The organism is Nonomuraea sp. B12E4 (assembly GCF_039871825.1).
Taxonomy (GTDB): Bacteria; Actinomycetota; Actinomycetes; order Streptosporangiales; family Streptosporangiaceae; genus Nonomuraea.
Map to the genome: position 1 here is coordinate 103,816 of NZ_JBDPME010000004.1, position 112,593 is coordinate 216,408.

A 112,593-nucleotide genomic window follows, 5' to 3' on the forward strand; every position below is an offset into this window, starting at 1 on the left:
AAGCGGTCGCCGTGAAGCGGATGTGAGCGGACCCGGCCGTCCCGCCCGTCAGGCCGCTGCTGTCCATGAAACTCACGTCGGTCATGTCGGAGACCAGGTGGTCGGCCGGTGCCTGGCGGGCCTCGCCGATGAAGTGGTGCAGTCGCGGGGCACCGGCGAGGTCGACCTCTCCAGACAACGTGATCACGGTCACGCCGGTGAGGTGCCGGTGGTGCATACGCGGCGGAGACATCAAATCCCTTTGATCGATAACCCGAAGGCGGAAGACGGTTGGCGGGGACTACCCCACGGCGACCGGTCAAGACGCGCGTCGGCTAGGCGGGGGCAGCGGATGAGGTGTCATCGCTGGACCGTACGGCGGAGATCGCCTGCTCCACGTCATGGTGAATGGTCATCCCGCGCCACGCGCCGGTGATCTCCAGGATCCGGGCGGGCCGTGGCTGGAGTGCGGCCAGGTGCACGCCGGCGTCGTGCTCCCCGGCCAGGGGGGCGGCGGCCAGCAGCGCGCCCACGCCGGAGAGGTCCAGGAAGGCCAGCCGGCTCATGTCGAAGATCAGATGCTCGTCCGGACGCCGGCGCGCCTTCTCGATGAAGGCCCGCAACTGCTCGCAGGTGGTGGCGTCCACCTCGCCTGCGATGGTGATCACCGTGGCCCGCTCCAGATGGCGGCAGGCCAGGCTCACGGTCTTCATGGAGTTCCCGCGAACTTCGGCATGGTCACTCGCTTCAGCATGGTCACTCGCTTCAGCGTGGCCACTCGCTTCGGCGTGGTCGCCCAGCGCCGCGAGGGCCCGCGCCAGGCCGGCATGGATGTTCAGGACCGGCCACATACCGGTGATCCGCAGCAACCGGGCGGGCAGGCCGTGCACCGCCATCAGGTGCAGAGGCCCGGCCGCATGGAGGCGGAGCAGCGCGTTCATGCCGTGACTGTCCATGAAGGTCAGCCCGTGCAGATCGAGCAGCACCGGCACGCCGGGGCGCCGGCCGTGCTCCACAAAGGACTCGAGCCAGTCCGCGTTGGTGGCGTCCAACTCGCCGACCACCGTGACCACTGTCCCGCCGGGCAACCGACGGCAATCCAGGCTCAGCGGAGTCATTGAGGCTCCACCTCGGTCAGCCGCTCGGCAATGGCTGTAGAACGGTGATAGACATAGCCCTTCCTTCGATCTTGCCCACCTGAGGAGGCGATGGCGTAGCCGCCCGTCACCAGAAACAGTAAACCTGAAAGACATTACCCGAAAGACATTTCGTCATATAATCATGCAAGAGGTCTCGTCCGCCCGGCTTGCGCCCAGCCGGCGCGGAGAAGGCGAAGAGAGCCGTAACCATGTCCGATGACTCCCCATCCGCTGCGTCCACCTGGACCTTTCTCACCCACCATGCGCGGGTTCTGATAGAGATCGCGCGCGACCCCGAAGTCCGGCTGCGTGACATCGCCGCGAGCATCGGCATCACCGAACGCACCGCACAGAACATCGTGCGCGACCTGTACGAGGCCGGCTACCTGACCCGCGACCGAGTCGGACGCCGCAACCGCTACAGCCTCAACCTCGACCAGCAGTTCCGCTACCGCACAGAGGCCGGCGTGCCCATCAGCCTGCTGACCGACATCTTCACCCGGCGCGAGCTGCCGCTCCAGGACGACCATGCCGGCGAAGCCCTCGCTCAATACGCCGGCCAGGCGGGGCGAAGCGATGGCGGTCAGATGAGCGGCTCCGGCTGATCGGCGGCGCCCCGGGCCGCCCCGGCCATCCGGCTCTCGGCGATCACCGCGTGCACGGCGACGGCCAGCGGCACGCCGAACACGCCCGAGGCGGGCCCCGGAACGACCGCAAGGGAGAACAACTCCGGGCAACGCCGCCAGCCCCGCGAGCAGCGCCGCCCGGCGAGTGCCCGCGCCGCTTTCCGTGGAATTCTGCATGTTGTTCTGCATGGTCCGGCGCTCTGCCCGGGACTTGAATGGGGGCGCGTCGGACAGGCAATCGGGCCTGTCCATCCAGGTCAGGAGTGCCCATGACGACCATCGACAACATCGTGCTCGTGCACGGTGGCTTCGTGGACGGATCCGGCTGGCAGGGTGTCTACGACGAGCTCTCCAGGGACGGCTTCCGGATTCGGATCGTGCAGAACCCGACGCTGTCGCTCCAGGGCGACGTCACAGCGACCCGCCAGGTCCTCGACTCGCTCGACGGACCGGCCGTCCTCGTCGGCCACTCCTACGGTGGGGCCGTCATCAGCGAGGCCGGCACCCATTCCAACGTCGCGGCGCTGGCGTACATCGCGGCGTTCGCCCCCGACAAGGGCGAGTCGGTCAACACGCTCATCGCCGACCCGCCGCCCGGGGCGCCGGTGCCGCCCATCCTGCCCCCGCGCGACGGCTTCCTGCTCCTCGACCGCGACAAGTTCCACGGGGCGTTCGCCGCCGACCTGCCCGCGGAGTCGGCCGCGTTCATGGCCGACGCGCAGGTCCCCTGGGGCGTCGACGCGCTCGGCGGCGCGGTCACCGAACCGGCCTGGCGGCACAAGCCGAGCTGGTATCTCGTCGCGACCGAGGACCGCATGATCCCGCCGCGGGCGCAGCGCGTCATGGCCGAGCGCGCGGGATCGACCGTCGTCGAGGCCGTCGGCAGCCACGCCGTCCACGTCTCCCAGCCGGCCGTGGTCGCCGACCTCATCCGCCAGGCCGCCGCCTGACAGCGGCCCCGCACCCGGCCGAACCGGCCGCTGAGCGCCCCGGCCGCTTCAGCCGGTCGAGGGCGTCGGCGCGGCGGTGCTCGCCTCCTCCGGTGCGGCGGTGTTCCGGATGCCGAACAGGGACAACAGGCTGATCAGGCACAGTCCGGCCACGTACAGGGCGATCGCGGTCGAGGACTTGTAGGACTCGAAGAGGGCGGTCGCCACGATGGGCGTGAGCGCGCCACCGATCATGCCTCCGAGCTGGTACGCGATGGAGATGCCGCTGTAGCGGTAGCGCACGTCGAAGATCTCGGTGAACAGGCCCCCCTGCGCACCGGCCATCAGGCCCTGCACGATCGCGGCCACGATGAACGCCACCAGTGCCGCACCCGAGTTGCCCGTGTTGACCAGGGCGAACATCGGCAACGGCCAGATCACGGCGGTCACCGCACCCAGGATGTACATCCGCTTGGCACCGAAGCGGTCCGACAGCGCGGCCGAGACGAGGATCGTGCCGATCCACACCACGGTTGAGGCCAGGATCAGCGTGAGCAAGGTGCTGCGCTCGAAGCCCACCACGGTGGTGCCGTACGTGAGCATGTAGACGATCACGGTGTAGCCCACCGCGGGTGCCGCGATCGAGGCCAGGCTCGCCATCGCCAGGTTGCGCGGCTGCCGCCGGGCCAGCTCGGTGAAGGGCACCCTGCTGGTGGCCCGCTGCTCCTTGACACGCTCGAACTCCGGCGCGTCCTGCAGCCGGCTGCGGACCACGATGCCGAGGATCACCAGCAGCACGCTGAGCAGGAAGGGGATGCGCCAGCCGTAGGACAGGAAGGCGTCGTCGGACAGGCCGGAGACGGCGAGGAAGGCCAGGTTGGAGGTGAGCACCCCGATCGGCACGCCGAACTGGGCGAAACTGCCGTAGACGGCGCGGCGGCGCGGCGAGGCGTGCTCGGTGGCGATCAGGATGGCGCCGCCCCACTCGCCGCCCACGCCGAAGCCCTGCACGATGCGCAGGACGACCAGCAGCAGCGGTGCCCCGATGCCGATGGCCGCGTAGGTGGGCAGCACGCCGATCAGGAACGTCGCCCCGCCGGTCAGCACCAGGGTGAGGATCAGCATCGACTTGCGGCCGATCCGGTCGCCGAAGTGACCGATGATCGCCGCGCCGAGCGGGCGGGCGACGAACCCGACCGCGAAGGTGGCGAAGGCCGCGAGCGTGCCCGCCGCGCTGGAGGCCTGCGGGAAGAAGAGAGCGCCGAACGCCAGCGCCGCGGCGGTGCCGAAGATGTAGTAGTCGTACCACTCGATCGACGTGCCGACGAAGCTCGCCGTGAAGAGGCTCTTGGTCGATGGTTGCCTGGTGGACGCGGGGGAAGCCACGGGGTGCTCCTCGAACAGGCGGAGAGGGGTGAGTGCCTGTGTGATGAAGATCTCACAGGTGGACTAAAAAGTAGACTCGCTGCCCCGGTCGGTCGTCAGTCTTCTGCGGTGGCCCGCCTACGTCATATGTCGTACTTCGCGAGGCACGGAACGGGCGGCGGGTTGGCGCGGCGGAGGGCCGGGGCGATGATGAGGGTGTGCCCCAAGGCTTGGACCCGTCCATCCACACCGGCCCGACCGACTCGACCCACATCATGCGGGCGCTCGTCGAGGTGTCGAGCGACGGCCTGGCCCTGCTGGACGTGGCAGGCCGCTTCGTCATGGTCAACGACGCGGCCACGCAGGTGCTCGGCCTGCCCGCCGCCGACCTGATCGGGCGGCCCGCCCCGTTCGTCACCACCCCGGAGTGGAACGGCCCGTCCGCACGCCACACCGGCGCGTGGCCGGCCCCGGACGGACACCGTTGCGACCTCGAATACCGCATCTCGCCGGTGGGCGACGACGGGTACGCGGTGTGGTTCAGCGACGTGACGGAGGCACGTCGCCAGCAGGAGCGGCTGGCGGCCATCACCCGGGCGGCCTCGCGTGTCGCCGGCTCCTGCTCCCTGCGCGCGACCCTCGACGCGGTCGCTCACGAGATCGTGCTGACCACCAACATCGCGGCCGTCCAGATCCTGGCCGTGGACGATCCCGCGGACGAGCTGCGGATGCTGGGGATGGCGGGTTTCGGCGAGGCCCCCGACTTCATCCAGCGCCTGAGTGCCTGCCGGCGGCGAGGCGCCGTCGTGCTCTTCCTGAAGGCCATCCAGACCAGGAAGCCGGTCGTGGTCCGGCACCGCAAGCCCGTCATCATGGCGGATCCGCGCTGGGCGCCGCTTCACGAGATCATGGATCGCCCGGACTGGGACGACTTCGTGTCGTTACCCATGATCGTGCGGGACCGCATCGTCGGTGTGATCAACACCTACTACGTCCCGGGCGAAGACCCCTGCTCGGATTCGCTGGCCTTTCTGGAGGCCATGGCCGATCACGCCGCGGTCGCCACCGACACCGCCTCCCTTCTCTCCCAGACCCGCTCCCAGGCGCGGGAGCAGGAGCGCCGCCGGCTCGCCCGCGAGCTGCACGACTCCGCGGTCCAGCAACTGTTCTCCATGCGCATGCAGGCCAAGGCGCTGCGCGCCGAGCTCGACCGCGCCGGCGCCGATCCGGCCGCGGTCTGCAACGCCGCGGAGGAGATCGCCCAGCTCTCCGAGAGCGCGCTGACCGACCTCCGCAGGCTCGTGTTCGAGCTGCGCCCCCTGGACCTCGGCGCGCAGTCGCTGGTCGACGCCGTCCGCGCGCACGCGGAGAGCGTCGAGACGCGCACCGGCATCGCCGTACGCGTGCGGGTCCCGTCCGACCTCGATCCGGACGCCGGCATCGACCTTCAGGAGGACGTCTACCGCATCGTCCAGGAGGCGCTGCACAACGTGGTGAAGCATGCCCGGGCGGCCTCGGTGGACATCCGCTTCGCCAGGGCCGACGAGGGCGGCCTGGTCGTCGAGATCTCGGACGACGGGTGCGGACTCTACGTGGCACCCGGCGCGGCGGCAGCGGCCCCGCAGGACAAGCTCGGGCTCGTGTCGATGCGCGAACGTGCCGAGCGCTGGGGCGGGCGGCTGGCCGCCGGCCCCCGGAAGACCGGCGGCTGGACCGTCACGGTCGCGCTACCGTCGGCGAGATAGGGCGGCGGGAAAGGAACGGCGATGAGCAACGGCACGACCCTGCCAGAGGTCATCCGCGTCATGGTGGTCGACGACCACGCGATCGTACGGCGCGGCCTGCTCGCCTATATCTCGACAATTCCGACATTCAATATGATCGGGGAGGCCGCCAGCGGCGAACAGGCCATCGCCCTGCTGAACGAGTGGCACACTCTCGGCCGGCCGCTGCCCCACGTCGTTCTGATGGACCTGCAGATGCCCGGCATGGGAGGGATCGCGGCCACCGAGGCGATCACCAGAACACATCCTGACGTCAAGGTCGTGGCGCTGACCAGCTTCGGCGAGGCCGAGCGGGTGCACGCCGCGCTCGCCGCCGACGCGGCCGGCTATCTCCTCAAGGACGCCGACCCCGAAGAGGTGGCCATGGCCATCCGCGCGGCGGTGACCGGCGGGGTGCATCTGAACCCGACCATCGCCCGCCGGCTCACCCGGCGGATGACGGCCCCGACCGGCGGCCTCACCTCGCTGACGGTCCGGGAACGGGAGATCCTCATCCTGATCGCCGAGGGCCGATCCAACCGGGACATCGCCGGCCGGCTGACCATCAGCGAGCGCACGGCCCGTACGCACGTCAGCAACGTGCTCGCCAAGCTCCAGTTGACCTCCCGGACCCAGGCCGCACTCCTGGCCATCCGCGAAGGGCTCGTCCCTCCGGGCTGACCCACCTCCGCGGGCGGTGCCGTACGTCATTTGTCGCGGCCCACCGTGCGGAATCGACAGGGCCCGGGTCGTCATTGTCGCGACGACGCGCCCCGCCGGGAGCTGTAGCGTCCTGGCAGAACGTCCGGACCTTCGATGCCGCGGCCTTTATGGCACCGGCTTCCACGACGCGACGCGACGGAAGGGAGGGAGCGACCTGGGCACCCTCCGAGCCGGAGACGCGGTGTCCGCGCCGCGAACTCGATGACTGCTGACACGATGTCCCCCGGCGACCCGGCAACCGGTCTCGTCATCAACGGCGAGACCCTCACCACCGCGGAAAGCATCCCGGTCCACGACCCCAGCCGTCCGGACACCGTCGTGGGCTGGACGGCGGCGGCCACCCCCGAGGACTGTGAACGCGCCGTCGCCGCCGCCCAGCGGGCCTTCACCGGCTGGTCCGCCAGGTCCGCGACCGAGCGGGCCGAACTGGTGCTCGCGGCCTTCGAACCGCTCGCCGAATCGGCCGCCGCCCGCGCCGAGCTCCTCACCAGGGAGAACGGCAAATGCCTACAGGAGTCTCAGATCGACCTGGCCGTCTTCGAGGTGCGCTCCCGCTCGGCCGCCGCGCTGGCGAAGGACTTCGCACCGGTGACCACGCTCGCCGCCCCGCCCTTCGCCACCCGGATCCACCGGGTTCCGGCCGGCGTGGTCACCCTCATCGTGCCGTTCAACTGGCCGCTGGCCATCCTCGGGGCGAGCCTGCCGTACGCGCTCATCGCCGGGAACACGGCCGTGGTGAAGCCGCCGCCCACCGCGCCGCTCGCGATGGCGGAGACCCTGCGGGTGATGGCGCGGGAGCTGCCGCCGGGCGTGCTGAACGTCATCACCGGCACCAATGACGCCGTCCAGCCGCTCCTGACCGATCCGCGCGTGCAACACGTCGTGTTCACCGGCAGCACCGCCGGGGGCCGCGCCGTCATGTCTCTGGCGTCCCGGTCGCTGGCCAGGGTCACGCTGGAGCTCGGCGGCAACGACCCGGCGCTCCTGCTCGACGACATCCGGCTGGACGAGGGCATGGTCGGGGCCCTCGCCGGGGCGGCCTTCATGACCACCGGTCAGGTGTGCATGGCGGTCAAACGCGTCTACGTCCCCCGCTCACGATACTCGGAGCTGGTCGAGGCCCTGGGCGTCACGCTGGACGGCCACCGCGTGGGCGGCGGCCTCGATCCCTCGACCACGATGGGCCCCCTGAACACGGCACGGCAACGCGACCTCGTCCGGCACCTGCTGGAGCAGGCGCGGGCGAAGGGAGCGGAGGTGCGGGAGTACGGCAGCGTGGACGAGGACGCGGTCGCCGGCGGCGGCCACTATCTCCGCCCGGCGCTGGTCCTCGATCCGGCCGAGGACCTGCGGGTGGTCACGGAGGAGCAGTTCGGCCCGGCCCTGCCGATCCTCCCCTACGACGACCTGGACGCGCTCGTGGAGCGGCTGAACACCGAGTGGTCGGGGCTGTGCTCCTCGGTCTGGTCGCCCGACCTCGACCGTGCCGCGGCCGTCGCCGCGCGGTTGCGTACCGGGACGACCTGGATCAACCAGGCCAACGCGTCCGCCTGCGACGACCGGGCACCGTTCGGCGGCTTCCGGCAGAGCGGGGTGGGCCGGGAGATGGGGCAGGACGGGCTGCTGGAGTTCACCGAACCGCACGTGGTCACCGCTCCGGCCTGATCCGGCCCCTTCAGGTGGTGCGCCAGCCCGGCTTGTAGTGCTCCCTGGCCATCACCGAATAGGGGGCGGGGCTCACGACGGCGCGCACGGCGAACTGCTCGTGCGGCTGCACGGTCGGCTTCCGGCTGCCGCCGTCCGGCTCACCCCAGATGACGCGGACCTCGGCGCCGAGCGGGACGCCCGGATCGACGGTGGCCAGGGACAGGGCCCTGCGCTCGTTGGCGCTGTAGCCGGTGAACATCGACAGGCCGACGAGGTTGCCGTCGGCGTCGGTCACGGAGTCGTAGTTGGACGATCCGTAGTTGGCGTTGGGCAGGTCGAAGAACTGGTAGTCCGGGCCGTCCGGATCGACCGGGCCGGCCAGGAGCCTGGCCACGTCCTCGGCGTTCCAGGCCAGGGTGACCTTGCGCCGCTGGGTCTCCGGGGTGACGGCCGCCAGCGCGTCGCGCCCGACGAAGTCGTGGTCGAACTTGACGAACGAGCCGTAGCCCAGGTTCCACGGGTTGACGTAGTAGTCCTCGATCCTGTCGGAGACGAAGCTGCCGGCCAGCGCGTTGGTCGCCTCGTAGCTGTCGGCGCCGAGCCATTCACGGTACGGCCGGAGCTCCTCGCCGGTGTAGACCGCGGGGAGCGGTGACGGGATCCAGCCGGATTCGAGGGTGTTGCAGGAGTAGGCCCGCGAGCCACAGGGCTCCAGCCCGAACTCGCGGCCCGCCTCCAGGATGGCGTCCCGCACCTTGTCATAGGTCTCGTACGGCCCCCACAGCTCCAGCCCCGGCGCGCCCGCCATGCCGTGCCGCAGGGTGCGGACCCGCTCGCCGGCGACGTTCAGGTGGGACAGGCGGAAGAAGCGCAACTGCTCCACCGGGCCGCCGTTGACCTTCTCGATGATCTCCCACGCGCGGGGCCCCTGGATCTGGAAACGCCACAGATCGCGGGTCACCTGCTTGCCGTAGGGCCGCGACGGTGAGCGGGCGTCCAGCCGGAGCTCGACCTCGTACCCCTGGCCGGCCCGGAACGTCAGCCAGTTGGCGACCGGGGCGCGCCCGACGAAGATGAACTCCTCCTCCGCCTCCCGGAAGAGGATCCCGTCACCGATGACGCCTCCCTCGGGGGAGACGGGGACGAACTGTTTGGCCGAGTCCACCGGGAAATTCGCGACGCTGTTGATGCCGGTGTCCGAAATGAGCCGCAGGGCGCCCGGGCCATTGATGAACAGATTCACCATGTGGTGTGACTGGTCGTACAGCACCGCCGTCTCGTTCCACGCGATGACTTCCCGGCGGAAGTTGGTGAACTCGTACGGGACGACCGGGTAGATGTAGGCCCCGAGCTGGGAGTTCCGCAGCAGCTCCACCGTGTCGCCGGCCTGGTCGAGGAGTTCCTGGAGGTTTTTCGCGCTCATGTTCTGCCCGTTTCTCGTGTGACGCTGTCAGCGTGGCCGGCGGTCGTTCTCCTCGGCGCTCACGTATTCCACGCCGAGTTCGGCGAGTTTGGCGCGCAGGCCGTAGTGGTCGAGTCCGAGCCGGCCGTTTCTGAACGCCTCCCGCGAGGCCGACTCCTTGTCCACGCGGGCCTGCGCGGCCTCGATCGCGGGCGCGACGTCCTGACGGGGCACGACCATGACGCCGTCGTCGTCGGCCAGGATCGCGTCACCGGCCCGGATCAGTTGCCCGCCGACCGTGATCGGCACGTTGACCGCGCCCGCCGTCGCCTTGACCGTGCCCTGCGCGCTGACGGCCGCCGACCACACGGGGAAGCCCATGGTGTGCAGTTCGGCGACGTCGCGTACGCCGGTGGAGGTGACCAGCCCGCGCACCCCGCGCACCCGCAGGGCGGTGGCCAGCAGCTCTCCGAACAGCCCGTCACGGCATGGGGAGGTGGTGGTGACGACGACGACGTCGCCGGGCCGGCACTGCTCGACCGCGGCGTGGATCATCAGGTTGTCGCCGGGCCAGCACAGGACCGTGACGGCGGTTCCGCCGACGCGCGATCCCGGGTGGACGGGGCGCAGCTCCGGACCGAGGTAACCGACGCGCCCGAGGGCCTCGTGCACGGTGGCAACTCCGTATTCGGCCAGCTTGGTGACGTGGTCGAGGTCGGCGCGCGGCGGGTCGGTGACGATGACGTTCTTCATGACAGGGTGCTCGTGACCTGCGGGTAAAGTCGCATGTAGGCCTCTCCCATGGTGGTGTGCGGCAGTCCGAGGTTCGGGCCGGCGTTGCGCTTGAGCTGCACCCCGCGGCGCCGGGCCAGGTCGGTGTAGTAGTCCCACATGTGCTGCTGGGCCGGCAGGCACTCCATCGCCTTGCGCTTGGTGTCGAACACGGGGGTGATGTCCAGCAGCACGTCGGGCTTGAAGTCGCACTGCTCGGGCTGGTGCGGCTCGAAGAAGAACACCGGCGGCGCCCCGAGCGGCTCGCCTGGCGCGTCGTACCCCACGGCCTGCGCCAGCACCCGCGCCTGCAGCGCCATCCGGGCGGCCGCCGGGTGGTCCTGGTTGTAGGGGTCCGCCAGCGGGTGGGTCAGCACCACGGACGGGTTGACCTCGCGATAGACGTGCACGATCCGGTCCACCAGCGCCGGGCTCTCCAGCAGCGGATAGTCCCCCGCGTCGAAGAACTCGATCTCCGCTCCCAGCGCCTCGGCCGCGGCGGCCGCCTCCACCCGCCGGAGCTCCTTGATCTCCTCCAGCGTCCCGCCCTCGCGCCAGGCCCGCGCCGACTCGCCCCGCTCGCCGAACGTCAGGCACAGCACCTTGGCCCGGTCGCCGCGTGCGGTGGCCAGCGCGATCGCCCCTGCTGCCCGCCACACGAAGTCCCCCGCGTGGGCACTGATCACCAGCAACGAACCCATCCGGCATCTCCTTCGAAGTCGTCGGCCGCCACCTAGGACGGTAGGAGCCACAGCGTCTCCGAAGTCAGGTCCCGAAGACCGGTCTGATCTACGTCATTACCGCCGCCGGTATCTCGGTCATTTGTCGCATTCAGCCCTGCCTCTATGCCCGACGAAATTCACCGGGCCCTTCGCTCTACTGGTTCAGGTGAGCTTCGAAATCCGCGGTCTCGGTAAGGAGGGCGACGCGAATCTCGCCGATCTGCTGCGCGGGACCAGCTACGAGGTGATGCCGTTCAGGAACGCCGAGCAGGACGTGCTGGAGCACGTGCCGGACACCGTTCCGCTGACCGTCACGGTCACCGCGGCGAAGGGCCTCGGCCCGACGCTGGAGCTCACCGAGCGCCTGGTACGGCACGGCTACGCCGTCGCTCCGCACCTGCCCGCGCGCCAGTTCCTGGACAAGGAGCACGTCGCCGACGTCGTGGCCCGGCTGCGCGAGGCGCGGGTGCGGTCGGTGTTCGTGGTCGGCGGTGACGTGCCGAGGCCCGCCGGAGCGTTCGAGGACGCGTACTCGCTGCTGCGGGCCATGGAGGAGGCTCACCACCCTTTCGCGGAGGTCGGCATCGCCGGGTACCCCGAGGGGCACCCGGCGATCGCGCGGGAGGCCCTGGAGGTGGCGCTGAAGCGGAAGGCGCCGATGGCGACCCGCATCATCACCCAGTTGTGCTTCGACGCCGGCACGACGGCGGGCTGGGCCGCCGCCATCGCCGGCGCGGGTGTCGGCCTCCCGGTCCACGTCGGGATACCGGGGCCGGTGAACCGGCAGAAGCTGATGCGGATCTCGGCGACCATCGGCCTGGGCCAGTCCGCGCGGTTCCTGCGTAAGCAGCGGGGCCTGCTGTGGCGCCTGCTGCTTCCGAGCGGTTACGACCCGACGAGCCTGGCCCGGCGGCTGAGCGTCGCCGCGCCGAAGACCAGCGGCAACATCCGCGGGCTGCACATCTTCACGTTCAGCGAACTGCGTAAGGCCGAGCTCTGGCGGCGGCGGCTGCTGGACTCGGTCGCCGAGGGCGAGCAGCGCCACCGAAGGGGATGACATGGGCAAGGCGCAGGACAATTACCTGCACGACCTGGCGGCGAGCAGGCGGGGTTACGCGATCAACCGCCTGTGCGGGTCGTTGAAGAACGCCGAGAACCGGCGCAGGTTCAGCCAGGACGAGGCCGCCTACTGCGACGCCCACGGCCTTTCGCCGGAGCAGAGGAAGGCGATCCTGGACCGCGACTGGGTCGCGATGCTGGACCTGGGTGGGTCCATTTTCTACACGTTCAAGCTCGCGGTGCTGGACGACAGGTCGATGCAGTATCTCGGCGGGGTGTTCACCGAGATGTCGGCCGAGGAGTTCGCGGCCGTCATGCGGTCGGGAGGGCGGAGATTTGGCTGAGATCATCTGGGGCCTGGCGACCTCGCACGTGCCGTCCATCGGCGCCGCGATGGACCACCGGAAGACCGCCGATCCCTACTGGAAGCCGCTGTTCGACGGCTACGAGCCGGCGCGTGCCTGGATGGCCGCGCACCGGCCGGACGTGGCGGTGATCGTCTACAACGACCACGCGAACGCGGTCGGCATGGACCTGGTGCCCACGTTCGGGATCGGGACCGCCGAGTTCTATGAGGTGGCCGACGAGGGGTGGGGCCGCAGGCCGGTGCCGCGGGTGACGGGGGCACCGGAGCTGAGCGCGTACCTTGTGGGTGAGCTCGTGGACGACGAGTTCGACATCGCGACCTTTCACCGGCTCGACGTCGACCACGGCCTGACCGTGCCGCTGTCGGTCTACTGCCCGGATCCCGGCGCGGCGTGGCCGTGCGCGGTGGTGCCGATCCTGGTCAACGTGATCCAGTATCCGCAGCCGACGGCGGCCCGCTGCCATGCGCTGGGGAAGGCGCTCGGCCGGGCGATCCGGTCGTTCCCGCAGGATCTGAAGGTCGCGGTCTTCGGCACCGGCGGCATGTCGCACCAGCTCGCCGGCGCGCGGGCCGGGCTCATCAACCCCGAGTTCGACCGCATGTTCCTCCAGGCGATCGAGTCCGAGCCGGAGAAACTGGCCGCGCTCACCCGTGAGGACTACATCCGGGAAGCCGGGACCGAGGGTATCGAGCTGATCATGTGGCTCGTCATGCGCGGCGCGCTGAGCGACAGGGTCGCGCGCGTCCACGACACCTATCACGTGCCCGCCTCCAACACGGCCGCGGCGCTCGCTCTGTTCGAAGACCTGGGAGAGTCATGAGCACGTTCGTCCTGGTGCACGGCGCGTGGCACGGCGGCTGGGCCTGGCGGCGGGTGATCCCGTCGCTGCTCCAGGCCGGCCACGAGGTCCACGCCCCGACCCTGACCGGCCTGAGCGACCGCGCCCATCTCCTCAGCCCGTCGGTCGGGCTGTCCACTCATGTCCAGGACGTGGTGGCGCTGATCGAGGCGTACGACCTCCACGATGTCACGCTGGTGGGTCACAGCTACGCCGGTCAGGTGGTCACCGGAGTCGCCGACCGCGTCCCGGACCGGCTGGCCAGGCGCGTCTACCTGGACGCTTTCGTGGGCGCCGACGGGGACGCCGCGATCGACCTGCTTCCGGAGAAGGTGGCCGGGCACTACCGGGAATCGGTCGCCGGTCCTGGTTTCGGCTGGCTCATCCCCGTACGTTCGCTGCACGTGCTGGGCGTGACGGAGCGGGCGGACCTGGATTGGCTGGAGCCGCGCCTCACCCCGCACCCGTGGCTCACGTACACGGAGCCCCTGCGGGTCCGGGGCTCCGGCCGGGTGCCGGCGGCGTTCGTCGAGTGCACCGACTGGATGCGGGTGTTCCAGCCACACGCCGAGCGGGCAGCGGCGCTCGGCTGGCCGGTACACCATCTCGCCACCGGTCACGAAGCGATGGTCACCGCCCCCAAGGAACTCGCCGAGCTGCTGCTCGCCGTCAACGCGTCCTGAGAGGAAGACCGATGGAGTTCCTGGTACGCACGGAGAACCTGCTGCCGCCCGACACCCCGGACCACACCCGCGAGCACCTGCGCAAGGCCGAGCGGGAGCGCGCCATGGAGCTGCGGGAAGCGGGGATCCTCAAACGGCTGTGGCGGGTCCCCGGGCGCAACGCCACCATCGGCCTCTACGAGGCTGAGGACCCCACGGCGCTGCACGAGGCGCTGATCTCGCTGCCGATGTGGAAATGGATGGACGTGTCCGTCGAGCCCCTGGCCACGCACCCGCAGGAGCCGCACCGGTAGTCGTGGTGGCCGCCGCCGAACCGGCGGCCACGACGGGAGGCCGAATTCCGTCGTAGGCTGCTCGCACGTCATGAACTGGAGGCTGAGGTGGCCGAGACGACCCTGACCGACACGGTGGCCGAGGTGATGGCCGAGCTGGCCGCGCTCGAGGACCCGAGGACCCGCCAGGTCAACGAGAAACACGGTGACGATCACGGTGTGAACCTCAGCAAGCTGCGCGCGCTCGCGAAGCGGCTGAAGACGCGGCAGGAGCTCGCGGGCCGGCTCTGGGAGACGGATGACACCGCGGCGAGACTGCTGGCGCTCCTGATCTGCCGCCCGAAGGCGTTCGGGCGAGACGAGTTGGACGTGATGGTGCGGGAGACGCGCGCCCCCAAGGTGCACGACTGGCTCGTGAACTACGTGGTGAAGAAGAACCCGCACTCCGAAGAGCTACGCAGAGCCTGGCTGGCCGATCCGGACCCGGTGGTCGCGAGCGCCGGCTGGGCGCTGACCACCGAACGCGTGGCGAAGCAGCCCGAGGACCTCGACCTTCCAGGGCTGCTCGACGTCATCGAGGCGGAGATGAAGGACGCCCCGTACCGGCTGCAGTGGGCGATGAACAACTGCCTGGCCCAGATCGGGATCGAGCACGCCGAGCACCGCGCCCGGGCGATCGGCATCGGTGAGCGCCTGGAGGTGCTCAAGGACTACCCGACTTCCCCGGGCTGCACGTCTCCGTTCGCGCCCACCTGGATCAACGAGATGGTGCGCCGGCAAGCGTAGGAAGGCTCACGCTCGCGCCGCTCATCCCTCCCGCCGGGCGCTCAGGAGGTGAGTACGGGCGCGAGGGTGAACGTCGGCACCAGGCTTGGGTCGTTGAATGCCGTGATGCGCGCGATCCGGGCCCCGATCAGCGTCAGGACCTGGACGCCGTGCCCCTCGTACCGGCCGTCGCCAAGGCGCAGATAGGTGACGACGGCGGGCTGGCCGTTGGCGCCGGTGGGCACCAGCCGGAATCGGTCCCTGCGCAGCACCCGGTCGGCCAGGAACCCGGCGACGGCCCGCCGACCGGTGAACCAGACCTCGTTCGGCGGCATCTCCAGCTCGACATCGGCCCGCAGCAGGTTGACCAGCGCGCCGGAGTCGGCCCGGGTGAACGCGTCGACATAATCGTCGAGGAGGGTCCGGCGGGTTTCCTCGTCCGGCTCGGCCAGGTCGTCCTCCACCGGTCCTGCCTCGGCCAGGCGGACCCGGGCGCGGCGGAGCGCGCTGTCGACGGCCGCGGTCGTCGTGTCCAGCATCTCGGCGACCTCGGCCGTACGGAACTCCAGCACATCACGCAACGTCAGCACGGCCCGCTGCCGGGCGGGCAGGAGCTGGAGCGCGGCGATGAAGGCGAGCCGCACCCCCGTTCTCCCGGCCACGATCGCCGCCGGGTCACCGGCCCTGAACAGCGCGTCGGGCGCAGGTTGGAGCCATGCCACCGACGGCTCACGGGAGACGAAGGCCACCCGGTGATCGTCCGAAGGGGCGCCCAGTCCCGACGGAAGCGGCCGCCGCGAGCGGGTCTCCAGCGCCGTCAGGCAGGCCATGGTGGCGATCTTGTACAGCCATCGGCGCACCGAGGACCGGCCCTCGAACCGGCCGTACGCCCGCCACGCCCGCAGGTACGTCTCCTGCACCAGGTCCTCGGCGTCATGGATCGAGCCGAGGATCCGGTAGCAGTGCGCGAGCAGTTCCGGCCGGAACTGCTCGGCCAGGGCGGCGAACTCGGTGTCCGACGGCATCGCGGCTCCTCCCGGAGATGCTGTGTGATCCACTGTTGGCGGCGGCTCAGCCGACCGGGCGCGATCCGGCGCCTCCGACCATGTACTCCGGAGCGCTTTCTGGGTTCCCGGCGATTTCCACGACGGCCTCGGCGACCTGCTCGGGGGTGAGGAGCGGCCTCATGCCTTCGACGAAGGCGTCCCGATCGACGCCCTGGCGTGCGGCGTAGCCCGTCACCCCCACCGTACCGACACCTCCCAACGGGGTCAGCTGGGGAAGCAGCGTACGGAACCGGATGTCCAGCCCGGCCCGCTCCGACTCCTCGGCCGCGTAACCGCGCAGGTATCTGATGGCCGCCTTCGCGCTGGCGTATCCGCCGCTGAGCGGGGACCCGCCCAGGACGGCGCCGCTGGACATCGTGACGACCACGCTGCCGGGCGCCAGCGGCTCCCGCAGCGCCGCCCGGGTCCAGGTGAAGACGTGCCGGGTGTCGGTGTGCCAGTTGCGGCTGAAGGTCTCCCAGGTCTGCTCGTGCAGCGGTGCCATGTGGGGCGCCGCCCCGGCGTTGAGGACGAGCAGGTCAGGTCGGTGCTCGCGGATCACCTGCTGCGCGAGCGCCTCGTCGGTGGCATCGGCGGCGACGGCGGTGAAGCCCTCGCCCAGTTCGTCGCGTACGGCGCGCAACTCCTGCTCGTCCCGGGCGATACCCACGACGCCGGCACCCGTGGCGACAAGTGCGGCGGCGATCGCGCGCCCGAAGCCACGACTGGCCCCGGTGACGACAGCGGTTTTGAAGGACATCAGAGCCTCCGGAGTGGTGGTCGGGTTCTGTTCCGCATCCAGACCAGCCGCCGTGTTGAAATCCGTCGCCGCATCGGAAATCCATGATGTGATGTGCGTCACCGAGGAGCCGGTCACACCTTCCGGACCGGGGCGGGACCCCCCTGGTGTGCATGATGTCGCCGTTGAGCCGCAGCCATATGATCAGGACCATCGGCGCCGCGCACACCGCTCAACCTGCGGAAACAGGGTAGAGCGAAGCTCGCCCCTGCCCACGTGTGCCGGGCCGGGGCGAGTGGAGGGGTCACCGGGTCAGTGGTCGGTGTCCTTGGTCTTCACCTTGCAGGTGGAGGTGGCCGTCTTCCCCTGGTCGCTCACCGAGGTCGCGGTCAGCTTGATCGTGGCGGAGTGGGCGCTACCCGGCGTACGGGTCACGTAGACCGGGACGTCGACCGACCCGCCGAACGCGGCCGTGGTCAGGTTGTTGGGCAGTTGGGCCGACCAGCCCGAGCCCGACGCCGAAGCCGACAGCCGGTAGACGTCGTTGCGCAGTTGGGCCCGCTCGTCCTGCGGATGCAGCGCCGGGTCGGTGGCCGCGTCCTTGCCGGTGTTGGTCAACTGGAAGGAGCAGTTGGTGGCGTTTTCGGGGGCCTTGCCGCCTACCCTCCCCTTGTCCAGCGCCACGCCGCGCCGCTGCGGCCCGGCGCCCGCCGGGTTCTGCACACCGAGGACGTAGTGCAGGAACCCCTTGGCGTCCTCGTACTTGTCGACGATGTAGAAGTGCAGGCCGTTCGCGGCGTCGACGTACTCGTTCTTCGATCCCGAGTTCGTGCCGGCGTGGAACAGGGCGTCGTTGAGCTGCCGGTAGTCGCCGATGGTGCGCATCACCTTGGTGCCGTCAGGCCGCTCGTAGTCGAGCTGGTCGATGTCTTCCGGATGCGCGTCCACGACCCACGTGAAGCAGTTGTAGCCGCAGGTCGAGCCCTCCTTGCCGTCCTGTCCGGGCTCGTAGGGCTTGTTCTTGGCGATCAGTACGCCGTTGTCCGGCTGGAACGAGCCGTACCCGATCCGCTGCACCGTCTCAAGCGTGTAGTTGCTCCACCCGCCGGACGGGCCGCCGCCGTCGCACAGCGGGTTGGTGTTGACGTCACAGGCCGGCGAACGGTCGGCCGGTGCGTTGCCGTCCAGCAGCACCTGCAGCCCCGCCCGGGAGCCCTTCGGCGGCGGGCTGGTGTTCACGGCCCTGGCGATCACGTCCACGACGGCGAGGCCGGACTTGGCCAGCCCGTCACGGTTGAGCCGCGCCACCGAGGCATAGGGGACGAAGCCCATTCCGATCTTGTTCCGCAGGGTCTGCTCGGCTCCCATCGAGGCGCCCTGCTGCGCGGGGACCTGCCAGCGGTTGTGCGGACCGCCCGGCCCGTTGAACGAGCCACGGTCCAGCATGTCCCACGGGCCCGAACCCGCCCGGTGGTACGGCTGCGCGTACGGATTGTTGTTGTTGTCACCGATGCTGAAGAAGAAGTGGCTCAGCTCGTGCGTGATCGTGCCGGAGCTCTCACCCTGCCGGACCGTCGCCTGGCCCCACAACTGCGAGCCGGCGAGCCAGGAGGTCCAGGGGACGTACCGGCTGCGTACGGTGGTGGGCTGGTCCGGGTTCGGGTTGCCCCAGGTCTCGCGCGGCACGTCCGCCGGCGAGTTGAACGTCATCTCGCCGAACTCCTGCCACACCGAGGTCTCGTCGTAACCGGCGTAGATCCGCAGGACGACGTCGTAGCCGCAGTTGCCGGTGCAGTCCGCGTCCTCGTGCCAGAGCTTGTCGGCGTCGGTCTCCAGCCTGGTCCCGGCACAGTTGTTGATGCCGGCCCCGTCGGTGACCGTGACCGTCCCGTCAAGGGTGAGATGGGTGCTGTCCGGAATGCCGGTGACGACCCTGCGTCCGGACGGGGACACCCCCGCGATCGTGATGACGTCGCCGACCTTGAGGAACTCGGTCGACGCCACCGCGATGGTGGTCACGTCGGCCTGGCTCCCGGTCACCGTGGTCTGGCTGGGGCAGCCCTGCTGCTGCTCCTGGCCGATGTCGTTGAGGCCGTACTGGAAGGAGTCCTTCGGCAGTTCGTACGGCCCGTAGGCGGTGATCGAGGGGACGCCGATCTTTCCGCCGCTCTGCTCCATCCAGTACCCGTTGATGGTCTGGAAGTTGTTCACCGGGCTCGGCTTGTTGAAGAAGTCGGCGTAGAACCGCGGGACCTCATCCCGGGTGATGGGGTCGATCTGCGGGTTACCGAAGGGGTCGGACTTCTTCGGCTTGGTGATCACGAACGGCTGGTTGGGGAAGTCCACGGCCACGAGTGCCACCCGCAGCGCGCGATCGGTGGGGATCGCGCCGTTGGTTGCCCAGCTCACTCCGGGGATCGGCTTGTAGTCCTGCCAGGTCATGTCCTGCTGGTCCTGTACGCGCTGCGGGTCGATGGGCCGCATCGCGGGAGGCTCGAACGCCATGGTGTCGGCCTGGCCGGCCTGCGTCATGTTCAGCGATACGCCGAGCAGCAGGGCACCGAACACCGCCAGGGTCCTGATCGACAATCGTTGGGGTAAACGGCGGCCACGGTTCAAGATCACAACAAACACCTTCCTCGACGAACGTGCCGCACCATATGGCTCGGAAGTGTTCCCCGTCACGGTGCAGATGCCGAAAGCGCGCGGCCGCCCGCTCCGACGTCTGTCGGGATAGTGCGCGAGCTCACGTCCTAACAACCATCGCGGGCGACGCGAGCCGACTCCCTAACCATCGCGGGCGAAACGCAGCGAAACGAGGCTGACCGCCAGGGCGATGAGGGCGAGCAGGCCGACGGCCGTCCGGAGCCCGGCGAGTTCGGCGAGCATGCCGACCACCGCGGGACCGGCGAGCAGGCCGACGTAGGCGATCGACGTCGTCGTCCCGATGACGGCCCCACGGCACCCGGACGTGGCCGACCGGCCGGCGAAGCCGTAGATCGTCGGGGTGATCGCGGAGGAGGCCGCACCGGTGAAGGCGATGGCGAGCAGGGTGACCGCGGGGTGCGTCGAGGTCGCGATCAGCAGGACGCCCGCCGTCACGTTCAGGCCGGAGATTCCCAGGATCCACCGGTCGCAGATCCTGGCGGCGGCCCAATGTCCGCACAACCGTCCGGTGATCATCCCGCAGGCGAACACTCCGGGAGCCAGGCTCGCCAATGCCTGCGACGCTCCGGTCACGTCTCGCAGGAAAATTCCACTCCATTGCTGGGCGCCGCTTTCGACGAGCATGGCGAGCGCGGCGAGGGCACCGAGCAGCACGATTTTCCGGTCGATTCGCGGGCGCGGTTTTTCCGCCGTATCGACGGCCCGTCGCGGCATCAAGTGGGGCGGCAACATACGCCGGGCGGCGGGAAGGGCGAGCAGGATGACACCGGTGAAAACGAAGAGTGAAATTCCCGGGTTCTGTCCCGAAAAGGCGAACAGCCCGGCGCAGGCCGTTCCCGCCACCAGGCCGCCGCTGAACAAGGCGTGCGCGCGGTTGAGCACCCTGACACCCGAGGTGCTCTCCACCGTCGCGGCCAGACTGACGACGACGACCTCGACGGCTCCCGTACCCATCCCGAACAGGAGCAGCGCGACGACCAACTGGTCCAGCGACGAGGCCATGATCGGTAAGGGCAGGGTGAGGGCGAACAGCGCGGCCGCGATCACGGCGGGCGCGCGGCCGAATCGGTCGAGCAGCCGCCCGAAAGTGAGCATTACCGGCATTGCGGTCAGTGCCATTCCGAGCAACGCCGTGCCGAATTCTCCATTGGTCACCTCGGAGTTCGCCCGGATCGCGGGCAGCACGGCGGTGTAAAGTCCCCAGCCGAATCCGTAGAACATGAAGGAGAAGAAGACCACTTTCAGGTTCGGCCCGACGGCTTCCGGCCCGGAACGTCGTAAGACGAGCACTGGTTGTTTTTCCGAAAGGGCCATAAAACCATCTTCTTTTCGTTTCGTTCCACGCGCATATTCGGAAATGCTCACTTGGCGTGAGTTTCGCCTTGTCAGGCCCAGAATCAGGTGGGTGGATTCGCCGGCGAGGCGGCGCGTCATGACGGGACCGTGACCCTGTTAGGAGGGAGAAGGGCAGGCGTCGGCTAGCGTTACCACCGTTGACGTCGAGTCATGGTGGTGACGGTGATGGCGGCGGAGGAAAGCGCCCCCCGGGGCCCGGCGGGGCCACGGCGACGCCGGGACGCCGCGGCGACGCGGCAGGCGCTGCTGGAGGCGGCCCGCCGGCGGTTCGCCCGTGACCGCTACGAGGCGGTCAACGTCAGGGACATCGCCGCGGACGCCGGCGTCAACGTCGCCTTGGTATACCGCTACTTCGGGTCGAAGGCGGGGCTGTTCACCGTGGCGGCGGCGACGTCCTCGCCTACATCGACAGCGTCGGGGAACCGACCGGGCTGGAGGGCTGGTCCGCCGGCGCCAACCTGGCACTCGGCGTGGCAGCGCGGTCCGACGCGGTGGACGCGGTGGCCCTCTTGGAGCCTCTGATGCGGGGCGTGCTGGACGCGCAGGAGCAGGCGGCCATCGGCGACGCCGTCACCCGGATGGGCGAACTGGCCGCCGAGGGCGACTTGACGGCCGCGATCCGCGTGTTCGCGGGCGCGCCCTTCAACGACGAGGAGATCGCCGTGGCCGAGACCGCCGGCTACTTCGAGGCCGCGGGCCGCTACGTCCCGCACCTGCTCAAGCTCCTCCAGCAGGTGGTGGCATCCGGAGGGCCCATCACTGAGGATCCGGCCGTGCTCGGCGCGATCTCCGCTCCCGTGCTGGTGCTGCACGGATCCGACACCAGGCCCTGCTACCCCGCCAGCGCGCGGCACGTGGCCGCCCACGTCCCCGACGCGCGGGTGCGGGAGATCCCCGGCGCCGGCCACGCCGCCCCGCTGACCCATCCCGAGTCCCTGGCCCAAGGCACTCACCGAGTTCTTCCGCCCCGCGAGCTCCGACCGGTCACACGACGACGTCCGCCGAGGTGCCCCTGGGAAGCCAGCGGAGGCTTTCACGCAGAGTGGATGAGCCGCCGGCGAGCTCCCGCTCGATGCCTTCGCGGTTTTCCCGGAAGTGCTGCCAGCCCTCGTAGTGGACGGGCAGGACGGTGCGCGGAACGATCGTCTCGTGAAGGCGGGTGGCCTGCCTGGCGGTCATCGTGTAGCGCAGCGGCCCGGTGATCGGGAAGCCGACGCCGCCCAGGTGGAGCAGGATCGTTCCGGGCCGCAGGCGGGTGGCCGCGTCGCGGAGCGCGCGGTGGTAGACGGTGTCCCCGGTGATCCAGAGTGGTCCATGGTCCTGCCCGGGCCAGGTGAGGGCGAAGCCGATGACCTCGCCCACGATCGGCCTGCTGAATGGGGGGCCGTGCCGGCATGGCGTGGCCGCGATGTCGATGGGCGGGCGCCCGGGGGCTTCCAGGCGGGTCGCCTGCCCGGCCCGCAGGCCGCGGACCGGGTACGGCAGGGACCGGGCGCCAGAGGAGGTCGTCACGATCGTTCCGGCGGCCGGCAGCAGGGCTCGGCCGGCATCGTCGAGGTTGTCGCCGTGGTGGACATGGGTGAGCAGGATCGCGTCGATGGGTGGCAGGTCGGTGGGGGCGATGGCCGGACCGGTGAGCTTGCGGGAGGAGGTTCCCCAGCCGAAGGCGTAGGTTCTCCCGGGGGGATCGAAGGTCGGGTCTGTCAGCAGGTGCCAGCCGTCGAAGTCGATGAGCACGGTCGGGCCGCCGATGTGGGTGAAGCCGACCTTCGTCATGTGAACGCTTCCTTCCGTGGTGTCTCAGCAGCGCCATCACCTGGGCGGCGGCGATCGCCTGACGGGGTGGGCGGCTTCCGGGTGGGGGTGCCGAGGTCCGGCGCGGCCGTGTGGCCACGCCGGACGCTCGGCTCAGCCCGCGTGCCTGAGCGCCCAGTCGAGCGCGTGGTCGGCGATCTCCTCCCAGCCCTTCTCGGCGGGCATCAGGTGGCAACGGCCGGGGTACTCGACGACCTCGGTGATCGTCTTTGACTTGTAGTGCTTGGCGTTGGAGCGCTGGACCTTCGGCGGCATGAGGTTGTCGTTCTCGCCGGAGATGAACAGCAGCGGCCTGCGGTCGTCGTTGTGGTAGTTGACCCAGTTGTCGTCCTTGCCCGGGTGGATGTTGGCCAGCGCGCTGCCCCAGAAGATGTGGCCGGAGGCGGGGACGTGGTACCGCTCGTACGTGGCCCGGGCCTCGTCCTCGGGGAAGGTGTTGGTGAAGGCGTAGCGCCACTGGTCGAAGGTGAAGCCGACCGCCTTGTGCCGGTTGGCCGGGTTCTTCAGCACCGGGAACGTGGCGCGGATCTGCGACAGCGGCACCACCTGGACACCCTCGGTGGGCGCGGAGTTGATCGCCACCCCCGCGGCGCCGAAGCCGTGGTCGAGCAGGATCTGGGTGAACACCCCGCCCGCCGAGTGCCCCATGATGATCGGCGGCGTGTCCAGGCCGCGGACCAGCGTCTCCAGCGACTCGATGATCTGCGGCACGGTCACCTGCTCGATCGGCGTGGAGTCGGCGTTGAGCTCCTCCACCTCCACCTCGAAGCCGGGGTAGGCGGGGGCGAGGACCGTGAACCCCCTGGCCTGGTAGTGCGTGATCCAGTGCTCCCAGCTCCGGGGCGTCACCCAGAAGCCGTGGATGAGGACGATGGTGTCGGGTGTCATGGTCGGCTCCTTCAGCGCGTGGCGTTGTAGGCGGACAGGACCACCGCGGTCGCGGCGTCCGGATTGGAGGTCATGACAACGTGGGAGGAGCGGATCTCCCTGACCTTGCTGCCGGCACGCTTGGCCATGAAGCGCTGCGCGGCAGGGGGGATGACGTTGTCCTGGGTGGGGATCAGGTACCAGGACGGGATGGTCTTCCAGGCCGGCTCGCCGCTGCCGCCGCTCAGCCCGGTGACGCTGCCGGGCCGCTGCGAGACCGCCATCAGCCGGGTCTTGCTCGCGGGCAGGTCGGCGGCGAACACCTCGCGGAACTTGTCGAGCATGACGTAGCCGTCGGTCCCGCCGGGCGTACCGTCGGGCAGCTTGTAGTCCCGGGCCAGCAGCGCGTCGCCGAGCTTGCTGCCGGGGAACTGCTGGGCGAGCTGCAGCGCGCTCTCACCCTTGTCGGGTGCGAAGGCGCCCAGGTAGACCAGGGCCTTGACGTTGTCGTGGCCGCGGGCGGCGTTGGTGATCACAATGCCGCCGTAGGAGTGCCCGACGAGGATGATCGGGCCGGTGATGGTGTCCAGGACGCTGGAGACGTACGCGGCGTCGCCGGCCACGTCGCGCAACGGGTTGGCCGGCGCGAGGACCGGGAATCCGGCCTTCTGCAGGCGGGCGATCAGGTCGTCGAAACCGGAGGCGTCCGCGAAGGCGCCGTGCACGAGCACCACGGTCGGCTTGGCGCCACCGGTGGTGGTCGTGGACTGCGCGGCCGAGGCCGGGGCGACGGTGGCGGTCAGGCCGAGCGTCAGGGTCAGGGTGGCGAGGGCGAGGCTCAATCCGGGGCGGGGCTGGGTGCGGGTCATGGCGGGTTTCTCCTTGGAGGCTCGTGCTGTCGTCGCAGCACGAGCATCCGGGGTTCGCCGGGTGGCATGAATCGGTCAGTTGACTGCATCAGGGGGTCACGCTTTCGAGTGCGTCACGTAGTGCGGCCCGCGAGGTGATGCCGAGCTTGGGGAATATCCGGTAGAGATGGGCGCTCACGGTGCGGGACGACAGGAACAGCCGCTCACCGATCTCCTTGTTGCTCAGTCCGGAGGCGGCCAGCCTCGCCACCTCCAGTTGCTGGGCGGTCAGACCGTGCGCGGCGTTGGGCCGCTGCGTCACCGCCACGCCGGTCGCCCGCAGCTCCTGCTCGGCCCGTTGCCGCCAGGCGGTCGCACCGACGCCGGCGAACAGGTCCGCGGCCCGGCGCAGTTCGGGCCTCGCCTCGCCGGGCTGCAGGCGGCGGCGTTGCAACTCGCCCAGGGCCAGCCGTACCCGGGCGTGGTCGAACGGCCAGCGTTCGGTCCTCGGCAACGCGAGCGCGGCCCGGAACAGCGCGACGGCTTCGTCGGCCGGCGCCACGAGCGCCTGTGCGGCCCTGATGTGCAGGCGCAGCCGGGGCGTCCGCTCGGCCAGGCTCCCGGCCGCGGCGACATGCGCCCTGGCCTCCTCGATCCGGCCGGTGCGCACCGCCGATTCCACCAGCTCGAAGACCGCCCACGGCGCGTAGGCAACATAGGGGGGGATGACGCCTGGTGGGCTGATGCCGGTCCAGTACGCGTAGGCGCTGTCGTAGTCACCGTGCGCCATCGCGGCGAGCGCGAGATTGCGCGCCGACAGTGACAGGTGCAGGCCGCTGCCGCGCGGCGCGGCCCACTGCTCGACGGTCTTGCTGTACTCCTTGGCGCTGTCGGAGTCGCCCCGGGCGGCGGCGAGCCAGCCGAGGCTGCAGCGCAGGTCGTGGGCCAGGAGGTCCAGGTCGTGGCGTACGCACAGGTCGAGTCCGGCGTTGGCCGCGCTCTCGGCCTCCTCCCACCGACCGGCCAGGAAATGGTCGTGCGCGGCGAGCCAGTAGCCGCTGGCGGCGTGTGTCACCGCACCCCGCCCGACCTCGCCGTCGATCAGGCCGCGGATGCGGTCCCGGCAGTCGGGCAGCAGGTCCATCCAGGTGGCTGCCCGGCACAGCGCGGCCACGCGCCCCGGCGGGGCGTCGGCGGGCAGGGCGTCGAGGGCGGTACGCACGAGCGTCGCCGAACCCCGGCCCAGGAACACGTCGTGCAGCAGGCGTACGAGATCGTCGTCGCAGCCGGTGACCACGTCGGTGACTTCCGCCCATTCCTTCGGATCCTGGGTGTACGAGGCGGCCATCACCCTGACCAGGGAGCCCGCCGCCGGTGTGCCACGCAGCAGACGGCGCGCGGCGTCGAGGTCGCCGTCGCGCAGCATGAGGATCTGCGCCCTGGTGGCCAGGGCCCTTGCCGGGTCGTCGAGGTGGCGGCGCGCCTGGTCCAGCAGGCTCTGGGCCAGGTCGAGCTGCCCGGACTCGCTCGCCAGCTCAGCGGCGTGCTCCAGCCTCGCGGCGCGGGCCGGAGGGTCGGGAGTGAGGTCGGCCGCCCGCTGCAACGCCTTGACCGCCAGCCCGGTGCCGCCCTTGAGGCTCACCGCGCGGGCGGCCTTCTCGATCTCGGCGGCCACCCGCTCGTCCGGCTCCACGGTGGCCGCCGCCAGGTGCCACATGCGCAGCTCGGGATCGGCCTTGTGCTGCTCGGCCAGCACGGCGTGCGCGTCGCGCGTCTCCTCCGGCGAGGCCGTCTTGATGATCGCGGATCTGACCAGCGGGTGGCGGAACCGCAGGCCCGACGGGGTCGAGTCACGGGTGACCAGGCCCGCCCGCTCGGCCTCCAGCAGCTCGTACGGCGACAGCTCGGCCCGATGCTCCAACCGATCACCGTCGAGGGCCGCCACCAGCAGCGTCGTCCGGATCCGCGGCGGCAGCTCCAGCAGCCGGCCCGCGAAGCCGGTCTCCAGCCGAGTACGCAGGGACGCGCCGCTGGGCAGCAGCTCCACACCCGCGGAGGTCTGCGGCAGCTCGTTGATCGCCAGCGGATTGCCCGCGGCCTCGGCGAGCACCCGCTCGCGCACCGACGGCGGCAGGCCCGGATGGAGCAGGTCCAGCAGTTGCCCGGCCGCCTCGTCGTCGAGCGGCCCGACCTCCAGCAGGTGGATGCCGGGCGTGACGCGCTCGGTGGCCGTCAGCGGCCGGCGGGCGAAGACGGCCCGCACGTCGTAGGGCTGGAGCCGTAACAGGATGAACATCATCACCTCGCGCGTGGGATGGTCCACCCAGTGCGCGTCCTCCACGGCGATCAGCACCGGCCCGTCCTCGGCCACGGCCGCCAGCACCGCCAGGGACGCCACCGAGATCGCCAGCCGGTCGGGGGCCGGTCCGTCCCGCAGCCCCAGCACCCGGCGCAAGGTGTCCCGGTGGAAGGGCTCCACCCGGTCCAGATACTCCATCACCGGTGCGAACAACTGGTGCAGTCCGGCGAAGGCCAACTGGGCCTCGGATTCGAAGCCACTGCCGCCCAGCACCCTGATGCCCTGTTGCCGGGCGTAGGCGACGCCGGCCCGCAACAGCACGGACTTGCCCACGCCCGGGTCCCCGTGCAGCACGATGTTGGGCAGGACGCCGGGCGCACGGTCGATCGTCTGCCGCAGCGTGGCCAGCTCTCCGGCCCGTCCGATGATGTCCACGTGGTTCGTCTCCTCGGTGCAGTCAGTTGACCGATTGCCGTGCTTCCGGGGTGCGGCATGCTGGGCGGGTGCCGCGACTACAGGTGGGGACAGACGTGAGCCTCTTCTTCGAGGACGTCGGTGACGGGCCGCCCGTGGTCCTGGTGCACGGCTGGCCCCTTTCGCACCGGTTCTGGGAGCTCCAGATCGGCCCGCTCGTCGAGGCCGGCCGCCGGGTGGTCTGCTACGACCGGCGCGGCTTCGGGCGCTCCAGCCATCCCTGGCACGGCTACGACCTCGACACCTTCACAGCCGACCTGGCGGCCCTGATCGAGAGCCTCGACCTGACCGGGCTGACGTTGGTGGGCTTCTCCACCGGCTGCGCGGAGGCCGTCGGCTACGCCGCCGCGTCCGAACGGGTGGCCCGGCTGGTGCTGGGCAGTCCGGTGCTCTATCCGGACCCGCTCGCGCACGAGCTGCTGACCGCCTCGAAGCGGCACCGCATCCCCATGCTCGACGATCTGCTGCTCAGGTTCTTCGCCGTCGACGGGCACAGCACGCTGGACGAGCCGACGCGCCAGTACCTGCTGCGGCACGCCGCGGAGTCCTCCCCCAAGGCGACCGCCGGCTCGCTGGCGGTGTGGGGCGCCGCCGACCCCCGCCCCGAACTGGCCCGCGTCACGGTGCCCACACTGATCATCCAGGGCGAGGGAGACTCGTTCGTGCCCCCTGATGACAGCGGGACGCGCGTCGCGCGGGCGGTCGCCGGCAGCTCGCTCGCGACGATTCCCGCCGCGCCGCACGGCGCTCCGCTCACCCACTTCGAGCAGTGGAATGAGCTCGTGATGGAGTTCCTGGCGAGATGACGGCACGCAGCGACGGTACGTTCCGCGTGACGGATCCCGGTATCAGTCGCGTGACGTATCTCCGAGCGCGTCACGCAGTTGCGCCCGCGAGGTGATGCCGAGCTTGGGGAAGGCCCGGTACAGGTGAGTGCTGACGGTGCGGTGCGACAGGTAGAGCTGCTGACCGATCTCCCTGTTGGACAGCCCGGCGGCGGCCAACCGGGCGATGTGCAGCTCCTGCGAGGTGAGCAGCTCGGCGGCCGGCGCCACGCGCAGGTCGCTGGCCTCGCCCGCGGCCCGCAGCTCCTGGCGGGCCTTCTCACCCCAGGCGAGCAGCCCGAGCACGTCGAAGGCGTCGCGGGAGGCCCGTAGTGGCACCCGTGCTTCCTGGATCCGCCGCCGGCGGCGCAGCCACATGCCGTACGCGAGCAGCAGACGCGCCCGGGCGGTGGGCCAGCGCGACAGGTCGGCGCCCAACGCGTCCTGGTAGAGCGCCTCGGCATCGGCGTCGTCGGCCAGCAGCGCGCGGGTGTGCCGCAGCCCCACGTGTAGCAGCGGAGACGGGGTCCGGGCGGCCACCTGCTCCAGGTCGGCCACCGCCCGCCGGGCCGGCTCCGGGCGGCCGGCCGCGACGGCGGCCTCGGCCAGCTCGCTGATCACCCACTGCCGCCAGATCAGGTGGTGGGCGACGTCGCCCGGCTCGAACAGCCGCCACAGGTGCCCGAACGCGTCGTCATACCGCCCGGCGCACAACGCGATCATGCCCCTGGCATGCTGGAGCAGCGCCGCGACCGAGCTGATGGCGACGGTGCCGAGCACCCGCTCCCCCTCTGCGGCCAGCACCAGGCCGCGCTCCTCCTCACCGCGGAGTCCGGCCAGCAGCCCCAGCATCCCCAGGGCGGTGGCCAGCCGTCGCGGCTGAGCGGTCTCCCGGGCCAGGCGTTCGGCCTCTTCCGCGACCAGCAGCGCCCCGGCCCAGTCGCCGCAGAAGATCTGCCGCCACACCTGCGTGCTGAGCGCCCGCGTGAGCAGGCCCAGCCGGCCCTGGGTGCGCAGATCGGCGATCGAGATCTCCATGAAGTCGCCGACCAGGTCGAAGGCGCCGACCGTGCTCGCCGCGATGCCGAGCAGCCTGGTCACGCCCCCGTCCAGCCGGGTGTCGCGCATCTTGGTCAGGCGCTCGATGACCTCCGCCCCGTGTTCCACCGCGCCCGCCGTGGCAAGGGTGACCAGCAGCTCCGGGTCGTCGTCGCCGGCCGCGAGCCGTTGGGCCAGGGCGATGACGCGACTGCGCTGCTCCCAGCCGGGATCGCTCCACCAGCAGCGGATGGCCGCCGCACGGACGAAGTTGAGCGCGAGCTCGCGGTCGCCCGCCGCCTCCGCCGCTTCGGCCGTCATGACCAGCCGGCGGATCCGCGCGGGACCCTCGTTACGTCCCTCGTTACGTCCCTCGCCGAGCACCTCGCTCAGCCAGACGCCCCTGGCGCGCGGCAGCTCGCCGAGGTAGGACGGCTTGGCCATCGCGATCAGTTCGGCGGCCTCGTCGCCACGGCCGAGCTCGAAGGCCAGCTCGGCCGCGGCCAGCAGGCGGCGGGCGCCTGCCGCGGGCTCCTCGCTGACCTCCGCCGCCCGGCGCAGGGCGGTCACCGCCACCGGGATCGCGCCGCGTTGCCGGGCCCGCGCGGCCACGCCCTCCAGTTCGGCGGCGACGGACTCGTCCCGATGGGCGAGCGCCGCGGCGCGGTGCCAGGCCCTGCGATCCGGGTCGCGGGCGTGTACCAGGGCCAGCGCGGCGTGGGCGGCCAGGCGATCGGTGGGGCCGGCCTTGTGGTAGATCGCCGAACGCACCAGCGGGTGGCGGAAGCGAAGGGCCTGCTCGTGCAACTCGACCAGGCCCGCTGCCACGGCCGGAGCCAGCGCCTCGGCGGTCAGCTCGGTGCCCGTCACCACCCCACCGCCGGCGCAGGCGGAGGCCAGATCGTGGCCGTCGTCGGCCGCGGCCACCAGCAGCAGTGCTCTGGTGTGCGGCGGAAGCTCGGCCAGCCGCACGGCGAAGGCCTGCTCCAGGCGCGCGGTGAGCGGCAGGACCGCCGTCTCGTCCGTGATCGTCCCGGCATCCAGCGCGAGCGGCAGCTCGACCAGGGCGAGCGGGTTGCCGGCCGCCTCGCTCAGCACGCGCCAGCGCATGCCGACGCTGAGCCCGGTGGCCTGGGCGTCCAGGAGCGCCTCGGCCGCGGCGGGCTCCAGGCCGGTCAGCCGCAGCTCGGGGACGTCGCTGGCGTCCAAACTGGTGGGATGGCCGTCGCGCAAAGCCATCAGCAGCACGATCGGATCCGATCGCACGCGCCTGGCCACGAACCCCAGCACCTCGGTGGTGGGGCCGTCCAGCCACTGGACGTCGTCCACCACGATCAGCAGGGGCCGGCGGGTCGCCGCGTCACCCAGCAGGTTGAGGACGGCCAGTGCGACCAGGAAAGGCTCGGGGTCGCCGACGTCGGTCATCCCGAAGGCGCCGAGCAGCGCCTCGCGCTGGCGGGTGGGCAGCTGACCGGCGGCGCCGAGCATCGGCCGCAGCAACTGGTGCAGCCCGGCGAAGGGCAGATGGGTCTCGCTCTGCACCCCGGACGCGGTGGACACCAGCAGGCCCCGGGCCTCGGCCCGCTCGGTGGCGACGGCCAGCAGGGCCGACTTGCCGATCCCCGGCGCACCGCGTACGACCAGGGCGTCTCCGCGTTGGTGAACGCGGTCCACGAGCTCCGCGAGTTGCGCGACCTCGCGCTCGCGCCCGAAGAGCGTGATCACGGCATCCCTCCCGCCAGAGCCCCGTGATCGAATGGTCGCATAAGTACGTCATGTTACGAATGACCAGTGTCTTGACTTCTCCTAGCATCAGCAGGGCCTCGCATCAGCCCGTGGAGCAGTCAATGATCAGACCCGTCCTGGAACCGGCTGCCCAGGCCTTCGCCGATGCTACCGCCGGCCCTCCCTACCTGCACGCTATGCCGCTCGAAGCGGGCCGCCGGGCGCTCGCGGAGGTCCAGTGCCCGGACCTCCGCGTTCCAGGCGTCACCCGGCAGCCGATCGAGGGGACGAGGCTCACCGTCTTCCGCCCCGAGCACGCCGCAGGCCCGCTGCCCGCGGTGCTCTACCTGCACGACGACTGGGTGTTCGGCGGCGAGCACGCCCACGGGCGGCTGGCCCGCGAACTGGCCTGCGGGTCTGGGGCGGCGACGGTGTTCGTCGACTACAGCCTCTCGCCCGAGGCCCGGTACCCCGCCGCGCTCGGCGAAGGGGAGGCGGCGCTGACCTGGATACGCGCGTACGGCGGCGCCCACGGCCTGGACACCTCGAAGATCGCGGTGGCCGGCGGCAACCTGGCCGCCGCGCTCGCCCTGGCCGCCCGTGGGCGCCTGGCCGCACAGTTGCTGCTGTGCCCGGCCACCGACGCCTCCTGCGACAGCCCCTCCTACCGTGAATTCGCCGAGGGCTACTTCCTGCGCGCCGACGGCATGCGCTGGTGCTGGGACCAGTACACCGCCGACGAGGTGCGGCGCGACGAGCTGACCGCCTCGCCGTCGCGGGCCACGGCGCACCAGCTCGCCGGGCTGCCGCCGGCCCTGGTCCTCACCGCCGAGGCCGACGTGCTGCGGGACGAGGGCGAGGCCTACGCCGCCAACCTGCGGCGGGCGGGCGTACCCGTGACCGCTGTGCGCTACCAGGGAGTCATCCACGGGTTCATGACGCTCAACGCCCTCCGCGGCACCCATGCCGCCCAGGCGGCGATCGACCAGGCCGGACGCTTCCTGGCCCGGGCACTCGGTCTCTGACAACGGGCACCCGGACCCCCGGTGGGACCCAGGGGCCTGATCGCCCTCCCAAGCTCCTGATGAACGTCGCCGACGGCTGTTGAACCGCTGAGATCGTTGCAGGAGTATTGAAGTCTCCACGTCGTCGCGTGCCGTCCGAGCGGCATCCTTCACCTGAAGGAGCACTCGATCACCACCCCGTTCAGCTTCGCGGAGGTGCTGCGTCGCCATCGGCACGCGGCACTCCTGACGTTGGAGCAGCTCGCCGAGGCCTCGGGCGTCAGCGCCCGGACGCTGTCGGACATGGAACGCGGACGCAGCAAGGGCCCCCAGCACCGGACCGTCACCGCGCTGGCCGACGCCCTCGGCCTGGCCGACGCCGACCGCGAACAGCTTGTCGAGCTGGCGCGCGGGGGCCGCCTGCGCGACCGCTGGACCCGCGCCACCGGCCTGTGCGAGCTGCCCCGCTCCGTCGACGACTTCACCGGCCGAGCCGCGGAACTGGCCTGGACCAGCGAATTGATGCACACCGGAGATGTGCCGGGGGTCGCGGCCGTGGGCCTCATCACCGGCCCGGCCGGGCTGGGCAAGACCACCCTGGCCGTCCGCGCCGCCCACGCCCTGCGGCCGGACTTCCCCGACGGGGTGTTCTTCCTCGACCTGTTCGGCATGTCCCCACAACCCCTGCCCGTCGAAGAGGCTCTGGGCCTGCTGCTTCGCGCACTCGGCAGCGCAGAGCAGCAGATCCCGGGCGACGTCGCCGGGCGGGCGTCCCTGTATCGGTCGCTGCTGCGCGATCGGCGCGCGCTGGTCGTGCTCGACAACGCCGCCTCCGAGGGGCAGGTCCGGCCACTGCTGCCTGGCGGCGGGTCGGGCAAGGCCCTGGTGACCGCTCGCCGCCTGCTGGCCGGGCTGGAAGGAGTGCGCAGGCTCAGCCTCGGGCCCCTGCCCCTGATGGAGGCCACCGAGCTGCTGAACGCAATCCTGAAGGACCGCGGCGCCTCGGACGAGGGATCGGCCGTCTGGCAGCTCGCGCAGATGTGCGGCGGCCTGCCCCTCGCACTGCGGATTGCCGGAAACCGGCTGGTCAGCCGGCCCGGCTGGAACGCCGCCGACCTCGCCGCCCGGCTGACGAACGAGGAGCGCCGCCTGGACCAGCTCAGCGCCGGCGACCTGAAGATCGCCAGCGCGTTCGGGTTGTCCTACGAGCACCTGGCCGACTCGACACGGCGGGTCTTCCGCCGGCTCGCCCTGGTGCCGGGCCGCAGCTTCGACGCCGCGCTGGCCGCCGTGGTGGGCGGCACAACGATCGAAGGGGCATGGGACGCCCTCGACGAACTCGTCGACCTCGGCCTGCTGCAGGACAACATGTCGGGGCACTACCGCTTCCACGACCTGGTCCGGCTGTTCGCCCGCGACCGGCTCTGGGAGGAGGAGCCCGCGGCCGAGCGCGATGCGATCACCGTGACGATGACGTCGTGGCTGCTGCAGATGGCCACCAGCGCCGGGCGGTGGTTCGAGCCGGGGCACGAGCGTCCCGACCGGCCCGACGCCGACCTGTCCTCCCCGGAGGAGGCCGACCACTGGCTGCGCGTGAACGTGGACAGCTGGCTGGGCGCGTTACGCCACATGGCGGGCATCGGCCGGTCCGCCGCCGTCCTCGACTGCGCCGAGTCGATGCACTGGTTCTCCGACCGATGGATGCACGCACCGCATTGGCACGAGGTCTTCACCCTCGGTGCCGAGGCCGCCGCCGCCCTGGGCGATCCGGTCCGGCAGGCCACGCAGCTCAACCTGCTGGCCTGGGTCCATCTGGTGCCACGGGAGGACCTGGAGACCACACTGCGCTACACGGCCCAGGCGATGGACCTGGCAACTCGCGGTGGTGCCACAGGGGAGATCGCCTTGGCCCACCACATCGCGGCAGGCGCGCTCCGACGGCTCGGGCGGCTCGACGAGGCCATCGCGTCGGAGATCCAGGCGGCGAAAATGTTCAAGGCCGACGGCGACATCGACCGGTACTGCCATTGTCTCGGCGCCCTCGGCACCTGCCTTCGCGATGCCGGACACTACAACGAGGCGCTTGAGCAGTACCTCGACCTGTTGGCGCTGCTGAACGACGAACGGTCGGGGATGACGCCGAGCGTCGCGGCGTTCGCCCGGCCGATCGCGCTTGCCCGCGTCGGCGAATGTCTGGGACTGCTCGGCCACCGGTCTGAGGCGATCAGCAGGCTCACCGAGGCGATCAGCCTCATGGAGCAGGCTCAGTTGCCCGTCCCGCAGGCCCGCGCCCTGGAGACACTCGCGGCCGTGCTGGCCGACGAGGACCGTACTGGCGAGAGTTGCCATACCTACGCGCGCGCGGCCGAAGTGTACGAGGCCATCGGCGACACCGAGGCGAGCAGCCGCTGCCGCGACCTGGCGAACGCCGCGACCTGACGGTTCCGCACCACTTCTGCGTCCGGTTCTGCGTGGCCGCGGAGCGGGTGCGCGGCTTGTATGGAGTGCAGCGGGACAGGCGTCGGGCCTGTGTCCACCCAGCTCAGGAGCGGCCATGACGTCGCGTCGCTGGTGTACGTCGCCGTCGTCGCCGACCTCATCCGCCAGGCCGCCGCCTGACGACGTCCGCCCTCGCGCGGTCACATAACGGTCAGACCCGGCCTCCCATTGAGCAGCCGGCGGGCCTGCCCGTGACCGCGGCGCTCCACCAGGAAGTCATCCACGGATCTCTCACGCTCAACGCCTGCGCGGCACCCATGCCGCCCAGGAGGCGATCGACCGGGCCGGACGCCTTCCGGCGCGGGTGCCCGGCCCTGACCACAGGAGGCAGACATGGCAAGTAGACCGGTGACCAAGGCCGCCGTCATCGGCACTGCGCTCGAGTTCTACGACCACGCCCTCTTCGGGCTGGGAGCGGCGATCGTCTTCGACAAACAGTTCTTCCCCGCCGACCAGCCTCTCGCGGGCACTCTGGGCTCCTTCGCCGCGTTCGCGGTCGGGTTCCTTGCCCGTCCCATCGGCGGTGTCGTGTTCGGCCACTTCGGCGACCGCGTCGGGCGCAAGCCCATGCTGGTCATGACGCTGCTGCTGATGGGACTGTCCACGGTCGGCATCGGGCTGCTGCCCACCTACGAACAGGTGGGCCCGGCGGCGCCTGTCCTGCTGACACTGCTCCGGCTGGCGCAGGGCTTCGGCGCGGGAGCCGAGTACGCGGGCGCCCTGGTCATGGTGGCCGAGACCAGTGACCCCCGCCGGCGGGGCCTGTGGGCCTCGCTTCCCGGCGCGGGCGTCCAGATCGGCATCCTGACCGCCACACTCGTCTTCACCGCGGTCACGGCGCTGCCGTCGTTCGAGACCTGGGGCTGGCGGTTGCCGTTCCTGCTCAGCCTGGTGGGTGTGGGCGTGGGACTGCTCCTCAGGTTCCAGGTGCGGGAGTCGGAGCTCTTCGAACGCGAGCGCGCGCGAGGCTTGAGCCGCTTCCCGGCGCTGGAGGTCATCAGGAGGCAGCCGCGGATCCTGCTGATCGCCTTCGCGGCCAACGCCCCCTTCGGTGCGATCGCGTACATCCTCAATGTTTTCGTGCTGTCGTACGTGACCAGGACTCTCGGTCTGCCGGCCACGGTGGGGCTGGGCGCCAAACTGCTCGCCTCCGCTGTGGCGATCGCGGCCACGCCGCTGTTCGGGCTGCTGGCCGACCGTGTCGGCCGCCGTCCCGTCTTCCTCAGCATCGCGCTCTTCCTCTGCGTGTTCGCCTTCCCGATGTTCTGGCTGGTCGACACCGGCCGGCCCGAGCTGGTGATCCTCGCGATCACGGTGGGGTACGGCGTCTGCGTCGCCGGGATGTTCGCCGTACTGGCCTCGCTGTTGACCGAGCTGTTCGACACCCGCTACCGCTACAGCGGCGTGGCGATCGCCCGCGAGTGGACGGCAGCGCTGACCAGCGGCCCAGCCCCGCTCGTGGCGGCCACCCTGGTGGCGGGCGCCGGCGGCGCGTCCTGGCCCATCGCCCTGCTGCTGGTGGTGTGCGCGGCGATCGCCTTCACTGCCGTCCTGTTCGCTCCGGAAACCCGCCATCGGAACCTGACCGAAGTCGTGAGCGAACCGGCGATCCGTACGGGTGCAGTCATCTGACCGATTGCCGCCGGGCGTCGCGGATCTAGCGTCGAGCCCATCGACACCAATCTGGAAGGGACCTGAAATGCCCTACGTGAGCGCCGCCGACGGCACGCAGATCTTCTACAAGGACTGGAGCAGTGGCCGGCCCGTCGTGTTCAGCCACGGCTGGCCACTGAACGCCGACGCGTGGGACAACCAGCTCCACCTGGTCGCCTCCCATGGCTTCCGCGCCATCGCTCACGACCGTCGCGGCCACGGCCGCTCCGGCCAGTCGTGGCACGGCAACGAGATGGACACCTACGCCGACGACCTGGCCGCCCTGCTGGACACGCTCGACCTGCGCGATGTCGTACTGGTCGGGCACTCCACGGGCGGCGGCGAGGTGGCCCGCTACATCGGCAGGCACGGCACCGCCCGGGTCGCCAAGGCCGTACTGCTGGGTGCGGTCCCGCCGCTGATGCTCAGGACAGACGCCAACCCCCACGGTCTGCCGATCGAGGTGTTCGACGGTATCCGGGCCGGGGTCACGGCCGACCGGTCCCAGTTCTACAAGGACCTGGCCCTCCCCTTCTACGGCTTCAACCGGCCGGGCGTGCAACCCTCGCAGGGGGTCATCGACGCCTTCTGGCTCTGGAGCATGCAGGTGGGTGTCAAAGGCGCGCTCGACTGCATCAGGGCCTTCTCCGAGACCGACTTCACCGAGGACCTCAAGCGCTTCGATGTCCCCACCCTGATCGCGCACGGGGACGACGACCAGATCGTGCCCATCGTCGCCTCCGCGCTGGAATCCGCTCAGCTCGTCAAGGACGCCACCTTGAAGATCTACGAGGGTGCACCGCACGGTTTGGCCGGTGCCCTCGAACGTGACTTCAACAACGACCTACTGTCGTTCCTCACCCAATAGAGGCGCTCACGACCCGATAGGGGCCCGCCGCGCATCCTGTGGACAGCATGCCGGCCGGTCGGCACCCGCACCGAGGGCCGGCCGGCCGCTCAAAACCGCAAAGAGCGCAACGCGCGAAATCCGCACCATCCTCCCCTGCCACCACCACGCCACCCACGCTCCAAGACGCCATCGAGGAAGACACCGGAGGATGACCGCCGCGCATGCGACCGCACAAGCTGACAGCCTGGTGATCTCCGCCCAGCGATACGTTCTGCCCGAAGCTGGTTGACCGCGGCACGACCATGCTGGACAGGCACGACCATGCCGGGCAGACATGACCATGCCGGGCAGGCATCACGCCGAATCGGCGGCGTCCAGTGCGAGCACAGCGAACGTGGCGAGCCAGTGATCGCTGACGAAGTCACCGGCGATCACCTGGGGCAGGGCGGCCTTCAGTTGCGTCTCAGCGGCAGCGGTGAGCCGCGGGCGCCGCCCATCGTCCGCTGGGAGCGCGGCAGCGATGGCCCACAGCGCCGCCGCGCGGCTGAGCGCGAGCCCGATCAGGTGCCCGATGTGCGGATCGCGTCGATCGGACACGATCGGCGGCTCCAGCAGAGCCTGCGGCTCACCGTGTGCCAGCCCCGGCAGGAACGCCGACAGCCACGCCGCGAACTCCTCGCGAGTCAGTACCCGCCGCATCAGATCCGCCTCAGTGAGGGCCGGCGACACGAAGTCCTGCCCGGACGGTTCCCAGGCCGCCGGATAGTCGCGATCGCTGCCGAACCAGCGCCGGGCGGTCTCGGTGACGACACCCGCGAGTGCCGCGCACCCCGCCGCCTCGGCCGAGTCCAGCACCAGTCCCAGCGCGAACGCGCTGTTGGCATGAACGCCATGGCGGACCGGATAGGTGGCCTTGGCCAGCCACCCCTCGACGAGCTCGGCGACGGCCGTCACCGCCGGCCGCAGTGCGCCCGCCCACCGCGCACCGTCACCGCCGGCCGCTGCGCACCCAGCCGCCAGCGCGAGCAGCCAGGCCCAGCCGTACGGCCGCTCGAACGTCGGGTTGGCCCGCAGGTAGACGGCCTCGGTCATCAGGTGCTCGGGCGTCAGGTGCCGGTCCAGCACCTCACGAACGGCGGCCTCGTCGATCTCCGTCCGGTTCCGCCGGAGCAGCCGTACCAGCAGCCAGTGCATGTGCACCGCGGAGTGCCAGTCGTAGGAGCCGTAGAAGGCCGGATGGTGGACGCGCGGCGGCGCGATGTCGCCCGGACCCGTGACGAGGTGCTGCGGAGCGTTCGGGAACTCCCGCGTCACGTTCTCCAGCGCGAGGCCGGCGAAGCGGGGGGCGAGATCGGCGACGGTCGGCAGTGGATCAGTGGAGAGAACCACCGGTCTCCTTCAGATCGGTGGTCGTGGTGACCGCCGCGGACACGATCGCCGTCAGCGCTTCGGCGATCGAGTGGACGGACATCGACGGCTTGTCGCCACCCGGGACCTGTTCGGGCAGGTAGGGAACGTGCACGAAGCCGCCGCGTACCCCAGGCCGGCCGGAGTCGATGAGATGCATCAGCCCGTAGAACACGTGGTTGCAGAGAAATGTGCCCGCCGTGTGCGAGACGGACGCCGGCAGGCCGGCGTCGCGGACGGCGGCCACGCACGCCTTAACCGGGAGGGTCGAGAAGTACGCTGCCGGGCCGTCCACGACGACGGGCTCGTCGACGGGCTGGGCGCCCTTGTTGTCAGGGATGCGAGCGTCATCGAGGTTGATGGCGACGCGCTCAACCGTGATGCCCGGCCTCCCGCCCGCCTGCCCGACGCAGACGACGACCTCGGCACCGGACTCCTCGACGGCCGCGCGCAGCCGTGCGATGGCGTCGTGGAAGACCACCGGCAGCATCAGTGTCGTCAGCGACACCCCTTCCGGCGGCGTGGTCGCGGCCAGTTGCACCGCCTGCCACGACGGATTGACGCTGGAGCCGTCGAACGGCTCGAATCCGGTGAGCAGCACGTGGGTCATGGGTCTCCTCTCATGCGCCGGCGCCGGTCAGCGGTGCGGGGGCCCGCGGAGACTCTCGACACCCTCGGCTCCGCCGTTTCCCGGCCCCGGCCCCCGGCGGGGCCCGGGGAGGGTCGTGTCGACCAGGTCTGGTCCCGGTCAGGGATGGTGCTCAGAAGGCGATCACGATCTGCCGGCCTTGATCGTGTGGGATACGTACAGGGGACGATCAACCGTAGTCCGCCGGTGCCAGCGGTAGACAGCCGGGCACAACGTGAGAGGCCCGCCACCGTCGCGGACCAGGATCCGCAGTTTGGCGGAGAGCATCTTCTCGCTGATGCCGTCGATGCGCCGGCGCAGCTCGAAGAAGCGCATGGGCCCAGGCGTCAGGGCGGCCAAAATTCGGTCCATTCGCTGTCGAGGATGCTGAAGAGGGCGGAGTCTCGCCAGCCGTCGCGCAATTTGGCGGTGTGGCGGAGGAGGCCTTCATGCGTCATCCCGAGTTTCTTCAGGATGGCTGCGGAGGCGGCGTTTCGCGGATCGCAGGTGGCGTAGATGCGGTGCATGCGGAGTTGGTGGAAGCCGATGTGCAGCAGTTGCCGGCCGATGGCGGTGCCCAGGCCGCGGCCCCAGAGGCTGGGGTGGGTGATGTACTGGATCTCTCCTTGGGCGTGCTGGAGGCTGCGGATGCGGAGCTCTCCCATTCCTATGACGTCATCGTCATGGAGGGCTGCGTAGGCGAAGCGTATCTGTGGCTGCTCGTGCCATGCGGCTACGGCCTCTGTCACGAACTCACGTGTTTCGGTGAGGGAGTTGGGCCCCCATGCCTGATACCGGCAGACTTCGGGAAGGCAGGCCCAGGAGTGGACGGCGTCGACATCGGTGGGTTCGAGCTGCCGGAGTCGGACTTCGGGATGGCTCATGATCTGAATGATGCCTGGCGATTGAGAAGGACGAGGTTCGCGGCGTCTCGTCCTGGCGCGGCCCGAGCACGGCCACGCGTGAGAACGGCCCCCAGGCCGCACGCGCGGCGTGCGGCCATGGGGTGGATGTCCTGCTGCGCGTCTATGCCAAGTGCATCGACGGCCAGGAAAAGATCGTCAACCAGCGGATAGCGGACGTACTGACCGTATGAGATCACGAACAACATCCCTCGAAGGGCTCCGGCTTCCCCCGGGGCCTTTCGGCGTTGCGGGGCCGCGTCATCCCGCGCATACTCCGGATCATGGCCGTCTACCTGGGGAAACGCCACAGGATCCATCCCGCGCATATCCCGCGCCAGCTTCGCGGACGTGCAGCACGCACACGTCTCCGCCCAGCATCCCATCCCCAGTCGAACCGCCGAAGGTTACTTGATCTACTCCAAGGTGAACCAAAGAGAACGGGTGTCACGTCCCAGTGGGGTGCGATCTCTTCGGATTGTCCTCGCCATACTCGCCGCCCTTGTTCTGATCGAACGCGATAGCGCGGAAGACAAGACCCCACCACTGGATCACGTCGTCACAGCTTCGTGCCCGAAGAGGTCCAGTCCTGACTTGTTTGCCATGCCCCGCCAGCGGCTCCCCTCCGACTTCATCCCGACCCAGGTCATCCGCTGCCGCTGGGAGTCCCGTTACCTACCGGGCCGGGGGCGCTGGGAGGTGGTGATCCAAGAACACGCCGACGGGCCCGCCGACGAACTGATGACGGAGCTCCGCCGCTCCTCCGAGAGCTCGCTGTTCCCCACGATCTGCACACTGGAAGCTATCTTCGTCGACTACTTCGTCCTGGTGGATCCCTCCGGCAGGGCGGTGCTACCCAAGCCACCGACTGGGATATGTGGAGGACCGTACCCCTCCGCCTTGAACGCTCTTCGTCGCCTGCCGTACCAGGTGGATGAACAGATCCCCATCCAGAGCCTGGAAAGTGAGAAGTCCTTCCGGGCCGGCTGCCACGACCAATATCCGGACGTACTCCAACGCTTTGGACGGCTGAACGTCACTCCGCCGACATCGAACCGCCCGCAGACATGGAATCCTCCGCCGGAAGGCCTGCGGGTGTGCGTCTTCCGGATCGAGAACAAGACCGCGGACAGGCTTGACCCGATGGACCTGCCAATAGGAAGACTCGAGTCCTCGCGCGTCCTCAAAGGCACCAGCTTGCGCGCCCTACTCACCGCCCTGGACACCGCACCATCCAGCGACTGCCACGGCGATCACACCCGTTTCGCGATACTGGACCCCGGCTTCCGCGAGGCGTACGTCGAGCTCGACGGCTGCCACAACTTTTTGCGCCCCGGTGAAAACCTCAGCCGTCTCACCTCGGATGCCGTAGGACTTCTCACCCAGTAACCGCCCTGCCAGACGCTCACACCATTCCGTCTGCCGCCACGAGGGTATCGCTGCTTCAGGTGACAAGACCCAGCCGCTGGTGCAGCACGGTGAGCAGGACCTGGTCGGAGAACGCCACGGTGGGTGGCCGGCCCGATTTGATCCGCGGACGCTGCCCGTCGAGGATGCGCAGGCCGGCGGTTAGGCGGTCGGGTGTCGAAAGCGGCCTGCACCCACGGCCCAGTGGTCGTGGTGGTGGCGGCGATGCTGCCGCGGTGCCGCCGGATCTCCCTGCCACGATGCACGCCATGCGATCGTACGTGCGAATTCGTTCCGTATTCATCCTGTCGTCTGATGTGTCATCTAGTCTCCCGCCCGACTATGGCCGTGCGAGATCCATAGAGGTGGATACGTGTCATTCACGAAAAGCGCGTTGTGGGCACTTGTGGGGGTGGCTGCGGCGATCAGTGTGGTCGTCCCCCAGGTAGCCCAGGCAGCGCCTCAGACGGCCGAGATGGCCCAGGTGGCCCAGGCAGGGGACGAACTGGAGCGGATCACCCCGGCGGTGGACCCCAGCAAGCCGCCACAGGATCAGTTGGTCCTTGCCGTGATCGGCGATTACGGCGGCTGTGGTGTGGACCGGGCCTGCGCCTCGGAGAACCAGGTGGCCGACATGGTCCACTCGTGGAACCCGGCCTACATCCTGACCGTCGGGGACAACACCTATCAGCAGGGTCGCCCCGAGGAGGTCGTCAAAGCCCAGGCGCCGTACAAGGCCGACATCGACACGGGCAAGTTCTTCCCCATCATGGGGAACCACGACTACGGCAACGGCTGCAACCCGGAGAGCATCAAGCCCAGCGTGGACTTCTTCAAGGTCCCGGTGGCCTTCGTGGCCGGGTTCGGCAACGGGCTGGTGGACTTCCTCAACCCGGACGTCAACTGCCAGTCGGCGTCGGGCACCGCGAAGCCGCCCATCTACAACCAGTACAAGAACACGGTTGACAACAGCACCGCAGCGTGGGTCCTCTCGGGCGGCCACCAGCCCATTTACAGCTCCGGCAAAGCTGGCAACAATCCGGAAAAAGCGTGGCTGATGACGCCGGGCGTCGATCTGATCCTGGCCGGCCACGACCACCACGCAGAGCACGTCATCACGTCCGACGGCTACAACATCGCGATCACCGGTAACAGCGGCGAGGGCCTCACGCCCCTGTTCAGCACCGCTCCGGGCAGCGTCTACCGCGAGGCCACGGACTTCGGCGCGATGCGGCTGACCGTCACGAAGGACTCCCTGAAGGCCGAGTTCGTCACGCTGCCCGACAACAAGGTCGACTACTACTTCATCCTGAAGAAGGACGCCCAGGGCAAGGCGTACGTGGCCGAGCGCTCCGACTGGGTCGACCCGAACCCCGACCCCGGGCAGAACCCGACCCCCAACAAGTACAGCGTCTCGTTCGACCTCGCAGCCGACAAGAGTGACGGGCTGACGTACAAGAACTACGATGACGGACCCATCGAGGAGACCACGGTCGACGGCCGCAAGGCGATCCAACTGCAGAAGAACTCCTTTGGCGGAGCTAATCAGCTGTACATGTTCGTCGACGACGCGGCGATCTCCGGCGGACCGTACGCGGTCAAGGCCACCTTCACCTATCGCTCTCCCGTCCCGGGCTCGTTCGTTCTCCAGTACGACTCCGCGACGAGCGGCTCGGCCTACCAGAAGTCGGCGCCGGTGACGATCAGCGCGGACCAGGTGAACACCTGGCAGACGGCGTCGATCGACATCCCCGACATCCGGTTCACCAACCGTGAGAACGGCAGCGCCGACATGCGTCTGTCGGCTGCGGCCAACCTCCCGCTCGCCGTCTCCGGGGTGAAGATCGACGTCGCTCCGCCCAAGCCGACCGTGACCCACGTATCGATGGACTTTTCCGGCGAACCCAACGGGCTGAACTGGATGCCCTACGAGAGCGGCCCGGCCCACGAGATCACGATCGACGGCCGCCAGGCGCTGCAGGTGGACAAGAACACCTTCAACACCGGCAACAACCTCTACCTGGTGGTCGACGACAAGTTCATCCAGGGCGGGCCGTACGACGGCACCGCGACCATCGAGTACCGGTCACCGGTGGCCGGGTCGTTCGTCCTTCAGTACGACTCCGCGGCCACCGGGTCGGCCTACCAGAGCACTCCTCGGGTGAACATCAGCGCCGACCAGGTGAACACCTGGCAGACCGCGACGCTCGACATGCCGCAGGTGATGTTCCGCAATCGCCAGAACGGCGACGCCGACATGCGGATCGTCGGCGCGAACAACCTGCCCTTCATCATCGGTTCGATGGATGTCGACATCGCCGGGGGCGAGGACGAGGGACTCGAGGACGCGCAGAACGCCGTCGCCGCCGCGGAGGCCCACCCGTCGGCCGAGACGATCGCGGCCGCCGAGGCCGCGATCGCCAAGCTCCCCGCCGGTCCGGACGCCGACGCGCTGACCCAGCGACTCGACGCGGTGAAGGCCGCCCTCGACCACGACAAGGACAAGGACGGCATCAACGACGACGTGGACGTGACGTTCCCGCCGGGCACCTCGCAGGCGAACAACCCATCCAACGAGACGTTCTCCGACGCGCTCGCCGGGGGTACCACGTCGGGCAAGATCCTAAGCCGCAACGGCCACACCCTCACGATCTCCGACGCCCACAACCCCTCAGGCGTACAGGTAAACGTCGGTGCAGGCTCCGCCCCCGCGAAGTTCGAGCTGGCCGGTAGCGCCGTCACGATCGCGCTGGCACAGGGCTCCTACGAGCTCACCGGCTCCGGGAAGACCAGCACGATCAAGACGGTCGATGGCGAGCAGGCGGTCGTCACCGTCAACGTGAACGGTACCCCGATCACACTGACCGTCGACAAGGGCGGATCGGTCACCTACACAGAGACATCGGCCAACGGCAAGGTCACCGGGCTGACCGGAATACAGCAGACCGGGACCGTCGGCATCCGCGCGGACGGCATGCCCGCGACCGCGTGCGCCGGCATCGCGATCCAGAACGTCATCGTCACCACGACAGGCAACGACCAGATCTCCGGCACGCACGGCAACGACCTGATTGTCGGGCGGGGCGGCAACGACACGGTCAACGGCAACGACGGCAACGACTGCGTCACGACTGGCAGCGGCAACGACAAGATCACCACGACCGGCGGCGACGACTGGATCGACGCGGGCGGCGGCAACAACGTGGTCAAGGCCGGAGACGGCACGAACGCCGTAACGACCGGCTCCGGCAACGACCAGATCACCACCGGCGACGGCGACGACACGGTCAATGCGGGCTACGGCAACAACACGGTGACCACCGGCGGTGGCCACGACACCATCACAGCCGGAAGCGGCAACGACGGCATCGACTGCGGTGCCGACTCGGACACGGCGCACGCCGGTGGTGGTAACAACACCGACGTCGGCAAGCGATGCGAGACCTTCGGGATCTGACCCTGATCGGCTGATCGGGTAGGGCCGGCCGACGTGGCCGGCCCTACCCTTTCCCGTCGCAGGACAACGGCTCAATGTAGATAGCGGCGAAGTGCCGCCTCGGCCTTCGGGCAGGCTGAGATTCTCCTGTTGGCCGCGCCGTCCAGCAGCGCGAACGATGGCTTCCGCGAGGCTGCAAAGCGCCTGGGAACGGCACCACCTCGCTATCTGCGGAGGCCGTCCTTCTTTCCGAGAGCGGCCGCGCTCCCGCAGTTGCTTACCTGCGCATCAAGTGAGTAGGCCTTGGGCAAGAAATCTGGACGCGTCCGGCACGCCGGGAACCACCAAGAAATAGCCGCCGCCGAAGGGCGTGATGTAGTCGACCAGCGGCTCGTTCACCAGGCGCATCTGCACTTCCTCGAATTGCCGGTGCAGGTCCTGCTGGAAGCAGCTGAAGAGCAGCCCGGCGTCGAGGTCGCCCACCTCGTCCACGCCCTTGTCGTAGTTGAAGCTGCGGCGCAGGACGCGGCTGTCGTCCGTCTCGGGCTTGCGCGGGAAGGCCATGTTCGGCCGCGGTGACCCCGCGCGCCGGGCTGATGATGGTTCCTCCGCGGACGCCCGCGCGTGCTTCTCTCGCCATCAGGCGTAGTTGTGGCTGCGAGGGATGACGGCCCTGCCGGCTCTCCGGTCTCAGGCGATTGCCGCCTTCGTTCCCTTCGCCCAGGGGCGTGTTCGGAGCCCCTGGCATTCGGCCTTGTGACCTGGTCAGCTCGTGCTGGAGGGGACAGCTCGCTTCTTCTGCGGGGGCGGCGGGAGGGTGAGGACGCCGCGGACTGCGGCGTTCAGCCGTTCCCGGCTGTCCGTTTCGATGGCGGGACGGCCGTCCAGGGTAGGTGCGGTCAACGCCCGGCTGAACACGGCCGTCGGCAGGTCGACGACACACAGCGTCACCACCTCGACGCCCGCCCCGTCGGCTCGGCCCCACAGCGCCCGCGCCAGGCGCTTCAGCAACTCCAGCAGTCGCTTGTCCAGGGCGAACATCGCCTCCGCCAGCTCCTCCGGCACTTGCGGACCGAGCAACTGGTCACGGCGTACCGCGATGAGCATGCGGGCCGCAGCGGGCCGCCGGTCGGCGAAGACGGCGGGTGCACCGGCCACGGCCAGGACCGCCTCGATCGCAGCCTCGTGGCCGTCGCCGTGCACCCCGTCGGCGAGTTCGACCTGCAGATCCAGGAAATCTCCTGCGGCGCGCAGCCATAGCCGTCCGAGCAGCACCGGCAGCGACCCGAACGCATGATAGATCGCCCCGTTCGACACGCCGGAGGCCGCCGCGAGCGCACGCACCGTGAACCGCTCCGGGCCGTTGTCGGCTACCAGCCGCTCGGCGACGTCCAGCAACTGATCGAGATCATGAGTGCGAGGGCGTGCCATGCCGCCACCTTAAGGGGGTTCGGGAGCCGGGGCATGCCGTAGGCCGCGGTCGAGGCCGGCCAGGGGCCGGCTGGGGTTCACGGGGTGGCTCGGGTGACCGCGGCGATGTGCTCCAGCGCCGCCGTGTGGGACTCGAAGCTCCGCCGGCCCTGCAGCATCACCTGTACGTAAGTACGTCTGCCCCCTAGCGCCAGCCCTTCGCGCATCACCACATGAGCGGCCTGGGCCAGGACCGAGAGCTCCTGGCGCAGCCAGACGTCATCGGTCTTGGTCGCGTCTTTCAGGAAGCCGACTTCAACCCAGGTGACGGCAGGGGTGGTCAGGATCGCCATGATCGACTGCCGGATCGGAACGTTCAGGAACTCGTTGAAGGACGGGTTCGTCGGCGGCGCCTGCGGTTGCCGTCGAAGGAGCCGCCCGTATGTACGGCTGGACCACGAAATGATCACGATGCCGACGACCACCGTTGCCGCCGCGGCGATGGTGGCGGGAACGGGCAAGTCGAGCATCCAGGTGATGATCCGGAAGGCCACGAAGGCCACCAGGAGACTGGCCGCCCACCCCAGGACGATGCCGAAATCGGTGGAGGTGAAGCTCCTCTGAACGGGGGTCCTGCTCCAGATCACCCACCACGCGAGCAAGGCGACGCCCATGGCCACCATCCGGACGGAGATCGCGTAAGGCCATGGGACGTCGAACGATGCGAGCTGAGCAAAGATCATCAGCAGAGCGGGGAGGGCGGAGGAGAACGCGAAGCTCTGGCGGAGGTATTCGTCGATGGTCTTGCTTCGCAGGCGACGGATGTTGTCGAGCGCGGATTGGGCGTCATGAGGGTGCATGGTCGATCCTCGAAGGTTGAGACGACACCGGCGCTGATGCAGGCAGTTCACGGGAAGGCGGCCACGCGCACACGCAGGCATCGGCGACGGAAGGACGGTGGGCGCCCCAGGCCACCTTCATTATAGATCATGCGCTCTAGAATAGGAGTCATGCTCGCACCGGTGGCCACGGTGAAATGGTGACCCGGTCCTGGCTCTCGAAAGGTTGCTGCGAAAAGGGATGTTTCGAAAGTCGATTGGCCGGCGTGAAGATTAAGGACCCGAAGGCGATGCGTGCACTCGCCCATCCCTTGCGCATCCAACTCGGCGCAAGGCCGCTGAAGCGGCCGCCGCCCAGGTCAGGGCCGAGGCCGCCGAGCAGACCGCCAAGGCTGCCGCCGCCGACGCACGGGCCAAACGGCGGATCGCCGAGGCTGAGCGAGACAACGCCAGATCGCAAAAGGCATGGGTGTAGCTCGCGCTCAGGGACTGTCTGACCTGGATTGTTGAGTTCTATCAGAAGGGCGGCGGTTACCTCCGTCGCGGGTCTCGATGATCACAGGTTTTGATCATCCTGCGGTGCAGGTTGACCGGGTGGGTGCAGGCGTCCAAGCGCGCCATCAATGAGTTCCCACCCGTCGATTTCGATCGTTTCGGCAGTTGCGAAGTCGTGGCCGCGCTCCAGGGCTTCGTCCAGCAAGGCACGGGCGACCCCTGGGCGGTGCAGGTTGAGGTAGGCGCTGTCGCTGGTTCGTACCACTCCGCCGTTGTGGAGGAACATGCCGTCGTTGACCAGGCGGCCGGGCCCTTCATGGAAGACGATGACGAACTGGCCCGGGGCCCCCACCTGCCGGAGAGTCAGGACCTCCTGGCAGTCGTCGTATCGGGGGAGATCTGCCTCGTCCTGGTAATGCTCGTGGCGGTGACCTGCTCTCCAGTGGTACGTGAGCGATCCGACGACAAGACGGCGGGGAGGACGGCTTCGACCCATGTCGGATCAACGTAGTCGGCGCTCGACTACACCTCAACGGATTTGCGTGTGGCTCGCTCTCAGTGCCGGGAGCGTCGGGCGACTGGCGACGGACAGGTTGGCTGTTGCGCGACGGACCACGGGGTGTCGCCGGGGGTGACGCCGACTGCGGAAAGGATCGCGAGACCGCTTGGCTGAACCCTCAAAGGAGGAAGGCCACGGCTCGCTCAGCCACAACCGGGGCTGTTTTCCCTTCCGGCCCGAAATGGTTGAGGCCGTTCAAGGTTTCGAGCGTGGCGTTGGGAAGGGCGTCGAACTCGGCTCTGCTGGCGCGCGCGGTGCGGCTCCCGCGAAGGAGCAGCACCGAAGCGGTGACGGCCGCGAACTCGGCAAGCCTGCCCTGCTGGGCTGCAATCTGTTCGTGCTCGGCGACATTAGCCTCCGAAAGGGGCCGCATCCGCTGCCAGCTCGGCCCGCGGAAGCCGATGCGCAAGGCAAAGCGCAGATACCCGTACGGCAGCTTGGTCATGAAGGCCGGCGCGCCGCCCGACCCTCGTATGAAGTGAACGAACGCGCCATAGGGATCGCCCGCGGCCAGCCGTTCCCAGCAAGGGGGCATCCAGCCGGTGGGGACGGGAGCGACGGGCACTCCGGGCTCATAGACCGCCATACGGTCGAACACCCGGAACGACCGTGCGGTCTCTAAGCTTGACGTTTAACCTGCCTGCCGCTGGCGTTCAGTGAGTGTGGCGGCGCGTGTGACGGTCTTGCCTGGCTCGTAGCGGGGTGCGCGGCTCCGGTTGGCTGATCCCCGCGGGCGTCCGGGACCGGGTGCGGCTGGTTTCGGTGCCCTGGCAGGCAGTGGCAGCCGTCCGCGGAGGTTGCGAAACCCTCTGCGGACACGGGCTGGGGTAAGCCGCTCAACCGGGCAGGGGCGCTCCCAGGGGCGGCGAAGATCGACCGCGAGCGGGCGGGCCAGGCGCAGTTGGGTGTGTGCGACGATGACCAGCCAGGTCCACAGGTCGGCCGCGTGCGGATTGCGGATCTTGGGTGTGGTCCAGCCGAGGGTCTGCTTGAACATTCTGAAGGTGTGCTCAAGATCGAATCTGCGAAGGAATGCTTGCCAGAGCCGGTCCAGGTGCGCGGCGGTGATGCTGATCGCCGAGCTCCACAGCCACAGCGGCTTGGCGTCACGCTCGCCGGGTAGGTACTCGACCTGCAGGCGGATCAGCGTGCCCTCGATGACGGGCAGGTCGCCCACATGATCGATCCAGGCCGAGCGGCGGCCGAGCCGGTGGTGCAGCCGATCCCAGCACATGGTGGTGGCGTTGCCGTAGCGGCTGGTCTGGGTCGCGGTGCGGTGCCGCGGCTCGCCCCAGGTGGATTCCTCCTTGAGCCGGAACGCGCCACCGTGCTTGGGCGGGCGGCCACCGGCGGGACTGGCCAGCAGAAACTCCCGGCGCGAGGGGGCGGCTCGGAGCAGTACGCGATCGCTGCGCAGTCGTCCGAGCACGTCGACGGGCAGATCGGCCAGCAGGAAGGCCAGGCGGGCGATGTCGTAGCCGGCGTCGAAGACGATGAGGATGGCGGGGTCGCCCTCGCTCCAGTGCCTGGCGCCGATCAACCGGATGACCAGGTCACGCACCTGGGCGGCGGTGACAGCGGCCTCATCGTCGTCCGGGCGCAGCCGGACGGCGTCCAGCACCGCGGTCCAGGAGGTGCGGCCGGTCTCCAGCGCGGCGATCACCGAGTACGGCCAGCCCGGGATCATCTCGTGCTGGTTCCTGCCGCGCCCGTAGGTGTGGCAGAACAACCGTTCCGCACTGGTGGGGGCACCGGGACGCAACCACGGGCTGACATCGACGGCCAGCACGATCCGCCCGTCCGCCGCGCGCGGCAACGGCAGGGTGGCCAGTCTCTGCCGCAGCCGGTTGATCTCGATGCTTCCGTGATTGATCGCGTCGTACAACGCGCCGTGCCCACGCCGATGCTCGGGCGCCAACGCCAGCCCGACCAGCGTCTTGACCGGCCCATCGGCGCATAACATCGCCTCGGCCAGCTCAAAAAGCTCATCCGCGCGGGCCGTCAGACACTCATGGAACTCCTGCCGGAACTCCGACAGCTCCACCAGCGCCTCGCCGTACGGCTCTTTCTCCTCAGGTTCTGGGACGCCGCCTGCAGCGCGTGCCAGCATGGACCTCACGGCCACCGCCTCCTCTTCGGGTTATGGATTCCGAAGCGAAGATGAGACGGTGGCCGCCCTATGTCATGGCGACACACCGTACCGCAATGGTGACAATCCGCTATGCCGGAAAAGCGTATTCCGTTCCCGATCATCACAAATGTGAAGGTCGGAGGTTAAATGGCAAGCTAAGTGCCCGTGTACAAACCGATCGTCAGGTCGATTGGGGAGGGGCTGATCGTGCGAGTCGTCGTCCCATGAGGATGATCATCGCCCACAGGACCATGGCCTCGTGATGGTCGGATAACCGTTCATAGTCACGTACGCATCGCCTGCGCTGGGAGATCCACGACAGCGTGCGCTCCACCACCCACCTGCGCGGAAGGACCACGAAGCCGCTGACATCGTCGCTGCGCTTGACGATCTCCAGGGTGAGCCGGACGTGCTTTTGGGGCCAGGTCACGAGTTTGCCGGCGTAGGCGCTGTCGGCCCAGATCAGCGCGATTCGCTCGTACCAGTCGCGCAGCCGCGTCAGCGCGGGCTTGGCGCCGTCGCGGTCCTGGACGCTGGCGGCGGTGACGATGACGACCAGCAGCAGGCCCAGGGTGTCCACGATGATGTGCCGCTTGGTGCCCTGTACCTTCTTGGCCGCGTCGTATCCGCGTGAGCCGGCGGCGACGGTCTCGGCGGCTCGCAGCGACTGCGAGTCGATGATCCCGGCGCTGGGCTCCGGTTCGCGCCCGCCGGCTATCCGGACCTGTTCGCGCAGGTCGTTGTGGAGAGCGTAGAGATCACCGTCCTGCCACCAGCGGGTGAAGATCGCATGGACGGTGCGCCAGGGCACCAGGAAGTCGGCGGGCAGATTGCGCCACTTGATGCCGTTGTCGGCCACGTACCGGATGGCATCCATGATCAGGCGGCGACAGTACTTCTCGGGGCGTCCGCCGTTGCCGTGCAACCAGGCCGGCCAGGGCATCGACGGATTGATGGCCTGCCATTCTTTGTCGCTCATGTCGGTGGTGTAGCGGGGCGCCCGGATGGGGTGATCGGCTCCGCGGCCGTATCGGCAGGCCACGCATGAGCAGGCAGTTTCTTCGTTACGGGTGACAGCGATGGGAGCGGTGGCGTACAACGGCGGCAGACCTTCCGGTTGGTGATGGGGCTGGGATAACCACCGTTGCTACCGGAAGGTCACTTTATGTCGCAGGCGATTTTCTCTACGTCACCATTTCGCCCGATATCGGCCCCACGCAGCAAGCGCAGGGATCAGTTTGTACACGCGCACAAAGGCGGGGCGACGCGCCAAACGCCGGACGGCCGGCGCGGACGAGCGGAAGGGCCGCCGAAGGACAGTACAGAGCTGATCACAGGGGGAGGGCACGTCTCGGGTCACAGGGGCGAGGCGATCAGCGCATGCGTGCGCGGTTTACGCGGCCGGCCTTACTGCATGCCTCCGGCGCGGGCGCGGCGGCCTGCGGTATCAAGGGGCGAGTGAGGCGTACATGGTGCGGGCGAAGGCGGCGGCCGCATCGCTGGTGTCCGGGTGCGCGGGTGTGGACATGTGCCCCAGGAAGGCGTGCTGGAAGCACGCACCCATGAGGAGCGCGGCAGCGGCTTGGACGTCCGCCTCCGGATGGAGTCGGCCCTGCTGCTGTTCGGCACTCAGGTAGGCGGCCACGGCTTCGTTGACCTTGTGCGGGCCCACGTCCTTGCGCCGGATCTCGGCCTTGTGCGCGGTCAGCGTGGCCGGGTCGGCGAACATCGAGGCGAACATTGGAAAGCCTCCGGCGTAAAAGGTGATGGCCGCCTCGGCGATGGCGGCGAGGTGATCCACGACCTGGCCGGTACCGGCGTCGGGATGCAGCGCCTGGGCCAGACGGTCGAAGCCGGGTGAGCGTTCGCGCATCACCGCGACCAGCAGGTCGGCCTTGTTGGCGAAGTGCTTGTAGAGGGCCGCCTCGGTGAACCCGGCGGCCCGGGCGATCTGACGGGTGGTCACGTTAGCCAGCCCCTGCTTGGCCATGACCCCGGCCGCCGCGTCGAGAATCACATCTCTGGTGCCCATCTCGCTCCCTTGACGTAGTTAGTAAACGCTCGCTAACGTCACCCTAGCAGTTAGCGAGCGTTTACTAACTAGGAGCCCGCGCCCAGGTCGCCTCACCACTCGCCAGGCGACCGTACGACCTCCGGCACGCGGCTGTATCCCTCTGGCTCAACGGCGGCGTACCGGCTCCCGAGGTGGCGGCCCGCGCCGGCCACGGGGTGGATGTCCTGCTGCGTGTCTATGCCAAGTGCATCGACGGTCAGGAGGAGATCGTCAACCAGCGGATAGCGGACGTACTCACCGCATGAGATCACGAACAGCGTTCCTCGAAGGGCTCCGGCTTCCCCCGGGGCCTTTCGGCGTTACAGGGCTGCATCATCCCGCGCACATCCCGGATCATGGGCACCCACCTGGGGAAACGCCCCGTGATCCATCCCGCGTATATCCCGCGACCACCGACAAACGGCCGCTCAGGGCTGCATCTGGCTGCGTACCCCTGAAACGCAGAAGAGGCCCCGAAGGGCCTCTGAGCTGCACTTACTGCTGGTGGCAGGTGCAAGGTTCGAACTTGCGTAGGCTGAGCCGACGGTTTTACAGGGCACCCCCAAGACCTGCTTTGACCTGGCCGTTTGCCCCAGGCAGTTGCCAACTTCGCGCGCATTCGACGCAGCGAAGAAACGATCAAGGCTGAGAAGCCTTCAGACAAGAGCATCTTGCGGTGGGCAGAAAGGTCACCGCCTTGCGACAAACACCCGTCCACGGGCCACTAAGAGGTCCCGTTCGACTTACCTCGCGCTAGATCCAGAAGCCCAGCGCGTCAGCGTAAACACACCGACGGTTCACCATCCGCGCAGTGTGGGCGGTCGCCGGCCGCGCTGCGACTCTCCGGCCGGTTGTGACCAGCGGCCCGCCATGCGCATCAGGCCAAGACCAAACGGTTTGTCGCGAGAGACGCACGGTAAGTGACAAATCTACTGATAGTGATCTTTCCAGACGGCGTGGAACCGTCTACGATGTGCCCAGATGTGTCCAAGATGCAGATGCTCGCTTCAACCCGTAACCACGCGAGCAGAGGGAAGAGCTCGGCCGGAGTCGTGACGAGGGGTTTCAATGCCGTATGCAAATCTTCGTCCATCACAGGTCATTCTCGATCCCGAGAACCCGCGGCTTCCGGACGGAACAAGTAGCGATAGGCAGGCAATCAACCGATTGCTGGACGACGGTGCAGAGCAGCTGATAAACCTCGCTAAAGACATGATACGACAAGGCGAGTCGAATCCGGCAGAGCTGCCCATCGCAATAAAAAGTGGATCGAAGTACTTGATTCTAGAGGGTAACCGGAGATTTGCCGCCCTTAAGCTACTAAAGGACCCTCTGCTCGCCAATGAAGAGGCATACCAGAAGGCGTTCAAGCGAATCGCTGGTACCGGAGAAGCACCAAAGTCGATCTACACGCATGTAGCATCCAGTCGGGAGCAAGCGGATCATTGGATCGTTCTTCGCCACACAGGCCTCAACAATGGCGTTGGCGTAAAAGCGTGGGGAGCTAGCCAGATAGCCACCCATCGTCGCCGAAACAATAAGACCATTGAGGCTGGCACGGCTCGATCAATAATGATCGCGAACGAAATGGAGGAGATCTACTCCACAGACGATGAGATCCTTCGCCTAGTGCAGAACGTAAAAAGGGAGAAGCTTACCAACATCGGGCGATTCTTCTCATCGGATGTTTTAACTGCCCTGCATCTCACGATCGAGACGGACGATTCGGGCGAGAAGGTTCTGTATGCACGCCATACGGCGTCGCAGTTGCGGGACTTCTTCGCGTGGGCATTTGCATACATTTTGAACAAGTCCGTCGATGCCTATAAGAATGCTGCTATACGGAGCGACGCCCTTAGGGAAGCGGGGCCTCGACGGCCCGCGCTCGCCGACGCATTTGAAACGCCTCAACCACTGAGGGACGTTAGCTCGGGTTCGGGTCAGTTCTTGGACGAGAGCTTGGATGCGGAAGTCGACTCCACAGGCGATGATGAGTCGAGCGAGGCAGGCAAGACTTCCGCGGCGGCCGACTCCACCGGCACGGCTTCCACTAGTGGATCCTCTGCACAAGGAACGTCGCAGTCGCAGTCTGCCGCCGGTCAACAGCAACAAAGTGAAAGGCCTCGCAAGGCCGAGGCTAAGCCGGAGAAATATCTGCTCCAGGACCTGCGCCTACCGCACCATCCACATCGCGTCCAGAACCTCCTAAAAGAGTGCCGGTCGATCGAGTTAGGAGTGTTTCCTGGTATCGCGTGCGTTATGGCACGGGTGATCGTGGAACTTTCCGTGTCCTCCCAGGAGGCACTCGCTCTCTCAGGCGCGAGCGAGAAGGACTCGCTGAAGCGTAAGATCCTTAGTATGCTCAAGTATCTAGACCCAGAAATCGAGCATCCCATTAAAAGGGATAAGCAGCTAGCTCAGGCTTATCTAGAGGCGTCTGAGCTCGGAATAGAGTACCTGAATGGCTTTGTGCACAACCCTAGCTTGATTCCCGACCACCATCTGGCTCGCAGATTCAGTCAAGCTTTCCGTCCATTCCTTGAGCGGATTGACACGGTACTCTGAACGATGCGCTATATCTCGCCTCTTAGATACCCCGGCGGCAAAGCCAAGTTGGGCCCTTATTTTGCACGGATTCTGGCAGATCAGCCGATCCAGATCGACGTCTATGCGGAGCCGTACGCCGGAGGTGCGGGCGCGGGGCTTTACCTTCTATCGGAGGGGTATATTAGCAAGCTCCTAATCAACGACCTAAATCCAGGCATTGCTGCATTCTGGAGAAGTATCCTGGGGGATGCAGAAAAGTTCATTGAGCGGATAGAGTCCGTGGAGGTCAGCCTAGATTCATGGCATGAAAATCGCGAGATTTATCTGTCTCCAGACGGAAGGAGCGATCTGGATCTCGGATTCGCCGCGTTCTTCCTAAATAGATGCAACAGGTCAGGGATACTCACGGCACGACCTATCGGCGGCCTGGAGCAAACAGGGAAGTGGAAGATTGACGCTCGATTTAATCGTAAAGATCTAACTGCTCGAATCCGACACATTGCAAGTATGACATCTCAAATAGTTGTCACGCAAAAATCTGCCCTAGGTTTCCTAGCTACACTATCGCGGCGCAAGCGGCCGGTTTTCCTCTATGTCGATCCGCCATATCTGACGCAGGGCGACGATCTATATATGAGCTCGCACTCCTGGCCAGAGCATGAGCAGCTGGCCATAACTCTAGCAAAAATGCCCCATCCATGGATCCTGACCTATGATGTAGACGACCGAATCCGAGCCCTATACCCTGATAATCCATGCCTGCGATATAGCATTTCTCACACTGCACAGACACAAAAGGTCGGCACCGAGTTTATGCTATTTAGCGGCGACCTGAAGATAGGCGATGTAGCTGTCGCATCTAGCCGAGAAGGTGCTTGGGTAGGTTAGGGTGATCGGTTTTCGGTGCCTGCCTGCAAAGATCGCAGGGTGTCTTGGTAGACCGACTCTGCCGCGCGGGCGTGAAGAGTCAAGTCACCGATCTCGGATTGATTGAGGCTTTCACCGGTACCGCGGTCCAGAACGTATGCGGCATCAGCCGCCCGTACGGCCGCGGCATATTCCTCCAATGCCTCCACCCGTTGATTGCTTACCCCTCGGTCGATGTCGATGCTCGTTTGCCGCGCACGAAGACGACTCTCGGCCCTCAATGCCCGCGCGATCTCCCATTCCTGTTGCGGAAGAACCGATTCATTTCGCGCCTTGTCCAGCACGTCATCACGGTGGACCTCGGAGTGCAAGATATCGTCGATTGCCTGCTGAGCTCGCCCCAGTAATGCGCGGCCTCGCTCATCGAGTTCGCCCACGGTGACATAATGATCGTGGTATTGGCTCCAGAAGCGGTGACCAGAAGTTTGGCCGAACTTGATGCTCGTGGCCACGATCGCCAGTACGTACAGGGCCGGTACGGCTACTGCCAGCAGGCATGCCACCAGTACCACATCGTGAACCGCGCCCAAAACTTTGAGGACGCCGCTCAGGTCGGGGGAAAGCCACAGGCTGAAGGGATTCAGACTGCGGTGCCCGACCATGAAGCCCGCCACCCCGATCACACCTACCGCGGCGCTCTTCTTAGCGTGGCGAGTCCGGAAGTAGTACTCAACGGTGCTCGGCTCCCAGCGAATCGAAGGTCCCGGCTGGGGTGGCGCCTCGTCTCGATCCTCCGGGTTCAGGTGCAGAATCCTGGCACGATCTTCCGCCGGTACTGCCGGATCGACTACGACTCGCGGGTGTTTCGCTCTGACCATGGCTCGCTCCCAAAGGAAGTTGGGGGGCGCGTTGTCCATCACGGTAACTCGCGGTGGCGGCAATGTCTTTGGGTAGATTAGTGGGCCCCCAAGAAGATGGCTGAAGGTCTCCGCGGTCTTACGGTACGTGTCCTCGCCGCCCCCAGTCACTTCGCCCTGCGACACGTCATTCTCCGAAGGTCAATAGCGGTACGTCGTACAGTTCCGGATTCCGAGGCCGCGTCATGGACGGTGAGAGGACTTCGACCACGAGCATCTCTGTTAGGAATTGCACCCGAGCTGACAGTAGGTGACTCGTGTGGCCAACCGCAGACCGCTCCTTGAGTCCGAGCGCGACATGGATGTGAGGAAGGATGCCGCCTTTCTCAGGAGCCGCCGCGATGGTGCCGCATCCCATGGCTTCCGCGTTGGTCAGGTGAACCTTGGTCCACACTGGAGCTTCGGGGTTTTCAAGCTTCTCGCAAGTACCCACGATCTCAGCTTCGGCAAAGCCCGCGATGAACATGGGGACATAGCCCTGGCGAATGCCGTGTTCACGGCAGAATTTCGTCAGTGCCGTCATGAAGTCATCACCGTGGTCGAAGGTGACTCCGAAAGTACGTCCGGTCGTCAGCTCACGGGCTCGCATGCGCTCTCGATTCTTTCCAAAGGTCGAATGTGTTCATCCATCGAATCGCCAAGAACTCATCCACGGCCCCCGACCGCCGCGAACATCTCCCTGATCGACCCGGCGCCGGCCCCCGACGCGAGAAGCAGGTGGAGAAGAATGCGCGCCTTCAGAGGGTCAAGGTAACCCGCTGGAATCAAACCGCGCGCCAGCAGATCGGACTCTGACCCCTCGAAGCCATACGTCCGCTCGTGGACAGGACCGGCGCCGGTCCGCGAGGCCAACACGACGGGCTTGACCGACGCGAGCTTGGCCAGTGCCGGCACCATGTCCGCAGGAACATGCCCGACACCGAAAGCGCCGACAACCAGACCGTCGACCTCTTTGCCCATGGCTGAAACAAGCTCTCCATCGTCGCCCAGCGCGACGGTGAACAGACCGACTCTGACCGTACGCCACGTCTCAGGCGTCAGGATCGGCCCTCTCGCCATACGCAACGGGATGTCCACGTGCCCCTCGACCACGTGGCCGATCGGCCCATGATTCGGCGAAACGAACGCCGCCGGACTGCTGGTGTGGGTCTTTCGGAGCCAGCGCGCTGCGTGAATCTGGTCATTGAAAGCGACCAAGCAACCCAAGTCGCGCGCCGTACGGCTTGCTGCTGTACGAATCGCGGCCAGCAGGTTGGCGGGGCCATCTGCGCCAGCCATGGACGGGTTCCGCATCGCTCCCGTAACCACCACCGGAGCCTCGTTGCTCCACAAGAGATCCAGCACGTAGGCGGTCTCCTCGATGGTGTCGGTTCCCTGAGTGACCACAACGCCGTTCGCGCCGTTACGCACCGCGCCCTCCATCGCTTCGGCGAGCTCGGCGAGGTCGGCAAAGGAGAGCGATGCGCCGGGGAGTTGTCGGAAGGTCTGCACGTCCAGCTCGACAGCCATGTTGTCGAGCCCAGGAACAGCCGCAAGCAACTCCTTGGCGGTCAATGTGGGCACAACCCCGTTGGCTCCGGGAACCATGGCGATGGTGCCGCCCAGGGAGAACACCGCCACGCGGGCAGGGGCAGTCATAAGAGCACCTTTCTACAGGTTGGAGTACGTGGCCAGGCCAGTCACGCGACGCTCGGGCCCATGTCGTTGACAAAAGCGCATGCTGCGTCGATGCCGGCAACCGAGATCAATCGGCTGCGAGGACGCAGCAGTCCGGCCGTACCAACGTGAGCGAGCGCCCGGCATCGGCTAACGAGCCACGCCCAGTCCAGTTCGAGATACGCGGCCAGCGCGCGAAGCCGCTCTGCAGGGCTGCTCGCTTCGATGACGGAATGCGCCCCAACTTGGCCGGTAGCCTCACGGAACTCACGGAGGACAGAGACACGCTGGGTAGTGTCCACGTGCCACATACCCGCGCCGCGAACCCAGTTGGCAATGATCGCTTGCTCGCCACCGAGGACGAATCCCTCAACACTGGCGTACGCGGGATCATCGCAGACCTTGGTATGAATCCCCGTGGCTTCCATCAACGCGATGGACACGAAGAGCAAAACACGCTCATGGCGCGGCGAATCCTGGACGGCCCTGTGTGGGATGCAGAACATCCGCACCGATGCCTGATCTCCGGTAGCAGAACGAACCCCACGCAGATAAGCGTACTTGTGGTCGAACAGCAACCATGTGCATGCCTCCTCGCCACGCTGCTCACGAGTCCAGAAGATCGGGAGTTCGGGCAGGTTGGTCAGGTTGCGCAGGATATGCCGAGCACAGAAGTCGGACCCGAGCCACGCGTGGGACACCCGTCCGAGATCCGGAGCCGCCTCACGGCTTACTGCTGAGGAGGTGAGCGCCTCGTACTGCGCAAGCTCCTCCCGGGAGATTGCAAGCTCCTGATCGTCTGCCTGTAGACCATCGTCAAGGCTGGCCGCCGCCCACAGCAGGCCGTACGTGAAGTCGTCGAGCTCGTAAGCGCCGGGGATCGCAATAGTGTCGCAGTCAGGAGATTGTGCGAGCCGCCGTCGCGCCTCCCGAGCATCCATCGCGAAGAACCGCGACTCGTCGGCCGATCGGTCGGCCGCAACCAGGAGTCCGCGACTTGTCGCACGCGAGAACTCCGCCCAACGGGGGGCGTTCGTCAGTCTCGTCATGACACGCCCCTCAGAGGGGCTGCCCGCATGGAACTGCATGCGCAAAACTGCGCCCTCCATAGCGCGACCGTCAGGAAGTAGTGCCGTGAGATCGACACCGAAGTCCGGCGTCGGTCGCGAGAGTTTCAGATCAGGCCATCTCACCTTGGCGTGGCCGGCGAAGCCGTACAGATCATTCAACCCGCCGATGAGGGGCAGATCCGTTCCTAGCTGTGCGAGCAATGCGCTTGCACTGCCCCCCACGAGAAACGTCCTCCGGTCAACGCTTGCCCACACTTGCCCCTCCTCGTCCGCATAGAGCGACAGTCTCTCGGGGGCAAGCGCATCTTGCGATGGCACTTCCATGGCATTTCGGGGCCGGAACCCCAACTGATCGAAGCTCCTGCCGGTCAACGCCTCCAAGGCTCGCTGATATGCGGGACGTGGTCGCCCGACTTCTCCATCCTCCCAGCGCGCGACCAGACGCGCGTCACAGGCAAGGCCATGCTCACCGATCGTGTCAGCAATGGCGACCAGTGTTCGTGCGAACTCCTCACGCGATTCGCGCCGCTCCTCTTCGCGGATGCGGCGAAGCACGTGGTTGGGCGTCTTGACCCTTGTCTTGGTGGTCACCGCCACGCCTTCCGCCAGCGCCTTTATGGATTTGCACGGAGTACGGAAACCGTAACTGTTCGCTGCCGCCGTCGCTAGACGGTTTGCCATTTCAGTGCCGTGCGAGACGCCATGGATATGCCTTGGCCTTCGGCGGTCTCCTTGATGTGACGCAGGACACGCCGCACCACTTTAGGAGGAAGGGAGGCGGAAATGACACGGAACAGGACACGCTGCTCAGTCGGTCGAACTTGACAGCTCCTGTGAGGGATTGATCTAGCCGCAGGAGCATCCTCACTGGTCCTGAGGGTGTTGCTCAAGCTTCGCGAGCCTGTTGGCGAGATCTTTCACAGTCGCCTCCAGGATCGACACGCGGGCCGAGAGGGCGGGCTCGGGACCGCCTTCCTTGCTCGGATCCCGAACGAAGAAAGCCCGACCTTGCTGAGAGACCACCAGTCCCTCAGTCCGCAACTCGCGGAGGGCGTTCTGGACGGTCTGAGCTGAAATGCCGTAGTCCCGCGCAAGGTCACGGATCGACGGCAAGCGACTGCCTGGCGCACGTTCGCCCGACTCGATGCTTTTCCGCAGAGCGTCCGCTAGCTGGAGGTACGGGGGGCGGGGGTCGTTGTCGCTAATCGTCACCTGACCAGCGTACTCGCCGAAACCGTAAGTGTCCTGTAGCGCCCTATTGCGTGCTAGCACAGTACTAGCTAAGTTGGCACGCATCAGCACAGCTCAAAAGATCCCTAGGAAGGCGGCCATGAGGCCGCGCGCCGCCGGGCTGTTGCTGTCGCCACTTGATCAACTGAATCCGGGTCACCGCCTCCCACCGAAAAGGCGGCCTATGCAGGGCAAACGATCCCCTGCGTCACTTCTGCTTACGTCCGTTCTGCCACGGCGTGTGTGTGCTTGTGCCAGATGGCGCAGCCTTCCCGCCCGTGCTGCCTGAAGGGATAGATGCCCTCGTGTACTCCGAGCGCAGACCGCTGCGTCGCTTCTTGCTGTTCCTACTTGCCGGCGCAGTCCTGGTCTTTATCGTCCGACAGCCGGACAAGGCCGCCGTCGCCACGACCGATGCCTTCAACTGGCTGATGTCCGTGGTCGACGCGCTGGCATCCTTCGCCAGCAACCTCGGTTGATCTCCACCTGAGGTGCGATGCACATCGTTCGTCCGCCCCGATGGTCGCAGGCAGGGTTCGACTCCCTGCCGGGGCACGCCGGCCGTTTTCATGCCGGGGCTACGAGCTTCCTCTGCTTACCCATCAAAGGAGTGCTGATGCTGTCCATCCGCCTGGTTGGCGCGCCTGCTGACGTCGCCGACGCCGTGCTGACCCTGCGTGAGACGTTCTCCGTGACCGCGATCAAGGGCCTGTGCCCTTCGGCCCCCAAGCAGTCAAGTGTCCGCGTCTACGTCGAGGTAGACGCCAGCGCCTAAATCCACGTGAGCCCGACCAGCAGACACCCGGCGTGCAAGTCCCGGGCGGGCACGACCGACGCGCCTCAAGCGCACCCCCCGATCACGAAAGGAACACTTCGTCCGCCAGTTTGCCGGTGATGGCGCGCCCGACCCCGCCAAGAGAAGAGCGCGCCGTCCGGCTCCAATCAAAGGAGACATCCAGCATGTCACAGACCCCGCGCGACAAGGCTTACGACCGAGCGCAGTCCCGGCTGACCCGGGATGCTGCGCACCGCCACCAGCAGCCGGACTGGGGCAGGGAGAACCCGCGCGTCCGGGCAGCGTACGACCGCGAGCTTTCACGGACCACGCCGGTCATCGGGCGGAAAGGCCGCCGATGATGGACCGGCCCGACCGCCTCCCCTCGGTGGAGATCGTCTCGTTCGGCTACCTGCACGCCGGACCGCCCGTCGCGCATCTGACGATCGACCTGCGGCACCACTTCAAGGACCCGCACATCTCACCTGAGCTGCGCTACATGACCGCGCACGATGAGCCAGTGCGTACCACGGTGCTAGGCACGCCGGGCATCGCCGCGTTGCTGGAGGCCACCGCCAGTGCGGTGGTCGCGTTCCTGTCTGGCCCGAGCGCCGGCCCGGTCACCGTGGCCGATGGCTGCGCTGGGGGCCGGCACCGCGCGCCAGTCTTTGCCCAGCACCTGGCCAACCGGCTACGCCGAGACGGCCTGTCGGTCACGCTGCACCACCGCGACCTAGACAAGCCCGTCGTTCAGCGCTGACAGCGCGCCACGCAACGTGTCGCGTGGCGCCGGGGGCGGCCTCTGATCCGCCAAGACCTGAGCCGCCCCCTCTCGACTCCCTGCAAAGGAGCACCACCCATCATGACCTACGACCTCAGTGCGCCTCCCCGAGGAACGCGGGCGCTGGCGCGAGATCGCGCTGCGCTGGCGTTGCTGGCCGACCTCACCGAGGGCATGCCGCGGCATCTGGTGGAGGAGGCCGCGTGCATGTTCGACCCCGAACTGCACACCGGCCCAGGCACCTTCGCCGAGGAGCCCGCCGACGAGCGTGCGGCGCGTGAACAGGTGGCCCGTGAAGTGTGCCGGGAGTGCCCGGTGTGGGCCTCGTGCCTGTTCTACGCCCTGGACGCACGTCCGCAGACGGGCGTGTGGGCAGGGCTCACCGCCGAGGAAATCGCCGAGCTCCCCGGCGGACACGACGCCTCCACCCGATCGCCGGAGGTGGCGTGATGAGCCGTCTCACGATCCGCTACCCGCACCTGGAACAGGCCGCCGCCGGCAAGTCGCTCGATCAGGTGGCGGTGGAGTTCGCGCCATCCCGCCCCACCAACCGACGCGGCCTCACCCGCGTGGTGCTACACCCCGGCGTGATCAACGACAACGCCGACGAGTTCTTCGCCTGGGGCTACTGCTGGCTGCTAGCCGCGGCCCTGCACGAGGCCACCGACTGGCTGTACGCCCTGGTGGAGCGCTGGCGTGGGGACGCCTGGGAGTGGACGCACGTGGGCGTCATCACCCCAGCCGGCTGCTTCCTGGACATCCGGGGCTGCCACGACCGCCGCGGGTTGACCGCCGACCTGGAAGGCGCCTACGGCGTGCCCACCCGCATCCGCCGGGGCACATTCGCCGAACTGTGCCAGGCCATGGGAATGCCCGCAGACACCCCGCCTGATTGGTGGCTGGGCCTGCTGGACGCGCCCATCCTCGCTGACACCGTCCGCTACTTCGCCGCGCACCTGATCGGCCGATGCCGCTGCCAGCAGAGGGAGGCGGCCTGACATGGGCACCATCAGCGCCTCCCGCGTGCGCGCGGTGTGGATCGACGCCGGCTACGACCGCGAGATGGCCAGCGACAGAGTCTCCCGATACGGGCACTACGTGCGCGATCACGTCGAGCACTTCCGCGAGGCGTGGGATTGGGAGCAGCCGAGCCCGGCCCGCTTCGCGGCCACGGCATGGCAGGTGGCCACCGGCCCCATCATGGCGCCCGGCTACGTGCGCCGCCACCCGAGGCTGCTGTCGGCCCAGGTGGAGGTCAACGACTGGGACGGCTCACTGATCGGCCTCGCCGCGGTGGTCACCCCGTGGCCGCAACCGCTGGCGAGCTCGCGCGAGTGGCGGGCCGGCGAGTGGTGGCGAGACTGGCCCACCGAACCCGACTTCGGCACCGACACCGTGCGCTACCTGGACCCCGGCGGCCAGGAGATCAGCCGCGGCCAGCACTTCCTGATGGCCAGTGCCGCGCTGGCCTTCCCGTTGCCCACGCAGCCGTTGCCGGTGCTGCCGCCCCAGCCTGGTGGGCCGCTGGCGGATCTGGTGACGCTGGCCCGCGCCTACGTCGAGGTTCTGGTGGCCGAGATGAACAGGGTCCTGTCTCCCGTGATCGCCAGCGTGGAGCGGTGAGGAGCCGTGAGCCGAATCCGCGCCCGCTTTTGGGATCCCACCGGCCAGCGCTACGGCATTCCGACCTGGCCGTGGCGGATGGCGCCGCCGCACCTGCTCACGTTGCGCCAGCTCGCTGCCGCTGGGTTGCGGCCCGGCGGGCAGGGCGTGCAGGGGCAAGTGCTGTGGAGGTCGCGCCGCTACCACGCCCGCGGCGGTGTCCGCGCCGCCTACCTCTACGACGTGCGCTTCGCCCTGCCCAAGCGCACCCCGACCACCCGGCAGCGCGTCGCGCTGGCCAAGGCTAACGCCGCCCGCCGGACCTGCCCCGACTGCTCGCGTGACGTGGGCTACGTGCTGCCCCGTCACCTGGGCACCTGCCTGGACTGCGCCGACCGGCGCGAAATGGAGCATGCCGCATGACCACATTCGCCATCCCACCCCCCGACCCCGACGACGCGGCCATCGCCCGCGAACTGGCCGCCCTCGAACGCCATCTCCTGGACCAGCCGTCCGCCCCGCCGGCCGCCTCGGACGATGCCCCCACGGATACCCCCACCATCGAGGATGCGTCGCATTCCGCCGGCCGCACGCGAGCCATTACCGGCGAGACCCGACGCGTACGGCGCCTGCGTCAGCAGGTCGCCGAGGCGCACCGGCTGGCCGACCTGCAAGACGACGACGCGCCCCTGTTGATCGACACGCCGAAGGTGCGGCGCCGCCGCCGCAAGGCGCACGAGGCGGCCCGGCTGCATGAGCTGGCCCAGGACCCGACCGCGCTGGCCTACCGTGACCAGAAGGTGCGCCGCACGATCACCGCCATGGTGATGGCCGCGGCGGGCATCGCGCTGGCCGTCTCCAGCATCGGCGTGCAGGCATCCGTGGCCAAGGCGCTGGAGCTGAAAGCGCACACGATCGGCTGGTGGGCCGCGTTCGGCGTCGAGCCCGCGCTCAGCCTGCCGCTGCTGGCCACTGTCGCCGTGCAGGCGTACTGCGCGATGCGCGGCCAGGTCATCGACCGCAAGAGCGACGAGGGCCGCAAGATGTTCCGCACCGAGGCGCTGCTGCTGGGCCTGACGCTGGTGCTCAACTGCTGGCCCGCGCTGGCGCTGGACAGCTTCGACCTGCTGTCGCTGATCGTGCACAGCCTCGGCCCGGTTGCGGCGGTGACCGCGATCTGGGTGCTGCCGGCGCTGTGGTCGGTGCTGGCGCTGCTGCCCGCCGGTGATCCAGTAGCCCCCCTTACCGTCGCATGGTACAGCGCAAACACCGAGCCGCCGAAAGATCATGGCAAGCCCTTCGGCGGGGTGCGTAAGGGCCTGCCCGAGAACGTGCACCGGCAGCGCCTGCACGCTCTGATCGCTGCCGGGCAGGTGCCGCCGCAGCCGTCCGCCCGGGTCATCCAGCAGGCGCTCGGCTGCCGTACCGAGGTCGCCTCAACGCTGCGCAACGAGCTCCGCGGCACGCCCGACAATCCCGGCCACGGTGGGCACGGTGGGGAGGTGGCCGAATGAGCCGCCGCCGCTCCATCACCGAAGTTCTGCTGGGCGCCCTGGTGAGCCTGGCCGCCTTGTCGGCCGCCACCGGGCTGGCCGTGGCGAACCTGACGCCGTGGCCGCACGAGGTGGCGCTGTGGCTGTCCGGCGCGGTGGCGGGCCTGGTCGCCGGACCGCCCTTGCGTGGCTGGCTCGCCCTGGTGGCCGCCCACCTGGCCGGCAAGCCCGCCATGCGTGCCATCGTGCGCGGCCCCGACCGACGCGCCACCTCCACCTCCCAGGCCCGGACTCGCGGCCGGCGGGGGCGGTGATGACGATGACCGACGCCCGACGCACGACCCCATGCACGGTGTACGCCATCACCGACGCCGCCCCGCCCCGCACACCCCCAACCGTCCCGGTGGCCCGGTATACGCGGCTGTTGCGTCGCGCCGTCGTGGCCGTGGCCGTCCTGCTGCTGGCCGGCCTCCTACTTGGGGGCGCGTTCAGCACCTGGCGGTGGCTGGTCGTCCCGATGCTGCTGGTCTGGGTCGCCTGGCCCTGGCTGCGCCCGGTGCTGTCCCAGGTGTGGACGGTCGTCCTGCTGGTCCTGGGCGCGCTGGACGCGCTCGTCACCGCCTACGTCGGCGTGCCCCGGCTCGCCTACATCACCCGCCGCATCGCCGGCATCATCCGGCAGACCGCACGAGAGGAGGAGCCGTGACCTTCACCGGAGAAGAGGCGTTCCACAACGACACCACCTATGTCCTGCCCGGCCAGAGAGGGGAGCGCAAGCCCATGGGAGGCACCAGTAGCCCGCGACCCGCAGGAGGCAGCGGCAAGAGCCGCATCCCGGAGCTGTCGGCGATCCCGTGGGAAGGCCCCTCGGCGATCACCCGGTATGCGCAGGTCGGCCGCAACCTCACCCGCGACCTGGGCGAGGAGTTCGCCCTCGGCTCCGATGAGCTGTATGAGGTGCTGATCCGCAGCTTCAAGGGCCACCCGGTGCTGAGCGTGTTCGGCGCCCCCGACGTGCGCCGCCGCGCCAAGCGCGTGGTCAAGCGGCTTAAGCGCGCCGCCGAACTGCAGAAGGGCGCCGGCGTGGAGCTGGTGAAGTTCCACGCCCAGTTCCGCAAGGAATTCGTCGATGTGCTGCCCCAGGCCAACCCCGAGAAGCGGCGCAGCACCTTCAACTGGAATGAGGGCATGTGATGCCGCGCACTACCACCCCGCCGACGCCGCACGCGGTGCTGCCCGCGGTCCCGGAGTCCAACTCCTGGGAGCAGGTGGCCACCCGCGAGGTGTCCAAGGCGCTGCTGTACTTCCCGCCCTGGCTGATCGGCGCCTTGCTGTTCGGCCTCGGCACCGCCTTCCACTACACGCTGCGCAGCGACGACCCGCAGATCACCGCCTGGACCACCGCGCTGATCATCGTCTGTGTGCTGGTGCTGACCGCGCTGACCTGGCACCTGTCGCACGCGCGCAGCCTGACCGGACGCGCGCACACCACGCTGACCGCCCTGGCGGGCGGGTTGTGGGTGTGCGCGGCCACCATCCACGGCCCGGCCACGATGGTGACCGGCCGGCTGATCCTGATCGGCGGGGTGGGGTTCGCGCTGTCGTTCAACATCCGCACCGTCATCCGCGCTAAGCAGATCGACGTCGGCGGCGCGCTGGCCGACCCGCTGAGCTTCCTGTTCGGCCGCGGTGCCGACAAGGCCGGCATGCCGCAGGTGCAAGCCCGCACGATCAAGGCCACCGCCCACAAGGTGACCGGCGAAGTCCAGTTGGCCGAGGGCAAGCAGATCGCCGACGACCTGCAGAAGAAGGTCCCCTACGTCGAATCCGGGATCGGCCTGCCGCCCGGTTCGATCACCACCGCGATCGACCCGGACGACGCCTCCAAGGCCAGCGTGACGATCTCGGACCCGCGGGTGATGAAGCGCCCGATCGCCTGGCCCGGCCCCTCCCACGTCGGCGCGTCCATCGCGGCGCCGATCCGGCCCGGCCTGTGGCAGGACCTGGACGACGTCGAATACATCATCGTCGGCCACCATGTGCAGATCATGGGCAAGACCGGCTCCGGCAAGTCCATCGGCGGCGCCTGGAACCTCCTGGCCGAGGTCGTCACCCGGCGCGACGTGGCGGTGTTCGCCATCGACATCACCAAGGGTGAGCAGACCTTGGGACCGCTCAAGGCCGCCCTGCACCGGCTGGAGACCACCAAAGAGGGCGCCCGCGCCCTGCTCACCGAGATGTTCGAGAAGATCAAGCCGCGTACCGACCTGCTGGCCAGCAAGAACCTGCAAAAGTGGGTCGAAGGGTGCGGGCTGACCTACTGGCTGCTGTGGCTGGAGGAGTTCCCCGACATCTACGACGCCCTGACCGACAAGCAGCAGGAACAGTTCCTGTCCCTGATCAAGGCCATCCGCAGCGCTGGCGGCACCGTGGTGCTGTCCCTGCAGCGCAGCGACTGGACCCAGATGCCCACCATCGCCCGCGGCCAGCTCGCCAAGATGTGCTTCGGCGTCGATTCGGCCGCCGATGCCACCTTCGGCCTGTCCGAGGCCCAGGAAGACGCCGGATGCCGGCCGGAGCTGTGGAGCAACAAGCAGCCCGGCATGGCCTACCTGGACGCCCCGTCCATCCCCGAGGACCGGATCACCATGCCCATGCGCACCTACGCCTGGGGAATCACCGCGACCGGCGAGTTCGACGACGAACAAGCCAACGCCCAGATGCGCGCCCACGCCGCAGCCTTCCCCGCCATCCACAAGCAGATCGACGCCATGACCGCCGCCCTGTCGCGGCTGTCTGCCAGCGCCCTGTCCACCCCCACCCCGCTGCCTATCACTGGGACCGAGGACAACCCGGCCGAAGACGACGACACCGACGATGAGGAGGTGCGCAACGTCGCCACCGAGTACCTGGCCACCGACGACCCCGACCCCGAGGTAAACGCCGGCATCGACGACGAGATCACCGACTTCCCCGAAGGGGAACCGCCGCTGACCTTCGCCCCGCCGGAGCCCAAGATGACCCCGGAAGAGCGCGGCGCGGCGCTCATGGCCCGCCTGCACGAACTGTGGGACGACGGCGCCCGCGATGTCGGCACCGGGGACTTCAAGGTGCTGTGGGAGACCACCGACATCTCCCGCGCCTGGTTCCAAAAGCAGATGAAGCGCCTGTCAGAGGCCGGCGTCATCGGCGCCTACGACGACGAGCGCCAGCGCTACCTGATGGAGCACCGGCCCGAACTCCCCTAACCCCTCATGATCCCGTGGCCCCCCAATCGGGGCCACGGGCGGGGGCTGGGGGAGGGAGTTACAGGTCACAGCACGGGCCACGATGCGTGGCCCCTCTCCGTGGCCCCCTCGTGGCCCCCTCGTGGCCCCTGGTGTGGCCCCCCTTCTGCTGAGGCGTGGCCCCCTTCGTGGCCCCCTCCCAATCAAGATCAAAAACTTTCGCGGATGCATCCCACGCGCAGCCGTGCGCGCGAGCCTGCCCGCACACCCCACCGGAAGGACAACCCTGACCGTGAACCCGCTGAAACTCAGCCCGCCCCAATGGCGCGTCCTGCGCTACCTGGCCATCCACAGCGCCAGCGCCACCCGCGTCGGCTTCCTCGCGACCAAGCTTCGTGACCTCACCGGCGCCAGTCCGGAGGACCTGGGCGGCCTGGCAGACCTCGGCCATGTCACCGGCCGCCTGCACGGCAGCGTCGAGGCCCCGGCTCGCAGCATCGTCATCACCGCCCGCGCCCACCCGAAGCTGCGCATTCACCTCACCCAAGCCGGCAAGAACGCCGCCGCGCCGATCGAGGCGGCCTTCCGTGCCCTGCGTCACCTGCGCACGCACGGCCCCTTACCGGTCGCCACGCTCCAGGACGACGCCGGCGTGGGAGATGACACCCTGACCGAGTTGGAAGCTCTCGGCTTCATCGAGATCACCCCGATCTGCCCTGAGTGCCACGAGCCGGCCCAGCACGACGAGCCCAGCTCATGGACGCCCGCCTGGGGTCGTCCGCCGTCCTGGTCGCACCTGGACGGCGAGCCGCTGTGCCCGGTGGTCGGGGTCAACGGCTACGAACCGGCCACCCCCACCCCCAAGGATCGCCAGATCGCCCTGACCAGCTTCGGCCGCCGCTACGCCGAGCCCTACACCCGCCAGGACCAGTCATGACCGGCGCGTCGGTCCTGTCCACGCTGGTCACCATCGCGGTCTGCGTGACCCTGCTGGCGCTGTTGATGGTCCTCCTCGTGGCGGTCTACCGGTTCAACCTCAAGCGCCACCCCTACACCGACTGCCGCCGCTGCCGGGGCTCGGGAGAGCGCCGTAGCCGCCTGTTCGCGCACTCTTTCGGCTACTGCCCCGACTGCGCCGGCACGGGCCACAAGCTCCGCGCCGGGGTGCGCCTGTTCAACGTCCGCTGACCTGACGGGAGCCCCTGTCATGCATGCGCTCATTCCCGTGCTCTACCTGGCCGTGGTGATGGGCGGTCTGACCTACCTCGGCTACTGCGCCCGGCACCCCTACGTCCTGTGCCGCTCCCGCACTTGTACACCCGCGGCCTGTCCCGTCTGCCACGGAACCGGCATCCGCCTACGGCTGATCTGGCGGCTACGCCGCCGCACCCACTGTGACCAGTGACCACCTGGCGCTGCGGTTTCCCGCCGTACTCCCGTCTGTTCAACAACCCGAAATCCTGGAAGGAAGGCCCGCCATGTCCGGCGAGACCACGATCACCATCATCGGCAACCTGACCGCCGACCCCGAACTGCGCTACACCCAGAGCGGCACCGCGGTGGCCGGCTTCACCATCGCCTCCAGCGCCCGCACCTTCAACAAGAGCGTTGAGCAGTGGGAGGACGGCGAGGTGCTGTTCATGCGCTGCTCGGCTTGGCGTGACCTCGGCGAGCACGTCGGCGAGTCGCTGACCCGGGGCACGCGCGTCATCGCCTCGGGGCGGCTGCGTCAGCGCACGTTCGAGACCAGCGACGGCGACAAGCGCACGGTCATGGAGATGACCGTGGACGAGATCGGCCCCAGCCTGCGGTTCGCCACCGCCCGGCCGGTCAAGGCCGCCCGCGGCAACGGCCAGCGCAACGGCAACGGTTCGGCGTCGGGTGGCGGGTTTGACGACCCGTGGGCCTCCTCCCAGCCCGCCCCCGCTGCTGCTGCCGCCGGTGACGCGCCGCCGTTCTGACCCGTCATCGTCCCATGCCCCCGCTTCGGAGCGGTGCGGCCTGCCCTGGGCTCCCACCGCTCCGAAGCAACCCCCTTTTGACCTGGAAGGACCGTGTTCCATGCCGTCAACGACCATGGACGCCATCGACGACCAGGCGTCGCTGTTCACCATCACCCCCACCGTGGCCGACGCGGTGGCATCAGGGGTGCGCTTCGTCGCCGCTGACCCAGTCGCCAGTGATGCCGTGCTGGCCGGTGACGGCTACGGCTGGCTGGCCGACGCGCTGCCCGCGCCGAGGCCGCCCGCCTGCCCGCACTGCCACCACCCCGCGGTGCTGCCGACGAGTGCACCGGTGCTGTGGACCTGCCCGCACTGCCACCCCACGGAGACCCGATGACCACCACACCCATCGCAGGGTCGGCCCCCGCCCCGGTCGGCTCGACGACCTGCTACGTGCGTGAGCACGCCGGCCACACCATGACCATCCACGCCCCCGCCGCATTCGAGCCGGCCGCGTTCGCCTGCTTCGCCGCCGCCGAGGCGATGCTGGGGCTGGACGTGGAGACCAGCGCCGTCGACGACAAAGGCCCTCGCCAGTTCGACCCCGCCTTCACCGTGCGGCTGGTCCAGTTCGGGTCCACCCGCGAGGCGTGGGTGTTGGACCCCGCCGACCCGGCCCAGCACGCCGCGATCCGCGCCACGCTGGCCGACCCGGCGCGCCGCTTCGTCACCCACACCCCCTACGACCCGCTGGCCATCTGGGCAGCGTTCGGCATCGCGTTGGGGCAACGCGTCATCGACACGCACCTGATCTCCAAGCTGATCGACCCCGACGAGCGCGCCGGCCACGGGCTCAAAGAGCTGACCGGCCGCCACCTCGACGACGGGCTGCAGCAGGCTGAGGCCGCCCTGCACGCCCGGATGCGCGCCCTGGCCCCGGTCGGGCACCGCGCCGGCCACACCTGGCTGACCTGGGGCTGGAACCACCTGCCCACCTCAGATGAGGCGTACGTCGTCTACGCCGGGCTGGACGCCATCTACGTGCGCCGACTGCTGCCCGCGTTGCTGCGCCACTGCCTGGACTTCACCCACCTGGTACGCCTGGAACAGTGGCTGGCCGTCCAAGCCACCGGCATCACCATCCGCGGCCTGCTGCTGGACCGCCCCTACACCACCGCCCTGCTGGAGGAGGTCCAGCGCGAGCACCACGCCGCCGAAACCCGTATCCAGCAGGCGCTCGGCTTCCCCGCCGGCTCGCCCCGGTTCGCTGCCTGGCTGGACGAGCAACTCACCCAAGCAAGCGTCACCGGCCTGCCGCGCACCCCGACCGGCCGCCTGCAGGTCACCGCCGACACCCTCACCACCCTGACCGACCAGCACGCCAGCGCCCTGCCCGAGCCGGTGCGCGAACTGCTGGCCGCCCGCCTGGCGGTGGCCCGCACCTCCAACCTGATCGCCAACCTGACCGGGTTCCTGCGCGCCGCTGACCCGGCCGGCCGCGTTCACCCGCAGATCAACACCCTGCGCGCCAAGACCGCCCGCATGAGCATCACCGGCCCGGCGTTGCAGACGCTCAAGAAGCACGACCCGCGGCTACGGCATTGTTTCCGCGCCGATGCCGGCCACGTGCTCGTCTCCTGCGACTTCTCCCAGGTAGAGGTGCGGGTGGCCGCCGCCCTGTCCGACGACCCGACGTTGAAGCGGGTGATCGCCTCGGGTACCGACATCCACGACGCCACCGCCGCCCTGATGTACGGCGACGGCTACACCAAGGAGCAACGCACCATCTCCAAACGGTGCACCTTCGGCACTTTGTACGGCGGGGGCGCCGCCGCGCTCGCCCGCCAGACCGGCGTTACCGACGAGGTGGCCCGCCAGGTCATCGACCGCTGGCAGTCCACCTACCCGCGCGTGATCGCCTACACCAAACGCCTAGCAGACCAGAGCGTGGTGACCACGCCAAGCGGCCGGCGCATCCCCGCCGACCCCGCCCGCGGCTACGCCAACGGCAACTACATGGTCCAATCCACCGCCCGTGACCTGCTGCTGGCCGCCGTCTACCGCTTCGCCACCGCCCACCCCGAGGCCCGACTGTGGCTGTTCGTCCACGACGAGGTCATCATCCACGCCCCCGAACGCGACGCCGAACGCCTGCGCAACGCCCTCCAGCAGGCGATGACCACCAGCTTCCGCGGGGTGCCCATCGTGGCCGACGCCGAGATCCTCGGCACCCACTGGGGCCACCTGCCCGACAACCCTAACCCTGCCGTGCATCAGGACGCAGCATGACCACGACCGCCGTCCCCTGTACCCAGGACCGGGAGCCGTTGCTTGCCGCCGGCGCAACGCGACGCGTCCCCGACGTCGAGCCCGACGCGTCGCGTTCCACCACGGCGCAACTCGACGCCTCCCCTTCCGCCAACGGCACGCAACGGCTCTGCGCCTGGTGCTCAGGCCCCATCCCCGCCACCGCCAGGCGAGACGCGGTGTGTTGTTCGGTGCGCTGCCGACAGGCGCGCCACCGCTTCACCCGCACCGTAGGCATCGGCGCTGCTCAAGGCGTCGCGGCTGGCCAACCGCTACGGCTGGCCTATGCCGACCCGCCCTATCCGGGCAACGCGCGCCTGTATCGCGGGCACCCCGACTACGCCGGCGAAGTCGACCACAAGACCCTGATCCGTCACCTGATGGCCTACGACGGGTGGGCGCTGTCCACCTCAGCCACCGCCCTGCCCGCGGTGCTGGCGCTGTGTCCGCCAGGGGTGCGGGTAGCGGCCTGGCACCGTGGCGAGCGTCCCACCGCGAGCCGCTGGCCGCTCAGCGCCTGGGAACCGGTCATCTACATTCAGGGCCGCCCTAGCGATCCGTCGCGGGGATCCACGCGACGGGTGGACTCCCTCGTGCACGGCGTGTCCGCCATGACCACCCTGCCCGGCAGGGTCATCGGCGCCAAGCCGGCCGCATTCTGCCGGTGGGTGTTCAACCTGCTCGGCGCCGCGCCCGGGGACAGCTTCGACGACCTGTTCCCCGGCTCCGGTGCCGTCAGCCGCGCCTGGGCCGTCTTCGCCGGCACTGCTGTCCCGTCGCCTGCGGCCGGAACCGACGCGTCGCCTCCAGCTGAGAACGACGCATCATCACCAGGTCCACACGACGCGTCGTCTCCGCCGGCGTACACGACGGCTGACCGCCACCCGACAGGGGCCTCACGTGGAAAGCATTGAGCCTCGCACTCCGAGCGCGCCCGCGGTGTTCTATCTCGGCACGCATCACCCGCATTGGCTGGCTGACGAGCGCTTCCGCGACGTGCGATTGTTCGTGTCCTCCCGCCGCCTACGCCACCGCAAGACACTGCCGCGGGCCGTGGGCCGATGGGCGCTCGACTCCGGCGGCTTCACCGAGATCAAAATGTACGGCCAGTGGACCATCACAGCCGCCGAGTACGCCGAACTCGTCTGCTGGTACGCCCGCGACATCGGGATGCCCGACTTCGTGGCCCCGATGGACTGGATGTGCGAGCCCCCGATCATCTACGGCAAGAACCAGCACCTCCAACACACCGATCCCAGGTACTTCCATGGCACCCGCGCCGCCCGCGGCATCCCCCCAGACGGCCCTGACGAACCGTTAGACGACGCGGTCCGCAAGCACCAGACGTGGACCGTGGCCAACTACCTCGAACTGCGCGACCTGCTGCCCGCAGAACTCAAAAAGCGGCTGATCCCCGTAGCGCAGGGGTGGCTGCTGTCGCACTATCTCGAAATCCTGCGCATGTATGCCGACGCCGGCGTTGACCTGCGCACGCTGCCGCTCGTGGGCCTCGGTAGCGTCTGCCGGCGCCAGCACACCGGCGAGATCGCCGAGATCGTCGCCACCCTGGCCGACCGCGGGTTGCGCAACACGCACGGATTCGGCGTCAAAGCTGACGGGCTCGACCTGTACGGCGCCGACCTGAGCTCAGCCGACTCCCAAGCCTGGTCAGACGGCGAGCGCCACCGCGGTTACCCCCGCTTTCCCGAGTGCGTGGGCGTGCACAAGAACTGCGCCAACTGCCCCAAGGCCGCCCTGCGGTGGCACGGAAAGGTCCTTGACCGACTCACGCGCGCTCGCCGACGCCCCCGCCAACTACGCCTTTTCGATCATGCCGCCTGACCAGCCACCCCCCGGCTGGTGGCTCTACCAGCCATCCGACAAGGCCACCAGCCGGGGGGAGTCCATCCCTGGCTTGCAGGGGCTACGAACCGAAGGACATCACGCACCATGACCACAACAACCGACCTGGCCGGCGCCGTCGCTGACGCCGCACGGCGCGGCTGGCACGTCTTCCCGATCACCCCGCACGGCAAATACCCCGCCCGCGGCTTCACCGCCTGGGAGCACAACGCCACCACCGACCCCGACCAACTCGCCGCCTGCTGGCGACGCGCCCCCTACAACCTCGGCATCGCCTGCGGCCCCTCCCACCTACTCGTCATCGACCTCGACCTGCCCAAACCCGGCGAGCAACCGCCCGCCGCATGGGCGCGACGTGGCGTCGCATCCGGCGAGGAGGTTTTCCGCCTTCTGTGCGCCGAGCACGGCCAGCCCTACCCCGGCGACACCCTCACCGTGACCACCCGATCCGGCGGCGCCCACCTGTATTTCACCGCCCCGCCGACCGTACGCCTGGGCAACACCTCAGGCGAACGAGGCCGCGGCCTGGGCTGGCTCATCGATACCCGAGGCCACGGCGGGTACGTCGTCGGCCCCGGCAGTCACGTGCGTGGCCCGCACCGCACCGGCCGCTACACCATCGTCCGCGACCAGCCCCCGGCGCCGCTGCCCGACTGGCTGGCCGACAGGCTCGCTCCACCGCCTCCGCCGCCCTCCTCAACCCCCGACCCCCTCGCCGGGCTGACCGCCGCCCGCCTGACCGCCTACCTGCGCGCCGTCATGGCCGGCGAACTGGAGCGAGTGACCACCGCGCCAGACGGACACCGCAACCGCACGCTGAACCTGGCCGCCTGGAAACTCGGCAAGTTCGTCGGCCGCGGCGCGCTGCCCCGCGACCTGGTCGAACACGCCCTGCAGGCCGCCGCCGAAACGGCCAACGCCGCCAGCCCAACCCCGCGCACCACCCGAGCGCTAACCGTGATCATCAGGCACGGCATCGACGCCGGCATCCGCGCCACATAACCCGGCACCCGCCGCCCTTGAACCTCTTGAGTCTGGGGAGACAGCATGACCCAACGTCACCCGCCCACCGGCGCCGACTTGCTCGACCAACTCCGCGCCGCCCTGACCCGCTACGTCATCCTGCCCAGCGAGCAGGCCGCCGACGCCGTCACGCTGTGGATCGCCACCACCCACGCTCAACCCGCCATGGCCCACGCCCCGCGTCTGGTCGTCCGCGGCCCCGAAAAGCGGTGCGGCAAGTCCCGGCTGCTGGACATCGTCGAGGCGACCTGCCACGACCCGTTCATCACCGTCAACTCCTCATCGCCGGCCATCTACCGCTCCATCACCAACGACCCGCCCACCATCCTGGTCGATGAGGCCGACACCATCTTCGGCCCCAAAGCAGACGGCAACGAAGACCTACGCGGCCTGCTGAACGCCGGCCACCAGCGCAACCGGCCAGCCAAACGCTACGACGCCGCCCGCAACCAGGTCGAAAGCATCCCGACCTTCGCCATGGCCGCACTCGCCGGCATCGGCGCCATGCCCGACACCATCGAAGACCGCGCCATCGTCGTCCGCATGCGCCGCCGCGCCCCCGGCGAGAAAGCCGCCCCTTACCGCCACCGCCGCGACCGCCCCGCGCTGCGCGAGCTCGCCGCCGCACTCAACCAGTGGCTGCGCGCCGACCTGACCCGTTTGGAGGAGGCCGAACCCGCCATGCCCGTCGAAGACCGCGCCGCCGACACCTGGGAACCCCTGGTCATCATCGCCGACCACGCCGGCGGCACCTGGCCCGACCGCGCCCGCGCCTCCGCCATCGCAATGACCGCCGAAGCCGACGACAACGGCCGCCCCTCCCCGGGGTTGCGCCTGCTCACCGACTGCCGCACCGCCTTTGGCGCCGACACCGCCCTGCCCACCACCGTCCTGCTGGAACGGCTCAAGGCCAACCCCGAAGGAGGCTGGAACGAACACGGCCCGACTGGGCTGACTGCCATGAGACTCGGCGCGATGCTGCGCGAGTACGACATCCGCTCAGCCACCATCCGATTCCCCCGACCCATCGGGCAAGCCAAGGGCTACCACCGCACGGACTTCACCGACGCCTGGGCGCGCTATTGCCCCGCCGTCGAGCCTCCGCCAGGCGGTGACGATCAGCCGTGCGAGCCCGCCGAAGATGGCGCTGTCGTGCCCATCGAGAGGGGAAGCCGTACCAGCCGTACCAGCCTCAATTCCCCAGGTCAAAGCGGTACGGCTTGCACCCCTGGTACGGCTTGAGCCGTACCACCGAAAAAGCCGTACCGGCCCTGACCAGCAAAAACGAGGCTGGTACGGCTGGTACGGCTACCCCCCTCACAACCGCGCCCGGAAGCCCCGAACAGGGCCTCGGAACCCTGCCTTCACGCCTCATGCCGATCACGAATCCGGAAGGACCGCGCTGATGGCCACCGCCGCAGGCAAGCCCCTGACCGTCGCCGAGTTCTGCACCGAACTCGGCATAGCCCGATCCACCTTCTACGACTGGCGCCAGAAAGGCCGCGCCCCGCGCTGCCTCAAGCTCCCCAACGGCGACCTACGCATCCGCCGCATCGACTACGAACGTTGGCTGACCAGCTTGGAGGATGCTGCGTAATGGAAACCAGCTACAACGTTCGCATCTGGAAAACAGACATATATAAGGGCGCCAAGGTCACCACCTATACCGTCCGGTGGAGAGTAGGTGAAAAACCCTTCAAGGAACCATTCCGGGGCAAAACACAAGCAGACAACTTCAAGGCCGAACTGACAGTCGCGGCCAACAGGGGCGAAGCATTCAGCGTCGAAGATGGGCGACCGATCTCATGGAGGCGGGACGAACAAGCCCTAAGCTGGTTCACGTTCACATGCGCCTATACGGACACTAAATGGCCGTACGCCTCGGGGAACCACCGCAAAAGCATCGCCGAAGCACTCACCGATGCCACCGAAGCGCTACTGATGAGCGACGCAGGACGGCCCGACCAGAAAGAGCTACGTGCGGCACTACGCGGTTGGGTTTTCAGTACACGAGTCCGCGACGGCGCAGAACCCGCCAAAGGCCAGCACACCGCCGTGCGTTGGCTGGACCCTCCCGAGGACATCCAGCACGTAGTTCGGTGGCTGCAGGAGAACACCATCGACGTCCGAGAACTGACGCGTCCCAAGCGCGGCCCACTCCTCACACGGGCCGTGCTCGACAGGATCAGTCGCAAGCAGGATGGGACAGCCGCAGCGGGCAACACAGTTAAGCGTAAACGACAAGTCCTCAACAACGCTTTCAAGTTCGCCCGGGAGATCAGCGCCTTGCAGGCTAATCCTCTCGACAGCGTTACGTGGACCAAACCAAGAACTGATGAGGCCGTAGATCCTGGTGTCGTAGCGAACCGCGAACAAGCCCGCGCCATCCTTGCCGAGGTAGCAAAGGAAGGCGCCATGGGCAAACGGCTCGCGGCCTTCTTCGGTTGCATGTACTACGCTGCCCTACGCCCGGAAGAGGTCATCGACTTGCGCACGGAGAACATCAAGAATCTTCCCGAAAGTGGCGAATGGGGCGAGTTCGTTCTTACGAACTCTGACCCCGAGGTCGGCACTAAGTGGACGGACGACGGCAAAGCGCGACAACGACGCGGGCTCAAGCACCGCCCGGTGAAAGCAAAGCGCCAGGTACCCATTCACCCGGATCTCGTGGCGCTACTGCATGCCCATCGCGCCGAGTTTAACCATGGTCGTGAGGGCCGCATTTTCACCGGGCCGCGCGGCGGCATCATCCGGGACAGCACCTATCTGCCGGTCTGGCACAAGGCGCGCGAGCGCGCCCTCAGCCCCGCCGAGCAAGCGTCGGGCATCGCGGCACGGCCGTATGACTTTCGGCACGCCTGTGTGTCCACCTGGCTGAACGCCGGCGTGAACCCTCCCCAGGTAGCGGAGTGGGCGGGCCACAGCGTGGACGTGCTCTTGCGGGTCTACGCGAAGTGCATCGCCGGCGGACAGGTCGAAGCCATGCGCCGCATCGAAACGGCGCTGCCCCCGGCCGCCCCCGCTGAGCGGCCGGACGCCCCCAAGGCAGACTGACGATCTTCGGCGCGTATTCGGCGCAGCCACCCGTACTGAGCCGCTGTCAGCCGTAGACGGCCGGACACAAAGCAAGAGGCCCGTCACCGCGTTTCCGCTGGTGACGGGCCTCTTCCCGCTGGTGTGGCAGGTGCAAGGTTCGAACTTGCGTAGGCTGAGCCGACGGTTTTACAGACCGCTCCCTTTGGCCACTCGGGCAACCTGCCGTGCCATCCGCTCTCGCGGCGACAGACAGAAGGATAGCGGACTTCCGAGGTGTACGTGACACCAGTTTGTCCGTACCGGATCGTGGTTAGCGGCTGCGCCGGAACAGGAGGCCGGCGGCGGAGCGGGAGTGCTGGTTGAAGGTGGCCGCGTCGTTGGCGCGGGGGAAGGGGTCGGGTGGGGGTGGGGTGGAGAGGAACGTGCACAGGGGGTCCCAGCCCTGCTTGACGTCGAAGACCAGGAGGCGGTCTGGGGGGATTGTGGCTTTTACCTCTTCTATGTGGGCAGCGAAGGTTTTGAGGGCGTGGGAGGGGTCGAACTGGCCGGCGAATACGCGCTCTTGGACAGCCAGGCGGGTGAGCTTTGTGAAGGCTGCGAGGTCCGTGCCCATGAGGCTGGAGATGCGGGTGATGGTGCGGCCTGGCCAGGTGGATCCGCGCTTGGCCGCTTGGAAGATGGTGGCGTTCATGCTGGCCAGCCAGCGGTCCGGGTCGCGGACCGTGAGGATGACCTTGGCGTCCGGGTAGCGGGCTGCCAACTCCCGCCAGTACGCGGCCGCGGGCCAGTCGGTGCAGGAGTTGTAGCCGGACAGGGCGGCGTCCAAGTTCGTCTCGCGGCCTTCGGCCACGGCGAGCCAGCGGTGCACCTGGGCAGGGTTATCGATCACCTCGGTCATGTGGTGGCATGGGCCGAAGCCCAGGCGCTCCAGGGCGATCTTCAAGGACAAGGTTCCGGTACGGCCGAAGCCGGCTCCGATTACCAGCACAAATCCCACCAATCCCATCGGAAACTGCAAGAAGGGCTTGAACCAGGATCCTTCTCTGCACACGGGCGAGCAAGAGGTCGGGGTCCTGCACAGCGCGCCGATGCTGGCTAGGCTCGTTCGCTGGGTCCCTTCGCGTACGCCGGGAAGCAGGATCCGCAGAAACTTTCGCAGCTGAAGGGATGGGTGTTTTGGCCGATTCATCTTTCGACATCGTCAGCAAGATCGACCACCAGGAGGTCGACAACGCTCTGAACCAGACGGTCAAGGAGATCGGACACCGCTTCGACTTCAAGGGCACCGGGGCGGCCATCAGCTGGTCCGGTCAGACCAACATCGAGATCAAGGCGAACAGCGAGGAGCGGGCGAACGCCGCACTCGACGTGTTCAAGGAGAAGGTGGTCAAGCGGGGGCTGTCGCTGAAGATCCTCGACGCGGGTGAGCCCAAGTTGTCGGGCAAGGAATACCGCATGCTGGTCAGCCTGAAGGAGGGCATCGACCAGGAGCACGCCAAGAAGATCTCCAAGCTGATCCGCGACGAGGGCCCCAAGGGGGTCAAGGCGCAGATTCAGGGCGAAGAGCTTCGCGTCAGCTCGAAGAAGAAGGATGACCTGCAGGATGTCATTTCGCTCCTTAAGGGGAAGGATCTGGACATAGCCCTGCAGTTTGTGAACTACAGGTAGTGGAGCGGCGCGCGAGGCTGCCGCGGTCGGCCTGCGTGGGCTTCGGGTTCGTTCTGATCGTGGAGCCGGGTCACGCTCAGGTGCATGTACGCCCTGCGAATCGCATGCGCCCCATGGACGCCGTCGTCATGTGCGGATCCGGGGTCGTTCGTGTGCGCTCCTGGGATCTGGGCCACTCTGGACACGCAAGTACGTATGTAACCAGGTATGTCGTCGGTAACAAGCGTGGTCGGCAGTGTGGTGGAGTGGCCCAGAGCCCAGCCCACCATCGTCAAGATCGGTCCAGGCCGTGATCGGTGGTGGGTTAAGGCTCGCGCGCGCTGGTTGGTGTCCTCATGGCCTTGTGGCGATGGGTTCGGAGTCGGGTGGGCTGGCGCGGTTTGCGGGGTTGGATCGTAAGCTCATTACTCGTGACAAAGATCCCCCTGCGCCGGGTCACGGCACGTGCCCTGCCTATTGACGACCAAGACCGGGTGCTCCTGCTTTACGGCTTCGATCCCGCGAACGCCGACAAGCCCTTCTGGTTCACCATCGGCGGGGCCCTGGAGGGTGGCGAGACGCTGCAGGAGGCTGCGGCGCGCGAGCTGTTCGAGGAGGCCGGGATCCGAGCCGAGGCCGCGGACTTCACCGGACCGTACGGGACCGGCACGATCGAGTTCTCCTGGGCCCAGTACGCCATCACCCAGGATCAGACCTTCTTCGCAATCCGGGTCGGCGATGCCGCCGTGTCGTTCGACCACATGGAGCAGATCGAGAAGGACACGACGACCGCCTACCGGTGGTGGAGTGCCGAGGAGCTCGAGAGCACCCAGGAGACGTTCTTTCCCGAGGACCTCGTGGTGATCCTGCGGAAGATCACGAGGGGCGGAGAACTCGCGTAGCGCCCGCTATGAGCGCCGTTGCCAGGATCCAGCCCGAGACGATCAGCCCGTACGCGAGCCACTGCGTCCACCCGCCCGGGTCGAACATCTCTCGCTGTCCGAACGCCGGCAGCGGGAGCAGGAGGTCGAAGGCGTAGGCGAAGGCGTTGAAATCGGGGCTTTCGGTGGGTTTGAGTGCTCTGGGCGGGTTGAGGGCGAAGACGACCGTTCCGAGCGCGAGCAGGAGGGTGAACCACATGCCGGCCAGCCAGGGCCGGTAGCCGTACCCGACCGCGACGTCGAGCAATCGGCCCCACAACCGGCCGCCGAGTCCCTGCGTCTGCCGCCGGGCGCGGAGCTTGGCGAGCTGGGTGCGGCGGGCCAGCGCGTCGTTGCCGTCACTGAGGTACCAGGCGGCCAACTGCTCGTACGGCTGCGGCCGGAACCCCTCCGGATCCCGCGTGACCCACTCGATGCGGCGCGCCACGCCTGAGCCGCGCAGGCGGCTGTAGGTAAGACCGTTCAGGCGTAGTTTGTCCGGCCAAGTGTCCGGGTCGTCCAGCAACGTGCCGAGTGTGGTGTGCGCCAGGGTGACGACGCCTTCGATGGGTTTCGCCGGTCTCAGATGGAGCTCGCGGATCTCCATGTGGCTCATGTACAGGGCGTAGGGGGTGTCCGGGCTCTGTACGGTTCCGTCTAGGGAGAACGTGCCGTTGATCCGGGCGCCGCGCAGCCGGATGCAGCCCTGTGCCAGGAACCCGTCGGTGCAGCGCATGGTGTCCTCTACCACCATGTTGTCGGCGGAAAGCGCGTCCTTGCCGGGATTGGTGAGCTTCGCGCCGTCCAGGAAGAATCCGCCGTTCAAGCGGGAACCGACCAGGACGACTCCTCCGGTGAAGTCGGCATTGCGCATGTACGTGCCCGAATCCACGACTGCGGCATTCGCGTCCAGTGCCCATTCTTCTTCGTCGTCGGCCACCACCTTGGTGCCGCCCAGCCACAGGCCGCTCTCGAACTGGGCCCGGCTCAGGCGGATGGTGCCGGTGACGTTGGAGCCGGAGAGGCTGAGATGGCCGGCGACCCGCATGCCGCCGCCGCTGAGGCCGGGGAAGCTGCAGTCGGTCAGGCGGATGGTGCGGGTGCTGGAGCCGGTGAGCCGGATGGGTTCGTCCAGATGGCAACCGCTCAGGACGAGTTCGTGCGGAATGGTGCCCCCGATGATCGTCAGCGGGCCGGTGATCCGGGCGCCGCGCAGGCGTACGGCGGGGACCGAGCCCGTGCCCCCGTCGCGGGCGCCGAGCAGGAGCGAGGCGACCACCTTGGCCCTGATCGAGCGCTCGGGGCCCCAGGTGGCGCCGTCGGAGGGCGCGTTCTCCCCCGCCGTACGGCCGCGGCCGATCTCCACCGCGCCCAGTTCGACGATTTCGCCGGTGGGGAAGGCGTTCCAGAGCCGCTGTTCGGCTTGGGTTAATCGCGGAGATCGGCCCATGGGTCAGCGGCGGTAGCCGGCCATGCGCTCAAGGCGGGCGACCCGCTCGGACGTGGGCGGGTGGGTGGAGAACAGGCGGCCGAAGCCCGAGCCGCTGAACGGGTTGGCGATCATCATGTGGGAGGCCGAGGTGAGCCGGCTGTTCTCGGGAAGGGGCAGCCTGCGGGCGCCCATTTCGATCTTGCGCAGCGCCGAGGCCAGCGCGAGCGGGTCACCCGTGAGCCTGGCGCCCGATTCGTCGGCCTGGAACTCCCGGGTGCGGGAAATTGCCATTTGCACCATCCCGGCCGCCACCGGCCCGAGCACCATCATCAGCAGCGCGCCCACGAAGCCCGGCCCCTCGTCGTCGTCCGAACCGCCGAAGAAGACGGCCACGTAGCTGAGCCAGGTGATCATCGTGGCCAGCGCACCCGCCACGGAGGAGACGAGGATGTCCCTGTTGTACACGTGTGAGAGCTCGTGCCCGATCACCCCGCGCAGCTCGGCCTCGTCGAGCAGCTTGGTCAGGCCGTACGTCACGCAGACCGCGGCCTGGCGCGGGCTCCTGCCCGTCGCGAACGCGTTCGGCTGCACCGTCGGCGAGATGTAGATGCGTGGCATCGGCTGGCGCGCCTCGGTGGAGAGCTCTCGCACGATCCGGTAGAGCGTGGGCTGCTCGACCTCGCTGACCGGCCTGGCCCGCATGGCCGACAGCGCGATGCGGTCGGAGAAGAAGTAGGCGACCCCGTTGCTCACCAGAGCCAGTATGAGCGCGAACTGCACTCCGGCGCCGCCGCCCAACCACGCGCCCACCGTGATGATCAGCGCGGACAGCCCTCCGAGCAGAACGGCGGTGCGCAGACCGTTGTGGTGCAAGGTTCCCCCCTTCGTGGCCTGGGTTCACCACGTCCAACGTTGATGACCCGGCTCTTCGTTCCCCGGTGTACTCAGCTGAGGGCGGAGTGCGACTTTCATGCCTCATGGGGCGTGTCAGTGGCGCGGGTGCGGCGCGTCAGCCGAAGGGGGACAAAGAGGTCATGTCCAGGACCAACTGAGGGGCGAGGGAGAACAGTACGGCCACCAGTAGGGCGAGACCGATGGCCAGCCATGTGGTGGGGGGTGGGCGGTGCGGGGCGGGGGATGTCGCCATGGCTGGGGTCGGGGACTCGGCTGGGGTTCGGGGCTCGGCGGTGAGAGGTGCTTCTGCGGCTGAGTTGGGGGTCGGGCCGGGGGCGCCGATGGTGGAGGGCCTTGTTGCGGCCGGAGCGGGGGACGCTGCCGGGGCTGGGAGCGGGGATGCTGCCGCGACCAGGGATGGGGACGTGGCCGGAGTTGGGGTGAACAGGCGGGCCGTCCAGGTGGCGTAATAGTAGAGGCCGATCACGGTGTTGATGGCCATGATCAGCGCCAGCCAGCCGGAGCCGCCGCCGACGAGCTCGCGGAAGACGAAGACCTTGGCGAAGAGCCCGGCCAGGCCCGGAGGCAGACCTGCCAGGCAGACCAGGCAGAACGCCAGCGCCAGGCCTGCCGCCGGGCTCCGGAACACCAGGCCACGGTAGTCGTCGAGCTCGTTACGGGCGGAGGATCTGGACATGAGCATGACCACCGCGAACGCGCCGAGGTTCATCGCGGCGTAGATCACCAGGTATGCCATGGACGTGCTGATCGCGCCCGAGACGGCTTCGGGGAGGAGGGGGGCCGTCGTCGCGGGGGCGGCGATGCCTTGGGCGGTAGCGGAGGCCGTTTGGGCTGCTGTGGTGGCCGTTTGCGCGGTGGTGGTCTGGGCTGTCGCGGTGGCGATGTGGGCGGTGGCGGTGGCGGTGGCCGTGGTGCTTTGGGCGGTTGTGGCGGCGATCGCCAGTGGGGCCAGGATGTAGCCGGACTGGGCGACGGAAGACCAGGCCAGCAGGCGTACGGCGGAGCGCTGGCGCATCGCGAGCAGGTTGCCGGTGGTCATGGTCAGCGCGGCGACGATCCCGACGACGGGGACCCAGGTGGTGGCCTGCCCGGCCAGCCCGACGACCAGTACGAGGATCAGCCCCGCGAACCCCGCCGCCTTGGAGATGACCGAGAGCAGGGCCGCCACGGGGACGGGGGCGCCCTGGTAGACGTCGGCCGCCCATGAGTGGAACGGCACCGCCGCGATCTTGAATGCGAATCCCGCCACCACGAGCACCACGCCGACCGTGACGACGGCGGGCGGCCCCTGGGTGAGCGCCGGGTCCACGCCTGGTGCCGGCATCTGCCCGCTGAGCACGGCCGCCAGGCGGGACAGGTAGACCGTGCCCGCGATGCCGTACAGGAGTGAGACGCCGAACAGCATGATCGCCGTCGACACCACTGACACCACGAACAGTTTGACCGCCGCCTCCGAGGCGCGGCCGTCGTAGCGTTTCATCGCGGTGAGGGCGAAGACCGGGAGCGAGAGGAGCTCGAGGGCCACCACGAGCATGACGAGGTCTCGGGAGGCGGGCAGCGTGATGGCGCCTACGAGGGTGCAGAGCAGCAGGAAGTACCACTCGCCCACGGGGATGCCGCCGCCCGCCAGCTGGGTCATCGACATCAGGACGACCACCACTGCGGCCACCAGCACCATGCCCGCGAACACCAGCGTGAACTGATCCACCACGAACGAGCACATCGCCGGCCCCTGACCCGCCGGGCCGGCCAGGTTGGGCGGGACGCAGAAGGTCGACTGCGGTGGACCGCCCCTGATCGCCTGGGCGACGACGAAGGCCAGGGAGATCGCCACACCGGCCAGCGTGAGGAGTCCGAGTGCGGTCCTGGCGGCCGGGCGGGCGGGCAGGAACGCGTCGAGCAGCAGCACCAACGCGGCCACCAGGGCGAGCACCAGCGGGGGCGCGATCAGGAAGTAGTCGATCTGCTGGATCATGAGAGGGCTCCCAGCAGGGTTTGCACGGCCGGGGTGGTGAGTGACAGGAGGAGGCCGGGCCAGAGGCCGAAGAGCACGGTCAGGGCCACGAGGGGGGTCCAGGCCAGCAGCTCGTGCCTCCTGATGTCCTCCTGCCGGACCTCAGGCGCGCCGCCGGGCACCTGAAGCACGCCACTGGGCACCTCAAGCATGCCGCCGGAGGCCGCGAATGTGCCAGCAGGCGCCCTAGTTGCACCAGCAGACGCTCCATACGTGCCAGCAGGCGGCGGGGGCGGGTCGGCAAGCACCTCAGAGGCCCCAGGCGTGTCAGCGGACGCCCCAAGCGCCCCAGGTGTGTCGACAGGCGTCCCGTGCGCCCCAGGAGCGCCGACAGGCGCCTCGGGGCTGGGGGCGAGGGTTCCCGTGGCCGAGGGGCGCCCGGATGAGCTCACAGGCACGGTGAGGCGTTCGTCAGGGGTGCCGGCTGCTCTCATGCCGTCGGCTTCGTCTTCGCTGTCTGGTATGCCGTGGAGCGGCGTGGCCGGAGCTGGGTCACGGGGGCGTCCGTGGGTGACGCGGGACAGCATGATCAGGAAGTAGGCCGCTGTCAGGAGCGCGCCCACGCCGCCGATCACCATGTACGTGAGGAACAGCCCGCGGGGCAGCCCGTTCGCCGGTTGGAACGCCCCGAACAGCGCCAGCATCTCCCCCCAGAACCCGGCCAGGCCGGGCAGCCCGAGTGAGGCGATCGCCGCGAACGTGAGCACCGAACCCAGCCGTGGCGACGTGGCCAGCATGCCGCCGCCCAGCGATGGCATGTCGGCGGTGTGGTGACGCTCCTTGATCGCCCCGGCCAGGAAGAACAGCAGGCCGGTGATCAGGCCGTGGGCGACGTTCGCGAAGAGGGCGCCGTTGGTGCCGACCGGGGTCAGCGTCGCGAAGCCCAGCAGTACGAAGCCCATGTGGCCGACGGACGAGTAGGCGATCATGCGTTTGAGGTCGCGCTGGGCGAGGCAGGCCAGGGCTCCGTAGATGATCCCGACCACGGCGAACGCACCCAGCCACGGCGCCACCGCCGCCGCACCCTCTGGGAGGAGGGGGATGGCGATCCTGGCGAAGCCGTAGGTGCCCATCTTCAGCAGCACCCCGGCGAGCAGCACCGACCCCACGGTGGGCGCCTCGGTGTGGGCGTCGGGCAGCCAGGTGTGCAGCGGCCACATCGGCGTCTTGACGGCCAGGCCGATGCCGATGGCAACGAATGCCAGGATCTGCACCGATCTGGACATTCCGGTGCCGTGGGCCGCGCTGAGCGCCTCGATGTCGAGGGTGCCGGCCTGGACCCAGACGAGCAGCAGGCCGAGCAGCATCACCACCGAGCCGAGCAGGGTGTAGAGAACGAACTTGACCGCGGCCGCCCGGCGTCTCTCGCCGCCCCAGATGCCGATCAGGAAGTACATCGGGATGAGCACGATCTCGAAGAAGACGAAGAAGAGGAGCAGGTCGAGGGCGAGGAACGTACCGATCATGCCGACTTCGAGGACCAGCAGCGTGAACACCAGCGCCCGCGGCCTGGCGCTCATGAACGGCCCGGAGTCCCTGGTCCTGCCCCAGCACAGGTAGACGAAGCACAGGAACGTCAGCAGGGCCGTCAGCGCGACCAGCGGCAGCGAGATCCCGTCGACGCCGAGATGGAAGCGCAACCCCAGGCCGGGGATCCACGGCCAGTCCACCTCGAACTGCAGCCCTGCGGCGCGGCCATAGTCGAACGTCGCGACGAGCAGCCCGGCCAGGACGAACGTGACACCCGAAATGAGCAGTCCGTACGTGCGCAGGAACGGGCGGAGGACCTGGGGGGCGAGCAGGAGCATGAGCGCGCCGAGCAGCGGCACGGCCAGCAGTGTGCCCGGGAGCCAGCCACCCATCATGCGAACATCACCGTCCTCGACGAACGACCCGAGCCTGGACAACACGGGCACGCCCCCATCCCGACGTCCAAGAGCGCCGCCAGGGCTCCGGCATGAGGCCGTGCCAGGGCTCGGGAGCGAGGTCGTGTCGGTGGTTGGGGGCGAGGCTGGGCCGTCATGTGAACATCACCGCACCCACCGCGATCAACAGGACGCCGGCGAGCACGCCGCTTACGTAGAGTTGGACGTTGCCGTTCTGGGCCAGTCGGAGCACTCCGGACAAACCGCGCGCCGATCTGCCCGAGCCGCGTACCGCCCCGTCCACGACCACGTCGTCCGTCCTGACGACCAGCCTGGCCAGCGCCAGCACCGGGCGTACGAACAGGGCGGCGTAGAGGCCGTCCACGTAGAACGCCCGCTCGCACGGCACTCTCAGCGGGCCCAGCAGGCGGGCTGGGTCGGCGACGGGGTCGCTGCGCCACACCGCGTACACGACACCGGCGCCGAGCACGGCGAGCACGACGCTGATGGACGCCACACCGAGGTCCAGGTGCGGCTCGCCGGCGAAGCCCAGCAGCAGGGCCGGGACCGCGAGGAGGACGACGGGCACGAGCATCGTCCTGGGGGCCTCCCTGACGTCCACGATGTGGGCCGTGCCGGGTGCGGGCTCCGGGAGCGCCACGGCTCTCGCCTCGCCGAAGAAGGTGCGCAGCCATGCTCTGGTGGCGTACGCGCCGGTGACGGCCACGGTGGCGAGCGCGCAGCCGTACAGCAGGAGGGCGGCCGCGTCCGTCAGGACGCCGGACGACAGCGCGTCGTCCATGGCCGCCAGGACGCCGTCCTTGCTGAAGAAGCCGCTGGCCGGAGGGATGCCCATGAGGGCGGCGAGACCGATCGTCATCGTGACGAACGTGACCGGCAACTCCCGGCGCAGGCCGCCCATCTGGGTCATCAGGTTGGAGCCGACGTGGTGGATCACCGCGCCCGCGCAGAGGAACAGCAGGGCCTTGAACGCGCCGTGGGTCAGCAGGTGGAAGATGGCCGCCGTGTCGGAGTTCGCGGCCAGGCCGCCTGCCATGTACGCGAGCTGGCTGACCGTGGAGTAGGCCAGCACGCGTTTCAGGTCGTCCTGGGCCAGCGCCGCCAGTGCGGCGCCCAGCATGCCCAGTGCGGCGATGACCGCCAGCACGTCCATGGTGGGCGGGGCGTGCTGGAACGCCGGGAAGAGCCTGGCCACGATGAAGATGCCGGCGGCGACCATGGTGGCGGCGTGGATCAGGGCGCTGATCGGCGTCGGGCCCGCCATGGCGTCGGGGAGCCAGGTGTGCAGCGGCACCTGGGCGCTCTTGCCCGCCACCCCGGCCAGCAGGAGCATCGTGGCGGTCACCAGGGTGGCCGTGGACATTTCCGGCACCTTGGCCAGCACTTCGGTGACGCGGAAGCTGCCCGCCGCCGTGCCGAGCACGAAGATGCCGAAGAGGAAGCCGACGTCGCCCAGGCGGGTGACGAGGAACGCCTTGACCGCCGCGCGGGAGTTGGCCCGATCTTCCCACCAGTGGCCGATGAGGAGGTATGAGCAGAGGCCCATGATCTCCCAGCCGACGTAGAGGACCAGGAGGTCGCCCGCGTAGACGACCAGGAGCATGGCGCTGGTGAACAGGCTGATGAAGGCGCTGTAGGAGGGGTAGCGGGTGTCGTCTTTGAGGTAGCCGACCGAATAGACCTGTACGGCGAGGGCTACGAGGGTCACCAGGACACCGAGGATGCTCGACAGGTTGTCGGCCTGGAGGGTGAGCGAGATCGGGATGCCGCCGGTGACTATCGAGCCGTAGGTCTGGCCCGTGGGGGGTGGTGATGTGGGGGTGCCGTCGCTGCTGAAGAAGGCGAAGCCTGGGCCCCAGGCCAGCCAGATGGTCAGGAGCGCTGCGGTGGCTGTGGGGAGGATCGCCAGCCAGGCTGCTCGGGTGTTGGCTCGCCCATTCGCCGCTTTGCCTGTGGCGTGGGCTTCCGTCTCCCCTCTGGCCTTGAGGTCGCGCGAGGCGGGCTCGGGAGCCAGGGGCGCGCCGGGCGGGGGCTGCTGCGGGGCAGGGTCTCCCGGCACAGGGCTTCCTGGCACGGGGCCTCCTGGCCCGGGGGTCCCCGGTGTCAGGGCTCCTGACGTGGGGGCTCCTGGTGTTGAGGCTCCCACTCGTCCTGGCGCGGGGGCGGTCGTGGGTCGGTGCGGCCAGCGGGAGAGCAGAAGACCCGCGAAGGCGGCGATGAACGGCAGGAGCACCGCTAGCAGCGGAAATGTCGTCATAGCGTGCCACCTCGCTTGACGGGCTTCTCGCCCTCACGTCCGCTGTCGGCTTCTGCGGCCTTCGCCTGATCTTCGGACTCCGTGGCATTCGTCCGGGCTTCGGTCTCCATGGCGTTTGCCGGGACTTCCGGCTCTGTTGGGTCGGTGGAATTCGTCTGCTCTGCGCGATTCCGTCCCGCGAGGTCTGCCCGTTCCGCTCGCTCGGTCCTCGTGCGTTCTGCCGGTCGGCGCTCAGTGAGCTCGTCGCCGTCGCGCGATCCGTCGTCCATGGAGTCGGCCTCGGCGTCGTGTGTCTCGGCAAGGTCTCGCAGGTGGTCGATGTCCACGGTGCGGCGGTTGCGGTAGAGCGCCAAGATGATCGCGAGGCCCAGGCCCACTTCGGCCGCTGCGATGACGATGACGAACAGCGTGAGCACCTGACCGCTGTGCAGGCGGTCGCCCAGCCAGACGTCGAACGCGACCAGGTTGAGGTTGACGGCATTGAGCATCAGCTCTACGGACATCAGCACGAGGATCGTGTTGCGTCGGGCGAGCACGCCATAGACGCCGATGGAGAAGAGCAGCGCGGAGATGACCGCAGGGTAGACGATGTGCACTACCTACCCCCGGTTTGGTCGGGCGGTTGGCTGCCGGCTTCCTGTTCGGGTGGAGGGCTACCGGCTATCTGGTCTGATGAGCTCGTGTCCGTGCCGAGTGTCTGCGCGGGTGACTGGGTGCTCGTGCCGGTCGGCTGAGCGGTTGGCTGCGTGAGTGTGCCGGCTGCGGGGGTGTGCTGGGGGCCCGTGCTGGGTGTCTGGGTGGGGGGCGGGCTGGGCGCCTTTCGGTCAGGGGGCGGGGCGCCGCGGATGTCTGTGCGGGATAGGACGATGGCGCCGATCAATGCGGCAAGCAGCAGGACGGACAGGGCCTCGAAGGGGAGGACCCAGGTTGCGAACACGCTGGCGCCCAGCTCCTTCGCGGCTCCGGGACCCGGTCGTAGCGGTGTGTAGGCCGTGCGGAAGCCGTCGATCACCACCGTTACCAGGATGGCCGCCGTCGCCAGTGCCACCAGGGCCGAGACCAGGCGGTTGCCGCTGTCGAGGTCGGCGGAGCGGCCGATGGGAGCGCGGGTGAGCATGATGCCGAACAACATCAACACCACCACCGCGCCCACATAGATCAGCACCTGGACCCAGGCCACGAACTCGGCGGTCAGCACGAGATAGCCGCCCGCCAGCGCGCCGAAGCAGACCACCAGCCACAGGGCGGCATGGACCAGTTGTTTGGTCGTGACGACAAGCAGCGCCGATCCAACCGCTACCGCGCCCAGCAGCAAGAAGACGATCTCTTGCCCGGTGGGTGACAGGTAGGAGGGCACCGCCTCGGTCACGACTCCTCCTCGGACTCCCTTGTCTCGTCAGGGCCGAGCCGTCCGGGTGGCCGGATGGACCGTGGATCGGCCATCCTGCGCCTGCGGGGGCTCGCGGCAGAAGTCTGCTCCTCCGGCCCGGGCTCCGGTTGCGGATCACCCTGGGCTGTGGACAACTTTTCTGGCGGCGACTCGCCTGTGGACGAAGCCTCCCCTGAGGGCAGTCCTGTGGCTCCTGGGGGCGGTCCTGACGGCTGCTGCCGCTCTGTTGTCCGGCTGCTGGAGTTGGGGGTGAGGTTCGTCGCGCCCTCGGCGTGAGAGCGGTCCTCAGGTGCGGCGTGCGTCCCACCATCAGAGATGGGGTCAGGCCGGCTCTGGGAGGTGGCCTGCCCGGGGGCGGACTGTGTCGCGTCGCTTCCGCCCTCGGCGGCGGTGTCGCCTGTTGTGTGAGCGGGGCTCGTCCTGGTGCCCGTGGGAGCGTCGGTGCCGACTGCTGGGGATCGGCCGGTGCTCGTCTCCGCGTCCGTGGACGAGGTGGTGCCCGCTGCCGGTTGCGGCGTGTCAGTGCCTTGCGGCCGCTCAGAAGGGGTGGTGGAGGGCTGGGGCGGGAGGGCGCCCGGGGGGCGGATTCCCCGTACGTTCGAGATAGAGCGGCGGGGGCGTTCGGGGCGCTCGCCCGGTGTGCGCGATGGTGCCGTGGGGGCGGGTGTGTCCGCGGGGCCGTTCGCCGGGCCGTTCGCCGGGTCGGACGCCGGGGTCGTGGCGGCTGGGGTCGTCGGTGGTGCTGGGGTGGGTGACTCGCCGGCGAGGGCTTCCTGGGTGCGACGCGTAGGTGGGGTGCGTCGGGGTTGTGCGGGCTTCGAGGAGTCCGAACGGGTGCCTGCGGGGCGGCGGGGAGCGGCGGTGAGTTCCTTCGGGGGCTCGGCGCCGGGGTCGTGAGCCGAGGGTGGCGGGACCGTGGGGGTCCAGGCTGCCAGCGTGTCCTTTTCGTGGAGGAGGTTGCGGATGTCGCCTTCCGCGTACTCGAACTCCGGAGACCAGAAGAGGGCGTCGAAGGGGCACACCTCGATGCAGATGCCGCAGTACATGCACAGCGAGAAGTCGATGGCGAAGCGGTCGAGGACGTTGCGCTGGCGGGCGCGGCCGCCCTCCGGGGCCGGGATCGTCTCCTTGTGCGAGTCGATGTAGATGCACCAGTCGGGGCACTCTCGGGCACAGAGCATGCAAGAGGTGCAATTTTCCTCGACCAGGGCGATGACGCCTCGGCTGCGGGGCGGGAGGGCGGGCTTGACCTCGGGATACTGCTGCGTGACTGATTTGCGCAGCATGTGGCGAAGGGTGATGGTCAACCCTTTCGCCAGTCCGACTCCCGGAATGCGCGCCATGGTTCAACATCATGACGCACTTGGCCGCAGACGTGAATGCGCCAGAGCGTTGTCCCCGGTTTTTCCACAGCCATCCACAGGTTGACAGGAGGTTATCCACAAGCTGTGCGCATGCCCGATATGAGCCACGCTATGGCGATAGTCTCTCGACCATGCAGCAGAGCCATCAGGTCCGCCCCGGGGGCGGGGCGTGGGCGGCCGCCGTGGTGTGGGCCTGCCTGCCCCTGTTCACATGTGGCCTGGCGACTCCGTTCAGCATCGGGTTCGCGGCCTACTGGTTGCGGAGCGTCTGGCAGGCCCTCGCGGCGTCCGTCTACCTCGTCGCCATCGGCTCCTTCGTGATCTCGGCGCTCGCCTACAACGACTTCGAGGACATTCCTGAGCCGCTGGGTGTGCTGGTGGCGCTTGGGTTGTTCGTCAGTTGGCTCGGCGGGGTCATTCACTCGGGGATTCTGGTGCCGTTCATGGTGCGGGCGCGGTTCAGGGCGCCGACGTACCAGCCGGTGCCGCCCAGGGCACCGGTCTATCAGCAGGTGGACCTGCGACAGCGGACCACCGCGCCCTCGCTCGACCTGCCTTCTGGGCAACCGGAGTGGATCGGGCATTATCGGGTGCTCAAGTCACTCGGGCGCGGCGGGCAGGGGGCGGTTTATCTCGCGGCGGCGCCCAACGGAGCGCGGGTGGCCGTGAAGGTGTTGCACGATCTGGTGGATGAGACGGCGCGGGTCAGGTTCGCGCGGGAGGCGGACGCGGCCCGGCGGGTGGCGACGTTTTCCACAGCCAGGATGCTCGATGTCAACATCACCGGCCGTCACGCGTACATTGTCAGCGAATACGTGGAGGGGCCGTCGCTTGAGCAGCTCGTACGGAAGCACGGGCCTCGGGACCAGGACAGCCTGACGCGGCTGGCGTTGTCCACAGCCGGGGCGTTGGCGGCCATTCATAAGGCGGGGGTCGTTCATCGTGACTTCAAGCCGAGCAACGTGCTGATCGGGAACGACGGGCCGCGCGTGATCGACTTCGGGATCGCTCGGGCGCTTGATCAAGTGACTGTGACGTCTGGGAAAGTGATGGGGACGCCGCCTTACATGTCGCCCGAGCAGTTGACGGGGGAGGCTGTGGGGCCGGCTTCCGATGTGTTCAGCTGGGCAGTGACGATCATGTTTGCGGCTACGGGACGGCCGGCGTTCGGGGAGGACACTGTGCCTGCCGTTTTCAACCGGGTGTTGACGGTTCATCCGGACTTGTCGCCGTTGCCGCCTGGATTGCGGGGGGTTGTGGGGGCTTGCCTCAGCAAGAGTCCAGGGGATCGGCCTTCGGCTTCTGACGTGATGCTGGCGATCATTCACTGAGGGACTGAGCAGGTACGCGTCGGTCTTCGGGCTGGGTGCGGGGTGCAAGGTACGGGGTGCGGGGTGCTGGTTTCAGGTTGAGCGTGGGTCGGGGTGAGCGCGGGTCGGGGTGGCTTTGGGTCAGGGCTCTTGGGTGAACGGGGTGTGTCAGGTGTGGAGTCGTTGAGGTTGCACGTGCGGGGCTGGGATGTCTCGTGCCGATCGACAAGGACGTGACGCGAGGAATCGTCGCTTCGGGGAAGCCCACGTTCTCCAGATGGCGGAGGTGATCGTGTACTCCGTCTGGTCAGGACTCAAGGGCGCAGCACCTGGTCGCGACGGCGCACGATGTTCTGCGTCATCCGGCCGCCCATGAGCGGCTCGTCCCCGGCGTCTTCCACGCCATCAATATCTTCTGGACCTCAACACCCACAGACGTCCTGGCCGAGCGGATCATTCTGGGCGGGCTTTGGCTAGATTCGGGGCGAATGGGTGCGTGTTGTGGGATTGAGGTAAGGATGTCAGGCGGGCCGACTTCGAAGGTTACGAGGCTGGGCTTGCGGCCGTACGGATGGATGATCGTGCTGGCGGCAATGGTCCTTCTCACAGACCAGGTCTCCAAGTTCTGGGCGCTTTCTGCGCTTTCGGACGGTGAGCGCATCACGGTGATCCCACAGCTGATTCACTTCCGGCTGTTGTTGAACCCTGGTGCCGCGTTCTCGATTGGGGAGGGGGCGACGTGGGTGTTCACGCTGACGGCGGCTGCGGCGGTTGTCGGCATTCTGTACGTCGCACGTCGGCTGCGCTCGACGGCCTGGACCATCGTGTTGGGTGCGTTGCTGGGCGGTGCCGCCTCCCATCTGCTTGACCGTCTCTTTCGCCCTCCTGGGTTCGCTCAGGGCCACGTCGTCGACTTCATTGACTATGGCCTGTTCGTTGGCAACGTCGCTGACATCGCGCTCACTGGAGGCTGCGCCCTGCTCCTGCTGCTCAGTGTGCGCGGTGTTCCCTTGGAAGGGGTGGCCGGCAAGGAGCATCCGTCCGCGTAGCGCGTGGCGGGGAATTGGCTTCGCAGCTCATGGCCGGGAAACCGACCTCAAAGCGATGTGGCGAGGTAGCTGTAGAAGCCGGCCAGGGTCGGCTCGGTGAGGGCGTACAGCAGCGGATTGACGGAACGGTTCTGCCGGGCTGTCCCGCGCGCTCCTGATCCACGTTCCCGACCCACAGGCCCGATCCCGGGCCCGACCCGCGCTCACGATCCCGGGGCCGACTCGCGGGCCTGACCCACACTCCCGCCCTGCGCCGGGCCCGATCCCGGGCTCGATTCGCGGGCTTCCGTGAGTGGTCGAGGCCGCGGGCGGAAGCAGTCGCAGGAGGAATGCGATGAGCCGGCGACCTGAGCCGGGCTGGCGAGCAAGGGCGACTACGGGGTTGCCTCGTGGGTGGAGTGGAGCAGCGTGAGGTACTCGTTGCGGGTCAGACGGTGTACGTACAGGAGCAGGTTGTGGCGTTTGACGAAGCGGTTCGCGTCTTCCGGGGGCCAGGGGCCCGGGAGGTGGTGGAGGGCTCGGCCGGTTCTGTCGAGGATGAACAGGCCCGTCAGGCCGTCGTATCTGTAGAGGAGAAGGCTGAGGGCCTGGCCGGGGGCTTCGCCGATGGGCAGGTCGGCCAGGAGTTCGTCGCCGTGGTTGACCCGGAGCCTGTTGTCGGGTCTGGTGCTCAGGTACAGGCCGCCGGGCGAGGACAGGGCGGTGCCCTTTTTTCACTCGGGGCGGTGGAGTCTTGCGCTGACCGGGCGGATGACCAGCAACAAAGGGCTGACGGCCACGCCCTGGCTGGTGTGGCGCTTTTGTTTGCTGCCGGCGACCATGACTTGCTGGTCGTACTGATAGCGGTAAAGGCGGGCCGGCGTCACGCGTACCGGATGGCCTGACGCCTGGTCGGTGACGGACAGAGATTGCCCGTCTGAGGCCAGCATGGTTTTGGGCAGCGACTTCCCTTTATCGCACCGGCGATCGGCAGGATTTGGTTCACTGGCATTCTCCCCAAAGGCCCCTTGCCGGTAACGACGAATAAGGCGGGGATAAAGTTTCCGCGCGCGGCTACGCCTTACGAAGGCTCGGCCGGGTCGGACGCCTCACGAAAGCTCCACCGGGTAAACGCCTTGCGAAAGAGTCAGAGGAGGACCTTCACCACGCCGGTCAGGGCCAGTTGCACGAGGGCCAGGGGGACGAGGATGGCCCAGGCGAGCTTCTGCAGCTGGTCCTCGCGCAGCCGGGGGAAGGTCACCCGGAGCCAGATGACCACGAACGACAGCAGGAAGACCTTGACCAGGGTCCAGACCCAGCCGGGCAGGAACGGGCCCTGCCAGCCGCCCAGGAACAGCACGGTGGTCAGGAAGGACAGGACCACGATGCCCGCGTATTCGGCGAGCATGAACAGGGCGAAGCGCATGCCCGTGTACTCGGTCATCGGGCCCATGATGATCTCGGACTCGGCGATCGGCATGTCGAACGGCGGGCGCCGGAGCTCGGCGAGGCCGGCCAGGAAGAAGACGACGCCGCCGATCGCCTGCCACGGCAGCCACCACCACTGCCACGCCTCGACGATCCCGGGCAGCGACAGCGTGCCGGCGGCCATCGCCACCGAGGAGGCCGCCAGGACCAGCGGCAGCTCGTACGACATGAGCTGGGCGGCCGAGCGCATGCCGCCGAGCACCGAGTATTTGTTGGCCGAGGCCCACCCGGCCATGATCGAGCCCAGCACGCCGATGCCCATGACGGCGAGCACGAAGAAGAGGCCGAGGTCGAGGTCGACGGCCACGGCATCGCGGTCGATGGGGATGGCGATCAGCACGACCAGGTACGGGATGAGCGCCACGCCGGGCGCGATCATGAAGATGCGGCGGTCGGCCGCGGCCGGGATGACGTCCTCCTTCTGCATGAACTTCACCCCGTCGGCGATGAGCTGCGCCCAGCCGTGGAAGCCGCCCGCGTACATGGGGCCCAGCCGCGACTGCATGTGAGCCATGACCTTGTGCTCGGTCTGCCCCACGATCAGCGGGAGCACCAGGAACACGACGAGGATGACGGCGAAGCTCAGCACCACTTCAAGCATCGGGCGGCCCCCAGTCGGCTGGCACTCCAGGCGGAAGCGTCTTGCGGCGGCTCGGGGCACCGTGTCCCGACTCGCCGGGTTCCTTGGCACCGGGCCACGGCTTTGCCACGCGCGCCGCCAGGACGAACTCCTTGCGCAGCGGATGCCCCTCGAAGCCGTCGGGCAGGAGCAGCGGCACGAGGTTGGGGTGACCGTCGAAGATCACGCCGAACATCTCGTACGTCTCGCGCTCGTGCCAGTTGGCCCCTCGGTAGACGCCCACGACGGTGGGGAGGTGGGGATGCTCGCGGGGGACGCGGGTGCGCAGGAGGAGGCGTTCGCCGGCGGGCGGATGATAGACGTGGGCCACCACGAGGAAGGCCTCCGGCGGGTCGTCGACTCCGGTCAGCCAGTCGAAGTAGGCGTAGCCGAGGTCGTCGCGGGCGAACGTCACCAGTTCGAGCCAGTCGGCCGGGGCGACGTCGATCGTGATGTCACCGTACGACTCGGTGGCCTCGGCCCGCTCGCCGAACCTCGCCGAGAGCCGGCCGCCGAAGCCCGCGTTCACGCCTCCTCCGCGTGGGAGCGGGACCAGACGTAACGGTCGCTGAGCTTCTCCCCCGCGATCTTCTCCTGCAGCTTCATGATGCCGTACAGGAGGGCTTCGGGTCTGGGCGGGCATCCGGGGACGTAGACGTCGACGGGGACGATCTGGTCGACGCCGTTCGTCACGCAGTAGGAGTCCCAGTAGGGGCCGCCGGAGTTGGAGCAGGCGCCGAACGAGATCACGTATTTCGGGTCGGGCATCTGCTCGTAGAGGCGTTTCACGGCCGGGGCCATCTTGTCGGTGACCGTCCCTGAGACGATCATGAGGTCGGCCTGCCTGGGACCGTTCGCGAACGGGATCACGCCGAACCTGATGAAGTCGTGCCGGCTGGCCGAGGCCGCGATGAACTCGATCGCACAGCAGGCCAGCCCGAAGTTGAACACCCACAGGGAATAGCGCCGGCCCCAGTTGAGCACGAAGCGCATGGGCTTGGGTGCCAATCTGGAGATCGGGCCGACTGTGGGCATCGGGAGATCGGTCGCTGCCATGGTGTCCATTCTGGCGCGGATCGCAGCTCAGGCAAGAGGATCTCCGCCGGGGGCTAGGTCCAGGTGAGTACGCGTTTGCGCCAGGCGTACACGATGCCGAGGGCGATGAAGCCGAGGAAGACGAACATCTCCACCAGCGTGGTCAGGCCGTATCCCGGGGCGTCGAAGACCGTGGCCCACGGGAACAGGAAGACGGCGTCCACCGCGAAGACCACATAGAGGTAGGTGAAGACGTAGTAGCGGACCTGCGACTGCGCCCATCCGTCACCGACCGGGTCGACCCCGCACTCGTACGTGGTCAGCTTCTCGGCGGTGGGGCGGCTGGGGCGGAGGAGCCGGTTGGCCATCAGGGCTCCGGCCACGATGGCGACACCGATGGCCAGGAGCGCGGCGACGAGCACGTAGGACCCGAAATAGCCGTCCATGACGGGATGGTAACCCAGGCCGGGCCGATGAGACCCGAAGCCCGCCGTCCCGACCGTTACCCAGCCAATACCAAGCCCAGGTCAAGGCATCCGCCCTATCACGCCAAATCCCACAAAATCGGTATAAACTTCAAGATCAATCCCATAACGTGACTGCATGCACAAAGCGCGATTCTGCACCGGAATCGCTCTGCTGGCCCTCTCAACAGGCGCGACAGGCGGCTGCGGCCTGGTCACCGCCTACCCCGAGCGGGACATCATGGTCCCGGCAGAGCCGACGCTGATCGACTTCGTCGATCCGGCGACCGTCGTCGGCCTGTCCACCAGAACGATGGCCATGGGTGACTACACGAGCCGGCGATACGTGCACATCAACTACCCCGAGTTCGCCGACGCTCCCGCGCTCAACAGAGCGCTCAAGGCCGAGGTCCAGCGACAGGTACGGGTCTTCCGCGCCCGCACCGGCGCCCCGGCCCGCAGGCACCCCGAGCTGAACGTGGACTGGCAGGTGGCCGCCGCCACTCCCCAGGCGCTCGCGGTGCGGCTGCGCAGCGGCGAGTTCGTCGGCGACACCTGGGGCAACTCCACCCGTACTTACTGGTACGACCCGCAGACCGGCAAGGCCGTCGGCTCCACCGGCCTGATCGCCGGGAAGGGCCCGCTGGAGCGGCTCGCCGCGCTGGTCAGGGAGCAGCTCAAAGGGCGGGGGCCGCAGGTGGACTGGCGCGGCGCGACGTCCGGCGGCGACCGGTTCGACTCCCTGGCGTTCAACGGGAGCGGCGACCTGGTGGTCGAGTTCGACGACTGTCAGGTCGGGCCGTGCTCGCTCGGCCGGGTGGCCGTGGCGGTGCCGAGCGCCCAGGCGACACCGCTGCTGTCCGCGCTGGGGCGGCGGGCCCAGGACAGCGCCAGGGCCCGGGCGAGCGTCAAGGCCAAGGAGAGCGGCGCCAAGGAGATCGGGCTCCCTCTCCCCCAGGCCCGCCCTCCGGCCGCCAGCAACCGGGCGGGCAGCGTGAACTGCGCGGCCGTCAAGTGCGTGGCGCTGACCTTCGAGGACGGGCCCGGGCCGGACACCGGCAGGTTGCTCGACATCCTCCTGCGGAACCAGGCGCGGGCCACGTTCTTCACCGTCGGCAGCAACGCCGCCGCGCAGCCCGGGTTGCTGCATCGGATGAGCGACGAGGGCCACCTGGTGGGGAACCACAGCTGGGGACACATGGACCTGGCGTCCCAGACGAGCAGCAAGATCGCCGACTCGCTGCGCCGCACCCAGGACATGGTGTCGACCACCATCGGGCAGACCCCCACCCTGGTACGCCCCCCGTACGGGACCGTGAGCCCGGCGCTGCGGGCGGTGGCGGCCCAGCTCGGCCTGGCGCTGGTGACCTGGGACGTCGACTCGGGAGACTGCTCCGACGCGAATTCGGGGGACATAGCGGACCGGACCGTGCGTGCGGCGCATCCAGGTGCGATCATTCTTATGCACGACATCCGTCGGGAATCCGTTGACGCGGTTCCGGACATCCTCAAAAGGTTGCGTGGGAAGGGTTACAGCTTCGTCACCGTTCCTGAGTTGTACGGCTCTGCCGGGATGCAGGCCGGACACCTGTACAGGTCAGGGAACGAGCTGCCGAGTAAGCAGCCCCTGACGTAGCGCACGTGTTGGGGGGACGTATAGTTGGCGCTCGTGACCCGAACCGTCCTGTTCGCCCGCCTGCATGTAGACCTCTGCAGGCTCGCGTCCGGACTGTGTCGTCGTTCTCCCACCTCACACTGACTCCGACCGCGCCCGCGTTTACCCGCAGTTTGCGGGTCGCAAACGCGTGACCTTCCGAGGATCTAGCATGGAAACAGAGAACGCGTCCAAAGCAACCGCGCCTTGGCGCGTCGAGGAGGACTGAGCTGTGACGAAGCAGGTCCAGCAACTCGACCGCGTGATCATCAGGTTCGCCGGGGACTCCGGCGACGGTATGCAGCTCACCGGAGACCGCTTCACCGCGGGCACGGCGGAGTTCGGCAACGACCTGTCGACGCTGCCCAACTTCCCGGCCGAGATCCGCGCACCCGCAGGCACCCTGCCTGGCGTGTCGAGCTTCCAGCTCCATTTCGCCGACCACGACATCCTCACGCCCGGCGACGCGCCGAACGTGCTCGTGGCCATGAACCCGGCCGCCCTCAAGGCCAACCTCGGCGACCTGCCCCGGGGCGCCGACATCATCGCCAACACCGACGAGTTCACCAAGCGCAATCTGCAGAAGGTCGGCTACGACGCCAACCCGCTGGAGGACGACTCGCTGAGCGAGTGGCGGGTGCACGCGGTGCCGCTGACATCGCTCACCGTGAAGGCCCTGGAGAATTTCGACCTGTCTAAAAAGGACGCCGAACGGTCGAAGAACATGTTCGCCCTCGGCCTGCTTTCGTGGCTCTACCACCGGCCGACCGAGCACACGATCAAGTTCCTTGAGCAGAAGTTCGCCAGGAAGCCCGACATCGCCAAGGCCAACATCGCGGCCTTCCAGGCCGGGTGGAACTACGGGGAGACGACCGAGTCGTTCTCCGTCTCCTATGAGATCAAGCCCGCGCGACTGGCACCCGGCGTCTATCGCAACATCTCGGGTAACCAGGCGCTCGCGTACGGGTTGATCGCGGCCAGTGTGCAGTCGAAGCTGCCGCTGTTCCTGGGCTCGTACCCGATCACCCCGGCCAGCGACATCCTGCACGAGTTGTCCAAGCACAAGCGGTTCGGCATCCGTACCTTCCAGGCGGAGGACGAGATCGCGGGGGTCGGCGCGGCGCTGGGGGCCGCGTTCGGCGGGGCGCTGGGCGTGACCACCACGTCCGGTCCCGGGGTGGCGCTGAAGGCCGAGACGGTGGGCCTGGCGGTCACCACCGAGTTGCCGCTGATCATCGTGGACGTGCAGCGGGCCGGGCCGAGCACCGGCATGCCGACCAAGACCGAGCAGACCGACCTGCTGATGGCCATGTTCGGCCGCAACGGGGAGTCGCCGGTGCCGATCGTGGCCCCGATGTCGCCGAGCGACTGCTTCGACGCGGCCGTCGAGGCGGCCCGGATCGCCGTCAAATATCGCACGCCGGTCATGCTGCTCTCGGACGGCTACCTGGCCAACGGCTCGGAGCCCTGGCGCCTGCCCGAGATTTCCGACTTGCCCGACATCTCGCAGAGCTTCGCCACGGAGCCGAACGGCACCGACGGCGAGTTCCTGCCGTACAAGCGTGACACCGAGACCCTGGCCCGCCCGTGGGCCATCCCCGGCACGCCCGGCCTGGAGCACCGCATCGGCGGCATCGAGAAGGCCGACGGCACCGGCAACATCTCCTATGACCCGAACAACCACGACCTCATGGTCCGCTCCCGGGCCGCCAAGATCGCCGGGATCGACGTGCCCCCGCTGGAGGTCGACGACCCCGACGGGAACGCGCGGGTGCTGATCATCGGGTGGGGCTCGACGTACGGGCCGATCGCGGCGGCCGTACGCCGCATCAGGCGCAACGGCGGCGCGGTCGCCCAGGCGCACCTGCGTCACCTCAACCCGCTGCCCGCCAACACCGGCGAGGTCATCAAGCGCTACGACAAGGTGCTGCTGCCCGAGATCAACCTCGGCCAGCTCGCCCTGCTGCTGCGGGCCCGTTACCTCGTCGACGTGATCAGCTACAACCGTGTGCGCGGGCTCCCGTTCAAGGCCGAGGAGCTGGCCGGAGTCATCCAGGACGTGATCGACAGTGACTGAGCTGGTGAACGGCAAGGGGCTGAGCCTCATCCCCAAGACCGACGTGAAGCAGACCCTCAAGGACTTCAAGTCCGACCAGGAGGTCCGCTGGTGCCCGGGTTGCGGTGACTACGCGATCCTGGCCGCGGTGCAGAGCTTCCTGCCCGAGCTGGGGCTCAAGCGTGAGAACATCGTGTTCGTGTCGGGCATCGGCTGCTCGTCGCGGTTCCCGTACTACCTCAACACCTACGGTTTCCACTCCATCCACGGCCGGGCCCCGGCCATCGCGACCGGGCTGGCCGCCTCCCGGCCGGACCTGTCGGTGTGGGTGATCACCGGTGACGGGGACGCGCTGTCGATCGGCGGCAACCACCTGATCCACGCCCTGCGCCGCAACGTCAACCTGAACATCCTGCTGTTCAACAACCGGATCTACGGGCTGACCAAGGGCCAGTACTCCCCGACGTCCGAGGTCGGCAAGATCACCAAGTCGACGCCGATGGGGTCGCTGGACAAGCCGTTCAACCCGATCTCGCTGGCCATCGGCGCCGAGGCGTCGTTCGTGGCCCGGACGATCGACTCAGACCGCAAGCACCTGCAGTCGGTGCTGCGCGAGGCCACGGCACACCAGGGCACCTCGCTGGTGGAGATCTACCAGAACTGCAACATCTTCAACGACAACGCCTTCGAGCAGCTCAAGGACCCGGCGCTGCGGGACGACATCACGCTGCGGCTGGAGCACGGCCAGCCGATCGTGAGCGCCTCCAAGGCCGTCGTACGCTCGGCGAACGGCGGCATCGAGGTGGTGGCCCGCGACGGCGTGAGCGAGGACCGGATCGTTGTGCACGACGCGCACAACCCGGACCCGTCGGTGGCCTTCGCGCTCAGCCGGCTGGACGAGCCGGCGTTCGAGCACGTGCCGATCGGGATCTTCCGTCAGGTGGCCCGCCCGGCCTACGACGTGCTCATGGCCGAGCAGCTTGAGGAGGCCGTGGCGCAGAAGGGCCCGGGCGACCTGAGCGAGCTGCTGCTCGGTGGCGACACCTGGCGCATCAACTGAGACCGGCGTCGAAGCGCCGCCGCTCCCCCTTGGGGGCGGCGGCGCGCCCGTTCCCGGCGGGACGCGCCCGCTGGGCGACACTGACGAGCGACTCGTCGCTGTCGGCCGGACGGCGGCCGGTGGGGTCCGGCCACCGGCACGCCCAGGGGTGCCCGCATTGCTCCAAACGCCGGCGCTAGCGCGGTAGGCGGCATTCACGGTTTGATGGGCCTGCTTGTCCGAGCGACCCCTTGTGGGGCCGCGTATCCGAGCGGGCCCGTTCGCGTGCCTGCGGAAGGGGGCGCTGTCCGTTGGAGTGGCAAGACAGGCGGGTGCTGGTGACGGGGGCGTCCGGGTTCATCGGCGCGCACCTGGTCAGGCGGCTGGGCGAGCTGGGCGCGAAGGTCCACGGGGCGAGCCGGGCCACGGGCGCCGACCTGCGGGACACCGAGGCGGTCAAGGCCCTGTTCGCCGCCGTCCGGCCCGAGGTGGTCTTCCACCTGGCCGGCGAGGTGAACGGGGCCAGGGACGTGTCCGTCGTGCGGGCCACGCTGGAGGGCAACCTCACGGCCACGGTGAACGTGCTGACGGCAGCCGGGCCCGGCTGCCGGGTGGTGCTCGCGGGGTCGAGCGAGGAGCCGCGGCCGGGGAACGGGCACTGCCCGCCGCCGTCGCCGTACGCGATGGCCAAGGCGGCGGCCACCGGCTACGCCGAGCTGTACCACCGGTTGTGGGGACAGCCCTACACGATCGTGCGCCCGACCATGGTGTACGGGCCCGGCCAGCGCGACACCGCCAAGCTGGTGCCGTACGTGACGCTGGCGCTGCTCAAGGGCGACAAGCCGCGGCTGACCAGCGGGGCCAAGGTCGTGGACTGGGTCTACGTGGACGACGTGGTCGAGGCCTTCGTGCTGGCCGGGCTGAGCGAGCGGGCGGTGGGACAGGCGTTCGACGTGGGCACGGGGACGCAGGTGTCGGTGCGGGAGGCGGTCGAGCTGCTCTACCGGATCGCCGGCGAGGAGTCGCCGCCGCCGTTCGGGGCCGTCCCGGACCGGCCGCTGGACGTGCCGCAGACCGCCGACCCGGGGCCCGCGCTGGAGCTGATCGGCTGGCGGCCGCGCGTTGGGCTGGCGGAGGGGCTGCGCCGGACCGTGGAGTGGTACCGGGCGGCCACGGGATGACGGAACGGCCGGTGGACGGGACCTCTCCGCGTGTGGCGGTGGTGGTCGTCACCTACAACAGCGCCGACGTGCTGGAGGGCTGCCTGGGCAGCCTCCCCGCGGCCGCGCGGGGCGTGGACCTGGTCGCGGTGGTCGTGGCCGACAACGCCTCGGCCGACGACTCCCTGGCCATCGCCGAACGGGCCGCACAGCCGCCACAGGCGAGCACGCCACCGCCACAGGCGAGCACGCCACCGCCGCGGGCAGCCGCGCCGTTGCCGGTGCGCACGGTGCGGGTCGGGAGGAACGCCGGCTACGCGGCCGCGATCAACGCCGCCGTACGCACCCTGGACCTGGACACGCTGGACGCCGTCTACGTCGTCAATCCGGACTGCCGGCTGGCGCCCGGGTCGATCGCCCCGCTGGCCGCCGCGCTGCGTGCTCCCGGTCGCGGAATAGCCGTGCCGCACCTGGTCAATCCCGACGGATCCCCCCAGCCGTCGTTACGCCGGATGCCCACGGTCGGCCGGGCCGTGGCCGAGGCGCTCATCGGAGGGAACCTGGCCGGGCGGCTGTGGCGGCTCGGCGAGCTGGTGACCGACCCCCGCGCCTACGAGCGCCCCGGTGCGTACGCCTGGGCCACGGGCGCGGCGATGCTGCTGGCCGTGCCCGCCATGCGCGAGATCGGCCCGTGGGACGAGTCGTTCTTCCTCTACAGCGAGGAGACCGAATACTGCCTGCGCGCCGCCGACCTCCGCTGGACCACCTGGTACGAGCCGCGCTCGGTGGTGGAGCACATCGGCGGCGCGGCGGGCACGGACCCCGCCCTGGCCGCGCTGCTCATCGTCAACAAGGCCGAGCTGTTCAGGCGGCGCAGGGGCCGGCCGGCCGGCGCCGCGTACCACGCCGCGCTGCTGCTGGGCGCGGGCGTGCGGGCGCTGGCCGGGCACCGGATCGCCCGCTCGGGCTTCGCGGCCCTGCTCCGCCGCCGCCGACCGGGTCAGATCGGGATCTTGTAGATGTGGTAGGAGTGCTCGGCCGCGAACGTGTCACTGAAGCGCCCCGAGCCGTCGATGGGCACGGTCCGCCCCTCGAAGAGCACCTCCGCCTTGTCGGCCCTGATCCCCGGCGGCAGAGAGAGCGTGTGCGTGCCCGGCTGCACACCCCGCCCCAGCATGGAGAACACGTAGTAGTACCCCTGGTACGACTTGAGCATCGTGTCCAGGCCCTTGTTGAAGGTGTGCTTGTAGGACTGGGTGTTGAGCACCGGGGCGAGCTGGTGGATGCGCTTGTTCAGCTCGACGACCGTCGGCCTGATCCGGTCCCCGCAGTGGTCGCGCAGCACGTGCTGCGACTGGCAGGGGCCGCCGAAGTTGTGGTTGAAGTAGATGATCCCGCGGGCCTCGTGGATGAGCGAGCTCATGACGGCCCCGGCGAGCTCGTGCGGCTCGATCGCGCGCTTGTCGTCGGCGCCCGGCCAGCCCACCTCGATGACCGCGTAGATCGGCTGCAGCCGCCCGTCCTGCGCGTCCAGCCGGCGGAGCTTGTCGATGAGGGCGCCGTAGTTGGCCGACAACCGGCACTGGTCGGTCGCCAGGTTGAGGTAGTTCTTGGCGTCCTCGCAGATCCCCGAGGCGGTGTACCAGTAGACGTCGGAGGAGACGATGTCGGTGTAGCCGTTGACGAACTTCGCCGCGTCCGACTCGCTCTGCCAGACGATGACGCCCTTGCCGAAGTTGGCGTAGTGCGGCCGGCCGTCCTTGGGCAACCGGCTCTTCTGCTCCGACAGCACGGTGTAGCCGCAGCCTTCGTCCTTCGGGATGCACAGGTCGCCCTCGCCCGGGCGGTTGCCCGTCCAGCCGGCCGCGCCGGCCCCGGCCCACATGTCCACCTCGTCGTCGAGCACGTAGCCCACCGTCTCGCTGCCGTAGCCGACCAGCGGCTTGCTGGTCAGCGCCGACATGCCGTTGTCACGTACGAGCTGCGGGTTGCTCGTGCCGGTCAGGCCGACGTAGGTGTTGATGCCCAGCGCCTTGTCGTCGGGGGCGTCCTCCGGCTCCACGACCGACTCCAGCCACAGGCCCACGGGGAAGAACCCGGAGTTGACCCAGCCCGCCTGGGAGGCCGAGGCGTATCGGGCGTAATAGACCGGGCCGCCCTCCCACGGCACCTTGGCCAGCGACGGCTGGACCGGCGTCCCCGGCTGTAACCAGGACAGCACCAGCACGAGCACGACGGCCAGGGCCCCGATGCCGAAGACGGACGCGGGGGACCGCTTTCTCCCCATTGCCTCTCCTCAACCTTTGTTACCTACGGCCCTTCGGCCAGGGTCATGAGTTCGGCGGCGCGGGAGGACCACGACGCACCGAGTACGGACTCGCGTAACGCGGCGGGCTCCTGCGGCCCGCCGTCGCTCAAGGTCGTTCGGACGGCGGCGACGAACTGGGCGGGGCTGGTGGCGATCCTGACCCGGTCAGTGTAATTCGCCAGTTCGGCGAAGTCCGTGCTCACGACCGGCAGGCCCAGCGCCAGGTACTCCTTCAGTTTGATGGGGTTGGCGTGCTTGATCCAGGGGTTGTCCAGCCACGGCATGATGGCCACGTCGAACCCCGACCCATAGCCCGGGATGTCCTCGTACCGGCGGAAGCCGAACCAGTGGACGTTCGGATACTTGGTCAGCCGGCCCATCGGCACGGTGGCGTCGCCGATCAGCACGAGGGAGACGTCCGGCAGCTCCGCGGCGACCCGTTCCAGCAGGTCGAAGTCCACCAGGTAGTCGTCGAGCGCGCCGAAGAAGCCCACCCGCGGCCCCGGAACGCCCGCCAGCTCGGCGGGCAGGCGCTCTCGCCTGGTGAAGTGCTCCAGGTCCACACCGTGGTCGAGGAAGTGGGCGCGCTCACCGGTGAGCGGGCGCTCCTCCGCCATCAGCGCCCGGCTGACATAGAGCACATGGTCCGCCTGCCGCAGCAGGGCCCTCTCCAGCGCCTCGATGGTGGCCGTGTCGGACTCGGGGAAGGCCGAGTGCCGGTCCGACCGGTTGAACACCAGCGCGCGCCTGCGCATCGGGCGTACCACGTCCCAGGCGGTGGGGATGGTCGTCATGATCACCCGGTCGCGCAGGCCCAGCGCCCGGCACACCACCCGTACCTGGGTGCGGACCAGCACCGCGTTGAGCGCGCGTAACAGGGGCGAGCCGTAGAAGGGCAGCGGCAGCGGCGACATCACGTAGAAGCCGGGCATCGGCTGCCGGACCAGCTTGGCCACGCTCCGCAGCTTGCGCATGATCCGGCGCACCGGCTGGGTGGAGGTGCCGGGCTTCGGCATGCGCATGCCGATGCTGTTGACCACCAGCACCTTCCGGTGCCGGGCCACCGCGCGCATGAGCTGGAAGTCGGAGTGGGCGCGGTTGTGGTACCACCAGTCCTGGGCGGAGAAGCACACGTAACCGGGCCGCTCCGGCCGGCCGGGCGGGCTGGGCCAGGCCGGCAGCTCCCACAGGGCGCGCAGCGCGGCCCGGTGCCGGTGGCCGCCCGCGCGGCCCCGGGTGAGCGCGCGCAGTCCCTCGTTGAGCGCGACCGCGGCACGCATCGCCTGGCCCCTGAGCGCGCCGTGGCGCTCGCGGTGCAGCCTGACCCGGTTGGCCGCCGACAGCGCCCAGAGCGCGCTGGAGCTCGCCTGCTCGCCTCCGAGGTGCACGGCCCGAGCCCGCGGCTCGTAGCGGACGGCGAATCCGCGGTCGCCGGCCCGCAGCATGTACTCGGTCTCCTCGGAGTAGAGGAAGTAGCGCTCGTCCAGCGGGCCGATGGCGTCCAGGCACGCGCGGGAGACCAGCCAGGCGGCGCCGGTCGCCCAGTCGGCGCTCCGCGCGGCGGCGTAGGAACGGGGGTCCACGACGAGTTCGCCCAGCGGGCCCACCCGGCCGGCCCGGTATCCGCCGAGCAGTGCCTCGCCGACCGCCCTGAGCACCGTGGGCCGCCTGCGCAGCGAGAGTTGCGGGGCGCCGTCCTGCCCGGCGAGGCGGGGCACGGCGATGCCGGTCCCCGGCCGCGCCAGCGCCTCGCGCAGGTGGGTGATCGCCGTCTCGTCCAGGCGGATGTCCGGGTTGAGCACCAGCACGTCGCAGTCCTCGGCCGCGTCCGCGCCGGCGTTCACCCCGGCCGCGAAACCTCCGTTGTGCCGCAGGGCGAGGATCTCGGCTGCCGGGTCCGCCCGGCGTACGACGTCGATCGTGTCGTCGGTGGAGGCGTTGTCCACCACGATGACCCGGGCCGGGCCCGCGTCGCGCAGCGCGGCGCGTACGGAGGTCAGGCAGTCGGCGATGACGGCGCCGCTGTGGTACGTGACGATCACTACCGCGAGCATCGTTCACCCTCTCCGGAGGCGGGTGCGGAGCGCCTGGACCAGCAGGCGCACGGCGAAGGGAGCGTCGTCCACCAGGTAGCGGCGGGCCAGCCGGCGCGGTTCGAGGGCCAGGCGGTGCAGCCATTCGGCGCCGCTGCGCTGCAGCACCTCGGGCGCCCGGCTGAACCTGCCCGCGGCCATCGGGATGCCCGCGCCACAGCCCAGGTGCCAGGCCCGGGGCAGGCCGGGGCGCAGCAGCGCGATCACCCGCTCCTGCTTGGGGAACCCCAGCCCGACGAGCACGAGGTCGGGCGCCGCGGCCACGACCCGCTCGACCACCTCGCGCAGCAGCCCGGGGTCGGTCTCGAACCCGTACGGCGGCGAGTACGCCCCCGCCACCCATAACCCCTTGTAACGCTCCATCAGCGCATCACCGGCGGCCTCCGGCACCCCTTCGTCACCGCCGAGCAGGTAGACCGAGCGCCCCTCGGCCGCGGCCCGCTCCGAGAGCGTGAACACCAGGGACGCGCCGGTCACGCGCTCCCGGATGGGGATCCCCGCCAGCCGGCCCGCCCAGACGACCGGCATGCCGTCGGCCACGACCAGCGGGGCCTGGGCGACCAGCGCGGCCAGCGCGGGATCGCGGGTCGCGGCCCGCACGATGTCGACGTTGGCTGTCACGATCCAGCCGCCCCGGCCGGCCCGCCAGCCCGCGGCGACCCGGTCGGCCAGCGCCGACTCGGTGATCGAGGCCACGTCGATGGCGCCGACCCGGACCCGGGGAAGGGCAGCCATCAGGGAGTGGTCCGCGGAAATACGATCGCCCCCCGCGCTCGCAGCCGACCCGAGCTTTCCACGAGGTAATCGCGAGACAAGAGGGACTCGTTACGCCTTCCCATAACAAGACCCGGAAAATAATGAGAAACGAATATTCGGCGGATGAATCATGGAATATGGGGGCCATGAGAGTAGAGCGCGGCGCACTCGACGGGGTGCTGCTGTTCATCCCCACCCAGCACCACGACGACCGGGGCTTCTTCACGCGTACGTTCGACGCCGCGCTGGCCAGGGAACACGGGCTCGACCCGGCCGCCTTCATCCAGGACAGCCAGTCGCGCTCGCGCCGGGGCGTCATCCGGGCCCTGCACGGCCGGGGCGGGCAGGGCGAGGCCAAGCTCGTGCGCTGCGCCCGCGGCGCCGTCCACGACGTGCTGGTGGACGCCCGCCCGGAATCGCCGACGTTCGGGCGGCAGATGGCGACGGTGCTCGACGACGAGACCTTCGCCCACCTGTACGTGCCCCGCGGCCTGCTCCACGGCTACCAGGCGCTGACCGACCAGGCCGACGTCTGCTACCGCATCGACCGGGAGCACGACCCGGAGGAGGACATCGCGGTCCGGTACGACGACCCCGACCTGGCCATCGCCTGGCCGCTGCCGGTGAGCGTGATCAGCCCGCGCGATCTGGCGGCTCAGTCGTGGGCGCGGGTGCGGCAGCGGTTGCTCGCACCGACCTGAGCAGCGCGCCCGCCGCGCCGATCAGCAGGAACGACAGCCCGGTGACCGTGGCGAACGAGCGCAGGTCGAACGTCGCCGAGCCCAGCGGCGGTACCACCAGGCAGGCCGTCAGGGCCAGGGCGAGGTCACGCGTCACCGGGTCACGGGACAGGTGGCGGGCCCGCAGCACCGACCACAGCGCGGCGACGAACAGCCCGACGAAGACCAGCAGGCCGATCACGCCGGTCTCGACCAGCGATGAGATGTACTGGTTGTCGAAGATCAGGTGCTTGGGGGCGTACCAGGTGCCCAGGCCCCGGCCCAGCCACGGGCTCTTGGCGATCTCCGTGCCGGCCACCGTGTAGTCGTGGGTCCGGTAGCTGATGCTGGAGTCGGTGTTGAGGTTGGCGAACAGGTCCACGATGGTGCCGAGCACGCCGGGCATCACGATCCTGATCGCGATCAGTGACCCGGCCACGGCCAGCGCCCCGAAGATCCGGCGCTCCTTCGGCCAGCCGGCGAAGAGCACCACGCCCGCGGCGGCCAGGCTGAGCACCGCCGAGCGCGACACGGAGAACAGCAGCCCGGCCGCGATCAGGCCGGTGCACACCCACCAGCGCAGCCGGGCCTCGCGGAAGGCGTAGTGCAGCGCCAGCGGGAGGATCATGGCGCAGACGACGCCGAACTCGATCGGGTGGCCGGTGGTGGCGGCGACCCGGTTCAGGCCGCCGCGCTCCAGGATGGCCGACTCCTCCTGGGTGAAGCGCAGCCCGGGCAGCGTCAGGTAGTTCGTCACGTCGAAGTGCAGGACGAACTGGAGCGCCCCGATGACCCCGATCACCGCGCCGGCCACCGCGACGGTCTTCAGCACCAGATCCAGCCGGTCGCGCGTGCGTACGCCGTCGCACACCATGAGCGTGATGCCGACCGAGGCGACGACCAGCACCATGCTCCGGTCGGCCAGGCTGACCTCGTCGCCGGGCAGGTAGCTGGAGGCGGCGTAGAAGTAGGTGGCGACCATGGCGATCGTGTAGCAGAACAGCGCGCTGCGCACGGGGGTCGGGCCCTTGGCCGCGCCCAGGGTGCTGGTGAAGTGCGCGCAGAACCACAGCAGGGCGGCCACCAGCCCGAACGCGTCGGCCGGGGTGAGTGAGAACGGCAGGCCGCGGAAGACGAGCCTGGCGGGGATCAGCATCAGCGCCACGGTGAAGAGGGCGGCGACCGTGGCGGCGTCGGCCCGGCGCGGCACCGCCCCGCGCACGGCGGGGGCGAGCTTGACGTCGGCGGTCACGCGCGCCGCCTGCGCAGCGCGGCCAGCGCGCTCTCCGTCGCGAACGCCGAGACCAGGCTGCCCATCCCGCCCAGCAGCGCCGCCCCGGCCGCCGCCCGCAGCTTGCTGGTCCGCTGCGCCTCGGCGACCGTCGGCCGGACCATCTCGTGTGCCTGGATGTAGGTGGAGACGGGCGCGTTCAGCCAGCGCTGCCGCTCGGCCAGCTCGACGTCGGCCTGCTGGATGACCTGCCGCACGATCGTCCCGGCGGCCTCGGCGGTGGGCCCCTTGCCCTCGATGAAGACGAACGGCCCGGTCGCCAGCGTCTCGGGGTTGCTGTTGCCGTTGGTGACCACGTAGGACACGGGCCCGCCCGGCACCACGCCCAGCTCGGCGACGGTCTCCGAGGTGTTCAGGGCCTGGATGAGGATCGTGGCCGTCATGTTCAGCCCCCAGTCGAAGTTGAGCAGGGGGTTGGTCCGGGCCAGCTTCTTGCCGGGCTCGGCGGGCTGGGTGCCGCCGGTGATGGGGGTGGTCAGCACCAGCACCGCGTTGGAGACGTACTGGGTGGGTACGGACATGTAGATCGCGTACGTCCCGGCCAGGGTCAGCAGGAACATCGGGATCGTGACATACCAGCGACGGACGATGACAAGGACCGTCCCCCAGAAATCCACGAGCTTCCTCCCCTGTGCTCGCTAGGCAAATCGTGCCGGATGCCGAGCCGTGTTACCGATGCGGCGGTAACACTTGGATCGGTCCCGCGATAGATCTTCGTGAGCACCTTGGCGGTCATCACACCCAGCTACGGGCCGGACGCGGCGCTGTTCGCGGAGCTGCACCGTTCGGTGCTGGAGCTCACCCCGGCCGACACCGTGCACCACGTGATCGTGCCGAGCGCCGACAAGGCGGTGTTCGCCCCGTACGCGGGCCCGCGCTGCCGGGTGCTGACCGAGCCCGAGGTGCTGCCCCGTCGTTACCGGCGCCTGCCCCGCGGCCTGTGGGGCAACCTGCGGCGCCCCTGGCCGCCCGTGCGGGGCTGGGTGATCCAGCAGGCCATCAAGATCGCGGTGGCCGCCCAGATCGAGGCCGACCTGGTGCTGATCGCCGACTCCGACATCGTGCTCGTCCGCCCGACCACGCCCGCCCGGTTCACCACGGACGGCCAACTGCACCTGCACCGGGCCGAGAACGCGGTGCACGCGGGCATGCCGAGGCACCTGCGCTGGCACCAGGTGGCCCGCGAGTTGCTCGGCCTGCCGCCCGCCGCCGGGCCGCCGCTGCACGACTACGTGACCTCGCTGAACTTCTGGGATCCGGCGATCGTGCGGGCCATGTGCGCTCGCATCGCCGAGGTCTCGGGGCAGGACTGGCTCGACGCCTTCAACGCCCGCCTGCACATCTCGGAGTTCATCCTGTACGGCGTCTTCGTGGACCAGGTGCTGGGCA

The 112,593-nt window shown here is 68.8% G+C and carries 108 protein-coding genes, 1 tRNA gene and 3 pseudogenes (3 of these 112 running past the window's edge); 59 read left to right on the plus strand and 53 right to left on the minus strand.

Annotation, left to right across the window (positions count from 1 at the left end):
- Positions 1–26: the end of a MerR family transcriptional regulator gene (locus ABGB18_RS11745; protein WP_347695474.1), read on the plus strand. Its footprint begins 607 nt before the window's first position; 26 of the gene's 633 nt are visible here — the last part of the coding sequence; the start codon falls outside the window, past its left edge; it ends in the stop codon at positions 24–26.
- Here the strand turns inward: ABGB18_RS11745 and ABGB18_RS11750 are convergent.
- Positions 1–232, minus strand: the 5' portion of a protein-coding gene (locus tag ABGB18_RS11750) for an STAS domain-containing protein (RefSeq protein ID WP_347695475.1). It extends 5 nt beyond the left edge of the window; the window shows 232 of its 237 coding nt (coding positions 1–232); the start codon lies at positions 230–232; its stop codon lies beyond the left edge, outside the window. The two genes, ABGB18_RS11745 and ABGB18_RS11750, sit on opposite strands and share 31 nt — an antisense overlap.
- A gap of 82 nt (positions 233–314) precedes the next feature.
- Complete coding sequence (locus ABGB18_RS11755) at positions 315–1,097, minus strand: STAS domain-containing protein (RefSeq protein WP_347695476.1); 783 nt, start codon at positions 1,095–1,097, stop codon at positions 315–317.
- Between the two features lie 230 nt (positions 1,098–1,327).
- On the opposite strand from ABGB18_RS11755, the gene ABGB18_RS11760 reads away from it, so the two are divergent.
- Positions 1,328–1,723, plus strand: coding sequence for a winged helix-turn-helix domain-containing protein (locus ABGB18_RS11760; RefSeq protein WP_347695477.1), 396 nt, complete (start codon positions 1,328–1,330; stop codon positions 1,721–1,723).
- Here the strand turns inward: ABGB18_RS11760 and ABGB18_RS11765 are convergent.
- Positions 1,702–1,845, minus strand: a complete 144-nt coding sequence (locus ABGB18_RS11765; protein WP_347695478.1) for a hypothetical protein — start codon at positions 1,843–1,845, stop codon at positions 1,702–1,704. The genes ABGB18_RS11760 and ABGB18_RS11765 overlap by 22 nt on opposite strands.
- A 168-nt stretch (positions 1,846–2,013) precedes the next feature.
- Here ABGB18_RS11765 and ABGB18_RS11770 point away from each other — a divergent pair, with 168 nt between their 5' ends.
- Positions 2,014–2,694, plus strand: a complete 681-nt coding sequence (locus ABGB18_RS11770; protein WP_347695479.1) for an alpha/beta hydrolase — start codon at positions 2,014–2,016, stop codon at positions 2,692–2,694.
- Between the two features lie 48 nt (positions 2,695–2,742).
- Here ABGB18_RS11770 and ABGB18_RS11775 read toward each other — a convergent pair whose 3' ends face one another.
- Positions 2,743–4,059, minus strand: a complete 1,317-nt coding sequence (locus tag ABGB18_RS11775; protein WP_347695480.1) for an MFS transporter — start codon at positions 4,057–4,059, stop codon at positions 2,743–2,745.
- A gap of 197 nt (positions 4,060–4,256) precedes the next feature.
- Between ABGB18_RS11775 and ABGB18_RS11780 the strand changes: the two genes are divergently transcribed.
- The 3 genes from ABGB18_RS11780 (at position 4,257) to ABGB18_RS11790 (ending at position 8,189) form a co-directional block, all read left to right on the plus strand.
- Positions 4,257–5,783, plus strand: coding sequence for a histidine kinase (locus ABGB18_RS11780; protein ID WP_347695481.1), 1,527 nt, complete (start codon positions 4,257–4,259; stop codon positions 5,781–5,783).
- A 21-nt stretch (positions 5,784–5,804) separates the two neighbouring features.
- Positions 5,805–6,482, plus strand: a complete 678-nt coding sequence (locus tag ABGB18_RS11785) for a response regulator transcription factor (RefSeq protein ID WP_347695482.1) — start codon at positions 5,805–5,807, stop codon at positions 6,480–6,482.
- Between the two features lie 243 nt (positions 6,483–6,725).
- Positions 6,726–8,189, plus strand: a complete 1,464-nt coding sequence (locus tag ABGB18_RS11790; protein WP_347695483.1) for an aldehyde dehydrogenase family protein — start codon at positions 6,726–6,728, stop codon at positions 8,187–8,189.
- A gap of 10 nt (positions 8,190–8,199) precedes the next feature.
- Here ABGB18_RS11790 and ABGB18_RS11795 read toward each other — a convergent pair whose 3' ends face one another.
- From ABGB18_RS11795 to ABGB18_RS11805, 3 genes are read right to left on the minus strand one after another with little or no spacing between them, the layout of a single operon-like run.
- Complete coding sequence (locus tag ABGB18_RS11795) at positions 8,200–9,594, minus strand: hypothetical protein (RefSeq protein ID WP_347695484.1); 1,395 nt, start codon at positions 9,592–9,594, stop codon at positions 8,200–8,202.
- Between the two features lie 27 nt (positions 9,595–9,621).
- Entirely contained in the window at positions 9,622–10,326 is a 705-nt protein-coding gene (locus ABGB18_RS11800) for a 4-carboxy-4-hydroxy-2-oxoadipate aldolase/oxaloacetate decarboxylase (protein ID WP_347695485.1), read from the minus strand.
- Positions 10,323–11,045 (minus strand): PIG-L deacetylase family protein, encoded by a 723-nt coding sequence (locus ABGB18_RS11805; RefSeq protein WP_347695486.1) that lies wholly within the window; start codon positions 11,043–11,045, stop codon positions 10,323–10,325. Before ABGB18_RS11805 ends, ABGB18_RS11800 begins: the two co-directional genes overlap by 4 nt.
- 187 nt (positions 11,046–11,232) lie before the next feature.
- Between ABGB18_RS11805 and ABGB18_RS11810 the strand changes: the two genes are divergently transcribed.
- The 6 genes from ABGB18_RS11810 (at position 11,233) to ABGB18_RS11835 (ending at position 15,072) form a co-directional block, all read left to right on the plus strand.
- Positions 11,233–12,123 carry a methylenetetrahydrofolate reductase gene (locus ABGB18_RS11810; RefSeq protein ID WP_347695487.1) on the plus strand — a complete coding sequence of 297 codons (891 nt, stop codon included), beginning with the start codon at positions 11,233–11,235 and terminating at the stop codon, positions 12,121–12,123.
- Between the two features lies 1 nt (position 12,124).
- Complete coding sequence (locus ABGB18_RS11815) at positions 12,125–12,469, plus strand: hypothetical protein (RefSeq protein ID WP_347695488.1); 345 nt, start codon at positions 12,125–12,127, stop codon at positions 12,467–12,469.
- On the plus strand, positions 12,462–13,313 hold the full coding sequence (locus ABGB18_RS11820) for a class III extradiol dioxygenase subunit beta (protein WP_347695489.1): 852 nt from the start codon (positions 12,462–12,464) through the stop codon (positions 13,311–13,313). Before ABGB18_RS11815 ends, ABGB18_RS11820 begins: the two co-directional genes overlap by 8 nt.
- Positions 13,310–14,014, plus strand: coding sequence for an alpha/beta fold hydrolase (locus ABGB18_RS11825; protein WP_347695490.1), 705 nt, complete (start codon positions 13,310–13,312; stop codon positions 14,012–14,014). The genes ABGB18_RS11820 and ABGB18_RS11825 overlap by 4 nt, the downstream gene beginning before the upstream one ends.
- A gap of 11 nt (positions 14,015–14,025) precedes the next feature.
- On the plus strand, positions 14,026–14,307 hold the full coding sequence (locus tag ABGB18_RS11830) for a muconolactone Delta-isomerase family protein (protein WP_347695491.1): 282 nt from the start codon (positions 14,026–14,028) through the stop codon (positions 14,305–14,307).
- Between the two features lie 126 nt (positions 14,308–14,433).
- Positions 14,434–15,072: a DNA alkylation repair protein gene (locus tag ABGB18_RS11835; protein WP_347695829.1), complete on the plus strand. Its 639-nt coding sequence runs from the start codon at positions 14,434–14,436 to the stop codon at positions 15,070–15,072.
- A 41-nt stretch (positions 15,073–15,113) separates the two neighbouring features.
- On the opposite strand, the gene ABGB18_RS11840 is transcribed toward ABGB18_RS11835, so the two are convergent.
- The 4 genes from ABGB18_RS11840 to ABGB18_RS11855 form a co-directional block, all read right to left on the minus strand.
- Positions 15,114–16,109, minus strand: coding sequence for a sigma-70 family RNA polymerase sigma factor (locus tag ABGB18_RS11840; RefSeq protein WP_347695492.1), 996 nt, complete (start codon positions 16,107–16,109; stop codon positions 15,114–15,116).
- A 13-nt stretch (positions 16,110–16,122) separates the two neighbouring features.
- Positions 16,123–16,857: an SDR family oxidoreductase gene (locus ABGB18_RS11845; protein WP_347695493.1), complete on the minus strand. Its 735-nt coding sequence runs from the start codon at positions 16,855–16,857 to the stop codon at positions 16,123–16,125.
- Between the two features lie 291 nt (positions 16,858–17,148).
- Entirely contained in the window at positions 17,149–19,461 is a 2,313-nt protein-coding gene (locus tag ABGB18_RS11850; protein WP_347695494.1) for a peptidase M6, read from the minus strand.
- 162 nt (positions 19,462–19,623) lie between these two features.
- The gene (locus ABGB18_RS11855; RefSeq protein WP_347695495.1) at positions 19,624–20,937 is read right to left on the minus strand and encodes an MFS transporter; all 1,314 of its coding nucleotides are present in this window, start codon (positions 20,935–20,937) and stop codon (positions 19,624–19,626) included.
- Positions 20,938–21,024: 87 nt separating this feature from the next.
- On the opposite strand from ABGB18_RS11855, the pseudogene ABGB18_RS11860 reads away from it, so the two are divergent.
- Positions 21,025–21,174: pseudogene (locus ABGB18_RS11860) on the plus strand (TetR/AcrR family transcriptional regulator); the annotation flags it as partial.
- A gap of 32 nt (positions 21,175–21,206) precedes the next feature.
- Here ABGB18_RS11860 and ABGB18_RS11865 read toward each other — a convergent pair.
- From ABGB18_RS11865 to ABGB18_RS11885, 5 genes are all read right to left on the minus strand, one after another.
- The gene (locus ABGB18_RS11865; protein ID WP_347695843.1) at positions 21,207–21,671 is read right to left on the minus strand and encodes a hypothetical protein; all 465 of its coding nucleotides are present in this window, start codon (positions 21,669–21,671) and stop codon (positions 21,207–21,209) included.
- A gap of 172 nt (positions 21,672–21,843) precedes the next feature.
- Positions 21,844–22,635: an MBL fold metallo-hydrolase gene (locus ABGB18_RS11870; protein WP_347695496.1), complete on the minus strand. Its 792-nt coding sequence runs from the start codon at positions 22,633–22,635 to the stop codon at positions 21,844–21,846.
- Positions 22,636–22,767: 132 nt separating this feature from the next.
- On the minus strand, positions 22,768–23,562 hold the full coding sequence (locus ABGB18_RS11875; RefSeq protein WP_347695497.1) for an alpha/beta hydrolase: 795 nt from the start codon (positions 23,560–23,562) through the stop codon (positions 22,768–22,770).
- An 11-nt stretch (positions 23,563–23,573) separates the two neighbouring features.
- The gene (locus ABGB18_RS11880; protein ID WP_347695498.1) at positions 23,574–24,410 is read right to left on the minus strand and encodes an alpha/beta hydrolase; all 837 of its coding nucleotides are present in this window, start codon (positions 24,408–24,410) and stop codon (positions 23,574–23,576) included.
- Between the two features lie 88 nt (positions 24,411–24,498).
- Entirely contained in the window at positions 24,499–27,123 is a 2,625-nt protein-coding gene (locus ABGB18_RS11885; RefSeq protein ID WP_347695499.1) for an AAA family ATPase, read from the minus strand.
- Between the two features lie 95 nt (positions 27,124–27,218).
- Between ABGB18_RS11885 and ABGB18_RS11890 the strand changes: the two genes are divergently transcribed.
- On the plus strand, positions 27,219–27,968 hold the full coding sequence (locus ABGB18_RS11890) for an alpha/beta hydrolase (protein ID WP_347695500.1): 750 nt from the start codon (positions 27,219–27,221) through the stop codon (positions 27,966–27,968).
- Positions 27,969–28,010: 42 nt separating this feature from the next.
- Here ABGB18_RS11890 and ABGB18_RS11895 read toward each other — a convergent pair whose 3' ends face one another.
- Positions 28,011–30,749 carry an AAA family ATPase gene (locus ABGB18_RS11895; RefSeq protein WP_347695501.1) on the minus strand — a complete coding sequence of 913 codons (2,739 nt, stop codon included), beginning with the start codon at positions 30,747–30,749 and terminating at the stop codon, positions 28,011–28,013.
- 122 nt (positions 30,750–30,871) lie between these two features.
- On the opposite strand from ABGB18_RS11895, the gene ABGB18_RS11900 reads away from it, so the two are divergent.
- The 4 genes from ABGB18_RS11900 to ABGB18_RS11915 all read left to right on the plus strand — a co-directional run bounded on the left by ABGB18_RS11900 (position 30,872) and on the right by ABGB18_RS11915 (position 36,773).
- Positions 30,872–31,774 (plus strand): alpha/beta hydrolase, encoded by a 903-nt coding sequence (locus tag ABGB18_RS11900; RefSeq protein ID WP_347695502.1) that lies wholly within the window; start codon positions 30,872–30,874, stop codon positions 31,772–31,774.
- Positions 31,775–31,969: 195 nt separating this feature from the next.
- Entirely contained in the window at positions 31,970–34,192 is a 2,223-nt protein-coding gene (locus tag ABGB18_RS11905) for a helix-turn-helix domain-containing protein (RefSeq protein WP_347695503.1), read from the plus strand.
- A gap of 393 nt (positions 34,193–34,585) precedes the next feature.
- Positions 34,586–35,884 carry an MFS transporter gene (locus tag ABGB18_RS11910; protein WP_347695504.1) on the plus strand — a complete coding sequence of 433 codons (1,299 nt, stop codon included), beginning with the start codon at positions 34,586–34,588 and terminating at the stop codon, positions 35,882–35,884.
- Positions 35,885–35,951: 67 nt separating this feature from the next.
- A complete protein-coding gene (locus ABGB18_RS11915; RefSeq protein ID WP_347695505.1) occupies positions 35,952–36,773 on the plus strand; it encodes an alpha/beta hydrolase in 822 nt (273 codons plus the stop codon).
- Between the two features lie 336 nt (positions 36,774–37,109).
- Here the strand turns inward: ABGB18_RS11915 and ABGB18_RS11920 are convergent, their stop codons facing one another.
- The 4 genes from ABGB18_RS11920 to ABGB18_RS11935 form a co-directional block, all read right to left on the minus strand.
- Entirely contained in the window at positions 37,110–38,144 is a 1,035-nt protein-coding gene (locus tag ABGB18_RS11920; protein ID WP_347695506.1) for a DUF2891 family protein, read from the minus strand.
- On the minus strand, positions 38,128–38,772 hold the full coding sequence (pcp, locus tag ABGB18_RS11925; protein ID WP_347695507.1) for a pyroglutamyl-peptidase I: 645 nt from the start codon (positions 38,770–38,772) through the stop codon (positions 38,128–38,130). Before pcp ends, ABGB18_RS11920 begins: the two co-directional genes overlap by 17 nt.
- Positions 38,773–38,934: 162 nt before the next feature.
- Positions 38,935–39,126, minus strand: a complete 192-nt coding sequence (locus ABGB18_RS11930; protein WP_347695508.1) for a winged helix-turn-helix transcriptional regulator — start codon at positions 39,124–39,126, stop codon at positions 38,935–38,937.
- An 11-nt stretch (positions 39,127–39,137) separates the two neighbouring features.
- Entirely contained in the window at positions 39,138–39,674 is a 537-nt protein-coding gene (locus tag ABGB18_RS11935) for a GNAT family protein (protein ID WP_347695509.1), read from the minus strand.
- A gap of 429 nt (positions 39,675–40,103) precedes the next feature.
- On the opposite strand from ABGB18_RS11935, the gene ABGB18_RS11940 reads away from it, so the two are divergent.
- Together ABGB18_RS11940 and ABGB18_RS11945 are read left to right on the plus strand one after the other, a co-directional pair.
- Positions 40,104–41,081 carry a hypothetical protein gene (locus ABGB18_RS11940; protein ID WP_347695510.1) on the plus strand — a complete coding sequence of 326 codons (978 nt, stop codon included), beginning with the start codon at positions 40,104–40,106 and terminating at the stop codon, positions 41,079–41,081.
- 391 nt (positions 41,082–41,472) lie between these two features.
- Positions 41,473–44,556, plus strand: coding sequence for a metallophosphoesterase (locus tag ABGB18_RS11945; RefSeq protein ID WP_347695511.1), 3,084 nt, complete (start codon positions 41,473–41,475; stop codon positions 44,554–44,556).
- A gap of 267 nt (positions 44,557–44,823) precedes the next feature.
- On the opposite strand, the gene ABGB18_RS11950 is transcribed toward ABGB18_RS11945, so the two are convergent.
- From ABGB18_RS11950 to ABGB18_RS11985, 8 genes are all read right to left on the minus strand, one after another.
- Positions 44,824–45,099, minus strand: coding sequence for a hypothetical protein (locus tag ABGB18_RS11950; RefSeq protein ID WP_347695512.1), 276 nt, complete (start codon positions 45,097–45,099; stop codon positions 44,824–44,826).
- A gap of 201 nt (positions 45,100–45,300) precedes the next feature.
- Positions 45,301–45,966, minus strand: coding sequence for a helix-turn-helix domain-containing protein (locus ABGB18_RS11955; protein ID WP_347695513.1), 666 nt, complete (start codon positions 45,964–45,966; stop codon positions 45,301–45,303).
- Between the two features lie 77 nt (positions 45,967–46,043).
- Positions 46,044–46,805 (minus strand): transcriptional regulator, encoded by a 762-nt coding sequence (locus ABGB18_RS11960; protein ID WP_347695514.1) that lies wholly within the window; start codon positions 46,803–46,805, stop codon positions 46,044–46,046.
- Positions 46,806–47,340: 535 nt separating this feature from the next.
- Complete coding sequence (locus ABGB18_RS11965; RefSeq protein ID WP_347695515.1) at positions 47,341–47,631, minus strand: hypothetical protein; 291 nt, start codon at positions 47,629–47,631, stop codon at positions 47,341–47,343.
- Positions 47,632–47,956: 325 nt separating this feature from the next.
- The gene (locus ABGB18_RS11970) at positions 47,957–48,436 is read right to left on the minus strand and encodes a hypothetical protein (protein WP_347695516.1); all 480 of its coding nucleotides are present in this window, start codon (positions 48,434–48,436) and stop codon (positions 47,957–47,959) included.
- Positions 48,437–48,469: 33 nt separating this feature from the next.
- Positions 48,470–49,948 carry an NF041680 family putative transposase gene (locus ABGB18_RS11975; RefSeq protein WP_347695830.1) on the minus strand — a complete coding sequence of 493 codons (1,479 nt, stop codon included), beginning with the start codon at positions 49,946–49,948 and terminating at the stop codon, positions 48,470–48,472.
- A 202-nt stretch (positions 49,949–50,150) separates the two neighbouring features.
- The gene (locus ABGB18_RS11980; RefSeq protein ID WP_347695517.1) at positions 50,151–50,948 is read right to left on the minus strand and encodes an IS5 family transposase; all 798 of its coding nucleotides are present in this window, start codon (positions 50,946–50,948) and stop codon (positions 50,151–50,153) included.
- A gap of 468 nt (positions 50,949–51,416) precedes the next feature.
- The gene (locus ABGB18_RS11985; RefSeq protein WP_347695518.1) at positions 51,417–52,001 is read right to left on the minus strand and encodes a helix-turn-helix domain-containing protein; all 585 of its coding nucleotides are present in this window, start codon (positions 51,999–52,001) and stop codon (positions 51,417–51,419) included.
- Positions 52,002–52,084: 83 nt separating this feature from the next.
- Between ABGB18_RS11985 and ABGB18_RS11990 the strand changes: the two are divergent.
- From ABGB18_RS11990 to ABGB18_RS12000, 3 genes and pseudogenes are all read left to right on the plus strand, one after another.
- Positions 52,085–52,288 (plus strand): annotated as a pseudogene (locus tag ABGB18_RS11990) (site-specific integrase); the annotation flags it as partial.
- Positions 52,289–53,090: 802 nt separating this feature from the next.
- Positions 53,091–54,587 (plus strand): hypothetical protein, encoded by a 1,497-nt coding sequence (locus ABGB18_RS11995; protein ID WP_347695519.1) that lies wholly within the window; start codon positions 53,091–53,093, stop codon positions 54,585–54,587.
- A gap of 3 nt (positions 54,588–54,590) precedes the next feature.
- Positions 54,591–55,457 (plus strand): DNA adenine methylase, encoded by an 867-nt coding sequence (locus tag ABGB18_RS12000; RefSeq protein ID WP_347695520.1) that lies wholly within the window; start codon positions 54,591–54,593, stop codon positions 55,455–55,457.
- Here the strand turns inward: ABGB18_RS12000 and ABGB18_RS12005 are convergent.
- From ABGB18_RS12005 to ABGB18_RS12025, 5 genes are all read right to left on the minus strand, one after another.
- Entirely contained in the window at positions 55,454–56,314 is an 861-nt protein-coding gene (locus ABGB18_RS12005) for a hypothetical protein (RefSeq protein WP_347695521.1), read from the minus strand. The genes ABGB18_RS12000 and ABGB18_RS12005 overlap by 4 nt on opposite strands.
- A gap of 166 nt (positions 56,315–56,480) precedes the next feature.
- Positions 56,481–56,942 carry a DUF296 domain-containing protein gene (locus tag ABGB18_RS12010; protein ID WP_347695522.1) on the minus strand — a complete coding sequence of 154 codons (462 nt, stop codon included), beginning with the start codon at positions 56,940–56,942 and terminating at the stop codon, positions 56,481–56,483.
- A 56-nt stretch (positions 56,943–56,998) separates the two neighbouring features.
- Positions 56,999–57,973, minus strand: coding sequence for an asparaginase (locus ABGB18_RS12015; RefSeq protein WP_347695523.1), 975 nt, complete (start codon positions 57,971–57,973; stop codon positions 56,999–57,001).
- 59 nt (positions 57,974–58,032) lie between these two features.
- Positions 58,033–59,670, minus strand: coding sequence for a hypothetical protein (locus tag ABGB18_RS12020; RefSeq protein ID WP_347695524.1), 1,638 nt, complete (start codon positions 59,668–59,670; stop codon positions 58,033–58,035).
- Positions 59,671–59,943: 273 nt separating this feature from the next.
- Positions 59,944–60,291, minus strand: a complete 348-nt coding sequence (locus ABGB18_RS12025) for a winged helix-turn-helix domain-containing protein (protein WP_347695525.1) — start codon at positions 60,289–60,291, stop codon at positions 59,944–59,946.
- 296 nt (positions 60,292–60,587) lie between these two features.
- Between ABGB18_RS12025 and ABGB18_RS12030 the strand changes: the two genes are divergently transcribed.
- From ABGB18_RS12030 to ABGB18_RS12145, 24 genes are all read left to right on the plus strand, one after another.
- Complete coding sequence (locus tag ABGB18_RS12030) at positions 60,588–60,788, plus strand: hypothetical protein (protein ID WP_347695526.1); 201 nt, start codon at positions 60,588–60,590, stop codon at positions 60,786–60,788.
- Positions 60,789–60,925: 137 nt separating this feature from the next.
- A complete protein-coding gene (locus ABGB18_RS12035; protein WP_347695527.1) occupies positions 60,926–61,084 on the plus strand; it encodes a hypothetical protein in 159 nt (52 codons plus the stop codon).
- A gap of 388 nt (positions 61,085–61,472) precedes the next feature.
- Entirely contained in the window at positions 61,473–61,844 is a 372-nt protein-coding gene (locus tag ABGB18_RS12040) for an RNase adapter RapZ (RefSeq protein WP_347695528.1), read from the plus strand.
- A 102-nt stretch (positions 61,845–61,946) separates the two neighbouring features.
- On the plus strand, positions 61,947–62,315 hold the full coding sequence (locus tag ABGB18_RS12045) for a WhiB family transcriptional regulator (protein ID WP_347695529.1): 369 nt from the start codon (positions 61,947–61,949) through the stop codon (positions 62,313–62,315).
- Positions 62,315–62,863, plus strand: coding sequence for a hypothetical protein (locus ABGB18_RS12050; RefSeq protein ID WP_347695530.1), 549 nt, complete (start codon positions 62,315–62,317; stop codon positions 62,861–62,863). The genes ABGB18_RS12045 and ABGB18_RS12050 overlap by 1 nt, the downstream gene beginning before the upstream one ends.
- Before the next feature lies 1 nt (position 62,864).
- A complete protein-coding gene (locus tag ABGB18_RS12055) occupies positions 62,865–63,488 on the plus strand; it encodes a hypothetical protein (protein ID WP_347695531.1) in 624 nt (207 codons plus the stop codon).
- 6 nt (positions 63,489–63,494) lie between these two features.
- Positions 63,495–63,890, plus strand: a complete 396-nt coding sequence (locus ABGB18_RS12060) for an RRQRL motif-containing zinc-binding protein (protein ID WP_347695532.1) — start codon at positions 63,495–63,497, stop codon at positions 63,888–63,890.
- Entirely contained in the window at positions 63,887–64,981 is a 1,095-nt protein-coding gene (locus ABGB18_RS12065) for a hypothetical protein (protein WP_347695533.1), read from the plus strand. The genes ABGB18_RS12060 and ABGB18_RS12065 overlap by 4 nt, the downstream gene beginning before the upstream one ends.
- Positions 64,978–65,274, plus strand: coding sequence for a hypothetical protein (locus ABGB18_RS12070; protein WP_347695534.1), 297 nt, complete (start codon positions 64,978–64,980; stop codon positions 65,272–65,274). The genes ABGB18_RS12065 and ABGB18_RS12070 overlap by 4 nt, the downstream gene beginning before the upstream one ends.
- A gap of 5 nt (positions 65,275–65,279) precedes the next feature.
- Positions 65,280–65,666, plus strand: coding sequence for a hypothetical protein (locus tag ABGB18_RS12075; RefSeq protein ID WP_347695535.1), 387 nt, complete (start codon positions 65,280–65,282; stop codon positions 65,664–65,666).
- Positions 65,663–66,154, plus strand: coding sequence for a hypothetical protein (locus ABGB18_RS12080; protein ID WP_347695536.1), 492 nt, complete (start codon positions 65,663–65,665; stop codon positions 66,152–66,154). The genes ABGB18_RS12075 and ABGB18_RS12080 overlap by 4 nt, the downstream gene beginning before the upstream one ends.
- Positions 66,154–68,208 carry a hypothetical protein gene (locus ABGB18_RS12085; RefSeq protein WP_347695537.1) on the plus strand — a complete coding sequence of 685 codons (2,055 nt, stop codon included), beginning with the start codon at positions 66,154–66,156 and terminating at the stop codon, positions 68,206–68,208. Before ABGB18_RS12080 ends, ABGB18_RS12085 begins: the two co-directional genes overlap by 1 nt.
- 271 nt (positions 68,209–68,479) lie before the next feature.
- Positions 68,480–69,124 (plus strand): hypothetical protein, encoded by a 645-nt coding sequence (locus ABGB18_RS12090; RefSeq protein WP_347695538.1) that lies wholly within the window; start codon positions 68,480–68,482, stop codon positions 69,122–69,124.
- Positions 69,121–69,375 (plus strand): hypothetical protein, encoded by a 255-nt coding sequence (locus tag ABGB18_RS12095; RefSeq protein WP_347695539.1) that lies wholly within the window; start codon positions 69,121–69,123, stop codon positions 69,373–69,375. Before ABGB18_RS12090 ends, ABGB18_RS12095 begins: the two co-directional genes overlap by 4 nt.
- A gap of 19 nt (positions 69,376–69,394) precedes the next feature.
- Positions 69,395–69,592, plus strand: a complete 198-nt coding sequence (locus ABGB18_RS12100) for a hypothetical protein (RefSeq protein ID WP_347695540.1) — start codon at positions 69,395–69,397, stop codon at positions 69,590–69,592.
- A gap of 73 nt (positions 69,593–69,665) precedes the next feature.
- On the plus strand, positions 69,666–70,148 hold the full coding sequence (locus ABGB18_RS12105) for a single-stranded DNA-binding protein (RefSeq protein ID WP_347695541.1): 483 nt from the start codon (positions 69,666–69,668) through the stop codon (positions 70,146–70,148).
- A 100-nt stretch (positions 70,149–70,248) separates the two neighbouring features.
- Positions 70,249–70,527: a hypothetical protein gene (locus ABGB18_RS12110; protein WP_347695542.1), complete on the plus strand. Its 279-nt coding sequence runs from the start codon at positions 70,249–70,251 to the stop codon at positions 70,525–70,527.
- The gene (locus tag ABGB18_RS12115; protein ID WP_347695543.1) at positions 70,524–72,419 is read left to right on the plus strand and encodes a DNA polymerase; all 1,896 of its coding nucleotides are present in this window, start codon (positions 70,524–70,526) and stop codon (positions 72,417–72,419) included. Before ABGB18_RS12110 ends, ABGB18_RS12115 begins: the two co-directional genes overlap by 4 nt.
- Positions 72,416–73,351 carry a hypothetical protein gene (locus ABGB18_RS12120; protein WP_347695544.1) on the plus strand — a complete coding sequence of 312 codons (936 nt, stop codon included), beginning with the start codon at positions 72,416–72,418 and terminating at the stop codon, positions 73,349–73,351. Before ABGB18_RS12115 ends, ABGB18_RS12120 begins: the two co-directional genes overlap by 4 nt.
- Positions 73,338–74,279: a hypothetical protein gene (locus ABGB18_RS12125; RefSeq protein WP_347695545.1), complete on the plus strand. Its 942-nt coding sequence runs from the start codon at positions 73,338–73,340 to the stop codon at positions 74,277–74,279. Before ABGB18_RS12120 ends, ABGB18_RS12125 begins: the two co-directional genes overlap by 14 nt.
- Before the next feature lie 108 nt (positions 74,280–74,387).
- Positions 74,388–75,302, plus strand: a complete 915-nt coding sequence (locus ABGB18_RS12130; RefSeq protein WP_347695546.1) for a bifunctional DNA primase/polymerase — start codon at positions 74,388–74,390, stop codon at positions 75,300–75,302.
- A 45-nt stretch (positions 75,303–75,347) separates the two neighbouring features.
- Positions 75,348–76,565 (plus strand): DUF3631 domain-containing protein, encoded by a 1,218-nt coding sequence (locus ABGB18_RS12135; RefSeq protein ID WP_347695547.1) that lies wholly within the window; start codon positions 75,348–75,350, stop codon positions 76,563–76,565.
- Positions 76,566–76,728: 163 nt separating this feature from the next.
- Entirely contained in the window at positions 76,729–76,920 is a 192-nt protein-coding gene (locus ABGB18_RS12140; protein WP_347695548.1) for a helix-turn-helix domain-containing protein, read from the plus strand.
- Positions 76,920–78,377: a tyrosine-type recombinase/integrase gene (locus ABGB18_RS12145; RefSeq protein ID WP_347695549.1), complete on the plus strand. Its 1,458-nt coding sequence runs from the start codon at positions 76,920–76,922 to the stop codon at positions 78,375–78,377. The genes ABGB18_RS12140 and ABGB18_RS12145 overlap by 1 nt, the downstream gene beginning before the upstream one ends.
- Before the next feature lie 124 nt (positions 78,378–78,501).
- Here the strand turns inward: ABGB18_RS12145 and ABGB18_RS12150 are convergent.
- Positions 78,502–78,583, minus strand: a tRNA-Tyr gene (locus ABGB18_RS12150).
- Positions 78,584–78,669: 86 nt separating this feature from the next.
- Complete coding sequence (locus ABGB18_RS12155; protein ID WP_347695550.1) at positions 78,670–79,347, minus strand: sulfotransferase family protein; 678 nt, start codon at positions 79,345–79,347, stop codon at positions 78,670–78,672.
- Positions 79,348–79,526: 179 nt separating this feature from the next.
- On the opposite strand from ABGB18_RS12155, the gene ABGB18_RS12160 reads away from it, so the two are divergent.
- Together ABGB18_RS12160 and ABGB18_RS12165 are read left to right on the plus strand one after the other, a co-directional pair.
- Positions 79,527–80,027, plus strand: coding sequence for a YajQ family cyclic di-GMP-binding protein (locus tag ABGB18_RS12160; RefSeq protein ID WP_347695551.1), 501 nt, complete (start codon positions 79,527–79,529; stop codon positions 80,025–80,027).
- A gap of 410 nt (positions 80,028–80,437) precedes the next feature.
- On the plus strand, positions 80,438–80,908 hold the full coding sequence (locus ABGB18_RS12165) for an NUDIX domain-containing protein (protein WP_347695552.1): 471 nt from the start codon (positions 80,438–80,440) through the stop codon (positions 80,906–80,908).
- Here the strand turns inward: ABGB18_RS12165 and ABGB18_RS12170 are convergent.
- The 8 genes and pseudogenes from ABGB18_RS12170 to ABGB18_RS12205 form a co-directional block, all read right to left on the minus strand.
- Positions 80,883–82,376 carry a hypothetical protein gene (locus ABGB18_RS12170; protein ID WP_347695553.1) on the minus strand — a complete coding sequence of 498 codons (1,494 nt, stop codon included), beginning with the start codon at positions 82,374–82,376 and terminating at the stop codon, positions 80,883–80,885. The two genes, ABGB18_RS12165 and ABGB18_RS12170, sit on opposite strands and share 26 nt — an antisense overlap.
- A 3-nt stretch (positions 82,377–82,379) precedes the next feature.
- Positions 82,380–83,231, minus strand: a complete 852-nt coding sequence (htpX, locus tag ABGB18_RS12175; RefSeq protein ID WP_347695554.1) for a zinc metalloprotease HtpX — start codon at positions 83,229–83,231, stop codon at positions 82,380–82,382.
- A gap of 136 nt (positions 83,232–83,367) precedes the next feature.
- Positions 83,368–85,248: an NADH-quinone oxidoreductase subunit N gene (locus ABGB18_RS12180; protein ID WP_347695555.1), complete on the minus strand. Its 1,881-nt coding sequence runs from the start codon at positions 85,246–85,248 to the stop codon at positions 83,368–83,370.
- Entirely contained in the window at positions 85,245–87,152 is a 1,908-nt protein-coding gene (locus tag ABGB18_RS12185) for an NADH-quinone oxidoreductase subunit M (RefSeq protein WP_347695831.1), read from the minus strand. Before ABGB18_RS12185 ends, ABGB18_RS12180 begins: the two co-directional genes overlap by 4 nt.
- Positions 87,153–87,306: 154 nt before the next feature.
- Positions 87,307–89,247, minus strand: a complete 1,941-nt coding sequence (locus ABGB18_RS12190) for an NADH-quinone oxidoreductase subunit L (RefSeq protein WP_347695556.1) — start codon at positions 89,245–89,247, stop codon at positions 87,307–87,309.
- 476 nt (positions 89,248–89,723) lie between these two features.
- A pseudogene (gene nuoK / locus ABGB18_RS12195) lies at positions 89,724–90,026 on the minus strand (NADH-quinone oxidoreductase subunit NuoK); the annotation flags it as partial.
- Positions 90,026–90,799, minus strand: coding sequence for an NADH-quinone oxidoreductase subunit J (locus ABGB18_RS12200; RefSeq protein WP_347695557.1), 774 nt, complete (start codon positions 90,797–90,799; stop codon positions 90,026–90,028). The pseudogene nuoK and the gene ABGB18_RS12200, both read right to left, overlap by 1 nt.
- Complete coding sequence (locus ABGB18_RS12205) at positions 90,796–92,163, minus strand: 4Fe-4S binding protein (protein WP_347695558.1); 1,368 nt, start codon at positions 92,161–92,163, stop codon at positions 90,796–90,798. The genes ABGB18_RS12200 and ABGB18_RS12205 overlap by 4 nt, the downstream gene beginning before the upstream one ends.
- Positions 92,164–92,315: 152 nt before the next feature.
- Here ABGB18_RS12205 and ABGB18_RS12210 point away from each other — a divergent pair, with 152 nt between their 5' ends.
- From ABGB18_RS12210 to ABGB18_RS12220, 3 genes are all read left to right on the plus strand, one after another.
- Positions 92,316–93,515: a serine/threonine-protein kinase gene (locus ABGB18_RS12210; RefSeq protein ID WP_347695559.1), complete on the plus strand. Its 1,200-nt coding sequence runs from the start codon at positions 92,316–92,318 to the stop codon at positions 93,513–93,515.
- 554 nt (positions 93,516–94,069) lie between these two features.
- The gene (locus ABGB18_RS12215; RefSeq protein WP_347695560.1) at positions 94,070–94,543 is read left to right on the plus strand and encodes a signal peptidase II; all 474 of its coding nucleotides are present in this window, start codon (positions 94,070–94,072) and stop codon (positions 94,541–94,543) included.
- A 398-nt stretch (positions 94,544–94,941) separates the two neighbouring features.
- Positions 94,942–95,427, plus strand: a complete 486-nt coding sequence (locus tag ABGB18_RS12220) for a hypothetical protein (protein WP_347695561.1) — start codon at positions 94,942–94,944, stop codon at positions 95,425–95,427.
- Positions 95,428–95,669: 242 nt separating this feature from the next.
- Here ABGB18_RS12220 and nuoH read toward each other — a convergent pair whose 3' ends face one another.
- The 4 genes from nuoH to ndhC form a co-directional block, all read right to left on the minus strand.
- Positions 95,670–96,611, minus strand: a complete 942-nt coding sequence (gene nuoH / locus ABGB18_RS12225; RefSeq protein ID WP_347695562.1) for an NADH-quinone oxidoreductase subunit NuoH — start codon at positions 96,609–96,611, stop codon at positions 95,670–95,672.
- Complete coding sequence (locus ABGB18_RS12230) at positions 96,604–97,158, minus strand: NADH-quinone oxidoreductase subunit C (protein ID WP_347695563.1); 555 nt, start codon at positions 97,156–97,158, stop codon at positions 96,604–96,606. The genes nuoH and ABGB18_RS12230 overlap by 8 nt, the downstream gene beginning before the upstream one ends.
- Complete coding sequence (locus ABGB18_RS12235; RefSeq protein ID WP_347695832.1) at positions 97,155–97,622, minus strand: NADH-quinone oxidoreductase subunit B family protein; 468 nt, start codon at positions 97,620–97,622, stop codon at positions 97,155–97,157. Before ABGB18_RS12235 ends, ABGB18_RS12230 begins: the two co-directional genes overlap by 4 nt.
- A gap of 116 nt (positions 97,623–97,738) precedes the next feature.
- Positions 97,739–98,110, minus strand: coding sequence for an NADH-quinone oxidoreductase subunit A (gene ndhC / locus ABGB18_RS12240; RefSeq protein ID WP_347695564.1), 372 nt, complete (start codon positions 98,108–98,110; stop codon positions 97,739–97,741).
- Between the two features lie 157 nt (positions 98,111–98,267).
- Between ndhC and ABGB18_RS12245 the strand changes: the two genes are divergently transcribed.
- The 5 genes from ABGB18_RS12245 to ABGB18_RS12265 all read left to right on the plus strand — a co-directional run bounded on the left by ABGB18_RS12245 (position 98,268) and on the right by ABGB18_RS12265 (position 105,056).
- A complete protein-coding gene (locus ABGB18_RS12245; RefSeq protein WP_347695565.1) occupies positions 98,268–99,764 on the plus strand; it encodes a polysaccharide deacetylase family protein in 1,497 nt (498 codons plus the stop codon).
- Positions 99,765–100,014: 250 nt separating this feature from the next.
- Positions 100,015–101,859 carry a 2-oxoacid:acceptor oxidoreductase subunit alpha gene (locus ABGB18_RS12250; RefSeq protein WP_347695566.1) on the plus strand — a complete coding sequence of 615 codons (1,845 nt, stop codon included), beginning with the start codon at positions 100,015–100,017 and terminating at the stop codon, positions 101,857–101,859.
- On the plus strand, positions 101,852–102,898 hold the full coding sequence (locus ABGB18_RS12255; protein WP_347695567.1) for a 2-oxoacid:ferredoxin oxidoreductase subunit beta: 1,047 nt from the start codon (positions 101,852–101,854) through the stop codon (positions 102,896–102,898). The genes ABGB18_RS12250 and ABGB18_RS12255 overlap by 8 nt, the downstream gene beginning before the upstream one ends.
- A gap of 290 nt (positions 102,899–103,188) precedes the next feature.
- A complete protein-coding gene (locus ABGB18_RS12260) occupies positions 103,189–104,058 on the plus strand; it encodes an NAD-dependent epimerase/dehydratase family protein (RefSeq protein ID WP_347695568.1) in 870 nt (289 codons plus the stop codon).
- Positions 104,059–104,069: 11 nt separating this feature from the next.
- The gene (locus ABGB18_RS12265) at positions 104,070–105,056 is read left to right on the plus strand and encodes a glycosyltransferase (RefSeq protein WP_347695569.1); all 987 of its coding nucleotides are present in this window, start codon (positions 104,070–104,072) and stop codon (positions 105,054–105,056) included.
- Here ABGB18_RS12265 and ABGB18_RS12270 read toward each other — a convergent pair.
- The 3 genes from ABGB18_RS12270 to ABGB18_RS12280 are packed head-to-tail and all read right to left on the minus strand — an operon-like array spanning position 105,038 to position 109,173.
- Positions 105,038–106,324, minus strand: a complete 1,287-nt coding sequence (locus ABGB18_RS12270) for a hypothetical protein (protein ID WP_347695570.1) — start codon at positions 106,322–106,324, stop codon at positions 105,038–105,040. The genes ABGB18_RS12265 and ABGB18_RS12270 overlap by 19 nt on opposite strands.
- 23 nt (positions 106,325–106,347) lie before the next feature.
- Entirely contained in the window at positions 106,348–108,399 is a 2,052-nt protein-coding gene (locus ABGB18_RS12275) for a glycosyltransferase (protein WP_347695571.1), read from the minus strand.
- Between the two features lie 3 nt (positions 108,400–108,402).
- Positions 108,403–109,173, minus strand: coding sequence for a WecB/TagA/CpsF family glycosyltransferase (locus tag ABGB18_RS12280; protein ID WP_347695572.1), 771 nt, complete (start codon positions 109,171–109,173; stop codon positions 108,403–108,405).
- A 167-nt stretch (positions 109,174–109,340) separates the two neighbouring features.
- Here ABGB18_RS12280 and ABGB18_RS12285 point away from each other — a divergent pair, with 167 nt between their 5' ends.
- Positions 109,341–109,895, plus strand: coding sequence for a dTDP-4-dehydrorhamnose 3,5-epimerase family protein (locus ABGB18_RS12285; RefSeq protein WP_347695573.1), 555 nt, complete (start codon positions 109,341–109,343; stop codon positions 109,893–109,895).
- Here ABGB18_RS12285 and ABGB18_RS12290 read toward each other — a convergent pair.
- Together ABGB18_RS12290 and ABGB18_RS12295 are read right to left on the minus strand one after the other, a co-directional pair.
- Positions 109,828–111,165, minus strand: coding sequence for an O-antigen ligase family protein (locus tag ABGB18_RS12290; protein ID WP_347695574.1), 1,338 nt, complete (start codon positions 111,163–111,165; stop codon positions 109,828–109,830). The genes ABGB18_RS12285 and ABGB18_RS12290 overlap by 68 nt on opposite strands.
- Complete coding sequence (locus ABGB18_RS12295; protein ID WP_347695575.1) at positions 111,162–111,821, minus strand: hypothetical protein; 660 nt, start codon at positions 111,819–111,821, stop codon at positions 111,162–111,164. Before ABGB18_RS12295 ends, ABGB18_RS12290 begins: the two co-directional genes overlap by 4 nt.
- A 99-nt stretch (positions 111,822–111,920) precedes the next feature.
- Between ABGB18_RS12295 and ABGB18_RS12300 the strand changes: the two genes are divergently transcribed.
- Positions 111,921–112,593, plus strand: partial view of a DUF6492 family protein gene (locus tag ABGB18_RS12300; RefSeq protein ID WP_347695576.1) — the 5' portion only. 206 nt of this gene lie beyond the right edge of the window; the window shows 673 of its 879 coding nt (coding positions 1–673); the start codon lies at positions 111,921–111,923; its stop codon lies beyond the right edge, outside the window.

What these genes read in the sequence shown, in the direction of transcription:
- ABGB18_RS11760 (WP_347695477.1), top strand. Translation starts at nt 1,328, where the DNA reads ATGTCCGATGACTCCCCATCCGCTGCGTCCACCTGGACCTTTCTCACC.
- ABGB18_RS12205 (WP_347695558.1), bottom strand. Translation starts at nt 92,163, where the DNA reads ATGGCGCGCATTCCGGGAGTCGGACTGGCGAAAGGGTTGACCATCACC.
- ABGB18_RS11880 (WP_347695498.1), bottom strand. Translation starts at nt 24,410, where the DNA reads ATGACCCGCACCCAGCCCCGCCCCGGATTGAGCCTCGCCCTCGCCACC.
- ABGB18_RS12280 (WP_347695572.1), bottom strand. Translation starts at nt 109,173, where the DNA reads ATGGCTGCCCTTCCCCGGGTCCGGGTCGGCGCCATCGACGTGGCCTCG.
- ABGB18_RS11845 (WP_347695493.1), bottom strand. Translation starts at nt 16,857, where the DNA reads ATGTCCTTCAAAACCGCTGTCGTCACCGGGGCCAGTCGTGGCTTCGGG.
- ABGB18_RS12170 (WP_347695553.1), bottom strand. Translation starts at nt 82,376, where the DNA reads ATGGGCCGATCTCCGCGATTAACCCAAGCCGAACAGCGGCTCTGGAAC.
- ABGB18_RS11755 (WP_347695476.1), bottom strand. Translation starts at nt 1,097, where the DNA reads ATGACTCCGCTGAGCCTGGATTGCCGTCGGTTGCCCGGCGGGACAGTG.
- pcp (WP_347695507.1), bottom strand. Translation starts at nt 38,772, where the DNA reads ATGACCCACGTGCTGCTCACCGGATTCGAGCCGTTCGACGGCTCCAGC.
- ABGB18_RS12140 (WP_347695548.1), top strand. Translation starts at nt 76,729, where the DNA reads ATGGCCACCGCCGCAGGCAAGCCCCTGACCGTCGCCGAGTTCTGCACC.
- ABGB18_RS11870 (WP_347695496.1), bottom strand. Translation starts at nt 22,635, where the DNA reads ATGACGAAGGTCGGCTTCACCCACATCGGCGGCCCGACCGTGCTCATC.
- ABGB18_RS12135 (WP_347695547.1), top strand. Translation starts at nt 75,348, where the DNA reads ATGACCCAACGTCACCCGCCCACCGGCGCCGACTTGCTCGACCAACTC.
- ABGB18_RS12070 (WP_347695534.1), top strand. Translation starts at nt 64,978, where the DNA reads ATGAGCCGCCGCCGCTCCATCACCGAAGTTCTGCTGGGCGCCCTGGTG.
- ABGB18_RS11770 (WP_347695479.1), top strand. Translation starts at nt 2,014, where the DNA reads ATGACGACCATCGACAACATCGTGCTCGTGCACGGTGGCTTCGTGGAC.
- ABGB18_RS12145 (WP_347695549.1), top strand. Translation starts at nt 76,920, where the DNA reads ATGGAAACCAGCTACAACGTTCGCATCTGGAAAACAGACATATATAAG.
- ABGB18_RS12005 (WP_347695521.1), bottom strand. Translation starts at nt 56,314, where the DNA reads ATGGTCAGAGCGAAACACCCGCGAGTCGTAGTCGATCCGGCAGTACCG.
- ABGB18_RS12275 (WP_347695571.1), bottom strand. Translation starts at nt 108,399, where the DNA reads ATGCTCGCGGTAGTGATCGTCACGTACCACAGCGGCGCCGTCATCGCC.
- ABGB18_RS11995 (WP_347695519.1), top strand. Translation starts at nt 53,091, where the DNA reads ATGCCGTATGCAAATCTTCGTCCATCACAGGTCATTCTCGATCCCGAG.
- ABGB18_RS12075 (WP_347695535.1), top strand. Translation starts at nt 65,280, where the DNA reads ATGACCGACGCCCGACGCACGACCCCATGCACGGTGTACGCCATCACC.
- ABGB18_RS12245 (WP_347695565.1), top strand. Translation starts at nt 98,268, where the DNA reads ATGCACAAAGCGCGATTCTGCACCGGAATCGCTCTGCTGGCCCTCTCA.
- ABGB18_RS12035 (WP_347695527.1), top strand. Translation starts at nt 60,926, where the DNA reads ATGCTGTCCATCCGCCTGGTTGGCGCGCCTGCTGACGTCGCCGACGCC.
- ABGB18_RS12270 (WP_347695570.1), bottom strand. Translation starts at nt 106,324, where the DNA reads ATGGGGAGAAAGCGGTCCCCCGCGTCCGTCTTCGGCATCGGGGCCCTG.
- ABGB18_RS11805 (WP_347695486.1), bottom strand. Translation starts at nt 11,045, where the DNA reads ATGGGTTCGTTGCTGGTGATCAGTGCCCACGCGGGGGACTTCGTGTGG.
- ABGB18_RS11795 (WP_347695484.1), bottom strand. Translation starts at nt 9,594, where the DNA reads ATGAGCGCGAAAAACCTCCAGGAACTCCTCGACCAGGCCGGCGACACG.
- ABGB18_RS11935 (WP_347695509.1), bottom strand. Translation starts at nt 39,674, where the DNA reads ATGAGCCATCCCGAAGTCCGACTCCGGCAGCTCGAACCCACCGATGTC.
- ABGB18_RS12100 (WP_347695540.1), top strand. Translation starts at nt 69,395, where the DNA reads ATGCATGCGCTCATTCCCGTGCTCTACCTGGCCGTGGTGATGGGCGGT.
- ABGB18_RS11815 (WP_347695488.1), top strand. Translation starts at nt 12,125, where the DNA reads ATGGGCAAGGCGCAGGACAATTACCTGCACGACCTGGCGGCGAGCAGG.
- ABGB18_RS12095 (WP_347695539.1), top strand. Translation starts at nt 69,121, where the DNA reads ATGACCGGCGCGTCGGTCCTGTCCACGCTGGTCACCATCGCGGTCTGC.
- ABGB18_RS11975 (WP_347695830.1), bottom strand. Translation starts at nt 49,948, where the DNA reads ATGCTGGCACGCGCTGCAGGCGGCGTCCCAGAACCTGAGGAGAAAGAG.
- ABGB18_RS11790 (WP_347695483.1), top strand. Translation starts at nt 6,726, where the DNA reads ATGACTGCTGACACGATGTCCCCCGGCGACCCGGCAACCGGTCTCGTC.
- ABGB18_RS11900 (WP_347695502.1), top strand. Translation starts at nt 30,872, where the DNA reads ATGATCAGACCCGTCCTGGAACCGGCTGCCCAGGCCTTCGCCGATGCT.
- ABGB18_RS12065 (WP_347695533.1), top strand. Translation starts at nt 63,887, where the DNA reads ATGACCACATTCGCCATCCCACCCCCCGACCCCGACGACGCGGCCATC.
- ABGB18_RS12180 (WP_347695555.1), bottom strand. Translation starts at nt 85,248, where the DNA reads ATGATCCAGCAGATCGACTACTTCCTGATCGCGCCCCCGCTGGTGCTC.
- ABGB18_RS11830 (WP_347695491.1), top strand. Translation starts at nt 14,026, where the DNA reads ATGGAGTTCCTGGTACGCACGGAGAACCTGCTGCCGCCCGACACCCCG.
- ABGB18_RS12185 (WP_347695831.1), bottom strand. Translation starts at nt 87,152, where the DNA reads ATGATGGGTGGCTGGCTCCCGGGCACACTGCTGGCCGTGCCGCTGCTC.
- ndhC (WP_347695564.1), bottom strand. Translation starts at nt 98,110, where the DNA reads ATGGACGGCTATTTCGGGTCCTACGTGCTCGTCGCCGCGCTCCTGGCC.
- ABGB18_RS11980 (WP_347695517.1), bottom strand. Translation starts at nt 50,948, where the DNA reads ATGAGCGACAAAGAATGGCAGGCCATCAATCCGTCGATGCCCTGGCCG.
- ABGB18_RS11985 (WP_347695518.1), bottom strand. Translation starts at nt 52,001, where the DNA reads ATGGGCACCAGAGATGTGATTCTCGACGCGGCGGCCGGGGTCATGGCC.
- ABGB18_RS11800 (WP_347695485.1), bottom strand. Translation starts at nt 10,326, where the DNA reads ATGAAGAACGTCATCGTCACCGACCCGCCGCGCGCCGACCTCGACCAC.
- ABGB18_RS11915 (WP_347695505.1), top strand. Translation starts at nt 35,952, where the DNA reads ATGCCCTACGTGAGCGCCGCCGACGGCACGCAGATCTTCTACAAGGAC.
- ABGB18_RS12085 (WP_347695537.1), top strand. Translation starts at nt 66,154, where the DNA reads ATGCCGCGCACTACCACCCCGCCGACGCCGCACGCGGTGCTGCCCGCG.
- ABGB18_RS11930 (WP_347695508.1), bottom strand. Translation starts at nt 39,126, where the DNA reads ATGCGCTTCTTCGAGCTGCGCCGGCGCATCGACGGCATCAGCGAGAAG.
- ABGB18_RS12000 (WP_347695520.1), top strand. Translation starts at nt 54,591, where the DNA reads ATGCGCTATATCTCGCCTCTTAGATACCCCGGCGGCAAAGCCAAGTTG.
- ABGB18_RS11960 (WP_347695514.1), bottom strand. Translation starts at nt 46,805, where the DNA reads ATGCACCCTCATGACGCCCAATCCGCGCTCGACAACATCCGTCGCCTG.
- ABGB18_RS12210 (WP_347695559.1), top strand. Translation starts at nt 92,316, where the DNA reads ATGCAGCAGAGCCATCAGGTCCGCCCCGGGGGCGGGGCGTGGGCGGCC.
- ABGB18_RS12010 (WP_347695522.1), bottom strand. Translation starts at nt 56,942, where the DNA reads ATGCGAGCCCGTGAGCTGACGACCGGACGTACTTTCGGAGTCACCTTC.
- ABGB18_RS11950 (WP_347695512.1), bottom strand. Translation starts at nt 45,099, where the DNA reads ATGGCCTTCCCGCGCAAGCCCGAGACGGACGACAGCCGCGTCCTGCGC.
- ABGB18_RS11785 (WP_347695482.1), top strand. Translation starts at nt 5,805, where the DNA reads ATGAGCAACGGCACGACCCTGCCAGAGGTCATCCGCGTCATGGTGGTC.
- ABGB18_RS12285 (WP_347695573.1), top strand. Translation starts at nt 109,341, where the DNA reads ATGAGAGTAGAGCGCGGCGCACTCGACGGGGTGCTGCTGTTCATCCCC.
- nuoH (WP_347695562.1), bottom strand. Translation starts at nt 96,611, where the DNA reads ATGCTTGAAGTGGTGCTGAGCTTCGCCGTCATCCTCGTCGTGTTCCTG.
- ABGB18_RS11910 (WP_347695504.1), top strand. Translation starts at nt 34,586, where the DNA reads ATGGCAAGTAGACCGGTGACCAAGGCCGCCGTCATCGGCACTGCGCTC.
- ABGB18_RS12120 (WP_347695544.1), top strand. Translation starts at nt 72,416, where the DNA reads ATGACCACGACCGCCGTCCCCTGTACCCAGGACCGGGAGCCGTTGCTT.
- ABGB18_RS12215 (WP_347695560.1), top strand. Translation starts at nt 94,070, where the DNA reads ATGATCGTGCTGGCGGCAATGGTCCTTCTCACAGACCAGGTCTCCAAG.
- ABGB18_RS12050 (WP_347695530.1), top strand. Translation starts at nt 62,315, where the DNA reads ATGAGCCGTCTCACGATCCGCTACCCGCACCTGGAACAGGCCGCCGCC.
- ABGB18_RS12045 (WP_347695529.1), top strand. Translation starts at nt 61,947, where the DNA reads ATGACCTACGACCTCAGTGCGCCTCCCCGAGGAACGCGGGCGCTGGCG.
- ABGB18_RS12130 (WP_347695546.1), top strand. Translation starts at nt 74,388, where the DNA reads ATGACCACAACAACCGACCTGGCCGGCGCCGTCGCTGACGCCGCACGG.
- ABGB18_RS12235 (WP_347695832.1), bottom strand. Translation starts at nt 97,622, where the DNA reads ATGCGCTTCGTGCTCAACTGGGGCCGGCGCTATTCCCTGTGGGTGTTC.
- ABGB18_RS11855 (WP_347695495.1), bottom strand. Translation starts at nt 20,937, where the DNA reads ATGACGCGCCGCCTCGCCGGCGAATCCACCCACCTGATTCTGGGCCTG.
- ABGB18_RS11955 (WP_347695513.1), bottom strand. Translation starts at nt 45,966, where the DNA reads ATGGCACGCCCTCGCACTCATGATCTCGATCAGTTGCTGGACGTCGCC.
- ABGB18_RS11825 (WP_347695490.1), top strand. Translation starts at nt 13,310, where the DNA reads ATGAGCACGTTCGTCCTGGTGCACGGCGCGTGGCACGGCGGCTGGGCC.
- ABGB18_RS12115 (WP_347695543.1), top strand. Translation starts at nt 70,524, where the DNA reads ATGACCACCACACCCATCGCAGGGTCGGCCCCCGCCCCGGTCGGCTCG.
- ABGB18_RS12055 (WP_347695531.1), top strand. Translation starts at nt 62,865, where the DNA reads ATGGGCACCATCAGCGCCTCCCGCGTGCGCGCGGTGTGGATCGACGCC.
- ABGB18_RS11875 (WP_347695497.1), bottom strand. Translation starts at nt 23,562, where the DNA reads ATGACACCCGACACCATCGTCCTCATCCACGGCTTCTGGGTGACGCCC.
- ABGB18_RS12160 (WP_347695551.1), top strand. Translation starts at nt 79,527, where the DNA reads ATGGGTGTTTTGGCCGATTCATCTTTCGACATCGTCAGCAAGATCGAC.
- ABGB18_RS12110 (WP_347695542.1), top strand. Translation starts at nt 70,249, where the DNA reads ATGCCGTCAACGACCATGGACGCCATCGACGACCAGGCGTCGCTGTTC.
- ABGB18_RS11835 (WP_347695829.1), top strand. Translation starts at nt 14,434, where the DNA reads ATGGCCGAGCTGGCCGCGCTCGAGGACCCGAGGACCCGCCAGGTCAAC.
- ABGB18_RS12105 (WP_347695541.1), top strand. Translation starts at nt 69,666, where the DNA reads ATGTCCGGCGAGACCACGATCACCATCATCGGCAACCTGACCGCCGAC.